The sequence below is a fragment of the Acinetobacter sp. YZS-X1-1 genome (assembly GCF_000804305.1).
GTDB classification, from domain to species: domain Bacteria; phylum Pseudomonadota; class Gammaproteobacteria; order Pseudomonadales; family Moraxellaceae; genus Acinetobacter; species Acinetobacter variabilis.
Window position 1 is genome coordinate 173015 of sequence record NZ_JWHB01000001.1, and the last position, 83190, is coordinate 256204.

At 44.0% G+C, this 83190-nt stretch carries 74 protein-coding genes, 1 pseudogene and 1 riboswitch (1 of these 76 running past the window's edge); of the genes and pseudogenes, 35 read left to right on the forward strand and 40 right to left on the reverse strand.

Annotation, left to right across the window (positions count from 1 at the left end):
- Nucleotides 1-317, reverse strand: the start of a protein-coding gene (gene tpiA, locus RJ01_RS00910) for a triose-phosphate isomerase (protein WP_034169754.1). Its footprint begins 475 nt before the window's first position; the window shows 317 of its 792 coding nt (coding positions 1-317); its start codon is at nt 315-317; its stop codon lies off the left edge, out of view.
- A 278-nt stretch (nt 318-595) separates the two neighbouring features.
- On the opposite strand from tpiA, the gene pilB reads away from it, so the two are divergent.
- Genes pilB through coaE form a run of 4 tightly spaced genes read left to right on the forward strand, consistent with a single transcriptional unit; the run spans nt 596 to nt 5032 of the window.
- A complete protein-coding gene (pilB, locus tag RJ01_RS00915) occupies nt 596-2305 on the forward strand; it encodes a type IV-A pilus assembly ATPase PilB (RefSeq protein ID WP_034169755.1) in 1710 nt (569 codons plus the stop codon).
- A 30-nt stretch (nt 2306-2335) separates the two neighbouring features.
- Complete coding sequence (locus tag RJ01_RS00920; RefSeq protein WP_004787210.1) at nt 2336-3565, forward strand: type II secretion system F family protein; 1230 nt, start codon at nt 2336-2338, stop codon at nt 3563-3565.
- Nucleotides 3565-4425, forward strand: a complete 861-nt coding sequence (locus RJ01_RS00925; protein WP_034169756.1) for an A24 family peptidase — start codon at nt 3565-3567, stop codon at nt 4423-4425. The genes RJ01_RS00920 and RJ01_RS00925 overlap by 1 nt, the downstream gene beginning before the upstream one ends.
- A gap of 1 nt (nt 4426) precedes the next feature.
- Complete coding sequence (coaE, locus tag RJ01_RS00930) at nt 4427-5032, forward strand: dephospho-CoA kinase (protein WP_034169757.1); 606 nt, start codon at nt 4427-4429, stop codon at nt 5030-5032.
- Between the two features lie 44 nt (nt 5033-5076).
- Here the strand turns inward: coaE and RJ01_RS00935 are convergent, their stop codons facing one another.
- The 3 genes from RJ01_RS00935 to RJ01_RS00945 form a co-directional block, all read right to left on the reverse strand.
- Nucleotides 5077-5988: a DMT family transporter gene (locus tag RJ01_RS00935; RefSeq protein ID WP_034169758.1), complete on the reverse strand. Its 912-nt coding sequence runs from the start codon at nt 5986-5988 to the stop codon at nt 5077-5079.
- Between the two features lie 45 nt (nt 5989-6033).
- On the reverse strand, nt 6034-6783 hold the full coding sequence (gene rlmB / locus RJ01_RS00940; RefSeq protein ID WP_034169759.1) for a 23S rRNA (guanosine(2251)-2'-O)-methyltransferase RlmB: 750 nt from the start codon (nt 6781-6783) through the stop codon (nt 6034-6036).
- A 142-nt stretch (nt 6784-6925) separates the two neighbouring features.
- Complete coding sequence (locus tag RJ01_RS00945) at nt 6926-7249, reverse strand: pyrimidine/purine nucleoside phosphorylase (protein WP_004787221.1); 324 nt, start codon at nt 7247-7249, stop codon at nt 6926-6928.
- A gap of 437 nt (nt 7250-7686) precedes the next feature.
- Here RJ01_RS00945 and recN point away from each other — a divergent pair, with 437 nt between their 5' ends.
- On the forward strand, nt 7687-9348 hold the full coding sequence (recN, locus tag RJ01_RS00950; RefSeq protein WP_034169760.1) for a DNA repair protein RecN: 1662 nt from the start codon (nt 7687-7689) through the stop codon (nt 9346-9348).
- 190 nt (nt 9349-9538) lie between these two features.
- On the opposite strand, the pseudogene RJ01_RS15685 reads toward recN, so the two are convergent.
- Nucleotides 9539-10359: pseudogene (locus RJ01_RS15685) on the reverse strand (IS5 family transposase).
- Between the two features lie 341 nt (nt 10360-10700).
- Here RJ01_RS15685 and RJ01_RS00960 point away from each other — a divergent pair.
- Complete coding sequence (locus RJ01_RS00960) at nt 10701-11255, forward strand: YqgE/AlgH family protein (protein ID WP_004787233.1); 555 nt, start codon at nt 10701-10703, stop codon at nt 11253-11255.
- On the forward strand, nt 11248-11691 hold the full coding sequence (gene ruvX / locus RJ01_RS00965) for a Holliday junction resolvase RuvX (protein ID WP_034169762.1): 444 nt from the start codon (nt 11248-11250) through the stop codon (nt 11689-11691). The genes RJ01_RS00960 and ruvX overlap by 8 nt, the downstream gene beginning before the upstream one ends.
- Before the next feature lie 241 nt (nt 11692-11932).
- Here ruvX and RJ01_RS00970 read toward each other — a convergent pair whose 3' ends face one another.
- On the reverse strand, nt 11933-12553 hold the full coding sequence (locus tag RJ01_RS00970; RefSeq protein ID WP_034169763.1) for an alpha-ketoglutarate-dependent dioxygenase AlkB: 621 nt from the start codon (nt 12551-12553) through the stop codon (nt 11933-11935).
- Nucleotides 12554-12713: 160 nt separating this feature from the next.
- Between RJ01_RS00970 and RJ01_RS00975 the strand changes: the two genes are divergently transcribed.
- Nucleotides 12714-14516, forward strand: coding sequence for an ABC transporter ATP-binding protein (locus RJ01_RS00975; RefSeq protein ID WP_034169764.1), 1803 nt, complete (start codon nt 12714-12716; stop codon nt 14514-14516).
- 76 nt (nt 14517-14592) lie between these two features.
- Here the strand turns inward: RJ01_RS00975 and RJ01_RS00980 are convergent, their stop codons facing one another.
- The 4 genes from RJ01_RS00980 to RJ01_RS00995 all read right to left on the reverse strand — a co-directional run bounded on the left by RJ01_RS00980 (nt 14593) and on the right by RJ01_RS00995 (nt 19450).
- Entirely contained in the window at nt 14593-15546 is a 954-nt protein-coding gene (locus tag RJ01_RS00980; RefSeq protein WP_152606022.1) for a hypothetical protein, read from the reverse strand.
- Nucleotides 15543-16745 carry a glycosyltransferase family 2 protein gene (locus tag RJ01_RS00985; protein WP_227504392.1) on the reverse strand — a complete coding sequence of 401 codons (1203 nt, stop codon included), beginning with the start codon at nt 16743-16745 and terminating at the stop codon, nt 15543-15545. The genes RJ01_RS00980 and RJ01_RS00985 overlap by 4 nt, the downstream gene beginning before the upstream one ends.
- A gap of 537 nt (nt 16746-17282) precedes the next feature.
- Nucleotides 17283-18002 carry a phosphate signaling complex protein PhoU gene (phoU, locus tag RJ01_RS00990; RefSeq protein ID WP_004787240.1) on the reverse strand — a complete coding sequence of 240 codons (720 nt, stop codon included), beginning with the start codon at nt 18000-18002 and terminating at the stop codon, nt 17283-17285.
- A 98-nt stretch (nt 18003-18100) separates the two neighbouring features.
- Nucleotides 18101-19450, reverse strand: coding sequence for a TolC family outer membrane protein (locus RJ01_RS00995; RefSeq protein ID WP_034169765.1), 1350 nt, complete (start codon nt 19448-19450; stop codon nt 18101-18103).
- 281 nt (nt 19451-19731) lie between these two features.
- Between RJ01_RS00995 and RJ01_RS01000 the strand changes: the two genes are divergently transcribed.
- The 7 genes from RJ01_RS01000 (at nt 19732) to RJ01_RS01030 (ending at nt 26481) form a co-directional block, all read left to right on the forward strand.
- A complete protein-coding gene (locus RJ01_RS01000) occupies nt 19732-20769 on the forward strand; it encodes a hypothetical protein (RefSeq protein WP_051069696.1) in 1038 nt (345 codons plus the stop codon).
- Between the two features lie 96 nt (nt 20770-20865).
- Nucleotides 20866-20994: riboswitch (TPP riboswitch) on the forward strand.
- A gap of 90 nt (nt 20995-21084) precedes the next feature.
- Nucleotides 21085-22980, forward strand: coding sequence for a phosphomethylpyrimidine synthase ThiC (gene thiC, locus RJ01_RS01005; RefSeq protein ID WP_034169766.1), 1896 nt, complete (start codon nt 21085-21087; stop codon nt 22978-22980).
- 80 nt (nt 22981-23060) lie between these two features.
- Nucleotides 23061-23696 (forward strand): NUDIX domain-containing protein, encoded by a 636-nt coding sequence (locus RJ01_RS01010; protein ID WP_034169767.1) that lies wholly within the window; start codon nt 23061-23063, stop codon nt 23694-23696.
- The gene (locus RJ01_RS01015; RefSeq protein WP_034169768.1) at nt 23693-24505 is read left to right on the forward strand and encodes a metallophosphoesterase; all 813 of its coding nucleotides are present in this window, start codon (nt 23693-23695) and stop codon (nt 24503-24505) included. The genes RJ01_RS01010 and RJ01_RS01015 overlap by 4 nt, the downstream gene beginning before the upstream one ends.
- A 208-nt stretch (nt 24506-24713) precedes the next feature.
- A complete protein-coding gene (dksA, locus tag RJ01_RS01020) occupies nt 24714-25241 on the forward strand; it encodes an RNA polymerase-binding protein DksA (protein WP_034169769.1) in 528 nt (175 codons plus the stop codon).
- Between the two features lie 2 nt (nt 25242-25243).
- Nucleotides 25244-26164, forward strand: coding sequence for a tRNA glutamyl-Q(34) synthetase GluQRS (gene gluQRS, locus RJ01_RS01025; RefSeq protein ID WP_034169770.1), 921 nt, complete (start codon nt 25244-25246; stop codon nt 26162-26164).
- A gap of 56 nt (nt 26165-26220) precedes the next feature.
- Nucleotides 26221-26481 (forward strand): zinc ribbon domain-containing protein, encoded by a 261-nt coding sequence (locus tag RJ01_RS01030; RefSeq protein WP_034169771.1) that lies wholly within the window; start codon nt 26221-26223, stop codon nt 26479-26481.
- On the opposite strand, the gene ftsW is transcribed toward RJ01_RS01030, so the two are convergent.
- The 5 genes from ftsW to RJ01_RS01055 form a co-directional block, all read right to left on the reverse strand.
- On the reverse strand, nt 26470-27666 hold the full coding sequence (gene ftsW / locus RJ01_RS01035) for a putative lipid II flippase FtsW (protein ID WP_004787257.1): 1197 nt from the start codon (nt 27664-27666) through the stop codon (nt 26470-26472). The two genes, RJ01_RS01030 and ftsW, sit on opposite strands and share 12 nt — an antisense overlap.
- Nucleotides 27667-27686: 20 nt before the next feature.
- Complete coding sequence (murD, locus tag RJ01_RS01040) at nt 27687-29033, reverse strand: UDP-N-acetylmuramoyl-L-alanine--D-glutamate ligase (protein WP_034169772.1); 1347 nt, start codon at nt 29031-29033, stop codon at nt 27687-27689.
- A gap of 380 nt (nt 29034-29413) precedes the next feature.
- On the reverse strand, nt 29414-29665 hold the full coding sequence (locus RJ01_RS01045) for a DUF6587 family protein (RefSeq protein ID WP_005233488.1): 252 nt from the start codon (nt 29663-29665) through the stop codon (nt 29414-29416).
- A 57-nt stretch (nt 29666-29722) separates the two neighbouring features.
- Nucleotides 29723-31579, reverse strand: coding sequence for a ferrous iron transporter B (locus RJ01_RS01050; RefSeq protein WP_034169773.1), 1857 nt, complete (start codon nt 31577-31579; stop codon nt 29723-29725).
- Complete coding sequence (locus RJ01_RS01055; protein ID WP_034169774.1) at nt 31576-31836, reverse strand: FeoA family protein; 261 nt, start codon at nt 31834-31836, stop codon at nt 31576-31578. The genes RJ01_RS01050 and RJ01_RS01055 overlap by 4 nt, the downstream gene beginning before the upstream one ends.
- Before the next feature lie 176 nt (nt 31837-32012).
- Between RJ01_RS01055 and xerD the strand changes: the two genes are divergently transcribed.
- From xerD to thrC, 4 genes are all read left to right on the forward strand, one after another.
- Nucleotides 32013-32930: a site-specific tyrosine recombinase XerD gene (gene xerD / locus RJ01_RS01060; RefSeq protein ID WP_005233484.1), complete on the forward strand. Its 918-nt coding sequence runs from the start codon at nt 32013-32015 to the stop codon at nt 32928-32930.
- A 98-nt stretch (nt 32931-33028) separates the two neighbouring features.
- The gene (locus RJ01_RS01065) at nt 33029-33841 is read left to right on the forward strand and encodes a DsbC family protein (RefSeq protein ID WP_034169775.1); all 813 of its coding nucleotides are present in this window, start codon (nt 33029-33031) and stop codon (nt 33839-33841) included.
- Between the two features lie 127 nt (nt 33842-33968).
- A complete protein-coding gene (locus tag RJ01_RS01070) occupies nt 33969-35273 on the forward strand; it encodes a homoserine dehydrogenase (protein WP_005233480.1) in 1305 nt (434 codons plus the stop codon).
- 57 nt (nt 35274-35330) lie between these two features.
- Nucleotides 35331-36470, forward strand: coding sequence for a threonine synthase (thrC, locus tag RJ01_RS01075; protein ID WP_034169776.1), 1140 nt, complete (start codon nt 35331-35333; stop codon nt 36468-36470).
- Between the two features lie 58 nt (nt 36471-36528).
- Here thrC and RJ01_RS01080 read toward each other — a convergent pair whose 3' ends face one another.
- Nucleotides 36529-37581 (reverse strand): serine hydrolase, encoded by a 1053-nt coding sequence (locus RJ01_RS01080; protein ID WP_034169777.1) that lies wholly within the window; start codon nt 37579-37581, stop codon nt 36529-36531.
- Nucleotides 37582-37798: 217 nt separating this feature from the next.
- Between RJ01_RS01080 and RJ01_RS01085 the strand changes: the two genes are divergently transcribed.
- The 3 genes from RJ01_RS01085 to RJ01_RS01095 are packed head-to-tail and all read left to right on the forward strand — an operon-like array spanning nt 37799 to nt 41466.
- Complete coding sequence (locus RJ01_RS01085) at nt 37799-38434, forward strand: response regulator (protein ID WP_005233474.1); 636 nt, start codon at nt 37799-37801, stop codon at nt 38432-38434.
- 27 nt (nt 38435-38461) lie between these two features.
- Entirely contained in the window at nt 38462-40027 is a 1566-nt protein-coding gene (locus RJ01_RS01090; RefSeq protein WP_034169778.1) for a PAS domain-containing sensor histidine kinase, read from the forward strand.
- Between the two features lie 17 nt (nt 40028-40044).
- Nucleotides 40045-41466, forward strand: a complete 1422-nt coding sequence (locus RJ01_RS01095; protein WP_376738164.1) for a sigma-54-dependent transcriptional regulator — start codon at nt 40045-40047, stop codon at nt 41464-41466.
- Here RJ01_RS01095 and RJ01_RS01100 read toward each other — a convergent pair whose 3' ends face one another.
- The 4 genes from RJ01_RS01100 to lptF form a co-directional block, all read right to left on the reverse strand.
- A complete protein-coding gene (locus tag RJ01_RS01100) occupies nt 41467-42639 on the reverse strand; it encodes a S41 family peptidase (protein ID WP_034169780.1) in 1173 nt (390 codons plus the stop codon). It lies immediately after the preceding gene.
- A 23-nt stretch (nt 42640-42662) separates the two neighbouring features.
- The gene (gene gpmI, locus RJ01_RS01105; protein ID WP_034169781.1) at nt 42663-44210 is read right to left on the reverse strand and encodes a 2,3-bisphosphoglycerate-independent phosphoglycerate mutase; all 1548 of its coding nucleotides are present in this window, start codon (nt 44208-44210) and stop codon (nt 42663-42665) included.
- A gap of 124 nt (nt 44211-44334) precedes the next feature.
- Entirely contained in the window at nt 44335-45405 is a 1071-nt protein-coding gene (gene lptG / locus RJ01_RS01110; RefSeq protein ID WP_034169782.1) for an LPS export ABC transporter permease LptG, read from the reverse strand.
- A 2-nt stretch (nt 45406-45407) separates the two neighbouring features.
- Nucleotides 45408-46508 (reverse strand): LPS export ABC transporter permease LptF, encoded by a 1101-nt coding sequence (gene lptF / locus RJ01_RS01115; RefSeq protein WP_034169783.1) that lies wholly within the window; start codon nt 46506-46508, stop codon nt 45408-45410.
- Between the two features lie 156 nt (nt 46509-46664).
- Between lptF and RJ01_RS01120 the strand changes: the two genes are divergently transcribed.
- The 3 genes from RJ01_RS01120 to RJ01_RS01130 are packed head-to-tail and all read left to right on the forward strand — an operon-like array spanning nt 46665 to nt 49154.
- A complete protein-coding gene (locus RJ01_RS01120; protein WP_034169784.1) occupies nt 46665-48113 on the forward strand; it encodes a leucyl aminopeptidase in 1449 nt (482 codons plus the stop codon).
- Nucleotides 48106-48513 (forward strand): DNA polymerase III subunit chi, encoded by a 408-nt coding sequence (locus RJ01_RS01125; protein WP_004787296.1) that lies wholly within the window; start codon nt 48106-48108, stop codon nt 48511-48513. The genes RJ01_RS01120 and RJ01_RS01125 overlap by 8 nt, the downstream gene beginning before the upstream one ends.
- Nucleotides 48514-48539: 26 nt before the next feature.
- Nucleotides 48540-49154 carry a hypothetical protein gene (locus tag RJ01_RS01130; RefSeq protein ID WP_034169812.1) on the forward strand — a complete coding sequence of 205 codons (615 nt, stop codon included), beginning with the start codon at nt 48540-48542 and terminating at the stop codon, nt 49152-49154.
- 102 nt (nt 49155-49256) lie between these two features.
- On the opposite strand, the gene RJ01_RS01135 is transcribed toward RJ01_RS01130, so the two are convergent.
- From RJ01_RS01135 to glnK, 7 genes are all read right to left on the reverse strand, one after another.
- The gene (locus tag RJ01_RS01135; protein WP_005233462.1) at nt 49257-49802 is read right to left on the reverse strand and encodes a VTT domain-containing protein; all 546 of its coding nucleotides are present in this window, start codon (nt 49800-49802) and stop codon (nt 49257-49259) included.
- Between the two features lie 109 nt (nt 49803-49911).
- Nucleotides 49912-50571, reverse strand: coding sequence for a riboflavin synthase (locus RJ01_RS01140; RefSeq protein ID WP_034169785.1), 660 nt, complete (start codon nt 50569-50571; stop codon nt 49912-49914).
- A gap of 23 nt (nt 50572-50594) precedes the next feature.
- On the reverse strand, nt 50595-51887 hold the full coding sequence (locus RJ01_RS01145; RefSeq protein ID WP_004787305.1) for a DNA adenine methylase: 1293 nt from the start codon (nt 51885-51887) through the stop codon (nt 50595-50597).
- On the reverse strand, nt 51884-52972 hold the full coding sequence (gene ribD / locus RJ01_RS01150) for a bifunctional diaminohydroxyphosphoribosylaminopyrimidine deaminase/5-amino-6-(5-phosphoribosylamino)uracil reductase RibD (RefSeq protein WP_034169786.1): 1089 nt from the start codon (nt 52970-52972) through the stop codon (nt 51884-51886). The genes RJ01_RS01145 and ribD overlap by 4 nt, the downstream gene beginning before the upstream one ends.
- Before the next feature lie 2 nt (nt 52973-52974).
- Nucleotides 52975-53442 carry a transcriptional regulator NrdR gene (nrdR, locus tag RJ01_RS01155; RefSeq protein ID WP_004787309.1) on the reverse strand — a complete coding sequence of 156 codons (468 nt, stop codon included), beginning with the start codon at nt 53440-53442 and terminating at the stop codon, nt 52975-52977.
- A 139-nt stretch (nt 53443-53581) separates the two neighbouring features.
- A complete protein-coding gene (locus RJ01_RS01160; RefSeq protein ID WP_034169787.1) occupies nt 53582-54997 on the reverse strand; it encodes an ammonium transporter in 1416 nt (471 codons plus the stop codon).
- A 60-nt stretch (nt 54998-55057) separates the two neighbouring features.
- The gene (glnK, locus tag RJ01_RS01165; protein ID WP_004650081.1) at nt 55058-55396 is read right to left on the reverse strand and encodes a P-II family nitrogen regulator; all 339 of its coding nucleotides are present in this window, start codon (nt 55394-55396) and stop codon (nt 55058-55060) included.
- A gap of 278 nt (nt 55397-55674) precedes the next feature.
- On the opposite strand from glnK, the gene RJ01_RS01170 reads away from it, so the two are divergent.
- Complete coding sequence (locus RJ01_RS01170) at nt 55675-55902, forward strand: accessory factor UbiK family protein (protein WP_034169813.1); 228 nt, start codon at nt 55675-55677, stop codon at nt 55900-55902.
- A gap of 65 nt (nt 55903-55967) precedes the next feature.
- The gene (locus tag RJ01_RS01175) at nt 55968-57455 is read left to right on the forward strand and encodes a YifB family Mg chelatase-like AAA ATPase (protein ID WP_034169788.1); all 1488 of its coding nucleotides are present in this window, start codon (nt 55968-55970) and stop codon (nt 57453-57455) included.
- A gap of 45 nt (nt 57456-57500) precedes the next feature.
- On the opposite strand, the gene RJ01_RS01180 is transcribed toward RJ01_RS01175, so the two are convergent.
- Nucleotides 57501-58235 carry a TorF family putative porin gene (locus RJ01_RS01180; protein WP_034169789.1) on the reverse strand — a complete coding sequence of 245 codons (735 nt, stop codon included), beginning with the start codon at nt 58233-58235 and terminating at the stop codon, nt 57501-57503.
- An 867-nt stretch (nt 58236-59102) separates the two neighbouring features.
- Between RJ01_RS01180 and RJ01_RS01185 the strand changes: the two genes are divergently transcribed.
- Complete coding sequence (locus RJ01_RS01185) at nt 59103-60440, forward strand: OprD family outer membrane porin (RefSeq protein ID WP_034169790.1); 1338 nt, start codon at nt 59103-59105, stop codon at nt 60438-60440.
- 100 nt (nt 60441-60540) lie between these two features.
- On the opposite strand, the gene ppa is transcribed toward RJ01_RS01185, so the two are convergent.
- Both ppa and RJ01_RS01195 read right to left on the reverse strand, forming a co-directional pair.
- On the reverse strand, nt 60541-61077 hold the full coding sequence (gene ppa, locus RJ01_RS01190; protein ID WP_005233448.1) for an inorganic diphosphatase: 537 nt from the start codon (nt 61075-61077) through the stop codon (nt 60541-60543).
- Nucleotides 61078-61198: 121 nt separating this feature from the next.
- Complete coding sequence (locus RJ01_RS01195) at nt 61199-61597, reverse strand: MAPEG family protein (protein ID WP_034169791.1); 399 nt, start codon at nt 61595-61597, stop codon at nt 61199-61201.
- Nucleotides 61598-61697: 100 nt separating this feature from the next.
- Here RJ01_RS01195 and RJ01_RS01200 point away from each other — a divergent pair, with 100 nt between their 5' ends.
- Nucleotides 61698-62084 carry a hypothetical protein gene (locus tag RJ01_RS01200; RefSeq protein ID WP_004787363.1) on the forward strand — a complete coding sequence of 129 codons (387 nt, stop codon included), beginning with the start codon at nt 61698-61700 and terminating at the stop codon, nt 62082-62084.
- Nucleotides 62085-62119: 35 nt separating this feature from the next.
- On the opposite strand, the gene RJ01_RS01205 is transcribed toward RJ01_RS01200, so the two are convergent.
- The 6 genes from RJ01_RS01205 to RJ01_RS01230 all read right to left on the reverse strand — a co-directional run bounded on the left by RJ01_RS01205 (nt 62120) and on the right by RJ01_RS01230 (nt 70607).
- Complete coding sequence (locus tag RJ01_RS01205; RefSeq protein ID WP_034169814.1) at nt 62120-63796, reverse strand: AMP-binding protein; 1677 nt, start codon at nt 63794-63796, stop codon at nt 62120-62122.
- A gap of 150 nt (nt 63797-63946) precedes the next feature.
- Nucleotides 63947-66166, reverse strand: coding sequence for a DNA topoisomerase IV subunit A (parC, locus tag RJ01_RS01210; protein WP_034169792.1), 2220 nt, complete (start codon nt 66164-66166; stop codon nt 63947-63949).
- 163 nt (nt 66167-66329) lie between these two features.
- Nucleotides 66330-67649, reverse strand: coding sequence for an MFS transporter (locus tag RJ01_RS01215; RefSeq protein ID WP_034169793.1), 1320 nt, complete (start codon nt 67647-67649; stop codon nt 66330-66332).
- Between the two features lie 131 nt (nt 67650-67780).
- Complete coding sequence (locus tag RJ01_RS01220) at nt 67781-68425, reverse strand: trimeric intracellular cation channel family protein (RefSeq protein ID WP_034169794.1); 645 nt, start codon at nt 68423-68425, stop codon at nt 67781-67783.
- Between the two features lie 61 nt (nt 68426-68486).
- Nucleotides 68487-68951 (reverse strand): YchJ family protein, encoded by a 465-nt coding sequence (locus RJ01_RS01225; protein WP_034169795.1) that lies wholly within the window; start codon nt 68949-68951, stop codon nt 68487-68489.
- 75 nt (nt 68952-69026) lie between these two features.
- On the reverse strand, nt 69027-70607 hold the full coding sequence (locus RJ01_RS01230) for a TerC family protein (protein ID WP_034169796.1): 1581 nt from the start codon (nt 70605-70607) through the stop codon (nt 69027-69029).
- A 323-nt stretch (nt 70608-70930) separates the two neighbouring features.
- On the opposite strand from RJ01_RS01230, the gene RJ01_RS01235 reads away from it, so the two are divergent.
- A complete protein-coding gene (locus tag RJ01_RS01235) occupies nt 70931-71551 on the forward strand; it encodes a TIGR00730 family Rossman fold protein (RefSeq protein WP_004787380.1) in 621 nt (206 codons plus the stop codon).
- A gap of 88 nt (nt 71552-71639) precedes the next feature.
- Here RJ01_RS01235 and RJ01_RS01240 read toward each other — a convergent pair whose 3' ends face one another.
- Complete coding sequence (locus tag RJ01_RS01240) at nt 71640-72605, reverse strand: hypothetical protein (RefSeq protein WP_034169797.1); 966 nt, start codon at nt 72603-72605, stop codon at nt 71640-71642.
- Between the two features lie 351 nt (nt 72606-72956).
- On the opposite strand from RJ01_RS01240, the gene mdtD reads away from it, so the two are divergent.
- From mdtD to RJ01_RS01265, 5 genes are all read left to right on the forward strand, one after another.
- Nucleotides 72957-74348, forward strand: coding sequence for a multidrug transporter subunit MdtD (gene mdtD / locus RJ01_RS01245; RefSeq protein ID WP_034169798.1), 1392 nt, complete (start codon nt 72957-72959; stop codon nt 74346-74348).
- 51 nt (nt 74349-74399) lie between these two features.
- The gene (locus RJ01_RS01250) at nt 74400-75161 is read left to right on the forward strand and encodes a GH25 family lysozyme (RefSeq protein WP_034169799.1); all 762 of its coding nucleotides are present in this window, start codon (nt 74400-74402) and stop codon (nt 75159-75161) included.
- A 167-nt stretch (nt 75162-75328) separates the two neighbouring features.
- Nucleotides 75329-76384 (forward strand): DNA polymerase IV, encoded by a 1056-nt coding sequence (dinB, locus tag RJ01_RS01255; protein ID WP_004787388.1) that lies wholly within the window; start codon nt 75329-75331, stop codon nt 76382-76384.
- 222 nt (nt 76385-76606) lie between these two features.
- Nucleotides 76607-77902 carry a shikimate transporter gene (gene shiA / locus RJ01_RS01260; protein ID WP_005233437.1) on the forward strand — a complete coding sequence of 432 codons (1296 nt, stop codon included), beginning with the start codon at nt 76607-76609 and terminating at the stop codon, nt 77900-77902.
- A 4-nt stretch (nt 77903-77906) separates the two neighbouring features.
- A complete protein-coding gene (locus RJ01_RS01265) occupies nt 77907-78263 on the forward strand; it encodes a RidA family protein (protein ID WP_005233436.1) in 357 nt (118 codons plus the stop codon).
- Between the two features lie 80 nt (nt 78264-78343).
- On the opposite strand, the gene RJ01_RS01270 is transcribed toward RJ01_RS01265, so the two are convergent.
- From RJ01_RS01270 to RJ01_RS01280, 3 genes are all read right to left on the reverse strand, one after another.
- The gene (locus tag RJ01_RS01270; protein ID WP_034169800.1) at nt 78344-78892 is read right to left on the reverse strand and encodes a DUF2726 domain-containing protein; all 549 of its coding nucleotides are present in this window, start codon (nt 78890-78892) and stop codon (nt 78344-78346) included.
- Between the two features lie 399 nt (nt 78893-79291).
- On the reverse strand, nt 79292-81682 hold the full coding sequence (locus tag RJ01_RS01275) for a YgiQ family radical SAM protein (protein ID WP_034169815.1): 2391 nt from the start codon (nt 81680-81682) through the stop codon (nt 79292-79294).
- Between the two features lie 143 nt (nt 81683-81825).
- Nucleotides 81826-83040 carry an MFS transporter gene (locus RJ01_RS01280; RefSeq protein ID WP_005233431.1) on the reverse strand — a complete coding sequence of 405 codons (1215 nt, stop codon included), beginning with the start codon at nt 83038-83040 and terminating at the stop codon, nt 81826-81828.
- Between the last annotated feature and the right edge of the window lie 150 nt (nt 83041-83190).

The following is an 83190-nucleotide window of genomic DNA, read 5'->3' on the forward strand; positions in this document are numbered from 1 at the left end:
TGTCCAATCAATACATAGTGAATCTGGCTATCAGCCAATAATTCAGCACTCACTTCCCCGGTATAAGCGCCTGTACCTGCAATACGTGATACATCTTGTGCTACGGTATGTACAGGACGATTAGCAGAAGCGAATGCAGTTTGAATTTGAGTTAAGGCAAGGGTTGTCGGCGCCACACCCAAATGACATTTCTCTGTTGAAACTGGTGCAGACTCAAGCAAGTCTTTTAAATTCTGAACCAAAGTCTGGGCATCTGCCTGCATTGGATTCATTTTCCAGTTGCCCACCACCCAAGGAGTAATCGTCGAAACCGACATAAATAACCTATTTCACTGACATATCTTGAATTGGGCACATTCTACACGGAATTGTAAAATTTAAAGAATAGTTTTATTCATGCTATTTCTCAGTTTAGACTATTCAAAGTGGTTATTTTTTGTTATCACTGAAAAAAATGCCCGGTTCTTCCGACCAGTTCAAGCTTTTACTGAATATCAGGAAGATTGCAGCATTCTCAGCTATGGTATTTTTGTATAACAAACGTATAATTTTAGAATAGCAAATTAAAAAAATTGAATTGATAGGCATTTTAAGCATGACAGCATTGAAGGGGTCACCAAAATTTACGGGGTTTATTCGTCGCCTGGTCGATGAAGGGGTATTATCGGCTGAAGATATGCGTACTGCTTTAGCCAATGCCAAACAAGAAAAAACAGATATTGTGGCCTATTTGGTCAGTCATCATAATCTTTCCCCTACCACCATTGCCGAAACGATCTCAGTAGAATTTGGTGAGCCTTTATTTGATATTGGCGCTTATGATCCAGGACAAATCCTGCGTGAAGATATCGATGAAAAGCTAATTACCAAACATCGAATTTTGCCAATTTATAAGAATTCCAATGTTCTTTATGTTGCCACGAGCAATCCAACCAATATTGAAGCAACGGATGCCATCCGCTTTGCAACCAAACTGAATATCGAAACTGTTATTGTTGAACACAATAAACTTGAAAAACTGATTGAGCAAAACTTTACTGAAGAAAGTACTTTTGATTTTGATGATGATTTCGATCTGGATGTCGATGTCGACACAACCGATCCAAATAAAGAAGAAGACGAAAAAGACAAAGGTGAAGAAGCCCCGATTGTTAAATATATTAATAAATTACTGATTGATGCCATTCGTATGGGGGCATCAGATTTACATTTTGAACCTTATGAAAAAATGTATCGGGTACGCTATCGTGTCGATGGCGTTTTACGGCAGATTGCGACACCGCCGCTACAGCTAGCAAACCGTTTAGCGTCACGTTTAAAAGTTATGTCGCAGATGGACATTTCTGAGAAACGTGTTCCTCAAGACGGCCGTATTAAATTAAAGCTCTCAAAAAACAAAGCCATCGACTTCCGTGTTAATTCACTCCCTACTCTGTTTGGTGAAAAACTGGTTCTACGTATTCTAGATCCATCCAGTGCCATGCTGGGAATTGATGCTTTAGGTTATGAGCCTGAGCAGAAAGAACTATTTATGGAAGCCCTAGATAAACCGCAAGGGATGTTACTGATTACCGGTCCTACCGGTTCCGGTAAAACCGTATCACTTTATACGGGCTTAAACATCTTAAACCGCGAGGATACCAATATTTCTACTGCGGAAGATCCAGTCGAGATTAATCTGCAAGGGATTAATCAGGTTAACGTGAATAATAAAGTTGGCCTGACTTTCGCAGCGGCATTAAAATCCTTCTTGCGTCAGGATCCTGATATTGTCATGGTCGGTGAGATCCGTGATCTGGAAACAGCTGAAATTGCAATCAAGGCAGCACAAACAGGTCATATGGTGATGTCAACCCTGCACACCAACAGTGCTCCGGAAACTCTGACCCGTTTACGTAATATGGGCGTCCCTTCTTTCAATATCGCGACCTCGGTCAATCTAGTGATTGCGCAGCGTCTGGCCCGTCGCTTGTGTTCACAATGTAAAAAGCCGGCTGATATTCCTCAGCAAAGTTTGCTGGAAATGGGCTTTACCGAATCAGATTTACAAAGCCCTGAATTTCAGATTTATGAGCCAGTCGGCTGCAATGAATGCCGTGAAGGGTATAAGGGCCGGGTCGGTATTTACGAAGTCATGAAAGTCACACCTGAAATTTCAAGAATTATTATGGAAGATGGCAATGCCATTGAAATTGCTGAAGCTTCCGCGCGTGCAGGATTTAACAATTTACGCCGATCAGGGTTAGTGAAGGTTATGCAGGGGGTGACTTCTTTACAGGAAGTCAATCGTGTAACCAGCGAATGATCGTGCTGAATATAAAATAAGGATAAAGCTATGGCAGCAGTAAAAAAAGGCCAGATGACACCGATCTTCAGTTATGAAGGGGTTGACCGCAAAGGCGCCAAGATCAAGGGGGAATTGCCGGCACGAAATATGGCCTTGGCAAAAGTGAACTTGCGCAAACAAGGCATTACGATCAAAACCATTCGAGAAAAGAAAAAAAATATTCTCGAAGGTTTGATGAAGAAAAAAGTTTCTACACTGGATATCACTATCTTCACCCGTCAGCTCGCCACCATGATGAAAGCGGGGGTGCCTTTAGTACAAGGCTTTGAAATTGTTGCAGAAGGTTTAGAAAATCCATCCATGCGCGAGGTTGTGCTTGGAATTAAAGGCGAAGTTGAAGGGGGGAATACTTTTGCCGGAGCCTTACGAAAATACCCACAATATTTCGATAATCTATTCTGCTCTTTGGTCGAATCTGGCGAACAATCTGGTGCTCTGGAAACCATGCTGGATCGTGTCGCGATTTATAAAGAAAAAAGTGAACTGTTGAAGCAAAAGATCAAAAAAGCCATGAAATATCCAGCTACAGTTATTGTAGTAGCTGTGATCGTGACGATTATTTTGATGGTGAAAGTAGTCCCTGTATTCCAAGACTTATTCTCTTCATTTGGTGCTGACTTACCTGCATTTACTAAAATGGTAGTCAATATGTCCGAATGGATGCAGAAATATTGGTTCCTTTTAATTATTGGAATTGGCGTAGTGATTACTGCTTTCCTTGAAGCAAAAAAACGTAGCAAAAAATTTCGCGATTTACTGGATAAAGCTGCGCTCAAAGCACCCATCTTTGGTGATCTGGTCTATAAAGCAATCATTGCCCGTTATAGCCGCACTCTCGCCACCACTTTTGCTGCCGGTGTGCCATTAATTGATGCGCTTGAATCGACTGCTGGTGCAACCAATAACGTGGTCTATGAGGAGGCGGTATTAAAAATCAAGGAAGATGTTGCGACAGGTCAACAGCTTCAATTTGCCATGCGTGTCACCGATAAATTCCCTTCTATGGCCGTACAAATGGTTGCGATTGGTGAAGAATCCGGCGCACTAGATGCTATGCTGGATAAAGTCGCAACCCATTATGAAAATGAAGTCGACAATGCGGTTGATGGTTTAACTTCCATGATGGAGCCCTTGATTATGGCCATTCTTGGTGTCCTTGTTGGTGGCCTTGTTATCGCAATGTACCTTCCAATTTTCCAAATGGGTTCCGTGGTTTAATGCAAGATTTTATTTTATATTTCAGTCAAAACCCAACTGCGCTTTATCTCGCAGTTGGGCTTTTTAGTCTCTGTACTGGTAGCTTTTTAAACGTTGTCATTTACCGTACCCCTAAAATGATGGAACAGGAATGGCGTACAGATTGCCAGCTGTTCTTGCATCCAGATCAGCCCATTATTGATGAGAGCAAAATTACTTTAAGCAAACCAGCTTCAACCTGCCCGAAATGTCAGACTCCTATTCGCTGGTATCAAAATATTCCAGTGATTAGCTGGATCTTATTACGCGGTAAATGTGGCAACTGTCAGAATCCAATCAGTATTCGCTATCCATTTATCGAACTTCTCACAGCTGTTTGTGCATTAATAGTGGTAGCAACATTCGGGCCTACAATACAGATGCTGTTTGGTTTGGTTTTTACCTATGTCTTAATTACCCTCACCTTTATTGATTTCGATACCCAGTTATTACCCGATCGCTATACCCTACCGCTGGCTGCACTCGGCCTGGGTATTAATAGTTATGCGATTTATACGACCCCTAATTCTGCCATCTGGGGATATATCATTGGCTTCTTATGCTTATGGGTGGTGTACTATCTGTTTAAGCTGGTGACCGGCAAGGAAGGTATGGGCTATGGAGATTTCAAACTGTTAGCGGCCCTAGGTGCTTGGATGGGCCCTATGCTTCTACCGTTAATTGTATTATTGTCCTCATTAGTGGGTGCGATTATTGGGATTATCCTGCTTAAAGTCCGTAAAGAAAACCAGCCCTTTGCTTTTGGTCCTTATATTGCCATTGCCGGCTGGATTGCCTTTTTATGGGGTGAGCAGATCATGAAAATTTATTTAGGTCAGTAAAGTGAAATTTGTACTCGGTTTAACTGGTGGAATTGGCAGTGGCAAGTCTGCTGCCAGCCAATGGTTTGAATCTCAAGGGATTGCTGTAGTAGATGCAGATATTGTTGCCCGTGAAGTCGTTGATATCGGTCAACCAGCCCTACAGCAGATTCAGCAAGCTTTTGGCGATTGGTTTTTGCTTGAGGATGGTTCATTGAATCGCCGTGCTTTGCGCGAACATATTTTCCAGTCTCCAGAAGCACGAAAAACGCTGGAAAATATCACCCACCCTGCTATTCGCACTTCAATTATTCAACAGTTGCATGCAGCGCAAAGTCCTTATGCGATTTTAGTTTCTCCTTTATTGTTTGAAACCAATCAGCATGAACTAACACAACATACGTTATTAATTGATGCTGCTATTGAACTGCAAATTCAACGGGCTTCGCAGCGCGATGGACAAAATGTAGAGCAAATTCAGAAGATCATTGCCGCACAAATGCCGCGTGAACAAAAACGCGCTATGGCTGATGATATTGTGCTGAATGATGGTGAGCTGGAGCATCTCTATGCCCATCTCACACCATTGCATGAAAAATATCTTCAGACGGCTACTCAAAATCATTAACCCGAACTCAGTCAGTCTCCAAATAAAAAGCAGCCCTTTTAGGACTACTTTTTTTGTTGTTCCAGTTTTTGACTCAGGCTATCTCGATGCATCAACCAGCGCCAAGGCTGTATGGCACCAATTGCCATACCTACCAAACCAGAGACAATCGCGAGACTTAGAGGTTCATTTAATAACGGTACAGCCAGTATGGCAGCAATGAATGGTGCGAGGGTCACAATACTGCCCGCTTTAAATGCACCTAAACGCTTAATCGCTTCCACATAAGTTAGTGTCGCTACAATCACCACAAAAACACCATGAAAGAGAACTTGGGAAGTCATTTGCCAAGGTTCAGCCGCATCCAGATGTTTGGGGAAGAATAGCAGATAAATTGGCACATAAACGATGGCTGACCAGATCGCCACACTAGCCATAGAATGCCAGGCAGATAGCTTCCATTGACGTAGCAGTACAGTGAACACACCCCACCACATCGCACTGATGAAAAACAGCAGATCGCCTAATCCCAAGGCAACACCAGACTCCCGGAACATCAGCCAGCTCATACTGCCAATCGCAAGCAGCATAATCGCCATACTGATCCAGGTATGTCGGTCAAACCCTTGTTTAAATAATACAAAAGCGGCCACTGCGGTACAGAGTGGAATACAGCCATTCAGAAATACGGCAGCATGAGCTGCAGGCGCATAATGGAAAGCCGTATAAGCAGTCAGGCAATACCCCACCCCACCGATCATGGCTAAGAGAAAGGATTCCTTGCTCCATAAAAAGGCTGTGTCCTTTTTATAAATCAGGACTGGCATCAGAATCAGAAAAGCCAGTAGGAATCGTAATCCCACCAGATCCCAGGCACTAATCCCCCATTGGGCACTTAAGCGCGTGCTTAAGGTAAAACCTCCCCAAATACACATGGTAATTAAGACAAAGGCATAACCTTGCGTTCGGGGAGACATAGACTTCTTCTTTAACAGTATTTATGAATAAACAATAAAAAGGATTTAAGCTTGACGCTGACGACAGGCCTCATAAAGAGCCATACCTGTTGCCACGCTCACATTCAGGCTTTGCAGATTGCCTGCCATCGGAATATAAACCGTCTGGTCACATTGGCTTTGGGTAATTGGACGTAAACCGGTATCTTCCGCACCCATCACCACGCATACACCTGTTCCGGTAAAATCAAATTTCTGGATAGGTAAAGCTTTTTCATCCAGCATCGTACCAACCACACGTACATTAAATTCATCTTTGATTTGACCCAAAGTACGCGCCAGATTGATCACCTGAATAAACTTCACTTTTTCTGCACCACCCGCTGCCACTTTACGTGCAGTTGGCGTCAGGCTTGCTGAACGGTCACGTGGCACAATCACAGCCGCTACCCCCATCGCTGCGGCAGTACGAATACAAGCACCCAAGTTATGTGGATCAGTTACCTGATCGAGTGCTAATAGAAGTACTTGAGAATCTTGCTTCAATAGATCTTCCAGATCCTTTTCATTTAAGGTTGGATGCGGACGAACTGCCGCCACAACGCCTTGGTGAAAAGGCAAACCTGCCAGTTTTTCTAACTTGTCACGACTAGCCTGCTGGACACTGATGCCGAAAGGCTCAGCCAATTCCAGCACACGTTTCAGGCGCTGATCATCACGACCTTTCAGGGTAAAAAGAGTCAAGACACGTTCAGGCTCAAGCTCCAGCAGTGATTCTACTGAATGGACGCCATAATAATACTCAGGTTTAGCCATGAACGACCTCGAAAATAAATTGGGAAATAGGCAGCAAAAGAAAAATCCTGCAAAGCCAACTTCACAGGATTCTGTATCAAGCTTAGTTTAACCGATTCAGAACAAAATTTCTTGATCGGTTACAGCTCATCTGTAAGTCTGTTTAGCCTTCAAAATGGCAAACATAGTCCAGCACGTCATCAGTTTCGATTTTGAAACGGCTATTGCCTGGCACATAGAACGACTGACCAGCACGGAACAGTTCTTTCTCTTCGCTGTCAGCGATTTGCACACGGCATTCACCTGAAATGATTTCCATACGCTCAGGGACATGTGTTTCAAAAGTTAATGCATTTTCTGAAGGTAAAATTACCCCTAAGGTTTTTTTAGTGCCATCTTCAAATTGCACCACATGGCTGATGCATAACCCGCCAAAATACACATTCGATTTTTTAAGTACTGATACATGATCAAACTGAGCTGACATGCCATTTCTCCAGATAAAGCATTTTGTAATATTTTGATTGCTGTAGTTTAAATGTGCACCCGCAACTAATCAATCGAAGTTTATCGGACTTGAATGAAATTATTAGGTGCCCCTGCTTGCCTTGATTCCAGCCTGTTTGAGTGATTTCGGCAGATCTTGGAAAATGCCGTGATTTTTCCCGCTATTTATAAGCAAAATATATTCCGATCTGATTTAATTTAACCTTCAAGCATGTCAGAAAAATGAAAATATCTTTTGTAACTTCAGTGGCCTGATCTTGGTTCCTGTGACACAACATTCAAATAAGCGTGTATTAATCCCTGAAATTTAAGATAGAATGAAATCGATTTATCCTGATTTATAATAACAGCCGCGTTGCTAGACTGAAGCAACTGACATGCTATTTCATTCAAACTTTTCGCAGCCCGGATGCGTTTATGCTGACACATTTAACTCTGATCAATTTTGCTTTGGCCGAGCATCTTGCTATTGATATTGATAAAGGTTTTAACGTTCTTACTGGTGAAACCGGTGCAGGTAAATCCCTGTTACTGGATGCCCTGTCTGCTTGCCTGGGTGAACGAACCGATACCAATTATGTGCGTTATGGCACCGAAAAAGCCGATGTAACAGCGACCTTTAGCTATCAGGAAGACAGCCCTGAAGCAGGCTGGTTAAAAGAGCATGAACTCGATGATGAGTCAGGGGAAATTCATTTACGCCGGGTGATCTTTGCCACTGGACGTAGTAAGGCCTGGATTAATGGCCGTCCTAGCAGCCTGTCTGAACTGAAAGAAATTGGCCGACTACTGGTCCAGCTTTATAGCCAGCATAGCCAGCAGCAACTTCTAGAACCACCTTATCCCAAACACTGGCTGGATCGTTATAGCAATTTTTATGCACCCGCTCAGGAAGTACGTGACGCTTATAGCACCTGGCATAAAAATATTCGCCAGCATCAGGCGGCGCTGGATGCACAAGCAACCCGTAAGCAACGTATGGAAACTCTGGAGCTGCAACTCGAAGAACTGGAAGAAGTCGTCCAAACGGATTATCAGGAAATTGAGCAGGAGTTTGATCGTCTTTCCCATCATGAAGCGATTATGCAGGACTGTGTCTATAGCATGAATGGCCTGGATGAAGGTGAACAGAATATTTCTCAGGAACTGGCTTCAATTTTACGCCGTATGGAATCGCATGCCGGTCGTAGCGAGCAGCTTTCCCAGATTTACACCTCATTGCTGAATGCCCAAAGTGAACTTGAAGATGCGACGGCGACCTTACGCCAGTTTATGGATCGGCAAAGCTTTGATCCGGAACGTATGGAAGAACTGAATTCCAAACTGGAGGTGTTTCACCGTTTAGCACGCAAATACCGCACCCAGCCAGAATTGCTGAAAGAAGAATATGAGGCCTGGCAGGCTGAGCTTGAGCAGCTGCATCAGCTGGAAGACCCGGAAACTCTGGCTGAACAGGTCGAGGTCTCTTATCAGGAGTTTCTAAGCAAAGCTCAACATCTGGATCAGATTCGCCGTGCTGCGGCCGAACCGCTGGCGAAGAAACTGACCGAACAGGTGAAACAGCTTGCCCTACCTGAAGCACATTTTGAATTTAAATTTGAGCCTTTGGAACATCCATCAAGTGAGGGTTTGAGTTTTATCCAGCTTCTGTTTACTGCCAACAAGGGCATTCCAGCCCAACCTCTGGCACGGGTGGCATCAGGCGGTGAATTATCCCGTATCGCCTTGGTGATGCAGGTGATGAATGCAGAAAAAACCGAAGCTGAAGTACTGGTCTTTGATGAAATCGATGTCGGGATCAGTGGCGGAACTGCGGAAATCGTGGGTCGCTTATTGGCTGATCTGGCACAGCATGTACAAATTCTATGTATCACCCATCAGGCGCAGGTGGCTGCACAGTCCGACCAGCATTTACTGGTGAAAAAACGTCAGACTGATCCGGCCAGCAGTACCATTATTAATCTGGAAGAAAGTGAAATTGTACAGGAACTTGCACGTATGACGGGTGGCGTGGAAATTAATGAAACCACCTTGCAGCATGCACGTCAGTTAAGACAGTTAAAGTTTCAGCAAACATAAATCATGCTTCATAAAAAATCCCTGGCTAGTGCAGGGATTTTTTATTAATAGTCTTTTAGTTTAAAACAACTTATAAAAAATTAATAAAAAATAAAGCACTCCGCTTTAAATATAAAATTTAATATTTTCTTCTATTTAATTATTTAGTTTGATTATTAAACAATTAAAAATAGATCTCTTGCGAAAGTCATTATTGCAAGTTTATCCGGTTTACGAGTGCAGCAATTAAGTTAATGCGTAAACCGAATCTTTTCCGTCTATTTCGATAGCGTTCACTTAATATTCTAAATCTTTTCAATTGACTATTAGTGTGTTCGATCAAAACTCGTATTTTTCCAATCATTTTATTGTACTTTTTCTCAACATCAAATAAGGGTAGATTCTTCTTTTTCTTTATCTTAATCAATAACTTAAATCCATCTTACTCTAATCCGTAGTACCCTAAATCGGTCATAACATATTCACAATGTTTGAATTTCTTAACAGTTTTTCTTGCCAATTTAATATCATGCTGACTGCCATTCGATATATCTAGCCCTATGATTTGTTTGCTGTTCGGATGATAGATCACTTGTGCTTTTAGCGTATGGTTCTTCTTTTACCACTGTAAAACTTACTCTGATTTTTTTTCGGACGTTCTATTGAACATTCTGTCGCATCAATAATGACCCAGTTAAAGTGTTCGTCTGCTGTGGTAATGCTTCGTTTTGGCAGAGTAAAACGTCTTGATTTCATCAATGCATCTTCAACCTTGTTAATGGTTCGATTCACATTACTTTCAGCGATATGGTAATTTGCCGCTAATTTCAGTTGAGTGCTGTAGTTCCGTAAGTAATTGAGAGTTAATAACAATTTATCCTCTATAGCTAAAGTATGAGGACGACCTGATTTCTTTTTGAGTGATTCTGCTTTTTCTAAAACCTCTACCATTTCAGTAAAAACTTGTCGAGGTACGCCAACCAAGCGTTTGAATTCAGAATCTGAAAAACGATTTAATTTCTGATATCTCATGAAATTTATATTGAGGTGGTTTTCACTTTCGCAAGAGGTTTAATATATAAACTTATTCCTTCTTAAATTTATTTTATATTCTTAGTCGATAATAAATGAACCCTAGAATTTACCATTCAATAAAATAAAACTGATTTTATTGATTTATTGAAAAAATAAAAAATACCTATTTGTAGTTTTTTTATACTCAGCATCTACAAAGCTAAGTTGTCAGTAGTGCATTTTTGTGGGATAAGTAAATAAAGGAATAGACAATTTGCAGAATTGAAAATCCAGTCTTTTGCCCTGATAAATCATCTACCACGATCACAAACGATATAGACTTTTGGAGAGCCGCTCAGGTGACTAAACAATATCTGACTCATCGTTGTCTGATTGCGCCACCCCATGCAAGTGACGATTTTTTTGCCCACACGGTCATTTATCTGGCCCGTCATGATGAAGATGGCGCTCAAGGGATCATTATTAACCGCCCTGCTGGCATTCAAATTAAAGAATTGCTGAATGATCTGGATATTGAAGCGGATAATGTCAATCCCCATGAAGTGTTGCAAGGTGGACCTTTGCGACCAGAGGCTGGTTTTGTCCTGCATACCGGTCAGCCGACCTGGCATTCCTCTATAGCTGTGGGTGAAAATGTTTGTATTACCACATCTAAAGATATTCTGGATGCGATTGCGCATAATGAAGGTGTAGGCCGCTATCAGATCGCATTGGGTTATGCCAGCTGGGGCAAACATCAGCTTGAAGAAGAGATTGCCCGGGGTGACTGGCTAATCTGTGAATCCGATATGGACCTGATTTTTAACTTACCTTATAACGACCGCTGGGATGCTGCCTATAAAAAAATGGGCGTAGACCGAACCTGGTTATCTTCCGAGATTGGACATGCCTGATGTAAACGCGCCAAACACTATTATGGCGTTTGATTTTGGTACACAGAAAATGGGAATGGCAGTCGGTCAATCCCTGATTGAAAGTGCCAATCCCCTCCCTTTATTTCCCATGAAAGATGGGATCCCGAACTGGGATGAGTTACTGAAAATCGTAAAAAGCCATCAGCCAGGCTTATTTTTAGTTGGTCTGCCACTGAATATGGATGATAGTGAATCTGAACTGTCGACACGGGCACGTAAATTTGCCCGCCGTTTACGTCATCAGACCAATATTGAAACCTTGATGGTGGATGAACGCCTGACCACTCGTGAAGCACGGGATGAACTGGATCATTATCAGGCTCAAGGTCGCGGCAAAAAATTGTCAGCGGACAGTATTGCTGCTGCCCTCTTGATTGAAAGCTGGTATCGGCATCCGGTTGGACTACAACCTTAAATTTCTTTTTGAATATCAGCCATAGCATCTTTCGAGATGCTATTTTTTTTGAATTAAAGAATCTCTTTTTTAGTTCATTGGGATACTTTCAATCTAAAAGAATAGAGTGCCTTTATCAATCATTTTTTAATCATAAAACAATGACCAAAGAAATTTCCTCATCCTCACTTTCTCCCCTGAGGGAGAAAGAATTTTAAATACTAATGAACTAATATTTTTTGTTTTATCAAAGATAATTTAATTAAGGAAAAAAATAACGAAAAGTCAGGTTAATTCTGGGTTCCAAAACCCGAGTCGTTTTCCGGATACAATGTTTCCAGTAGTGTTGAGTCTGTCCACGCATCACAATCAATTGACCACTTTGCAAAAGCAGATCTACTGTTTTATTTTCTGTCTTATGTTTAAAGCTCATCTTGCGGGTTGCACCCAGACTGAGGGATGCAATCAAATTTTCTTGGGATGTCCCCTGATATAAAGCCGCTTCATCATCACTATGCCAGCCCAGACCCTGCGAACCATCTTCATATAAATTAGCCAGACAGGAATTAAAGGAATGACCCACCAATTTCTCAATATGCTGCTTTAACCGAAATAGCCCCGGTGTCCAGATATGAGCTTGTTTGAAACTTCCGGAATAATGATATTGATAGTGTTCATCGCCATACCAGACGACTTTTCGCCCAGTGACGTAGTGCTTGCCAAATAAAGTGACTTCATCCGCTTGCCAGGCCAGATGAGCTAGAAAATGCTGTAAATATTGCTGGCTCTGCTGCTCATTTAAAATCTGGCCATAATCCTCTACCACCCCATCAAAGGGTAATAAATTCATTTGAGGTTCTGGCGCAAACAGGTCCAAAGTCATTTTAAAATCAGTCTAAAAATTTCAGTATCTTGCTGAAAAGATTGGGACTTATCCAGAAAAATTACAATCCAATTTCACAAATAAATACAACATTTACTCTTGTGAGCACCTCTATTCCTGCCTAGACTAAATTCAACTTTGACAATAAAAATAATTGCTTATGAATTTATGGCAGCTGTTTTTAAAACTTCGTCCCTTTGTCAGCCCTTATCGGCTTTTGGTGATTGCGACCCTCATTCTGACCCTGATTGGTTCCTTTACTGCTCAGGTCAATGCACTGACCCTGCAATATGCAGTCGACAGTATCAATGCTTTGCTGGAACAAGGACAAGGGCTGGATGAAGGCTGGCATATACTGATTACTATCTCTGTCATTTTACTTGGTAAAGAGGTGGTGAATGCACTGGTACAGTTTGGGCAGAAGTTTTATGGAGAAAAGCTGCGGATTTTTATTTCCCAAGATCTGGCTCAAGGCATTATTGAAAAGTTTTTAAAATACCGGCTGGCATTTTTTAATCAGGATAATAATCAGGCTGGAAAATTACAGACCCGGATTGACCGCGGAATTGGCTCCCTCACCCGATTGGTACAGATCTTTTTCATTGATATTTTTCCTCTATTTACCAGTGCAATTGTCGCGCTAGGACTGATGTACTATGCCAATTTTTATGTCGGACTGGTCGCTACAGCGATTGTACCGATCTACTTCTGGCTCACCTATAAACAGGCACAAAAACTCGGTGGATGGCGCCGTAGTCTGAGAGATGGCCGGGAAAAAAAGAGCCAGGGCATTCTCAGCATCATCAATTCAATTACAGTCATCAAATCCTTTAACCGGGAATCGATTGAATCAGACAAGCAGCTGAGCTTGCAGCGTGAACTGACCGATAACCAGATGAAAACCCGGCAGACCAGCTTCCTGTTTGATGGTCTGAAAACCTTTATTGAACAAATCGGCATAGTGCTGATTATTATTCTGACTTCCTATTTTGTACTGGATGGCCAGATGAGTATCGGCATGATCATGTACCATGTGCTGCTCTTTAATAACGTCTCTGCCCCGATTCGCTCGTTGCACCGGATTTATGATGAAGTGAATGATGCCATGATCTATTCAGAAAGCTTCTTTAATATTCTGGAAGCGGATGCCGAAATTGAGCAAAGCGGACAGAAAAAACCACCTGTCCAAGGCCGATTTGAGTTAAGTGGCGTGAATTTTTATTATCCGAATGGGCATCATGCCTTAAAGGATATCAATATGGAAATCCGTCCCAATACCATTACCGCACTGGTAGGGTTATCTGGTGCTGGTAAATCAACCTTGATCAGTCTGCTCGATAAATTTTATGAACCACAGGAAGGCCAGATCAAGCTGGATGGGATCGACTTAAAAGATTATGACACTCAATATCTGCGTGATCATATCGGATTGGTGCTACAAAAAAACCATATTTTTCAGGGCACGATTTTTGACAATATCCGTTATGGTAAAACCAATGCCAGTATGGAGGAGGTGATTGCAGCTGCTCAAAAAGCCTCGATTCATGAACAGATTTTACAGCTACCGGATAGCTATGATTCCGATGCCCTGCAACTGTCCGGCGGTCAGCAACAGCGGATTGCCATCGCACGGATGTTCCTGAAAAACCCGCCGATTATTTTTCTGGACGAGCCGACGGCGAGTCTGGATGCCATTGCGACAGAACAGATCAAACAAAGTCTGGATCAGATCAAGCAAGGCCGTACCGTGATTATTATTTCGCATAGCCTGTCTCAAATTATTGATGCAGACTATACCTATGTGATGAAAGAAGGTTGTATTGCCGAACACGGTGAACATGACGCGCTTTATCATCAGGACGGCGTATATAAGGAAATTTTTGATGCGATGGCCAAGAGCCTGAATATTGAAAAAATTGCCAAGACTTTTGAAGATGATGCAGAGGAAGAAACGCATAGTTAGCTCTTCATTCAACTATCCCTAAAAAAGAAAAGCGGTCTTTAAAGACCGCTTAAAATCAAAATATCATGATCCAGATTTAAAAATGCACAATCCATTCACCCCTGATATAACGATAATCGTAATTCGGACCATAGAACGAAGCACTGCGGTTATATCCGGCATTCATCCGCAGAAATTGCGAGCCACGAACAGGACTTTGTAGGTTAAGTTCGAATAGCCGGGTAGACTGGCTCGGATCCTGATTAATTTTTTCTCGACCAAAGCCTGCCGTTAAGCCTGCAGACCAGCCAGCGAAGCGCTGACGCCAACCGAGAGCGAGCATCGATTCTTGATAATCTTCTGGGTTGAAGTACTCTCTACCCACATCTTCTTCACTGCTGCGATACATACGATAACGAGCCTGAAGCATTAGACCTAGATCTAGTGAAGGCTGATAAATCAGTCTAAGGCGGCCATGATCACGGCGGTTATCATCCGAGAAAAACTGTGTTCCCGCTAACCCCACGAGAGTGACATGTTCACCTAGACCCTGATTCAGTGCTGCACCAACAAAAGTAAAATTCGTTCCTGCATCAAGTGCAGGCTGGGTTTCAACCCAGTCACGATTGGCAAAAAGTTCTACTGCTGTCTTTTCTGCAAGTGCGGTACGGTAACTGCCATCAAAGGTCAATAAAGTATGATCACCTTGCTCAAATAATCCTGCTTCCAGCGTCCAGCCATTGGCTGTAGCGGACTCAATATCACGCCCAATAAATGAGATCTTCTGACCATCGCGTTTCCAGTCATCTGCCCTATATTGATAGGCACTACCACGGATACCCACATAATGATCGGCATCTTTATATTGAGGCAAGAATTCCGCTGATAATTTACGAGTCTGAAAGCCTTCACTATCGTCACTTAAAAAGAATTCCGTTCCAGCTGCTCGTTCACTTGCTGTCTGATCTTCATTTAATCCATTGGCCAGGCTGCCAGCACTCAAACTCACGAGCAGAGGAACACATACATATCCGATTTTCATAGTATTCATTTCGTTCCCCAGGTTTTTCGTGTTCTCAATACTTCATCCATATAGCCTAAAATACTGGCAGGTTGAAGCAGGAAGCTATAGGCCAATACATACAGTAAAAAGCCACTGAAGTTTTTGCGGACCTTAAGCTCCAGATCATTAAACATTCTGCGTTCAATCGAATAATTTAAGAAGCCCAACAGGAATGCCATTGGCAATAACACCAAGGTCATGATTCCGACAATCCAGTAATGTCCGAAACATGCCAGAATGATTCCTAGAATAAAGCCAAAGGTAAAGGCAATATCCAGCCACGGGAAAAACAGGTTCCAGTAAATAAAAAATGTAGATAGTCTTGGCTTGATTAAAATACTGGGATGTTTAATGAATGCCTCAATCATGCCACGAGCCCAACGCTGACGTTGTTTAACAAACACTTTAAGCGTCGTCGGTGCATTGGTAAACAGGCAGGCATCCTCACAATGACCAATCCGATAACCTGCATTTAACAAGGCCCAGGTCAGCACAATATCTTCACCTACACATTCAGGCCAGCCGCCGACTTCAATCAGGGCATTACGGTCATAAATAGAGAAAGCACCTTGCGCTACCAGAGTTCCCTGATAGAGAGATTGCAGGCGTTTGGTTGCCGAGATACCCAGAAAATAATCCCATTCCTGAGTTTTGGTCAGCAAATTAGTACGTGAGTTACGTACCAGAATTTTACCCGCAACCGCACGTGTATTTGGAGGATCTGCCACATAGCGTTCAACAATATTGATCAAGGCAACACGATCGAGATAGGAATCCGCATCGACGGTAATCACCAAATCATGTTCGGCAAGTTTCAAGCCTTCATTTAAGGCATGCGCCTTCCCTGCATTTTGCTTTAAATCCAGTAAAGTCAGCCAGGGAAATCTTGATTCTGCTTTGCGGACAATCTCTGCGGTTTCATCCTGAGAACCATCATTGATCACAATAACCTGTAATTTTCCCGGATATTTTTGCTGGTTAATACTGACCAAAGTGTCTTCAATTGACGCGGCTTCATTGTAAGCAGCCACCAACATGGTAATCCCTGGATAAACTGCTAATGGCTGGCGTTTAGGGCGTCTGTCCATCATCAGGCTTAATGCCGCAAATGAGTTCATAAATCCTGGAATAATAGCAATACCATAAATCAGAGAAATAGCCCAAAAGTAACCAACATAAGTGCTCAAATCATGCAACCAGTCCTGAGCAATCCAGATGGAAAATACGGTTCAAAAATACGCACCCATTAACGCGATCACAAACTTTAACTGCACAGAAAAGTAAATTCGGGAAGCTTCTCTTTGACTTTCATCAATGATCATGAATTTTATCTTAAATGTATAATTTCACTGAGTAAATGAAAGCAGGGTTAGGTTTAGACCAGAAGTATGTGACTGATAACAAAAGAGCTTCGTTTTTCTTTCTTATCTATTGGTTTGATGAGCACATGAAAAAATCTTTTCACTTTCTGAAAATAATTCCATTTTCATAAATCAACCTGCATTTTGCTAAATTACATACAAATTTTGTATGTTTTTTGATAAACAGTTCACATTTCTTTTAATTAAATTTATAACGCTTATTAGTAATTGTTATTTATGTGATTTTTCTCATAGTAATATTAGGGAACGCCTATCCTGTCTAGCTTTCCCAATATCAAGAGCATATTTTTGAAATAAAAAAAGCCTGCACAATGCAAGCTTTTTATCATTATTTAGGTTTGCTTAACGCTGAAATTTTTGTTCAATTTCTTCAACACTGCTATGACGCACATCCAGGCCCTTGACCATATAAATAACCTGTTCCGAAATATTACGTGCATGATCTCCAATGCGTTCCAGTGAGCGTAGCACCCAAAGCACATTGATCACCCGACTAATATGCCGTGGATCTTCAATCATATAAGTCATTAAGGTACGGGTAGCGGACTGATATTCCCGGTCAATGTCAGCATCTGCCTGCATCACGCGTAGCGCTTGGTCTACATCCAGACGGGCAAAGGCATCCAATGCATCATGAATCATCACCCGAACCTGATTACCAATATGTCGGGTTTCCATATAACCGCGTGGTGAACCACCCTCTTCACACAAAGTCTGGGCAATACGGGCAATTTTCGATGCTTCATCTCCAATCCGTTCCAGATCGGTATTGGCCTTGGACATGGCAAGCACCATACGCAGATCAATGGCAGCGGGATGACGGCGAGCCAAAATCAGGGTGAGCGCCTCATCAATTTCACTTTCCAAGCGGTTCACAGTATTGTCCTGAAACTGCACATCGACCGCCATTGCAGCATCTGTATCCAGCAGCGCATGAATGGCATTGGCTACCTGCTGTTCTACCATGCCACCCATGGTCATGAACTTGGTATTTACATCCTGCAATTCTTCATTGAATTGCGAAGAAATGTGATGACTGAGCACAGGATTATTGGGACTCAAGGAAATCTACTCCTGAACAGGAAAAGGCAAAAATACATCATGAACTGTGATTAAAGCATGACTATCATGAAAGTTTGATGACAACTTGTTAGCCTTCTTTAAGAACGGTCATATTCAATGAGCCAGGCATTCATCTCTGCCAGTTCCTTTTCTGTCAATTGTCCTACTGAAGCCTGTAATTGCAGTACATGCAGCAAATAATCATATTTGGCATTCAGATAATCGGTCTTGGCAGAGAAGGCATTGCGCTGCGCCAGTAATACATCCACCATGGTTTTTAAACCTTCCTGATATTGAGCTCTGGAAGCTTGAGAAACGATATCTGAAGACTGCATCGCTGCTTTACGTGCATTCAGTTTAGCCTCATCCGTTTCTACCTGCAGATAAGACTGTTTGACATCGGTGTTGGCTTTGCGAATGGCGGCATCCAGTTGGGCCTCACTTCTCTGTACATTCACGCCCGCCTGACGAATACTTTTTTGGGTTCGGCCACCGGTAAACAGATTCCAGTTAATCTCGACACCAATCTGGTCAAAATCCCCATTGGTTGATAACACTGTTTCAGGGGTCTGCTTTAAATAGCCATAGGTTCCAACGGCTTCAACCTGAGGATAGAGAGCCGCCTGCTCCACCCGTTTGGCATCTTCAGAATAGCGTTTCTGCAAACGTGCCTGCAAAATTTCCAGATTCTGGTTTTGTGCCAGTTCGGTCCAGGAACCGATATTACTCGGAACAGGTTTCTGGAACTGGAAATCCTCACGCAGAACCGCCAGATTTTCCTGATAAGGTCCAATCAACTGAGCCAACTGTTCCTGAGCTAGAACCAACTGCACCTGTGTAGAAATCCGGTTAGCTTGCGCACTCTGATATTGGGCATTGGCTTCACTGACATCACTTCTCGCCACGAGCCCTTCTCGAAGTTTGGCATTCATCATCCTTAACTGTTCTGATAAAGCCTGCTCTTCTTGCAGATAAGCCGTAGTTAAAGACTGCTGACGTAAAACATTAAAATAGGCTTCTGCCACCTGCAAAATATGCTGCTGCTTTTGCAGACGCAAATTAACTTCGCTGAGTTCTACTGAGGTTTTGACCTGCTTATAACCTTGCCAGGCATCCCAACGAAATAGTGGCTGACGTGCAGTGACTGCAATCTGACGTGTGGTCGTACTCGAACCTTGTAATTCCCCAAATTCAACAGGCAAGCCTTCTATCGATGAATTATCAGCAGACTGGTTTTTACGGGTCACATTTCCAGATAAAGTCACAGTCGGCAATAAATTTCCGCTGGCAATGCCCAGATTGAGCTGATCCGACTGGTATTGCAACAGATTCGCCTGCCAGTTCGGATCATTCTGCTGGGCACGCTGATAAGCTTCGAGCAGATCCAGCGCAAACAGTGTGGGACTGGCCCCCAATAAACAGGCACTGACGATGAGTTTTAATTTCATTTTATAGTTTTCACCCCTACAGCCATTTAAATCATCAGATTAAGGCGCTTTAAACCCAGCAATACTAAAGATTTCTTTTGATTTTTTACGTATGACTTTTATTACTTTTCTCTTATAGATCCACGATTTTATTCAATATTCCTCCTACTTTCCCCATCCTGCATCCTAGCTTAACAAAGCCATTCACAATACTACACATAGAACTTGAATTAGATCTATACAATATAGCTCCCAGTAAGGCAGTTATTTCTGATTTCATCTATATAGAGTCCTGAAGCATAGTGTTAACGCGAATTCATTCGATATTCAAAGTTTGTTTTGTTTTCAGCAGTTTGCTGTTCGTAGGCGGATGCCAGCAATCCTCAGAACCGCAGGTTGAAATGGAACAGGCCGAGGTTAAAACCGTTCAATCTCCCGCGAACGATTTCACCCTCATGTGTGAAAATATTGAAAAAAACATGTCCCAGATTAATGAACAGCGCACCACTTTTGCACTGGAACAGATTAATCAGGATCTTAAAGTGTGTCTGCCGCTCATGGAACTGGCCGAGCAGAAACACCTGATGCAGCGTTCTACTGAAATGTATCAACGCTTCCTGCATGTGGAACGTACCGAATTCCAGCAACGTGCTTTCGAGCAATATGCCTTGGAAATGGCTCAACATCCCACCATTCAGCAAAGCCACTTTGAACAGTTAACTACGCGTGACCAGTATTTATTGAAGCATAAAGGTCAGGCCTATGTAGAACTGCTGGATCAGGGCAATGGCACGCTGCAATATCGTCGTAGCCCGGAATACTTGGCGCGTATCTTTGCACCGTATTTACCGGCTGCCGAAAAGGTATTTATTGAAAATCTGGCTGAGCAGAATATGGAACCGGTCTTGGTCGAAAAACGTTTGCAGCTTGAAGCCGCCAATATTGCCGCTCGCGCTCTGTTCTGGGAAGATTATCTGCAAACCTATCCGAAAAGCAGCTATCAGCGTGATGCCGAATATCTGCTGAAACAATATACTTATTTCCTGTTTAGAGGCAGCGAGCAATCACCAATCTCTGAAGATTATCGTGATCGTTATTCGGTAGAAACCAGCCATCTGGAAACTATTATCGGTCTGGCGCGTGGTCAGAAATCCAAGTTATCGACACAGGCACAATTATTTTTAGAGTTTCTGGACATGAATCCTGAACAGCGTCAGCGTGCCTTAGCTGCGGATTATCGTAACCGTTCCAGCACTGAACAGATTTTATATTATGCCCAAGTCACCCCACCCTCACAGAACTACGGTAAAGACTGTTTTAAGGATGCCATCTGTCTTTAAAACAATCTTTTCTTAAAAATCGATGAGATAGCCAAAAATCAGCATCCTCTTCCAATTTAAAGCTACTTTTTAAATACCAACTAAGCTAAGATTTAGCCTCGCTTGACGGAGCGCGAGTAATAACTCGCTGAGATCACTTAAATCAGCCTTTTCGGCCATTTGATAGTGAGTACCGTTGAACCTGATCAGGTTAATACCTGCGTAGGAATCAAGCCATCTAAAAACGACTACCCTTGTTTTATCTACTCCCTGATAATTCTGTCCACGTTTTTGGTCGTGCTTGATTCGTTGATGTCATTCATAAGGATCATTGCAATGAGCCAGTTAACGAATCTTTCTTCTGAAACTCCCCTTACTCCACACGAACAGGAAGCGCGTGATCTGACCCGCATTCTGCCGGCTTCCCGTAAAGTCTATCTGCAAGGTTCACGTCCTGATATTCAGGTACCCATGCGGGAAATTTCTCTTAGCGAAACCCCGACTGGCCTAGGTGGTGAATATAATGCACCGCTGATGGTCTATGACACTTCAGGGGTTTATACCGATCCAAACGTTGAAATTGATCTGAATAAAGGCCTGCCAAATCTACGTGAAGGCTGGATTGAACAGCGTAATGACACAGAAATGCTGGACGATTTAAGCTCTGAGTTCGGTCGCCAACGCTTACGTGATATCCGTACTGCCAACATCCGCTTTGCCCATATTCAGAAACCACGCCGGGCTAAACATGGCCAGAATGTGACCCAGATGCATTATGCCAAACAGGGCATTATTACGCCGGAAATGGAATATATCGCGATCCGGGAAAACCTGCGTCAGCTGGAAGGTACCGATATGCGCCAGCATCCGGGACAGAATTTTGGTGCCAAAAATTTACAGGAAATCACGCCTGAATTTGTCCGTCAGGAAGTAGCTGCAGGCCGTGCCATTATTCCTGCCAATATCAATCACCCTGAACTGGAACCAATGATTATTGGTCGCAATTTCCTGGTAAAAATTAATGCCAATATCGGAAACTCTGCGCTGGGTTCAAGTATTGAAGAAGAAGTGTCAAAAATGACCTGGGCCACCCGCTGGGGTGCCGACACCATTATGGATCTGTCGACTGGTCAAAACATCCATGAAACCCGTGAATGGATTATCCGTAACTCACCAGTGCCAATTGGTACAGTCCCAATTTATCAGGCTCTAGAAAAAGTCAACGGTGTAGCTGAAGACCTGACTTGGGAAATATTTAAAGATACCTTGATTGAACAGGCTGAACAGGGCGTGGATTACTTCACGATTCATGCCGGTGTGTTATTGCGTTATGTACCGCTGACCGCAAATCGTCTGACTGGTATTGTGTCACGTGGTGGTTCGATCATGGCACAGTGGTGTCTGGCACATCATCAGGAAAACTTCCTTTATACCCATTTCGATGAAATCTGCGAAATCATGAAAGCCTATGATGTGTCTTTCAGCCTCGGGGATGGCTTACGTCCGGGCTGTATTCAGGATGCCAATGACGAAGCACAATTTGCTGAACTGCGCACTTTGGGTGAACTAACGCATCGTGCCTGGGAACATGATGTTCAGGTGATGATCGAAGGTCCGGGGCATGTACCGATGCATATGATCAAGGAAAATATGGATCTGCAGCTGGAAGTCTGTAAGGAAGCACCTTTCTATACACTTGGGCCATTAACCACAGATATCGCACCGGGTTATGACCACATTACTTCGGCGATTGGTGCCGCGATGATTGGCTGGTACGGTACTGCGATGCTTTGCTACGTGACACCGAAAGAACATTTAGGCTTGCCGAACAAGAAAGATGTGAAAGACGGCATCATTACCTACAAGATTGCCGCACATGCTGCCGACTTGGCCAAGGGTCATCCAGGTGCTCAAGCCCGTGACAATGCCCTGTCTAAAGCCCGTTTTGAGTTCCGCTGGGAAGACCAGTTTAACCTGAGCCTGGATCCGGACACAGCACGCAGCATGCATGATGAAACCATGCCAAAAGCGGCGCATAAATCAGCTCACTTCTGCTCGATGTGCGGACCGAAGTTCTGTTCAATGAAAATCACGCAAAATGTGCGGGATTATGCCAGCCAGTTATCTGCTGATGAGACCCCGGCTGTAACGCAGGCAGAGATTGAAGCCGGCCTCAACCAGATGAAAAACGATTTCCACAACTCTGGTCAAAAATTGTACCACAAGGTGTAAAACTGTAAAAAAAAACAGTTGTTTTCATAAAAATCTCAGATAGGATGAAAAAAATGAGTTATTTCATCCTTTTCTGAGTTATGAATATTATTAAACAAGCCTCTTATAATAAAAAAGATTTTAGGATAGAGGCCCGTGAGTTTTTATATCGGGGATTTATTCAGGTGGAAAAAGTCACGTTACGTCACCGTGTCTTCCATCAGGAATCTTATACACCTGCATTGCAGCGTGAGCTCATCCATCGTCCTGAAGCCGCTGGGGTACTGCTGTATAACGATCAACAGCAAAAATTCGGCTTGATTGAACAGTTCCGTATTGGGGGATTGGATGATCAGGATACGCCATGGCAACTAGAAGTCATTGCCGGTGTACTGGATGGCGATGAAACGCCTGAGACCTGTATTCGCCGCGAAGCTTTCGAAGAATCAGGCTGCACTGTTGATTCCTTGCAGCATCTTTTCAGCTTCTATCCGTCTGCCGGTGCCTGCTCGGAACTGTTTCATCTTTATGTCGCCCAGACTGAACTGCCTGAAAAAGGCGGTATTTTTGGTATGCCGGATGAAGGGGAAAATATCCAGCTGCACATTCTGGATTATGCCGATATTCCGACCCTGCTGAGTAATGGTCGCCTCAGAAATGCGCCTGTGATTATGGCGCTACAATGGCTACAACAGCATCAACAGGCTGTCCCGTCAGGTTTAAGGGGGCAGACATGACATCGGAACAATTCAATCCTGCATCGCCACAAAAATGGACCATTATCCAGATTTCTGACACCCACTTGATGGATCAGCCCAATCTGGAATTCGCGAATATGAATCCCGAGCAGAGTTTCCATGAAGTCATGCAGCATATTCAACACAATTTTCCAGAAATGGATGCACTCGTACATACTGGTGATCTGGCACAGGTGCCGTTCGCACAAACCTATACGCGTTATTTAGAATATATCCAGTCTTGCCAGGTGCCCTATTACCAGATTCCGGGCAATCATGATGACATCAAGGTCTTTCCTTTTTATCAGGATCGAGATCAGGCTCATGCGATTCATTTTGGCAACTGGACCCTGATTTTACTGAATAGTGCAGTCCAGGATCGGATAGATGGTTGGGTAGAACAGGCTCAACTGGAACAGCTGGATCAATTATTGCTTGAATATCGTAATCAGCATGTAGTTGTGGCTTGCCATCATCATCCTTTTGCGATGAAGTCGCACTGGATTGACCAGCACCGGCTAAAGAATGCCGAAGATCTAAAAGATGTACTGGCCCGGCACCAGAATGTGAAGCTGGTTCTGTTTGGTCATGTACATCAGGATTCTTGCAATGAATGGCATGGTATCCAGTTTTTATCGACGCCATCGACCAGCGTACAGTTCAAACCCAAGAGTGACGAATTCGCGCTAGACCAGGCAGCACCTGGCTATCGTGTATTACATTTGAAACAAAATGGGGAGTTCGATACACATATCGAACGTGTGACCTTAAGCCAGCAAAATATTAATACCGAAATTTCAGGTTATTAACTTTGCATTTTATTTTTTTTGAATTACTTTATTGCAACCAAAGGAAATGTGATATCTATAATCCAGACATCAAAGACTATCAAAAAGCATAAAAAGTCTATATGATGACGACCCCCGTAGGAGGATAATCTTTCTACAGGGTGGATAAAAATTGCATATCACCATATTTTTTGCGTATTACATACGCATATGATGAGGAATGCCCTAAATGGCGAATGACAACCAAAATCAAGTCTTAGACGAACAAACTGATGTTGTAGAGGAAAAACCTATAAAACGTGTGCGCAAATCTAAGCCGAAAACGACTGAGGGTGGTTCTACTGCTAGCTTATTTGGTATTGAACCTTATCAACCTAAAAAAAATGAAGAATACATGTCTGAAGGGCAGCTTGAACACTTCCGCCAAATTTTGATGGCATGGAAAGCTGAACTGATGTCAGAAGTTGATCGTACTTTAAATACGATGCAAGACGAAAACACCGCGCTCCCTGATGTAAACGACCGTGCGACTCAGGAAGAAGAATTTGCCATCGAACTTCGTACTCGTGACCGTGAACGTAAACTGATCCGCAAAATCGAGCAATCTATCGAAGCAATTAAAAATGATGACTACGGTTTCTGTGAAACTTGTGGTATCGAGATTGGTCTGCGCCGTCTAGAAGCACGTCCAACTGCAACTTTATGTATCGACTGCAAGACTTTGGCAGAGATCAAAGAGAAGCAAAATAACGGTTAAGCATGTCTTTAAGTAATCCCTCCCTGACCCTCCCTTTATCAAAGGGAGGGAAAGCTGAAGAGAATTACGTGGGCCGGTTCGCACCATCGCCAACCGGCCCTTTGCATTTTGGTTCCCTCATTACCGCAGTCGCTAGTTACTGCGATGCCAAAGCCCATCAGGGGCGCTGGCTAGTCCGTATTGAAGATACAGACATCCCGCGAATTTATCCCGGCAGCGAAGAACATATTCTACGTGCAATGGATGCTTTTGAATTCGAGCCATATGGCGAAATCATCTACCAGAAAGAGCGTCTGGATATTTACGAAAATGTCATTCAGCAACTGCGCCAGCAGGGTCTGGTTTATGCCTGTCAATGTACCCGCAAAATGCTGGGCTCCAATCATATTTACCAAGACACCTGTCGTGACTTAGGTCTGTCTTTTGAACATCAAGCAATTCGGGTCAAGGTTGAAGATGCTGAAATCTGTTTTGAAGACCGTCTGCAAGGTCAACACTGTTCACAGTTAAAAAAGGACTTGGGTGACTTTGTACTGAAACGCCGTGATGGCATCTTCAATTATCAGTTGGCAGTCGTAGTCGATGACTATCTGCAAGGCATGACCCATGTAGTTCGCGGTGCAGATCTTTTAGATAATACCGAACGTCAGATTTATCTGGGTCAATTATTGGATTATCCGCGTTTAAGCTATATGCATTTACCACTGGCAATGAATGATCAGGGCCAGAAACTGTCCAAACAAAACTTGGCGCAAGCACTGGATCTTGATCAGGCTCCCCTGCTCTTGCAACAAGCACTTCAAGCCCTATGTCAGGTGCCCGTAGAACTGGATCGCCCTGCTCGTATGCTCAAACAAGCCGTCGCACAATGGGACATCTCCCGAATCCCGCATACAACTGAACTACAAGGTCACTATTTATAAAAACGGGTTTTCACTTAAGCTAAAAGCAATAACAAAGGCGAGTGAGAACCATAACAATGTTTTTTATTTTTGGTGTAGGACCGAAAACTAAGGTCATTGCGAAAAGTCAGTTTCTTTGTCCAGTCTGCCGAACCCGTTCTGGGTATGAACTAAAACAGCAGCGTAATTATTTTTCTTTATTTTTTATTCCGCTGATTCCACTTTCCAAGGCAAAAAGTACTTTTGTGCGTTGCCTGAATTGTGGAACTGTCATGCCGAGCACAGTACTTGACCATGCTCAGCCTGATCCACAGCGCTCGTCTAATCTAGAAGCTTGATTCTTCCCGACTTGGATTAACTTGTTGAGTCGTCGAATCAATTTTCAGAATCAAACTGATCATCACCGCACAGACAATTAGTGATGAACCGCCATAACTAATAAATGGCAGGGTCAAACCTTTGGTTGGCAATAGGCCCATATTCATACCAGCGTTTACCAGAATCTGTAACAGGAAAATGATACTGATCCCATAAGCCAGATAACCTGCGCGCAAGTATTGATGCTGCAAGGCACGATGTCCAATCCGGATACAGCAGACCATCACGGTAAAGGACAGAATCAGAATGGTAGAAATACCCAAGAAACCAAATTCTTCCCCTAAGATCGCCAACATAAAGTCAGTATGCGCTTCAGGAAGATATGACATTTTCTGGATACTGTGGCCTAGCCCTACTCCCGTCCATTCGCCACGACCAAACGCCATCAAGGCATTGGAAAGCTGATAACCGGTACCGAGCGGATCTTCCCAAGGATTCGAGAAAGACAGTAAACGTTGTAAACGATAAGGTTCCAGAGCAATTGCGGCGGCAAACGCACCTAATAAGGTAATAAAAGCGACACCGAACTGAATCCAAGGAGCACCTGCCAGGAAGAATACACCGAGCATAGTCAGGGTAATTACCACCGTTGCACCCAAGTCAGGCTCAAGAATAATCAGACCAACGGTTGCACCCATGATGGCGCTTAAACGTACCAAGCCCTTGATATTATTACGAACCTCTTCAGCACGGCGCACGACGTAGTCAGCGGTAAAAATCGCCATCATGACCTTGGCGACTTCCGAAGCCTGCAAGGTAAAACCGGCTACCCGAATCCAGCGCTTGGAGCCGTTTACCTCAGTCCCGACAAAGAGTACGGCGACCAGCAAAACAATAGTAATAATCCATAAAAAGAAGGTGTTATTGAACCAGACTTTTAATGGAACTTTATAAGCTAGAAAGGCTGCACCCGCCGCAACCAGAATCGAGATCGCATGTCGGGTTACATAGTGGAAAGCATTTTCATGCATCCGTTCCGCATAAGGCATCGAAGCCGATGCCACCATGATCGAACCGATGCACAGCAAAGCCAGTACACAAAAAATCAGCACATTACGCGGATTAACTTCAGCGGGCAGCTTAGGTACCCACTGCTGATAAAATTGATTAATTTTATTGATCGCAGTCTGAGCAAACTCAGCCATATCACGAATCCTTGTTATTCTTAATTGAGTTCATTCACATAGGCCACAAACTTGCGACCACGTTCCGGATAACCGGAGAACATGTCAAAACTTGCACATGCAGGAGACAATAACACGACATCATGTGCCTGAGTGCGCTTCTGGCAAATTTCTACTGCTTCCTGCAAGCTTTCCGCATGAATCAATTCAGTCGTACCCGCAATCGCTTCTTCAATAATTGGGCGATCCACACCAATCAATACGGCTACTTTTGCATACTTAGATAATGAGTCACGTAAAGCAGTAAAGTCCTGGCCTTTACCTTGACCGCCAAGAATAATAGCAACCTTGCCACCTTGAGCTTCGATCGCCATGCCCAGACCATCAAGTGCTGCCAGTGTTGCACCAATGTTGGTTCCTTTGGAGTCATTATAATAACGTACCCCATTGACTTCTTTAACGAATTCACAGCGGTGTTCCAGACCTTTAAAGGTTTTTAAAGTGTTCAGCATAATGTCCATTGGTAGGCCAATTGCTTCACCTAAAGCTAAGCAAGCCAAGGCGTTTGCCACATTATGGGTACCTTGAATATACATGTCAGAACTTTTGAGCAGACGTTCACGACCACGTGCCAGCCAGATTGTGCCGTCTGTATCTTTGAGAATACCGTACTGGTTGATGTCCGGTGCATTCAAACCAAAGCTCTGCATCGGTATTGCATCTGGAACCAGTGGACGGGTCAGTGAATCATCACGGTTAAACACCACTTTTTTTACACCTTGGAAAATACGGTGTTTGGCGGTGTGATAACCCATCATGTCGCCATGACGATCCAGATGGTCTTCACTCATATTCAGAACAACAGCCACTTCAGCCTGCAAGTTTGATGTGGTTTCTAACTGGAAGCTCGACAATTCCAAAATATACAGTTCAGGATCATCTTTGGTCAGATCCAGTGCTGGACGACCAAGATTCCCCCCAACTGCCACTTTTTTACCCGCATTCGCTGCCATAAGACCAATTAAAGTCGTTACGGTACTTTTGGCATTTGAACCGGTAATGGCCACAATCGGCTTATCCGTCGCACGACGTAAAATCTGGATTTCACTTACCACAGGAATACCTTGTGCCAATGCTGCTTGAATCTCAGGCAGTTTTGGATCGAGTCCCGGACTGATGATAATTTCTTCGGCAGAGAGCAACAGATTCTGGTCAAACTTGCCAAAACTGGTCTGTACTTCCGCAGGAATCTGGTCATGTCCCGGTGGGGTAGCTCTTGAGTCCGTTACTGCAACGCGGTAGCCCTGGTCATGTAAGAAGTTAACCGCTGCAACCCCTGAAATTCCGAGTCCTGCAACGACTTTTAATCCACCACGTTGTATTAACATTTTCGCCCCATTTTCTGGTCTATTTTAAAACTGACGAAATGGTAGCACTTTGCTGTTTTGAATGCTTTTTCTGTTTTGACTTTCTCTGGCATTTTTTGTGTCAGGGCGTAAAAAAATATCGTTCAATCTTCATCTTTAATCGGTTTAATAATTAATAAATTTTTATTGGCGTCATTATGGGAATAAAAGTTAAGACCATGCTATCCATAACTTGAAAGGAAAATCAGATAACGTTTCCATTCATATATAGAAAAATAGTGGATTCTTCTCACCCAGATAAATCAATAAGTTTCTAAAAAATAAAAAAATGAGGGAGCTTATTTCTAAACTCCCCCTACTCATTTGCATGCTCAGTTTTTATTCTCAAACAGAATGAAAATTTACTTCCATTTCACTGCCTGAGCTTTAGGTTTTGGATTTGAGCTTTGTTCCGATGCCGGGCAGGCACAGTTACCACCACAGCCACTGGCCATAGCCGGTTTTAACCATTTCGCCAGCGTATGCCAGCCCTTGACTGCACAGGCATCAGACAACTTCTGGAAGACTGAGCGTGAAGTATTCGGAAATACCTTTTTAAATACCACTAGTGCACTCCAGACAACCAGTACCGCTACAATCAGAATTTCAATCATCTCAATCTCCCATTCACATGATCATTCAGATCTAGCCAAGGTTTCCCTTCAGCCAGTTTAACCCAAATAATGTGATGCAATTTGATAAGTCAGGAATGACATGAAATATGCCAAACCAAACAGGTAGAAGGTCATAAAGCTGACCGTTTTCCATGAACCGGTTTCACGCTTCACAGTGGCTAAGGTCGCCAGACAATGTGGTGCATAAATAAACCAGACCAGTAGAGACAAGCCGGTCGCGATCGACCAGCCCAAATCACCGCCGCCACTAATCAGTGCCGCCAGACCCTCAGACATGGCATCTTCATCAACTGCAGACAAGGCATAAACCGTACCCAATGCTGCCACGACAACTTCACGCGCTGCCATCGCCGGAATCAGTGCAATACAGATCTGCCAGTTAAAGCCCAATGGTGCAAAAATAGGTTGCATCACATGACCGAGCATCCCGGCAAAGGAATAATCGATATCCGGTAAAGTTGCACCTTCTGGCGGTTGCGGGAACGTACACAAGAACCAAAGCAGGATAGATAACGCAAAGATGATGCCACCGACACGCTTCAAGAAGATTCTGCCGCGATCAAGCAAACCAATCCAGACGTTTTTAACATCCGGGAAACGGTAACTTGGCAGCTCCATCAACAGCATGTGCTGAGACTTGTCTTTATGGAAAAATTTCAGGATAAAGGAAACAATCAGTGCACTTAGAATACCGGCCATATACAGACCAAATAACACTAGACCTTGCAGGTTCATGAAGCCCCACACGGTTTGCTCAGGAATGAAGGCTGCAATCAGCAACGCATATACTGGCAGACGTGCAGAACAGGTCATCAGTGGTGCTACAAAAATTGTGGTCAGACGGTCACGTGGATCACTAATCGTTCTTGAAGCCATAATCCCCGGCACGGCACAGGCAAAGCTGGACAATAGAGGGATGAAAGCACGACCCGAAAGACCTGCCTTAAACATCAATTTATCTAGCAGGAAAGCGGCACGTGGTAAATACCCGGACTCTTCCAAAACCAAAATAAAGAAGAACAGAATCAGAATCTGCGGCAGGAAGACCACGACCCCACCCGCACCGGCAATAATCCCGTCAACCACCAAGCTGTTTAATAAAGGATGAGCGATCAGTCCACCCATGTACTCGCCCAGCCAGCCGAAGAAAGTTTCAATTCCGTCCATAAATGGTGCAGCCCAGGCAAAGACCGCCTGAAACACCACAAACATCATGATGGCTAGGCTAAGTAGGCCCAATACCGGATGCAGGAATATCTTGTCCAGGAACTCAGTACGTTTATCTTCCTGATCGGCATAATTCACCACATCTTTCAGAATACTGGCAATCTGATGATGGTAATCGCCACTCAAACCGCTGAGTTCAGTTTGCGGAGCAGAAAACTTGTTTTTATCCAGTGCATTTTTCAGGTTTTCAATGCCTGAAGTACGCACGGCAACAGTTTCAACCACAGGTACACCCAGACGTTCAGACAGTTTCTGGGTATTGATCTGCATCCCGCGACGGCGTGCTTCATCCATCATGTTCAGCACCACCAGCATTGGACGACCCAGCTGAATCATTTCTAGTACCAGTCCCAGATGCAGTTTTAGGTTTGTTGCATCTACCACGCACAGGAAAGTATCTTGCTGGCCTTCTTCTGCAATTTTACCCTGAACCACATTACGGGTAATTTCTTCGTCCGGGCTGGTCGCATCCAGACTATAAGTTCCTGGCAGATCCAGTACACGTACCGGTTTGCCTGAAGGCAGTGTAAAATTCCCGACTTTACGCTCAACCGTAACCCCGGCATAGTTGCCGACTTTTTGACGAGATCCGGTTAAATGGTTGAATAAAGAAGTTTTACCGCAGTTTGGGTTACCGACAAGGGCAATACGTAAGGTATCACTCATGCCGCCGCTCCCTGTTCAATTTCAATCTTGGCCGCTTCCGATTTTCGTAAAGCAAAACGCGTAAACCCCACCTGAATAAGAATCGGATCCCCACCAAAAATACCTTTGGTAATGACTTGTACCTGAGTCCCTGGTACAAAACCTAAAGTTTCCAAGCGACTGGCCACAACATCGTGGGAAGCGCCTTTACCATCAGTAGTTCGATTAACTTTTCGAATGATGGCAGTTTGTTTTACTTTCAAATCAGACAAACGCACCGTGAAAATTCCTAAGACTTTTTTACAGTATACAAACAAATGAGAATAATTAACAAATAAGTATTAATTACATTTCTTCTTGGCTGTATAGCACATCGACATGTTCGTAAAATTAAACTAGAGTGGAGAATAGCAATCAGGCTTCTCGCTTTTAAAAATTATCTTCATTAAACATCATGCTGAATAAAAAACCTCGCATTCCTAGTCCAGTTCAGATTCCTGAAGCTTTCAGTTACTTACAGGGTTTTCGTGATTATCTGATTGCTCAGACAGTGAGTCCCCATACCCGGAATGCATATTTGTCTGATTTGATCCAGTGTGCCGAATGTCTGGTTAAACCTTTACCGGAATGGGATCATGATGATATTTCCGATGTGCTGATTGAACTGACCAAACAGCAAAAAAGTCCACGTTCAATTGCACGATGTTTGTCCGCCTTACGTTCTTTTTATAAATTCCTGCGGGAACAAAAACTGCGGAGTGACAATCCGGTCGCTGCCCATAAAACACCAAAACTGGGCCGTGCCCTGCCCAAAGACCTGTCTGAAGCTGATGTCGAAGCATTGATTCATGTACCCGATATCAATACTGCCCTCGGTTTACGTGATCGTGCCATGTTCGAAGTGCTTTATGCCTGTGGTTTACGGGTGACGGAACTGATTAACCTGCGTCTCGATCTGATTAATTTAAAACAAGGCTATTTGCGTATTGTCGGTAAAGGTAATAAAGAACGTCTGGTACCAATGGGACAGATGGCCTGTGAATGGGTAGAAAAATACCTGCAAGAGGCACGTCCGCAACTGTATAAAACAGCGACTGATTATCTGTTCCTCACCCAGCATGGCAGCATCATGAGCCGGCAGAATTTCTGGTATGCCATTAAACGCTATGCACTACAAGCCGGAATTCAGGCTGAACTGTCTCCGCATACTTTGCGTCATGCCTTCGCCACGCATTTACTTAATCATGGCGCTGACTTACGGGTAGTACAAATGTTGCTAGGTCATAGTGATTTATCCACCACACAGATCTATACCCATGTGGCACAAGTCAGAATGCAGCAACTGCACGCAACCCATCATCCACGGGCTTAAGAGCTGATTCAAATAGAATAAACTGAGAAGTTTGACGTAGCTCTATCTTTTTTTGCTATGCTAATGCTCTGTTTTTAGTCCAAGAAAAAAGGGTTATTATGACATTTGCCCGCACCAAAATTTTTATCGCTTGTCTGCTTGCTACCGGTCTGGGACTAAGCGCATGTTCCAATTCCAATAATTCAGATAAAAAGCAAGATACGCTTACAGCAAGTGCACCTGCGACGGGTGAAGCCTCTAACCTTAGCGAACGCAATGCACAGCAACGCCTGATTTCAACGCTCGAAGGTCATTTCAAAAAAGCGGGGATTAACGCAAAAATCACTGGTATTAAATCCACAGAAGTACCAAACATGTCTTGGGTCAGCCTGGAAGGTATGGCACCCGTCTATGTGACAAATGATGGCAAATATCTGATTCAGGGTGATGTCATCCGTCTTGGAGACAAAGAGCTGCATAATGTCAGCGAAACCCTGCAATCTGACGTGAACAAGAAAATCTTTGCAAACCTTAAAGCGGAAGACCTGTTGATCTACCCAGCCAAAGGTAAAACCAAACATGTGATCTATGTGTTTACCGATGTCAGCTGTCCGTATTGTCACAAATTCCATGAGCAGATGGATGAGATGAACAGCAAAGGTATCGAAGTACGTTATATTGCCTGGCCACGTGGCGAGCAGCATATGCCTGCCATGGAAGCCATCTGGTGTAATTCCGACCGTCGTGCAGCCTTCGACCAAGCCATTGCCGGTGGATCTATCACGCCGACTACTTGTAAAAATCCTGTGAAAGATCAATATCAAATGGGTCTTAATATTGGTGTGAATGGCACCCCGGGTGTATACAGTTCTGAAGGACTTTATCTCGGTGGCTATATGAGCACATCAGAATTATTGGATCGACTTAAATAACTCATTTTAATTAGTTATTTAACTTTATTTTATAGATAAAGATATTCTGAAATGACCCTAGAGTCAGGCCGCTTTTTTAGCTATGATCTAGGCTCTCGTAAAAAACTGTTTATATTTGGAGTGTGACGTGAAACCAGTTCGTCTGGCAATCCTCGGTCTTGGTACTGTGGGTGGTGGTGCCCTTAAACTATTAAAAGAAAATGCTGCTGAGATTAAACGTCGCACCGGTCGTGAAATTCAAATTACCCATGTTGGTACGCGTCGCCCGCGTCCTGATCTGGATCTACCTGAATCAGTCAAACAAAGTGCAGATCTGCTCGACATCGTACGTCAACCTGATGTAGATGTAGTGGTTGAAGTCATGGGCGGTATTCACCCTGCTTATGAAGTGATTAAAGAAGCCATTCTGCATGGCAAACAGGTCGTGACTGCCAACAAGGCCTTATTGGCTGAACATGGGAATGAACTGTTCAAACTTGCCGATGACAACGCTGTGCAAATTGCTTACGAGGCAGCGGTGGCTGGCGGCATTCCAATTATTAAAGTGATGCGTGAAGGTCTGGCAGCCAACAAGATTGACTGGCTGGCTGGCATCATCAACGGTACAGGCAACTTCATTCTGACTGAAATGCGAGATAAAGGCCGTGCCTTTGCTGATGTACTGAAAGAAGCGCAGGAACTGGGTTATGCAGAAGCCGATCCAACCTTCGATGTAGAAGGCATCGATGCAGCACATAAACTGACATTACTGGCCTCTATTGCTTTTGGTATTCCGTTGCAGTTTGATAAAGTCTTTACTGAAGGCATCAGCAAAATTACTGCACAAGACGTGAAATATGCTGAAGACTTGGGCTTCCGTATCAAACACCTCGGTATTGCGCGTCGTGCTGAAACCGGTATCGAACTCCGCGTGCATCCTACCCTGATTCCTGAAGAGCAATTGATCGCTAATGTCAATGGTGTGAAAAATGCAGTTCTAGTTCAAGCCAATGCGGTTGGTCCTACACTGTATTACGGTGCGGGTGCTGGCGCGGGCCCTACAGCTTCTGCAGTAGTTGCAGATGTCGTGGATATCGTACGTGATATTTCTTATACTGAAGACGGTGCTGGTACAATTCCACAACTGGCTTTTGAAAGCTTAAGTGACCTGCCAATCCTGCCACGTGAAGAAATGACGACTGGATACTACATCCGGATCAATGCTGAAGATCAAACCGGAGTACTGGCTGAAGTAACCTCTATTCTAAGCCGCGAAGGCATCAGTATTGATGCAATTCTGCAGCAGTCACGTCTGAAAGATCTTATTCCTATCGTGATCCTGACTGATCCTGTCAAGGAAGCAAAAATGGATGAAGCGTTAAAACAAATTCAAGCTCTTCCTGTCATTCATGGCGAAATTGTACGAATTCGTTTAGAATCGCTTGATAATTAATCGGGTCGAGGGGACACTCTCCCCTTGCCAAGCTCTACACACAATTGGAACATCATCATGTCGAATGCCAATCGTTATACTGGTTTAGTTGACCGCTATCGCGACCGTTTACCAGTGTCTGCAACTACTAAAGCCGTTTCTCTGGGTGAAGGTAACACGCCACTGATTAAGCTTGCGAATATTCCGCGCATTATTGGCAAAAATGTTGAAATTTATGTGAAGTACGAGGGCTTAAACCCGACTGGTTCATTTAAAGACCGTGGTATGACCATGGCGGTAACAAAAGCAGTTGAAGAAGGCTCTAAAGCGATTATCTGTGCTTCTACAGGTAATACTTCAGCTGCTGCAGCAGCTTATGCAGCGCGTGCAGGTATCAAGGCGTTTGTTTTAATCCCAGAAGGCAAAATTGCTATGGGTAAAATGGCACAAGCGATGATGTACGGTGCAATCACCATGCAAATCCGCGGTAACTTCGATGACGGTATGCATCTGGTAAAAGAAATCGCTGATAAAGCACCTGTGACGATTGTTAACTCAATCAACCCGTACCGCCTGCAAGGTCAAAAAACCATTGCTTACGAAATCGTGGATGAATTGGGCCGTGCACCAGACTACCACTGCCTGCCAGTGGGTAATGCGGGTAACATTACTGCACACTGGATGGGTTATACCGAAGCTGTTGCGAATCAACCTGCTGGCGAGTTTGAGCAAGTGGTTTACGATGCTGCCACTGATGCCTTCACTGGCCCTAAACCTGAAGGTCTGCCAACAATGGTAGGTTACCAGGCTTCTGGGGCTGCACCTTTCCTTCGTGGTGCACCTGTTGAAAATCCTGAGACTGTTGCAACTGCAATTCGTATTGGTAATCCACAAAGCTGGAACCATGCGAAAGCCGTTGTTCGTGATTCTAAAGGCTGGTTCGATGAACTGACTGATGCCGAGATTCTGGAAGCTCAACGTCTTCTTTCTATGTATGAAGGCGTATTCGTAGAACCTGCATCTGCAGCGTCTATCGGTGGCGCAATCCGTGATATTAAAGCAGGTAAAATTGCTGAAGGTTCTGTGATCGTGTGTACTGTAACTGGTAACGGTCTGAAAGATCCGGATACTGCGATCAAACAATGTTCTGATGCCGTAATGCTTTCAATTGACGCAACTTTAGAACAGGTTCGTGAATCAATTCTTTCTAATATGTAAGATACAGAATCAAAAAAGCCCTGCAATTGCAGGGCTTTTTATATGCGCTTAAAAAAGATTAAACACGTTGTTTAGGCAAGCTAGACACCCAGGTCATGAGACGAGTCGCATCATTGGTACGTGCAGCAGTTGAATCCGCACCTAATACCACGACCACCACAGGACGGTTATTCAAGGTCGTGTGCATAACGACACAACGTCCTGCTTCATTGATATAACCGGTTTTAGACAGGTTGATATTCCAGCCACCATTACGCACCAGTGAATTGGTGTTGTTCGATTTCAATACACGATAGCCGAGGTTGAAATCATAGCTAGCAGTAGTAGAGAACTGACGGATCAGACCATACTGTGAAGCGGTATTCACCAGAATCCCCAAATCGCGTGCAGAAGACACATTGCCAGGATGCAGGCCGGTAGATTCCATATAATGGGTTGAATTCATGCCCAGCTCTTTAGCTTTGGCATTCATCTTCGCAATGAAGGCTGCACGACCGCCTGGATAGGTACGCGCCAATGCAGCTGCAGCTGGGTTCTCAGATTTCATCAAAGCAAATAATAAAGCTTCAGCACGATTCATGCTGTCCCCGGCTCTTAAGGTAGAACTTGAGCTCTTACAGCCTGCACAGGAAAAATCAGCCTGTTGCAAAGTAATTTTTTCAGACATATTCAAACGCGCATCTGAAATCACCACTGCAGTCATCAATTTGGTAATCGACGCAATCGGATAAGCATTATTGGTATTTTTACTGAATAACACTTCACCCGTCTGTGAATCCATCACCAAAGCTGCACGCGCACTTACAGGAGGTTGATTACTAAAATGACTATTATCAATAATCTGCACAGGTTTTGTCGATACTGGTGCTGGTGCACCGCCCTGACGAATCGTCGTCGTAACAGTTGCAGAACCTGGTGGTGAAGGTTCTGCAGCAGATACGCTCAAATTATCATTCATGAGCTGATTGACTTCATCAGAAGACCAGCTGATGCTGGATCCGCCCTCTGTTGTGCCAGAATTCATAATGATTTCAGCAAAACTTGTCGTGCTCATGCTGATTAACACGGACAGGCCGAGTAGATGCCTTAAAGACTTGTTTATTTTCTTCACTATTCCTTCACTCAACTAACAGAGGTAAGATTGATTTGCGTATTACCTCTAATATGCCTTACATTTAAACACAATGCCGAACATTTTTTGTTCTTGACACTATGTGATAAGTTTCAGATTTAATCTGCGAATAGGATTGCTAATTTTGTAGTTTCATTGCAAGCTTATTTTGCTTTATGTAACAAAAAAATGATTTTTTAATAGAGGGAGAGTCTAGGTGATCACAGTTTTAGTTGTCGACGACCATGAATTAGTTCGTACTGGAATTTGCAGAATGCTGGAAGACCATGCGGATGTTCAGGTGATTGGACAGGCTGAATCTGGTGAAGAAGCAATTACCCTCGTCCGTCAGCATCATCCCAATGTGGTTCTATTAGATGTCAACATGCCAGGTATCGGTGGTGTAGAAACCACACGCCGTTTACTACAGACTGCTCCTGAAACCAAAGTTCTTGCGGTGAGTGGCCTGGCTGAAGAGCCTTATCCTTCTCTTTTACTTAAGGCAGGTGCCAAAGGCTATATCACCAAGGGTGCACCTGTATCAGAGATGGTTCGTGCCATCAATAAAGTCATGCAGGGCGGTAAATATTTCAGTGCTGATATCGCAGAACAGTTGGCCAGCTCCTACCTGTCTGATACACAGCAGTCTCCTTTCGACGCACTGTCTGAACGTGAAATGCAGGTAGCCATGATGGTGGTGAACTGTATCAGCGCGCAGGAAATTGCCGATAAGCTGTTTGTGAGTGTTAAAACAGTCAATACTTACCGTTACCGGATCTTCGAAAAACTGAATATTGATAGTGATGTTAAACTGACCCATCTTGCAATGCGCTATGGCCTGATTAAACCTTAATTTAACCCTCTGCTTAATGCGGTCTCTATGGCGCAAACATCCAGTTATTCTGAACTAAATCAATATCATCTGGGCCTATGGTATAGCGCCTACCGCCTGATTATCAGCACGGGTCTGTTGCTGATTTTTCTGCTGACTTATCCTGATATGACTGCGGATTATCAGTATCCTAAACTCTATCACTACGCCTTAATGATTGGCGTCGCCGTCAATACTGTGCAGCTGTTTACACTAAGATGGGTAAAGCGCCTGATTCAGCCACAGTTCATTCTAATTTTTGCCAGCGATGTCTTTTTTCTCAGTTTATTGACCTTGGCCAGTCAGGGTCCAAATGTCCATCTCGGACTGATTTTTGTTATTACCATTTTTTCAGCTTCATTATTACTGGATGCCAAGAAAGCCCTGATCATCACTCTGATTGCGGTGATTAGTATTATCTACCAGCATTTTATCGGCAGTATTTTTGCTTTTTCTTCCCTTACCAATATCGGAAACAGTGCCCTGCTGGCCTTTCTGTTTTTTGTCGTCTATGGCTCGGGACAAATTGCGGTACGGCGCTTTCAGATTTTGGAAAACCTGAATTTTTCTCAATCGCTGGAACTATATCGCTTACAAAATATTAACCGCTATATTTTGGAACAGATTGAAACCGGCTATCTGGTCTTAGATGAGAATTACCATGTGGTGCTCAGTAATCCGGCTGCCTGTCATCTGCTCGGCATTGAGCCAATGTATGCCCATGAAAGATTTTCGTTATACCAATCTCAAAATGACTTGTTTGAACTGATCCGTTTTGAAAATCTGGAAAATGGCGAGCGGTTTCAATTTGAATCCCAACAGAGTCGTTATAATATTCACGTGCAGGTACAAAAGCTGATTGTGCCGCACCAGACTCTGACTCTGCTTGTGCTGCAAGATGCCCGCAAACTTAATCAGCAGGTGCAACAGTTAAAGCTTGCTGCTTTAGGTCAGCTTTCCGCCAGTATTGCCCATGAAATTCGCAATCCTCTAGCTGCCATTGTACAGGCCAATGATCTTTATCTCGATTCTGAACCTGAACAGCAACAGGTCCTGCATCAGATGATCAGCCGACAGGCTACCCGTATTGACCGGATTATCCAAGACACCTTGAATATGGTGAAGAATAAAGAAACCCATCCGGTCGTGATTCAGCTGAATGAGTTTATACCACTGTTTATTCAGGAAGATTTAGCAGATGTGGCAGATCAGATTCAATTTAATATTGATGTACCACTGGCTATTCAGTTCGATGAAGCCCAGTTACGTCAGATTCTAATTAACCTGATTCGTAATGCTATCCGTCACAATTCTCCAGATTCATCTCATATTCAATTGAATATTCACCCATATGAACATAAGGTATGGATAGATGTTCGGGATTTTGGCTCTGGTATTGCCACCCATGATCAGGAATTATTATTTAAACCTTTTTTCAGCACGTCTATCCATGGAACGGGACTCGGACTATATTTATCACACAGTTTTTGTGAAGCCAATCAGGCACAACTCAACTACATTTCACAAGAACAGGGCGCATGCTTTCGGATTAGCTGTCAACGTGTAACAGCATAAAAGGAATAAGGGGAAATATTGTGGAACAACAACCACTGGTCTTATTGGTGGATGATGAGGAAGATCTATGTACCCTCATGCAAATGTCATTGATGCGCATGGGAATCCGTACACATATTGCCCATCGTCTGGAAGATGCAAAAAAATTTCTGACAGATCATCAATATGATGCCTGTCTGACGGATCTAAATCTTCCTGATGGCAATGGTCTGCAATTACTGGACTGGATTAACCAGCATTCCCCTCACCTTCCGGTAGCTGTTCTAACGGCCTATGGTAATATGGATATTGCTATTGCTGCACTCAAGGCAGGTGCATTTGACTTTGTTAGCAAACCGATCAATCAAAAGCATCTGGAGCAACTGCTGCAAAAAGCACTAAATAAACCAGTAGACTATTATCAGAATAATTCCAATGATTCACTAGAACATAAGCTGCTGATTGGACAATCTCTGCCTATTCAGCAATTGCGTGTCACCTTGAAAAAAATTGCCCGTTCCCAGGCACCCGTGTTTATTACTGGCGAATCAGGTACCGGGAAAGAAGTTGTCGCCAATCTGGTTCATCGTCTCAGCAATCGCAATGAAGGACCTTTAATCGCAATTAACTGCGGTGCAATCCCGACTGAACTGATGGAAAGTGAACTGTTTGGCCATAAGAAAGGCAGCTTTACTGGCGCGACACAGGACAAACAAGGATTAATTCAGTCTGCCCATGGGGGTAGCCTGTTCTTAGATGAGATTGCTGAATTACCCCTGTCTATGCAGGTCAAACTGTTACGTGCTGTTCAGGAAAAACGCATTCGTCCAGTCGGTTCCGATACTGAAATTGATGTCGATTTCCGTGTCATCAGTGCCAGCCATCAGGATCTCGATGCGCTGGTACAACAAGGCAAATTCCGTCAGGACTTGTTCTTCCGTATTCATGTGATGGATCTGGTCTTACCACCACTGCGTGAGCGCGGCCAGGATATTCTGCTCCTCGCTGAGCATTTTATTCAAAAGATCTGCCAAGAATGGGAAATTCCTGCGAAAAAGTTGACGGAACGGAGTAAAGAATTTTTACTCGAGCAATATTATCCAGGCAATGTACGCGAACTGCGTAACATTATTGAACGAGCGATTACTTTGAGTGATGAAGATAAGATTGATCTTCAGCATCTGCAAACTGCTCCACTGCGTCATATGGCTCCCGTCTTATCAGAAACTGCCAATCTGGCAGAGCCGACTTCATCTTCGGATCAAATCATTATTCCGAAAAAATTACCTGAAGAAGGTCTGGAACTGTATTTAGAAAAGATTGAAAAAGAAATTCTGTTGAATGCTTTGAATCTGACCCATTGGAACCGTACATTGGCCGCGAAGAAACTGGGGATGTCATTTCGGTCTTTACGCTATCGTCTAAAAAAATTCGGACTGGATACTGAAGAAGAGGAATGATTATTTCTGCAGGAGCAGCAAGTCTGTGACGTGATCCAGATAGCTCTCCTCACGCACATCCTGACCTAGGGGATAGGTGAAATGTGGTTGAATCCCATGTCCTTCGATCATATTGCCGCTCGGGCTAAAGTATTGCGACACCGTCATCTGTAAAGCGGAGCCATTGCTCAAAGGAAATAATTTCTGTACCACCCCTTTACCATAGCTCTTTTCCCCTACCACCCACGCACGATTATGTTCTTTCAAAGCTGCCGTGAATACTTCTGCAGCGGAAGCTGAACGGTTATTGATGAGAATACCGACTTTCAGGTTCTGAAACTCAATTCCTGGTAGTGCCTGAAATTGCTGATTGCCTTCAGAACGGCTCTTGGTCGAGACAATAATACCCTGATTCAGGAACAAATCTGCTGATTCAACGGCTGCGGACAATAAACCACCGGGATTATTACGTAGGTCAAACAGCACTGCTTTGAGCCGATTAGTTGAATAACTTTCAATAATCCGTTTGATTTCATTAGCGGTATCCTGCTGGAAGACTTTGACCTGTAGCACCAGAACCTGATTGCTGTGTAAGGTCGATTTAATCTCGGTATCTACTTTGGTATTGCGGACCAGTGTAATCGGTACACTTTGCGCAGAAAGCTGGAGCGTTAAAGTAGAGCCAATGGCACCAGTCAATAAATCTCGCACCTGCTCACGTTTCAGCGCACTCAAGACCTGATCATCAATCTTGTAAACTGTGACACCATTGCGAAGGCCTTGTTTGGCAGAATCAGCATCCGGACTCAAGCCTTGTACCATCCATTGTTTTAGCTGCGGATTAAAATGCAGATCAAAATCAATACTGGCCAGATCACCTTCGGTATATTCACGCAGCTGCTTATAGTCTTCAGGAGATAAATAGCGGGAATAGCGGTCTAAGCCATTTACCAGACCTTGAATGGCCTGCTGGAAAAGCACGTCGTCATTTTTGTCTTGGATATAATTATCTTTGACGATGCCATAAATCTGAACAAATTCCTGGATGGATGTAACAGGAATTTCATTATAGACCTGTTCATCCATTTCCAGTTCATCGAGTGCCATCTCGGTCGAAACAGCACTCCAGGCGGAATGACTCAAACACATCAGTAAGCAGGATAAGACTACAGACTTGCCATGTGTTTTTATCATTCTTATACCCGTTTTATAAAAGTTTAAGCGTGCAGCTCAATAAGATTGCGACCTTGCATTTCAGTTGGTACCGGAATTTGCATCAAGTTCAGCAGGGTTGGGGCGACATCAGCCAATACACCACCTTCTGCGATTGTTGCAGAACTTGGACCCACATAGATAAATGGAACCAGTTCAGTGGTATGCTGGGTATGCACCTGACCACTCTGATAATCCTGCATTTGCTCTACATTACCATGGTCTGCAGTAATAATCATATGACCTTTTTTCGCCATCACAGCTTCATAAACACGGCCCAGGCAAGTATCCACAGCTTCAACGGCTTTCACTGCTGCATCAAATACACCGGTATGACCGACCATATCACCGTTGGCATAGTTCACAACCAGTAGGTCAAACTCGCCTGAATTGATCGCTGCCACTAGTTCATCAGTGACTTCATAGGCACTCATTTCCGGTTTCAGGTCATAAGTCGCAACATTTGGAGATGAGATCAGGATACGTTTTTCACCTGGATACTCATCTTCACGGCCACCGCTAAAGAAGAACGTTACATGCGCATATTTCTCAGTTTCTGCAATACGTAGCTGAGTTTTACCCAGGTTCGACAGATACTCACCTAAAGAATTTACCAGCGCTTCTGGCATATATGCCACAGGTGCATCAATGGTCGCCTGATAACGGGTCAACATCACGAATTTTGCCAGATTCGGTACAACCTTACGTTCAAAACCGGCAAAATCTTTTTCAACAAAGGCACGAGTCAATTCACGGGCACGGTCAGCACGGAAGTTCATGAATACGACGCTGTCGCCATCCTGAATCTTCACAGTGTCGCCAATGCGAGTCGCTTTTACAAATTCATCTGATTCCTCTGCAGCATAAGCCTGTTCCAGACCTTCAACTGCACTAGCTGCAGTACGCACTGCTTCACCTTCAGTCAGCAGACGATACGCTTGCTCTACACGATCCCAACGGTTGTCACGGTCCATGGCAAAATAACGACCGATCATGCTGACAATGCGACCCTGGCCCGGATATTGAGCAAATAATGCATCCAGTTTTTCTAAAGAGGGTTGCGCACTTTTTGGTGGTGTATCACGGCCATCGAGGAACGCATGCAGATAAACCTGAGCACCGCGTTTTAAAGCCAGTTCAGCCATCGCCACGATATGATCTTCGTGTGAGTGCACACCGCCTTCAGACAACAGACCCATAATGTGGACTGCGCCATTTGCTGCTTTGGCTTTCTCAACGGCATCAACCAGCACTTCATGTTCGAAGAAAGCCCCAGTACGGATATCTTTGGTAATACGGGTAAAGTCCTGATACAGCACACGGCCAGCACCAAGATTCATATGACCGACTTCAGAGTTCCCCATCTGACCATCAGGCAGGCCGACATCTTCACCTGAACCTGAGATCAAACCATGCGGATGCTTTTCCTGCATAGCAGTTAAATTTGGTCGTTTAGCCGCTAAAAACGCATTGTCTTCGACCGCTTCGCGATGACCCACACCATCCATAATCACCAAAACGTGAGGGATTTTGCCAGCAGTTGCATCCGTCATAATGAAATACTCTTTTCGTCTACGAATTAATCGCCCTAGTTTACCGAATTTTGCAAAAAGAGACCATGACCAGACGATGGTTTAAGCCTCTTGTTGCGATTGATTTCTTCTATTTTCCTGTAGCTTAGCGGGCCCGATGGAGCAAGTAGCCGCCAATAGCAAACATCAGCAAAATAGGAATAAATACGAACCATGCCGGTGACGGCGCATAGACCAGACTGGCATAGCCAAGAAAATCCTGCAGGTAGAAGAAGCCTAAACCTGCGAATAATGCAATCACCAAACGGAAACCCATGGATTGCTGACGCAATGGTCCGAAAATAAATGAACAGGCAATCACTACCAGCGCAATCAGGGCAAATGGCGAACCGACTTTCTGCCAGAAGGCCAGCTGATAGGTTTTAGGTACCTGACTATATTCATGCATATAGCTCATAAAGCTCACCAGCTGGCTTGGCGATAAATCTTCCGGATCAATCGTGACCATATGCACATATTTTGGCTGCAAGGCCAAAGCCAGTGGCTGCTCATCATGCTGTACCAGTGTCGCATTACAGTTTTGTAAAATATCAAACTGTTCTGTGCTATCTAGCTTCCAAGCCCCATCTTTGACAAACTCACCCTGTTTGGCATCCAGAGTACCCCGCAGACGGTAATTGTCATCGAAGTCCAGCATCTGTACATTTTTCAGCTGGCCTTTGGCATTTGCATAATCAATATAGATAAAGCGATTCCCCTCACGCGTCCAGTAACCTTTAACTTCACCAATTTTGACCGGTTTGTTATAGCTTTTGACTGCTTTGGCCTGTTCATTGGTATATGGAATCACCCATTCGCTCAGGGCAAACGACAATACGACCAATAGCAATGCTGATCGAATAACCCAGCCGACAATACGCCACAGGCTAATGCCGACTGAACGCATTACGATCAGCTCACTATTGGAAGCTAATGTACCCAAACCGAGTACCGCACCAATCAGTGCCGAAATTGGCAGGATTTCATACAAATAATTGGGTGCGCCCCAGAGTACATATTTCAAGGCATCCCAGGCACCATAGCCTTCTTTCAGGGAACCCAATTCACCTAAATACGTAAATAAGACCTGCAGACCTGAAAGAACAGCGGTTGCCCCAAGCATCGCCAGCGCAGTGGTTCCGGTCACATGTTTGGCAACTATACGACGTGCTAACATTGTTAAGACCTCACTCGCTGAATCCGTTTTTTAATTTTTGGCGCCAAATTCTGTTTACGTGAGAACAATGCACCGGCTATAGCATAAATGATCAGGACTAATGGATAAGCCCAAATGCCCATTTCCGCCTTACTGACCCGGGTTTTGATTGCCATCAGGGCGACAATCAGGCTGGCAAAGATCATCAGTGCCGGGAACAATTTGAGATAGCGACCTTGACGTGGGCTCACTTCAGATAGCGCCACAGACAAAATCAGGGCAATCACAATGGCAAATGGCACAAAGACACGCCAGCCAAGCTCACTGGCTACGACAGGATCCTGACGATTTTTCCAAAGCTGTCCGGTCGGCAAGGCTTCAACTTCATCACTGGCCAGTGATGCTTCTTTATCACTTTCGATCCGTAAACGATAGCTTTCAAATTCAGCCTGGGTATATTGCGGCGTGCCTGGATAAATTTCATAGCGGCGACCATTGACTAGGTCGACCACATTAGCTGCATCATTCGGCATTTCAATCCGGGTCGCTTCCTGCGCCAGAATCATCACATCTGGCTTGCCTTCTTTTTCCGCACGCTGATAGAAGAAGATATCTTTCAGGTTTTTGCGATCTTCGGATAGATCTCCGGCATAAATGGTATAAGGTCCGGAAGAGATAAATTCTTTGGGCCGAACCAGATCAAAGCCGGTTCGTACTGCCTGCTCACTGGTCAAGGCTTCGAACTGTCGAATCCCCCACGGTGAAGCCCACAACATGAGAAAGCCTTGTGCAAGGAGATAGACCAAAGTCATCGGAATCAAAAGACGTGCCAGCTGATGCCGGCTAATTCCGCTACCATTTAAGACCGCCATCTCATGATCAACATAGAGACGACCAAAGACCAGCATTAAACCAATAAAGAACCCAAGTGGAAGAATCAAGGTCAGGAATTCAGGCAAACGATAACCAATGATGCTGAACAGGATTCCAGCATCCAGACGCCCCTGTGCGGCCACACCAAAATACTTGATCAAACGACCGCCCATCATGATAAGGGTCAGTAAGGCAATCACCACCAAGGAGGTCGATACCACTTGCTTGACCAGATAACGCCGAATAATCAAATTAGTTCTTCCAAAATGAGCTCCATAAAACGAGTGCTAGTTTACCCGAATAGCAAAAATATAAAACCTAGGTGGCTCTGCCCATTGAAAATCTATTCGGATAAATGTTTCAATGCTTGAATGATTTGCAAATCTAAACAGGCGTGAAAACAAGATATGAACCTTACAATTAATACGTCATTCCCAGAGAATGGATCAAGTCAATCTTTGTTGATTTTAGTCAACTCAGAGCAAATTCAGAGCGCTGCATCAACATACCAAATCAACAACCTAGACACATTAATTGAAGCCTCCCAATTCAAGGCCGGTCTAGCAGAAAGTTTAAGCCTGATTGGACAGGTCAGCCAGTCTCAGCATGCGGCCCTTATCGGCCTCGGCAAGACTGCCGAATTACAAGCGGGAAAACTGGCGAAAATTGCCCAAGCCATTATTAAAGCCTCTCAAAAAAAATTCAAACAGATTTCTGTTGATCTGACACAACTTCCACAAGAATTGCACTATCTGTTTGCATTGGCTTTAACACAGGCCAGCTATGGCTATGACGAATACAAGTCGAAAAAGAACGAATTTATTCTGCAGCAGATCGACTTCATCGCTGCCGAAACTACGCTAACAGCTGAACAGTTGCAATTGATTCAGGCCGTACAGACTGGCCAGAATCTGGCGCGTGATCTGGGTAACCGTCCTGGCAATATCTGTTTCCCGGAATATCTGGCAGAACAGGCCCAAGCGCTGGCGGCTCAATATCCGGATCTACTTAAAGTAACTGTGCTCAATGAACAGCAAATGGCTGACCTTGGCATGGGGGCCTTCCTTGCAGTCAGCAAAGGTTCAGACCGTCCAGGCCGTATTATTACGATTGAATATCTGGCGCATCGTCAAGAAGCACCAGTGGTATTACTGGGTAAAGGCATTACTTTTGATACCGGTGGTATTTCATTAAAACCAGGCGCTGGCATGGACGAAATGAAATACGATATGTGCGGTGCAGCTTCAGTTCTGGGCACGCTTCGTGCACTATGTGAATCTCGTTTACCAATTCACGTTGTAGGTGCGATTGCTGCAGCGGAAAATATGCCGTCTGGCAAAGCAACACGTCCAGGTGACATCGTCACCACCATGAGTGGTCAAACCGTTGAAATTTTAAATACTGATGCTGAAGGCCGTCTGGTACTCTGCGATGCATTAACTTATGTGAAACGCTTTAATCCTGCTCTGGTGATTGATATTGCAACTCTAACCGGTGCTTGTGTAGTGGCGTTAGGTTCAGTCTTGACCGGTATGTTTACGCCAGACAATGAGCTGGCTGCAGAACTTGAAACCGCCGGCCAAAACGCATTTGACCGTGTATGGCGCATGCCGGTACTGGACGACTATCAAGAACAACTGGATTCTCCATTTGCGGATATTGCCAATATTGGTGGTCCTAAAGCTGGTTCTGTAACAGCTGCATGCTTCCTGCAACGTTTTACACGTGACTATCGCTGGGCTCACCTGGATATTGCAGGTACTGCATGGAATTCAGGTCCAAATAAAGGCGCAACTGGCCGTCCAGTACCTCTATTAATGCAATTCCTGGCTAATCGCGTTCAAAAGCATGGCTAAGGTCAGCTTTTATTTATTTGAAAAAAGTCCTGAACGACAAGTGGACAGCACTTGTCGTTTATGCCGTAAAATTTTGCGTCAGCCAGAGCGCATCTGGCTGCTGTGTGCTGATCCTGCTTTACAGCAGGAACTGGATGAAAAGCTATGGAACTTTGATCCTGCCAGCTTTATTCCGCATGGAATCGATCAGCCAGATGCAACCGTTTGTATCTCGGCTCAATTACCAGAGCAGTCGGGCTGGATTATTTTTAATTTTAATCCGGAAGCACTTGAACCTGATGCGAAATTTAGTCACATTATTGAGATTATTGAAAACAATGAACCGGCCAAACAGCTGGGACGTGAAAAATATAAACAATATCGTCGCTTTGGCATTCAGCCAAATACCTTTAAGCTCTAAGTAATCACGTGAACAAGGAGATGCAAGTGGCATTAAATGTAGGTCCAGATTTTAAACAGCGCTGGTTAAACACGCCTGAGGCTGTACGTCAGACCTTTATCGATGACCTCTCGCGCATCTGTGAAGTACTTAAGCCTGAAACCGCTGTAGAAGAATGGCTGGTCCGCGACCAGCAGTTACAGAAAGAGTCTGAGCGTAAAATTGAAGCAGCGTATGCACAGCGCAAGGCCGAACTGATTGAAGAAGCACGCATTCGCAGACAACGGGCACTCGAAAAGGCCTTAGCCGAAAAACGTGCTGAAGAACAGGCTTATGCCGAACAGCTACGCCGTGATGAAGAGCGGAAATTTGCCGAGCAAACCCAGAAGCTGGCTGAAATGCGTCATATACTGGATACTGAAGTTCAGGATTATGCCGCACGCTATCAGAAAAATCCGGATCAGGTCCTCGACTTTGCCAAAGGTCGCTTAAATATCGATGATACCCAGATTTTGTCTGAGCTGGAAAGCTTACGGTTACGTCTGGAACTCGAAGCAGAAACTGTGATTGAACAAACCATCAATGCACTGCGTGAGAAATTACACGCTGCAGCCAAAGAAGAAATTGACTATATTCTGAAAAATTCTGATCTGGCTGAGTAAAGTTGATCGTCATTTGGCTGAAATAGTCTTTTTATTTTTCAGCCTTAACTCCTTGCTTGCCTTGTTTAAACTTATTCTATCTAGCTAAAATTTACTTTAAAATTAAAACAAGTCAGCCAGTAAAAATGCGGTATTACCAAGCAGATAGCCCACCCCTAGCAAAGTGCTGATCCAGAGAATTCCCCCAGTTACATTATAAAAACTGAAAGTCGCAAAGCTCATATGGCCAGAACCTGCCGCAAAAGGACCGAAGGAACGTACAAAGGGAATAAAACGCGCAATTAAGATCGTCTTGCCACCATGTTTCATAAAATAATGATTGGTTTTGACCATATATTCGGGTTTGAAAAACCGTGAATGTTCATTGAAATACTTTAATCCGAGCACCCTGCCCGAATAATAATTCACGGTATAACCCAAGATCGAAGCAATCAGCAGCAATAATCCCATGGAGTGCAAGGTAATCAGATCGGAGCTGGAACACAGCGCACCGACAGCAATCAACAAACTGTCACCTGGCAAAAAGAAGAAAAACGGCGAACCTGTTTCCGCAAAAATCACCAGGAACAAAATTGCATAGATCCATACCCCATACTGCTCCAGTAATAAGGGTAAAGACTGTTCAAGATGAAGTAAAAAATCGAGCATTCGACCTGTCCACTGGGGCTAAAATCGCGAGTTGAGCCACGTATTATCCCGAAAAATAAAAAAACAGTCTAATTTTTCAATTAGATTGTCTGGTAATTGTGCAGCTAATTTATTTCAAAAAGCCATTTTCGGCTAAGAATTCCATGCTGATTTTAGACTGTTCTGTAGTTTCTGCGGCCTTGTCACCAAGCAATAAACGCTCGATATAACGCGCCAGTATATCCACTTCCAGATTGACTTTAGTGCCTAGCTTCCAGGTACTAATATTGGTACGTTCGGCTGTATGCGGGATCAGATTCAGACTAAGGATATTTCCACGTAAGTGATTGATGGTCAGGCTGATGCCATCTACTGTTATAGAGCCCTTCTCTGCCAGATATTTGGCAATTTCTTTCGGTGCAGTCACTTCAAAGTAGATGGAACGGGCATCGGAGCGTACCACCGTAATTTCACCAACCGCATCGACATGACCAGAGACGATATGTCCGCCAAAGCGTGTAGTTGGCAGCATTGCCTTTTCGACATTTACAGGTTGGCCGGCTTTCCAGTTAGCCAGTGTAGTCCGGTCCAGACTTTCACGTGATACGTCTGCAGCATACCAGTTCTCACCCCAGTCAATTACGGTCAGACAGATGCCATTGGTGGCAATCGAATCACCTAGATGTACATCAGACATATCCAGATCCGTCTGGATGCGTAAACGCACATCACCACCAACGCTTTGCAGGCTCTCGACCTTGCCCAGACTTTCAATAATACCTGTAAACATCTTTATTTCCTTTTTCTCTGCGCTTACCACAAGGCCAATTGGGTACTCACCCCGGTCGTATCCACACCGCCCAGCTCGGCATAATGATGCAACTGGCTCAGTAACTGACGAATTGGTGGACCTGACTTGGCATGCGTGTCGGTAATTACAATAAATTCTAGTACGCGTGCACGTTCAGACTGGCGCTGTTTGCTGACACGATAACGTGGCACATCCTGAGTGAGCAAGGTTACACGGCCGCGTTTCAGGTTGGCCTGCAACAAATCTGTGGCACTGATATTACCATCGGTCGAATAACTGGTCAGGATAAAACGCGCATTAATGGTCGCCAACAAAGTTTCATAGGCTTCTTTGGCATGCTTTGACGAGTTGTACTGACTTGGACGTTCTTTACGCCATGCACGGTCAATCCCGCTCTTGAAGCCTTTAGTATCTGGTGTAGGCAGATCTACCTGATCCCATAGTGTTAAAGCATTCAGCACATGATAGTTGCTGCTATAGGCGTGCTGGTTATACGGTGGATCCAGATAAGCTACATCGACTTCAAAACCACTCATCTGATTGGCCAGATGCTGGGCATCGACACACCACATTTCTGCGGCAGGCCCTTGATGCTTAGCATCTTCACAGAAACGGCTTGGCGTTAACCAAAGTAGTGATTCAATACGTTCTAGTGCAGTTTGGGTCTTACCGCCCCAACCATGATGGAAACTTTTAAATACACCTGAAGTATTGCTGACAAAACTGGCTGAATAAAGTAATGGTGCCAGCAAGGCACTCATTTCCACGTCATCAATCGCACCTTGCGCTTGCCAAGTGGCAATCTGCTGACGGATGGCATCGATACGCATGCCGTTACGGCGTTTGAAGAATAAACGGTCACGGGTCGGATCATAGATTTCGTCATTGCGTGGACACAGATTATGCGTCACCCAGCCTTTGACTTCAGGCAGACGGTTCAGATAATCAATTGCTTTCTGATAGCCACCCAATTCTTTAAATGCAGGTGCATCAGTACAAGCCAGAACTGCATGATTCAGCGCATGGCTATACGGTTCCCAGTCATTGGCAATCACACGATAGCCATTTTGACGTGCTAAACGCGACACCACACCAGAACCAGCAAAGAAATCAGCAAAAATCGGCGCACGGCCATCTTCACGTTTTAAGGTTCCCGTGCTCTCAAGTGCTTCCAGAATTAAATGTAGTAAACGGCGCTTGTTCCCCAAATAAGGAACCAACTGATGGAAAAGATATTCATCGGTAGTACGTGCCGCATGGCGGCGTTTGTGATAAACCGTAGACTCTGAATTCATAGTGTCTCTTGAGAAGGAATTAACCTGAAGCGCACGTCATCACCCACGCGAGTGACATCCTGTAGCTTGAATCGAAGTTGTTCTGCCATTCGGCTAAATTCTGCATTGAACATACTACGCGCAGTTTGCCCCAATAAGGTCGGTGCAACATAACTGATGAGTTCATCCACCAGTCCTGCCTGTAAAAATGCGGTAGATAAGGTTGCGCCTGACTCAACCAGCACATCATAAATCTGATGCTGCTGAACCAGTTGCTGTAATAATTCTTTTAAAGGCTGAATTTCGAGTTGGATCACACCCAACTCAGCCAGCTCCTGACGATAAGGCCCCATCACCATTACCGTTTCTGGATTTTTCAAGAGCTTGGCAGTGAGTGGCAAACGCCCCTGGCGATCCAGAATAATCCGTTTTGGCTGAACGATGCTGCTGATGTCATCGATACCTTTCAGACTGCGGACATTCAACTGACAGTCATCTGCTAATACCGTATCAATCCCGGTAATTACTGCACCGGAAATCGCACGCCAATGTTGTACATCCTGTCGAGCCTCTACACCAGTAATCCATTTTGATTCACCCGATGCCATTGCCGTACGGCCATCCAGACTGGATGCAATTTTTAGACGCACATAAGGCATACCGGTTGCCATGGCTTTCAGGAAGCCATCATTTAGTAGATGCGCTTCATCTTCACAGATGCCAACTTCCACTTCGATACCGGCCTCTTTCAGGATCTGCACACCTTTTCCAGCGACCAGTGGATTCGGATCAGGACAAGCCACAATCACTTTGGCTAAGCCTGCTTCAACCAGACCTTTGGCACACGGCGGTGTACGGCCATAATGTGCGCACGGCTCCAGAGTGACATAAGCCGTTGCTCCACGTGCCTGTTCACCCGCCTGACGCATGGCAAAAACTTCCGCATGAGGTTGACCTGCTTTAGGGTGAAAACCTTCACCTACGATTATGCCATCTTTGACAATGACACAGCCGACATTCGGGTTGGGTTTAGTGGAGTACTGTCCCTGACGTGCCAGTTCGATGGCACGGCGCATCCAGATTTGATCTTGAGTGAGTTCAGTCATGCTTATTCTTGAAACTCACCGCGTTGCTGCATTTGTTCAATCTGACGACGAAAGGCTTCGACATCCTGGAAGTCCTGATAGACTGAAGCAAAACGGACATAAGCGACATGATCAAGTGCAAATAGAGATTGCATGACAATTTCACCAATCGTGCGTGATTTCACATCACGTTCACCCAAACGGCGAATCTGTAATTGAATATCACTGAGCACCGTTTCAATCTGTTCTTGCGTCACAGGACGTTTCTGCAAGGCATGCATCAGTGAACGGCGTAATTTGGCTTCATCAAAGGGTTCATTCTTGCCATCAGATTTAATGACACGCGGCATCACCACTTCATAACTTTCAAAGGTGGTAAAGCGTTCATTACAACTGACGCATTCACGACGGCGGCGAATCTGGCAACCTTCAGCGGCCAGGCGTGAATCAATCACTTTACTGTCTGGTGTATTGCAAAATGGGCAATGCATAGCGGTTTAATTGAACAAATCCTGATGATTTCCGAGTGTAGCAAAAATTCCAAACTTTGTAGAGTTTTACGCAACATATAGAAAAAAAACAGCCCATATGGGCTGTTTTACACAATATATTGATTATTGTTTTAGCAGATTATTCTACGCGTTCGCCATGTTGACTCAAGTCCAGACCCATACGTTCATCATCAGAAGAAACACGGATACCGATGATCAGATCGATCACCTTAAGAATCACAAAAGTTAATACTGCAGAGTAAGCGATGGTTGCAAGTACACCTTCAACTTGAACCCAAAGTTGGCTCATTACATTTGCTGGAGCAGCATCACCCATGATGAATTCGCTTGCAAAGAATGCTGTCAGAATCGCACCAACGATACCACCGACGCCATGCAGACCAAAGGCATCTAGAGAATCGTCGGCTTTCAGTACACGTTTCAAGGCAGTAATACCCCAGAAACATACCACACCACCGATCAGACCCATTGCCAGTGCACCACCGACAGTAACGAAACCAGCTGCTGGAGTAATCACCACCAGACCTGCTACCGCACCAGAAGCACCGCCTAATACAGAGGCTTTACCACGTACTACTTTTTCAGTAATTAACCAAGAGATTGCTGCTGCCGCTGCTGCAACTTGAGTTACGATCAGCGCATAGCCTGCAGAACCATTTGCACCCAATGCTGAACCACCGTTGAAGCCGAACCAGCCTACCCAAAGTAAGCTTGCACCGACGACGGTTAAAGTCAGATTATGTGGCGCCATTGATTCACGGCCAAGGCCCATACGTTTACCTAGCATGTAGGCTGCAACCAGACCCGCTACACCTGAGTTGATGTGAACGACTGTACCACCAGCAAAGTCAAGCGCACCATCGTTGCCTAACCAGCCACCACCCCATACCCAGTGAGTAATTGGCGCATAAACCAGAATCACCCAAAGTGTAATAAATGCCACAAAAGCACCAAACTTCATACGTTCCGCAATTGAACCGCTGATGATGGCAACCGTAATAATGGCAAACGTCATTTGGAAGATCACGAACAGGATTTCAGGAATTGTGCCGGATAGCGCATCGGTGGTTATTCCAGCCAGCATGAGCTTGTCCAGACTGCCGATAAAGGCATTTCCTTCACCAAAGGCCAAGGTATAGCCAATCACGACCCAAGCAATACTGACTACGGCTGCAGCAACAAAGCTGTGTGCCATTGTTGCCAGCACATTTTTCTTACGAACCATACCGCCATAGAACAGGGCTAAACCTGGAATGGTCATCAGTAATACAAGGGCTGTTGAAGTGAGAATCCAGGCTGTATCGCCAGTATCGAGAGTAGCTTCTTCTTCTGCAGGCGCTGCTGGTTCAGCTGGCGCCACTTCAGCAATCTCTGCTGTAGTTGTGTCTGTTGTTGTAAGTGAAGTATCACCAGTCTCTGCAACAAGTGCGACTTCTTCAGTAGGTGTTGGTGCTGTTACGGCCTCTTCAGCCCACGCAACAGAACCACCTAAAAGAGCGCTGGACAAGCCGAACGCCATTAGCATTTTTTTCATTCGTATCCCCCAACCATGTTTTTTGTGAGTTATTAGGTACTCAGCAAACTTCGTGCCAAATTAAACAGCGTCTGCACCTGTTTCACCGGTACGAATACGGATGACTTGTTCTAAGTTAGTTACGAAAATTTTTCCGTCACCGATTTTGCCAGTGCTTGCAACACGAGTAATTGATTCAATTACCGAATCAACCATTTCGTCGCTGATTGCGATTTCAATTTTGACTTTCGGTAGGAAATCTACAACGTATTCAGCACCACGATAAAGTTCAGTATGGCCTTTTTGACGACCAAAGCCTTTGACTTCAGTCACAGTGATGCCTTGAACACCAATTTCAGATAATGCTTCACGCACATCATCCAATTTGAAAGGTTTTACAATTGCAGTTACGAGCTTCATGTTTGTTTTCCTTCGGCTTATTTCACCAGTAAGGTTTTATGTTCAAATTTCATGCCAAGATTCCTAAGGTCGGGGGAAATTAGAAAGCCCGGCACGATGTTTCTTGCTTCTTTATTTTATACTTATAACGTATTGGAATCTGCACAAATTGGATATTTTTTATGTGGATTTTTACAATATTACTAATCGAAGCAGCCTATATTTTATCTGAAATACTGTCAGTCACTCTTGCAGCAATGCTACACTGTCCGCGCATTTATATGGCGATGGATCGGATTATGATTGAAACCCTGTTACAAGCAATTTTGCAGCAAGTTGAACAACCTAAAAAGGATCTGGAACACAATCTACGTGCCCTGCTCAATGAAGCCGTTAGCAAGATGGATTTAGTGTCTAAAGAAGAGCTTGAACGCCAACGCACTGCCCTAAATAATGCCAATCAGCGTTTAAATGATTTACTAAAACAAGTCGAAGAGCTAGAAGAAAAAATCTCGATTAAAAAATAAGCACAACTACAGTGCACAAAAGACACGAGAACAATAAAAATAATGCACTATATTGGAACAACAATATGTCTTTTGCCAAAATTTATACGCGAGGCCTGTTAGGCCTGCATGCACCTTTAATTGAAGTCGAAGTCCATGTCAGTTCTGGCATGCCTTCCCTCACCATTGTGGGGCTTCCTGAAGCCGCAGTCAGAGAAAGTAAGGATCGGGTTCGCTCTGCCATTCTGAATAGTGGCTTTCAGTTTCCGACTAAACGCCTGACGATTAATCTGGCACCTGCCGATCTACCTAAAGATGGCTCACGTTTAGACTTGCCGATTGCGCTAGGAATTTTACTGGCCTCAGGGCAGCTTCCAGAAAATTGTACTGATAATCTTGAGTTTATTGGGGAGCTGGCCCTAGATGGTCAATTGCGGCCTGTAACAGGAATCCTGAGCATTGCAATCGCCTGCCAGCAGGCACATCACCAGCTGATCTTGCCTAGTCCGAATGCTCAGGAAGCCTCTCAGCTCCCGGATTTTCAGGTATTTGCTGCCAATCATTTGCAGGAAGTCTGTGCACATCTGGCTCAAGCAGAAACCTTGACCCCGTTTAAGACCAGTCCATTAGATCAGCATTCTTTTTATAAATTTGATCTAGCGGATGTGAAAGGACAATTGCGACCACGACGTGCCTTAGAAATTGCAGCTGCAGGTGGCCATTCCCTGCTGTTCCGCGGCCCACCTGGTACAGGTAAAACCTTGTTAGCATCGCGCCTCGCCAGTATTTTACCGCCCTTAAATACTCAGGAAAATCTGGAAGTTGCCAGTATCTATTCAATTGCTAATGCCAATCATCCCTTTGGCCAGCGGCCATTTCGGGCACCGCATCATACTGCTTCTGCCATTGCACTGGTCGGCGGTGGCTCACATCCTAAACCCGGAGAGATCACACTGGCGCATTTGGGGGTGTTATTTCTGGACGAATTGCCTGAGTTTGACCGCAAGGTTTTAGAAGTGTTACGTCAGCCGCTTGAGTCCAAAGAAATTGTGATTTCGCGTGCTTCCCGGCAAATTACTTTTCCAGCCAATTTTCAGCTGGTGGCAGCCATGAATCCTTGTCCATGCGGTTATGCATTTAATCAGGACAGCCGCTGTCAATGTTCACCTGAAACCATCAAGCGTTATCAGAACCGGATTTCTGGTCCATTACTGGATCGGATTGACCTACATATTGACGTACCACCTTTACAGGCACAGGAGTTACAGGACAATAAACCTGTCGAAAACTCTGAAACGGTCAGACAACGCGTGATTACCGCTTATAACATTCAGATCAAACGGCAAAATGCCTTAAACATGAGTCTTAGCCCAAAACAACTGGAACAATATGCCCCTCTCGATCCACCAGCTCAAAAAATGATTGAACTGGCTCAGCAGAAACTGAATTTATCAGCACGAGGCTATCATCGGATTTTGCGTGTTGCCCGAACCATTGCCGATCTTAATCAAAGTCCAGATATTCAGACTGGGCATTTATCGGAAGCCCTGTCTTATCGCGGGCAACACATTTAAATAATAAAAAAGGCGACTTAGAGTCGCCTTTTTATTTAGAGAAAATTAGAAGCTATAACCTAATCCGAATACTACTTTGTTCTTTTGTTTCACATCCATACGATCATAACCACCAATAATGTAATTGATGCTTGCAGTAACACCAGTATCTGCAAGAGGTTTACTTAAACCGATATCAAAATGACGGAAACCAAAGCTTTCACTGGTCTCTTCTACATGGTCACCTGACTTTTCATAAGCATATAAACCTAAAGCGGTGTCTAAGCTAAAGTCATTCGGCAGTGCATAGCTGTAGGTACCTTTGATATAAGTATCCCCTGCATTCCCCCAAGTCGTATCTTCAAGAAGAGTTTGTGCTGTAATACCTAAATCTTTATAGCTCAGACCTAATAACAGCTCAAATCCATTCGTTTCTTCATCAGATTCATAATAATAGTAGTAAGTCGTACCGATCGTTAAACCCAAATCATCATTTACCGAATGGCTGTAGCCTGCATAGAAATTATTTTCAAAAGCATCACGGCCTTCTTCAACCAAAGAATAATCTAAGGTAGAACCCCACCAACCAGCATAGAAGCCAGAGGCATGATTATAGTCAAGCCCACCTTGTAAAGTAGCTCCGCTATTTTCAGGTGTGTTGGTAATCCCACGCAGGTTATAACTTGAAAGTACACTGATATTTCCAGAAACTGAATGTTCAGCAGCTGGTTCATCTGCGAAAGTGAAAGAAGATGCAGCACCTAGTAAAGCAAAAGATAATACTTTTAATGTTGATTTCATTGTATGACTCCCCCAGATCGTCTGAGACGTTGTTATGATATTGATTAAACTCAAGTTCGAAATTTGCAAGAGCTATGCCAATCTGGAATAAAACAACTAAAATCTGATGAATAAAAATAAAACAAAGCACTAGGTGGTTGTTTTTTAATTATATTTAAATTTTTAAAAAAAGTACTTTGATAGATTCTTTTTAACATTAGCCCTTTTTCAAAGATTTATTTTCTTTTTTCGGCCTTATACATAATCATTTACAAGTTGCGCCATTTTGAAACTATTTTTGCTTTGATTAAATTTTGTGCTAAAAAAAGGTGCAGAAATAAATCGTAAAGAAGCAGATTGCTCTATTCAAGTTTTTGATTCTTGCCCAAACTCAGAAATTTCTGGATTAAAAAGTTCAAAATAGTGCTAAGCAACAAAAATTGACTCTCAAAGAATGACTTTTTATTATTCAGAAATCTATGCGCATTTTTGGATTTACAAATATTTAAATTAAGTATTTATATATTAAAATTCAATAGTTTATAGTAAAATTTTACTTTTAAGAAATAATTAATGAAGAGTCTGATACAAAAAATGAAGATTTTGAACACTTAACTTTTTCATTCTAAGAATTTTAATTTTAAACATTATCGATGCACTCATGAGTCATACCCTTCAGAGAATTTATATTTAAAAAATATCTTTGTTTTTATTTGTTTTTTTACTATATGGTCAGGATCTAGACTATTAGATATCTTACTATTATTCACATTAGATTAAAAAAATCCCTCGACTTTAGTGGAGTATCGTAAATAAAAATGACATTTATTCAGCGAATCTTATACAATTCCTAAAAATTTCCATCAATTTGTATAAGGCTCTCTCCCAATGCAAAACACAAAAAAATTAACATTGGCAGTTTTGATTCAGGCTGCATTGATCTCAACCGCTTTTGCTAGCGAGCAAAGTGAGTCTAAAGGTTTTGTAGAAGATGCAGAAGGATCTGTACTTTTCCGTACTGGTTATTTATCTCGTGATAAGAAAAATGGCGTAGCAGATACAAGTTCAGCTGCACAGACTGCAATCGTGAAACTGGATTCAGGTTTTACTCAAGGTGTGGTCGGCTTTGGTGCCGGGATCATCGGTGATGCATCATTCAAGCTTGGGGAAAATGCGCATGCTGGTAACGGCATGATTCCTCTCCATAATAATGGAGCAAAAGATGAGAATGGTCATGTTGATTCCTATGACCATTGGGCACGTGGCGGCGCTTATGTGAAAGCTCGTGTATCTAATACCACTGCTGTATATGGTACCCAAGTTTTAGATCTTCCTGTATTGGCATCAAATACTGCACGTCTCGTTCCTGAATACTTTGAAGGCGTATTAGTGACGAGTAATGAAATTGACAACCTGTCATTAACAGCTGGTAAATTTACTAAAAACCAATATTCAGACCAAATCAACTCTGATGGTAACGAGCTGGATCGTGCTGTTGTTTGGGGTGCGAAATATAAATTTAGTGATGCTTTAAACGCTTCTTACTATGGTACAGATATTAAAGACCGTTTAGACCGTCATTATGTAAATGCGAACTATAGCTATGCAGTAGCCAATGGCGGCACTTTAACTCACGATTTTAGTGGCTATCATACCGAGTGGGATAAAAAAGCTGACGGTGGTGCATATACTTATTCTCATACCACAAATGACTTAAGTAACTTAAGCAACAATATTTGGGCTATTTCTACCACTTACAATACTGGTCCGCACAATGTCATGGTGGCTTACCAACAAAATACTGGTAACACAGGCTATGACTATGGTTTGGGTCGCGGTGTAGGTGATGGTCATCAAACGATTTATCTACCAAACTCATACCTGTCTGACTTCATTGGTAATAATGAAAAATCAGCACAACTTCAATACACATTTGACTTCGGTGCTGTAAATGTTCCTGGTCTATCTTGGACTTCAGCATTTGTATATGGTTGGGATATTGATGTAGCAGGTAGTCCAGATCGTTCTCAGTTAGTGACTAATGATGCACAAGAACGTGAATTCTTTAACCAGGTGAAATACACTGTTCAATCTGGTTTTGCTAAAGATGCGAGCTTGCGTTTACGTCACTCTTACTACCGTGCAAGCAATGATTACCAATCTAACTACATTGGTGACACCAACGAATGGCGTATCTGGTTAGACATTCCTGTGAAATTATTCTAATTCACCCGAATTTCAAGCCATAATAAAAAACCTGCACATTGTGCAGGTTTTTTTGTTTAAGCTTTAAAAAGTTAAAGACTCAAACTGAAAAGCAAATGAATTATTTATTTGCTTCTGCATAAGCTGCAATTGAGCTGAGTACTTCCTGTTTTGCAACATCAGCACCTTCCCAACCACTTAACTTAACCCATTTACCTGGTTCCAAGTCTTTGTAGTGCTGGAAGAAGTGTTCGATTTGGCTGATCAGTAATGGAGGAAGATCAGTATATTCTTGAACATCTTTGTAGATCGGAGTCAGTTTGTCATGTGGAACTGCAACCAGTTTCGCATCAACACCACCGTCATCTTCCATGTTCAGTTTACCCACAGGACGGCAACGAATTACAGAACCTGGCTCTACTGGATGTGGAGTTACCACCAATACGTCTAGAGGGTCGCCATCTAGAGAAAGTGTATTTGGTACATAACCATAGTTTGCTGGGTAGAACATTGCTGTACCCATGAAACGGTCTACAAATAATGCATCAGAATCTTTATCGATTTCATATTTGATTGGTGCTGCATTTGCAGGAATTTCGATAATTACATAGATGTCGTTTGGCGCATCCTTACCCGCTGGGATATTGCTGTAGCTCATAGCATCACTCTTTAACAAGTTATATCTTTTAAAAACCGCGACAATTATAACGGTTTTTACAGATTTTTTTTGATTTTAAAATACCGAACTGTAAATATCTCGGCCTGCCTTTATTTTTGGCTTAAGAGATCTTGATAATTAACAGCAGTAAGGTAATTGGACATAATAAGGATAACAGCCAGACAATTGAACGTAAGGTCGACCAGTTCGCCAGATAACAGATCCCATAGATGACCCGAAAAACCAGATAGGCAATCCCAAAGGTCATGACCAGACTTTGTGTAACGACCATATATTCTGCCATCAGAATCGAGGCGATGAAGAGTGGTAAGCTTTCAAAGCTGTTCTGCTGAGCAGCATTGGCGCGACTGGCTAAGCCTGTAGACTTTTCTAAAAATGCCCGTGGATTCTGATTGTCTTTTGCACGAAACCCTGCCGATTTTTTCGCAATCAAGGTAAAAACATAAGGTAAAAGACAAGCTGCCAAAATGAGATAGATAACCCCACTAATGCTATGCATCTGATTTTTCTCTTGAGAATTTTTATGTCTATCATAGCATGGCGTTTCGTGAATAAATTTTGTTAAATAGAGTGTTTTTATAAATGATTAAGGATTCACTATGGTCAGCCCTGATCAAAATGAAATGTTCGATGTCCTCGAGAAACAGCGCCAGCATCAACGTCAAGTGGATCGCGTATTAAAAATCGTATTACCGATTGTTGCATTTCTAATGGCCGTCATTTGTGCCAATATGAATATTTGGTCTCCCCTCTTCACCTTTGCCATCTTATGGATTGCCTTCTATGCCGTGGGCATCAAACGTATGCCGATCTGGCATTGGGTAGTCGCGATCATCATTTATTGTCTGATAGATAATATTCTCAGTTATGGCAGTTTTAATTTGAGAGGATTTAACCGCCAGTTTGGCACCATGTTTATTTTCTTGGGTGTAATCGGGGTAGGACGTCCTTACTTTGACCGCTGGCTAATGAAAAAAGAGAATTAAAAAAGCGCCCTTAGGCGCTTTTTTAATTGCAGGATTTATGCAGTCTTACGTAGGTCTTTACGCAGAATTTTGCCTACGTTAGATTTCGGTAATTCATCCATAAATTCCACATAACGTGGGCGTTTATAACCGGTCAGGTTTTCTTTCGCAAATGCCAGAACTTCTTCAGTCGTCAATGAAGGATCTTTCTTCACAACAAACAATTTTGGCACTTCACCTGATTTTTCATCTGGTACACCAATTGCAGCCACTTCCAGTACTTTTGGATGTTTCGCAACGACTTCTTCAATTTCAGAAGGATAAACGTTGAAGCCAGAGACCAGAATCATGTCTTTCTTACGGTCAACGATTTTGATATAACCACGTGAATCCATAACACCGATATCACCAGTACGGAAGAAGCCATTTACCATCACTTTATCGGTTTCATCCGGACGGTTCCAATAGCCTTTCATCACTTGAGGACCACGGATTGAGATTTCACCCTGCTCACCGAGTGCAACTTCATTACCGTCATCATCAAGAATACCAACTTCAGTTGAAGGTAACGGAATACCAATCGTACCGCTGAATTCTTCAGATGCTGGTGGGTTTGCAGTTGCCACTGGAGAAGTTTCAGACAGGCCATAACCTTCAATGATGTTAGTGCCAGTAATTTTCTTCCAAGCTTCTGCAGTAGAAGGCAGAACAGCCATACCACCGCCCATCGCCATTTTTAAACGGCTATGATCCAGTTGCTTGAACTCTTCGTTGTTTACAAGCGCATTAAACAGCGTGTTCACAGCAGGGAAGAATGTTGGCTGGTATTTACGTAATTCTTTCATCACCGCAGGCAGGTCACGCGGATTTGGAATCAGAACGTTCGCCTGACCTTTATACATGCCGTAAAGTGCACAGACCATGAAAGCAAAGATGTGATAAAGCGGTAAAGCACAGAAAATACGGTCATCTGGCTGGCCATCTTGCGCACCGAATTTGCTCTGGAAGATACCGTCACACTGCAACAGATTAGCAACCAGGTTACGATGGGTCAGTTCAGCACCTTTAGAAACACCAGTAGTACCACCTGTGTACTGAAGTACAGCAGTATCACTTAAAGTCAATTCAGGGCGTTTATAGTTGCTTGGGTTAACTTTATTCAGGGCTGCATTGAACTTGATGTGACCTGGAATATCCCATGCCGGAATCTGCTTACGTACTGAACGTAATACAAAGTTCACCAAAGTACCTTTTAAAGCACCCAGCATGTCACCCACAGAAGCAACCACGACGTGCTTCACAGGTGTTTTGCCAATAATTGACTGATAAACGCTTGCAAAATTCTCAATAATGACTAGAACTTCAGCGCCAGAATCTTTTAACTGATGCTCAAGCTCACGTGATGTATACAGTGGATTTACATTCACCAGTACTAAACCAGCGCGGAACACCCCCAATGCTACGACTGGATACTGAAGAACGTTTGGCATCATTACGGCAACACGTGTGCCTTTTGCCAGACCCAAACTTTGTAAATATGCTGCGAATTTACGACTAGCTTCTTCCAACTCATTGAACGTTAAAGTCTTATCCATAAAGATAAAGGCATCACGTGAGCCAAATTTTTGGAAATTGCGTTCAAAAATATCAACCAGAGATGTATTTTCTGCTGGTAATTCTACAGTTTCTGGAATCCCTGTTTTTTGGTATTCAGCGAACCAAATTTTTTCCATAATGCCAATCTCTCCAATCATAATCCTTAGTAGTTCAACTGTTTTTTTCAATGCTGCACGTCATTTTTTAGACTTGTATATGTGCAACATTGCATCCATTTGTCGAATCGTTACTCATATATAACGTATTTCGATTCATGGATGCTAGTATTATCTTTGAATCAACAGTTTATTTGCTTTTTGATATCCACGTGGTAACAGGGTTCCTTTAGAGCCTCGTTTCCCAATATATTTTTGCAGGTCATCCCCTTTAAGTTTTAATTGTTGCTGTCCTGCAAGCACTTGAATTGTTTCATCAAGTTTCAATATTGTCATAAATAAAATTTGATCTTTATCTTCAAGTTGTATCAATTTATTACCTTTACCTTTATTGAGTACAGGTAATTCCGACAGATCAATAACCAGTAGACGGCCAGCTGAACTGAGTAGTGCAACATGAGTTGCATCTTCCAGTGGCTGCAAGTTCATGACCTGCGCGCCTTCAGATAGATTCAAGAAAGCCTTACCTGCTTTGGCATTGGTATCCAGCTGCTTGGCCTGGGTTTTAAATCCATAACCTTTACTGCTGACTGCCAGGATTTCCGCATCATCTTCAGCGACCAACACCTGCTTGAAGCCTACCCCGCTTGCCGGAGACAGTTTTGAACTCAATGGTTCACCAAGTCCTCGTGCCGATGGCAGGCTATTGATTGGCAAGCCATAGCTACGGCCACTATCGTCTAATACATAGACGCGTTGATTAGACTTACCTTGGGCATGACTAAGGTATTGATCGCCCGCACGGAAATTCAGATTTTCAGCATCCACTTCATGCCCTTTGGCACAGCGAATCCAGCCCGCTTCAGACAGTACTACCGTTACAGGATCCGCTGGCAGCATTTCAGTTTCATCAATTGCAGCGGCTTCGGCACGTTGTACGATTGGAGAACGGCGATCATCCCCAAATTTCTTGGCATCTTCTTTTAGTTCATTGATGATCAAGGTTTTTAAAGACTCAGGATTCGCCAGCTGTTCACGAATCACCGCAGCTTTGGCTTCCAGCTCTTCCTGTTCGCGGCGCAGTTCCATTTCTTCGAGTTTGGCCAGATGACGCAGCTTGAGTTCTAAAATGGCTTCGGCCTGAATCTCATCAATACCGAACCGTTCCATCAACACCGGTTTAGGCTGATCTTCCTCACGAATAATCCGAATCACTTCATCAATATTTAGGTAAGCAATGATCAAACCGCCGAGAATATGCAGGCGTTTTTCGATCTTGTTCAGATGATATTGCAGACGGCGAGTAACAGTAGTCTTACGGATTTCGATCCATTCCAGCAGAATACGACGAATCGATTTCACTTGTGGACGGCCATCCGCACCAATCATGTTCATATTGACGCGATAGCTGGATTCGAGATCAGTAGTCGCAAACAGGTGGCTCATTACTGCTTCCGCATCAATACGGTTCGAACGCAGTACCACCACTAAACGTGTTGGATTCTCATGATCCGATTCATCACGAACATCAGTGACCAACGGCAATTTTTTCACCTGCATTTGATCTGCAATCTGGCTGATGATTTTTGAACCGGATACCTGATACGGCAATTCGGTAATCACGATTTCATTTTTATCAATGGTATATACCGCACGCATGCGATAGCTGCCACGACCTGTCGTCTGAATTTTAAGCAGCTCTGATGGTGGCGTGATGATTTCTGCTTTGGTCGGTAAATCCGGTCCCGGAATGTATTCTGCCATTTTGGCATCGGTCAGGTTCGGATTACGGATCAGGGCGATAGTACCTTTCACCACTTCGCGCAAGTTGTGCGGCGGAATATCGGTCGCCATCCCCACAGCAATCCCTGTGGTACCATTTAACAGGATATTGGGAACACGTGCCGGCAAGTTGATCGGTTCTTTCATCGAACCATCAAAGTTATCCTGCCAGTCACAGGTACCCTGTCCTAGTTCGGATAAAAGCAGTTCGCTATATTGCGACAGTTTGGCTTCGGTATAACGCATCGCCGCGAAGGATTTAGGATCATCCGGTGAACCCCAGTTGCCCTGTCCTTCAATAAATGGATAGCGATAACTGAATGGCTGCGCCATCAGGACCATGGCTTCATAACAAGCCGAGTCACCATGTGGGTGGTATTTACCCAGTACATCCCCGACAGTACGTGCCGATTTTTTCGGTTTACTGGTCCATTTCAGACCCAGTTCACTCATGGCATAGACAATACGGCGCTGTACCGGTTTCAAACCGTCACTGATATGTGGCAATGCACGATCCATAATCACGTACATGGCATAATTTAAATAAGCTTGTTCGGTAAATTCGGCTACGGAACGGTTTTCTGTCGCATGATGCGCAAGGCTTGTCATAACAACCTATAATCCTAAAATTCGTTTTTGTATCAATGTTTCTTATGCTAAGTCGCGGCTGTGTGCTGCACAAGGGCAGTAAACTACACAGCGCGACAAATCGTGTCTTATGGGCTAAAAATATCCACTTTATAGCAGCTGAGCAACTAAAAAATCACCAACCTTATAAACCCATGGATTCTAGCGTCTTGCCCTTGGTCTCTTCACCCAGAACTAAAATGACCACAGCTACTGCGATTAATACTGCAGTAAACATGGTAAAGACGTAACTGAAACCATTTGGCATCCCCATCAAATGGGTTACGGCAAAAGGTGCAGCAATCCCGCCAATACGGCCAATTGCACCGGCCCAGCCTGAACCAAAAGCACGGATATTGGTTGGATACTGTTCTGGTGTATAGGTATAAAGAACGCCCCATGCTCCCAGATTAAAGAAGGACATCAGACAACCCCAGATCACGATCTCGGTGACACTACCGGACTGGCCAAAGAAATAAGCAGAGATGGCACACATGCCAATAAAGCCAGCTAAAGTTGCCTTACGACCGAGTTTTTCGACCAGCCATGCTGCCGCAATATAACCCGGCAATTGCGCCAGAATCATAACTAGGACGTATTCAAACGACTGCACGATGGTATAGCCTTCCTTGACCAGAAGGCTTGGTAACCAGGTAAAAATACCATAATAGGAGAAAACGATTCCAAACCAGATCAGCCACAGCATCAAGGTTCGGCGGGCAAAAATACCACTCCAGAGCTGGGTAAACGAGATATTCTGCTTGGCAGCCACGGGTTTAACTTCAAAGATTTCCATGACTTCGACGCCGCATTTGCGCTCAATCTTTTTGACCAGAGCCTGCGCTTGATCTATCCGGCCACGATTGATCAGATACGGCACCGACTCAGGCACCAGTTTCCAGATTACGATGGCATACAATGCCGGTATCCCGCCAATCATGAATGCAGCTTGCCAGCCAAAATCAGGAATCACAAAACGTGACACCAGTGCAGCCACCAGCCAGCCCAAGCCCCAGAAACTTTCCAGCAGCACAATGAAACGACCACGTACCCGTGCCGGGATATATTCACTGACCAGAGTCACCGCAACCGGCAACTGCCCCCCTAATCCCAGACCGACAATAAAACGGAATACCAGTAACCAGGTCAGATTCGGCGCAAAGGCACAGGCAGCAGTCGCCAGACTATAAATCACCAGCGTACTGGCAAATACCGTTTTACGTCCCCAGCGATCTGCCAGTCCACCTGAGAAAATCGCCCCGATCGCCATACCGATAAAACCGATCGAAACCACCCAGCTTTTCTGGTCAGCGGTCATCTGCCAGTCTTCAGCCATTTTCGCCAGAATAAAGGAAATCAATCCCGTATCCATGGCATCAAACATCCATCCAAGACCAATCACCCATAAAAGAGTGTAGTGGAACTTGCCGATCGGCAAGCGCTGTATCCGAGAAACTAAATCCATAACAAAAATCTCTGATCAGGTGAAAAGGGAGATGCTGCTGTCCCAACAGGAGGTTTGATTTTTTATTTTTTTATACTACGAATACGTACGCCTGCGGGAAGTTTTCCCTCCCGCAGTTACCATAATTCATATCAAGATTCGTCTTTGGATGAAGCGGACTGTTCGTCATCATCCTTATAGATAAACTTTGGCATTTCCAGACCGAAATAGATTGCAATCAGACGCAAGCTAAAGCCAAAAATTAAGGTAGAAATAATGGTCAGTTCGAGTGACAGACCGAAATTGCTGCAGAGCCAGTAGAAAATAACTGCAACAAAGGAAATACTGGCATACAGTTCACGGCGGAAGACTAAGGGCACATCATTACATAAAATGTCACGTAAAATACCGCCCGATACTCCGGTCAGAACGCCAGCGACCGCACTGACTACAAAGCCATGGCCCATCTCTAGCGCAATCTGGCAGCCAATGATAGTAAAGCCAATCAGGCCCAAGGCATCCAGTACCAGGAAGATATTGCGTAAATGACGCATCCATTTGGCAATCAGGATGGTGACAAAGGCGGCACAACAGGTCAGCACCAGATATTCCGGGTGTTTGACCCACGTCAAGGGATAATGGCCAAGCAGTACATCACGTACCGAACCACCACCGAGCGCCGTGACACAGGCAATGATCGTAACCCCGAACCAGTCCATACTACGCCGACCGGCAGACAAAGCTCCGGTCATGGCTTCAGCGGTAATTGCAATAATATAGATGACGGTCAGTAACATCGCCCTGCTTCCACCTGAGGCTATGAGATGGCGGCTATTCTAAGCTAAATCTATGTGAAAATTATAAAAAATGCGCACAACATTGCTTAAATTTTTTCCCGGAGCCACAGATGCACGGCTGTTTCATTGTAAACTGTTGATCTGTCGTTGGATCTAGAAAGTACCAGCGATTCTCGAACTTTACAAAATGTGAAATTTCATGATGAATCTGGGCCTGCTTGCCATCGTGATAATGTGCTTTGAACTCGACCAGCGCATGGGTCTTGTCCAGCTTTTCATTGGCCTGCACGATTTCCAACTTCAGCCATTGATTGGTTCTACTCCATTCAGCAATGGCTGGCATGTCCAAAGCCTGCTGCTGTCCACGGGCAGTAGTCTGCTGGATATAATCAATTTCATGCTTGGCAAAGGCACTATACCGCGAGCGCATTAATTGTTCGGCGTTTTGAGCCAATTGCTGGCCCTGATGTAGTGGCTGGCAACAGCTTGCATATTCACCTCGTCCACATGGACATGCTTCTGACATATTGATTCCATAAAAAATAGCCCGACAATGCGGGCTATTTTAGCAAAATTTTAGCTTTACCCTTCGGGCGTTGAATTAGTCTTTCCGGTTCGCTGGGGCAATAATATGCACCTTATCAATCTTGTGGCCGTCCATAGTAACCACCTCAAAGATATAATCATCTGCTTCGAGCTTTTCGCCATTTTCCGGCAAGCGTCCCAGATGGAACAGGATATAACCCGACAAAGTCGAATATTCTTCCGTTTCATTGACCAGATCACGATCCAGAAGCAGTGACACATGGCGAATATCGGTTGAACCATCCAGAATCAGGCTGCCATCTTCCAGGCTCTCTACGGCTGCTTCTAGCTGATCTTCATCCGGGAATTCACCGGCAATCGCTTCCAATACATCAATCGGTGTCGCTACACCTTCGATCGAACCATATTCATTCAATACCAGGGCCATTTGTAGCGGTGCCTGACGTAGCTGATCCATGACCATCAAGACCTGAGCATTTTCATGCACAATCACTGGTTCACGCAGATGTTTTTCGAAGTCCAAAATACCTGTTTCGATGTATTCATTCAGGACTTTATGGGTTAGCACGACCCCAGCAATATTGTCCAGTTCACCACGCGCCACAATCAAACGTGAATGACTCATATGCAATAACTGCTCTTTGATGCTGGCAGGATCATCTTCCAGATCAATCCATTCCAGTTCAGGACGTGGTGTCATCACCGATTTCACCGGACGTTCTGATAGACCCAGTACGCCCTGCACCATGACGCTATGGTAGACCCCACTTTCGTCGTCATCAAAGACTTCATCAGCAAAGGCACGCGTCGCCAGTACATCTTCCGGCTCAGAAGAATCATTGTCCTGAGCCGGTTTCCCGCCCAGCATACGCATTACGGCAGACGCAGTACGGTAACGCATATCAGTCGTGGTGACCATTTTTTCCTGATTGCGTTTCATGGTCTGGTTAATGAACTCGACAATTACCGAGAAACCAATCGCGGCATATAGATAGCCTTTTGGAATATGGAAACCGAAGCCTTCAACCACCAGCGAGAAACCAATCATCATCAGGAAGCCCAGACAGAGAATCACTACTGTCGGGTGCTTGTTGACGAAATCCATGAGAGCTTTAGAAGCCCACAACATGATACCGACCGCAATAATCACCGCGATCATCATCACAGACAGGTCTTTGACCATACCGACTGCAGTAATCACACTATCGAGCGAGAATACGGCGTCCAGTACCACGATCTGCACAATCACCATCCAGAACACCGCCTGAACCGGATTTTCTTCCTTGGTTACAGGTTTAGCTTCCAGACGCTCATGCAATTCCATGGTGCCTTTAAACAGCAGGAATACACCACCGAATAATAAGATCAGGTCGCGTCCTGAAAATGGATGCTCAAAGATATGGAATAGCGGTTCGGTAAGCGTTACGACCCAGGCAATCGATGCCAGTAACACCAGTCGCATTAACAGCGCTAAACCCAGACCGGTAATACGCGCCGCATTACGCTGTTCGGGTGGAAGTTTTTCAGCCAGAATTGCAATAAAGACCAAGTTATCGATCCCGAGTACAATTTCAAGAACAATCAGTGTGAGTAAGCCAATCCAGGCAGAGGGATCTGACATCCATTCAAAAATCATCGCATCTGCTCCTCTACCCCAGGAGAAAGGCAAGTATTTGCATGATGAGATACAGGTTGATACCCGACTTGAATTAAAGACTTGATAATGTGACGTTTTATTAAATTAAAGCGCCAACTTCGACTACCCATGTGAGTTCTATTGTAGTAAGACAGACTTTCAGTATATCAAGAACACCATGAAATTCACCTGTTTTCATCCGGGATTATGGATGAATTTGAATGAAATATTTTGTCCTAAAATGAGGCCGACTCATGGAATTGTCATATTTGTTAACTAAGTTATAGTAAGTAGATAAAAAAATGATAAGGTGAAAAAAATAAATGCAAAGTGTAATGAAAATGACCGATTATTTTAATGATAACTCCCCAAAAACAACACGCCCGCTAGTGGCTTTATACTGTGGCTCTCGTGCCGGCAACAAACCGATTTATCTGGAAAAAGCGATTCAACTTTCTCAAGGTCTGGCCGAACATGGTTTTGGTCTGGTCTATGGCGGCGCCAGTATTGGTCTGATGGGTCAGGTGGCAGACACCATGATTCAACATGGCGGTGAAGCAGTGGGCGTGATTCCGGAATTTATGCTGGATTATGAGATTGCTCATCCTCAGCTGACTGAACTGCATATCGTCACCAGCATGCATCAGCGTAAGGCCATGATGGCAGACCGGGCCTGTGCCTTTGTCGCCTTGCCGGGTGGATTGGGAACCTTTGAAGAAATTCTGGAAATTGCAACCTGGGGTCAGCTGAACCAGCATCAAAAACCGATGATGCTGTATAACGTCAATGGTTTTTATAATCCACTGATTGCCCAGCTTGATCTTGCCGTGCAGGAAGGCTTCTTGCCACCCCAGCATCGGGCTAAACTGATTGTCTGTGAACATGCAGATCAGATTTATACCACCTTGCTGAATCTGGATGCTCCGCAACGTTTTGTAGTTTAAATTTTCTTGTCTGCTTTAGATACCAATGATTTAAAGCCATGAAAAAAGCGAGCTTGATGCTCGCTTTTTTCATTTATATACAAAGATATTAACCGGAAATCGTGTGATAGAACCAAGGCAAAGTCGTCGCCAGGAACACACTAATGGCTAGGCCAAACATTAGTTTCATCGCGTCTTTGCTGACATTCCGTGAAGTACGGTGTTTATTGACTTCAGTCACTAGCATCGAAATCGCAAATTCACGACCAGCCAATAACCCCAAGAATACCCAAGTGGTACTCATCGGGATGTTACTCCACTCTTTGAACACCAGCAGAATCAGCGCATAGATAAAGTCGATAATCGTAGCAGAACGGACATCGGTGACCCCAGTCTTGGTATCGACAATATTCTGGATAGCTCCACCACGTTGGTAAAGAATCATGCCCAGCAGGATGACAAAGACAGAAATGGCAAAGATCAGGAACTCAAACGGCACCTGACGCGGCACATACACAAAGATATTGGCCAAATCCTGGATCAGCCACTGGCTCCACAGAAATGCCGTAGATAACCATTGCAAGGCCATCCACATCGGAGAATGTTGCTGATCGCGGGTTTCACTGAAATAGACCGCGAGTTTTTTCATGACCAGACGATAGATCACAATCGCCACAAAGAAAGCGACAGCGTAGCCCATCATTGACTTGGTCAGCATGGAACCCAGACTGCTCGGGGAGAAGATTGTGAGCACCAAGAAAGTAGTACTCACCGGAATACCATATTTAGTCAAAATAATCAGTAAAAGAGGCGGTACCACATATAGCCAGGTGACCCCATCTTCAGGGAAAGGAATGGTTTCCAGACGTCCATAAGAGGCATCCCCTACTCCAGAGGCAAACCAGCCATAAATTAACACCACAACCAGAATAGTACTGATGTAAATCCAGAGTACCCACCATGGGCGATGTGAGTTCGATGAAATAAATGTTCCTAATGTTTGCGGAACATCATTCCCCACGATGGAATAGGCGGCCAAACAGAAGCCAACTACCATCAGAATCTCGATGGTCATAAGTACAAAACCTTTTACTAGACAGTTCCCAGTACAGCAGCTCTGGAAGTTTGCCCCAGATTATGACGGTTTTATTTCATTTTCATGACATTTCTGTCATATTTTTTGTAGCCTGCTCCTTACAAAGAAGCTTGAAGTGTTCCAAAAATGACCTATTTATGAATCCGTATAAGTTTGAGATGTTCACAGTATAGAAATATATCTTTTACCCTTTCTCTTCAATAACTGAAATCAGGCTGTGAATTCATTAGCATTTTGTCTACACGACTCCTATTCACAATCGTTTTTATTTCAGTCACACTGCTGCATAGATTTCTTTAAACTATTCAAAATATATGATTTTTTAAATCCATGAATGTCACGCCTACGCATCAATCCCTACAACCTGAATTCAGACTGCTGGTCTTGCTGGTATCGATTGGCTTTTTCATGCAGGGCCTCGATACCACGATTATCAATACGGCCTTACCTGCGATTGCCAGTAATCTGCAGGAAGATCCGCTACGGATGCATAGTGTGGTGGTGGCCTATGTGCTTTCTGTGGCAGCCTGCATTCCCTTGAGTGGCTGGCTGGCAGATCGCTTTGGGGTTCGAAATATCTATTTTGCAGCGATCATTATTTTTGCTCTGGCCTCACTCGGCTGTGCTTGGTCTGAGAATCTGAATGAACTGCTGGTTTATCGGGTATTTCAAGGTATTGGTGGTGCTTTGCTGCTTCCAGTCGGACGACTGGCCATGCTGAAAATCATTCCTCGTACCCAGTTTTTGTCCGCCATGAGCCTGATGAGTCTGGCTGGATTGATGGGTCCTCTGATCGGTCCGACCTTAGGTGGCTGGATGGTGGAGTATCTATCCTGGCACTGGATTTTCCTGATCAATCTGCCAATTGGTCTGCTGGGTGCATTGATTACCTTTAAAGCTATGCCGAATATCACTGAACCGACAGTACAGCGATTTGATTTTGGCGGTTTTATTCTGCTGGTCATTGCGATGATTGGTTTGTGTCTGGGGATCGAAAACTTTGCCAATCTACAATATCCCCTCTGGTGGAGCTTAAGTCTGGTCGGAAGTGGCCTGATTGCCTCACTCATCTACGCCTACCACTCGCATACTCATCTGAACGCGCTTTTTCGCAGTAAATTATTTAAAAATAAAATTTATTCGATTGGCATTCTAGGTAACTTCTTTGCCCGACTCGGCGGCAACTCGATTCCGTTTTTATTGCCTTTAATGTTGCAGGTCGCTTTTGGTTTCGAACCTTTTATTACCGGTTTACTGATGATTCCAACGGTACTCGGTTCTTTAGCATCTAAGCCGATTATCCGCAAAATCATTCAGCGTTTCGGTTATCGTAGAGTCTTGTTGATCAATACTTTGCTGGTCGGTCTGTGTATCGCCAGTTTTGCCTTAACTACGGCGGAAACCCCAATCTGGCTAAGAGCCATTCATTTCTTTGTGTTCGGGATTCTGAATTCGCTGCAATTTGTCTCAATGAATACGCTGACTTTAAAAGATTTAAGCCAGCAGGATGCCAGCAGCGGCAACAGTTTCCTGTCGATTATCATGATGCTGTCGATGAGTATCGGGGTGGCACTGGCAGGTACGCTAGTGAATATGTTTAGTGCCTACTTCGGCTCTGAGCAGCTGGATAATGCCTTCCACGTTTCGCTGCTCTGTCTGGGCTGTATTAACATTATTGCTGCCTATATTTTCTGGCATATCCCCAAAAACACGCCAGTCTAGGGCAAAATATAGACTCGATATGAATATCCGTAAATCAGGCCATTATTCACAATGAAAGCAGCTTCCACCTCTAGCAACTGGAAAAAATACTCAGTGATTGCAGTCGGGCTGCTGATTACACTTGTGGTGACGACTGTGCTTTATCTGCTGGTTTTCAAACAGCCGTCAGCGCATGCAGCAGATTATCCGATTCATGGTTTCGATGTTTCTCATCATCAGAAAGAAATAGACTGGAAGAAAATACCAAAACAGAAATATAAATTTGTCTATTTAAAATCTACAGAAGGCGGTGATTTTAAAGATATCAAGTTTCAGGAATACTGGCTGCAGGCCCGCGAACAGGGCTTTCTGGTCGGTGCTTATCATTTTTATCGGCTTTGCCGCGATGGCAATATTCAGGCTCAGAATTTTATAGAGTCGGTTCCGCGTAAAATGGATGCCCTGCCCCCTGTCATGGATCTGGAATATGACAGCAAATGCATCAATCACTATTCCAAAGAGCAGCTGCTCAAGGAAATTCGGGTCATGCATGATGCCTTAAAACAGCATTATGGCAAGCAGCCGATTTTCTATGTGTCGAAATCTTTTTATAACATTGTGCTGGCGGGAGAGTTTGCTGACGTACCGCTCTGGGTACGTGAGTACCAAGGTTTGCCAGATTTAAAGGATCAGCCTAAATGGACCTTCTGGCAGCATACCAGTCAGGGCGAAATTCCCGGCATTGCCCGTACTGTGGATCTGAATGTGTTTTATGGCTCGGAGCAGGACTGGATCAAATTTTTACAGCAGAACAGTATTCCCACCCAAGATTAGCTCAAGCCTCCGGCCAAGAAATAAACCCTATTTCTCCCTGATTCAACCATAAAATGGATATTGAATCCTTTAGGCAGGATATGCTTCATATTGAATAATGCTTTAGCTTGTTTACTTATTAATCTGGTCTCTTCCCAATCCAGCTAAAGCCACTTAAGATATTGGATATGCGCAAAATTATTCATATCGATATGGATGCTTTCTACGCCTCGGTCGAGCTGCGTGAACGTCCGGAGCTGAAAACTTTGCCTGTGGTGATTGCCTCACATCATCCCCGGGCAGTAGTGGCGGCTGCCTCCTATCCGGCCCGCGAGTTCGGACTACGTTCTGCCATGCCGATGACTCAAGCACGTAAGCTCTGCCCTCAGGTCATTGTGATTGAACCGGATTTTGCCAAATACCGTCAGGTCTCTGCGCAGATTCACCAAATTTTTCAAATTTATACTAAGGTCATCGAACCGCTTTCACTAGATGAAGCTTATCTGGATGTCACCGAAAATTTACAGCAGATTCCGAGTGCCACTGAAGTAGCAATGTGCATTCGTGAAGATATTTTTCAAACTACTGGACTAACCGCTTCTGCCGGCGTGGCCCCGAATAAATTTCTCGCTAAAATCGCCTCCGACTGGCATAAACCGAATGGAATCTGTGTTATCAAACCTTCACAAATACAGCGTTTTATTCAGGATCTTCCTCTGAAGAAAATTCCCGGTGTAGGCAAAGTCACTCAAGAAAAACTAAAAAGTTTGAATCTGGAAACCTTGGGAGATTTACAGCAGATTGAAGAAGCAATCCTGATTCAGCATTTTGGCAAATATGGACGGCGTCTTTTTCTTTATGCTCAAGGCATTGATGATCGGCCAGTCGAAGCTGAACGGGAACGCCAGCAGATTTCCAAGGAAACGACTTTCGATGATGATCTGTATTTACCGCAATGCCAACCTTACTGGCAGCCATTAATTGCCCAGCTCTGGCAGAGCCTGGAAAAAAAGCAGCTCTCTGCCCGCGGGGTTACTGTGAAACTGAGAATGAAAAATTTTCAGACCATGCAGCATAGTAAAAGCTTCAGCCAGTTGCTGCGTAGCCCGCAAGAACTGGAGCAGGCTTTACACTTACTGCTTCAAGAGATGCATATTACTCCTCAACTGCAATTTCGGCTGATTGGGCTTGGCGTTTATCAGCTCGCTGCACGTGAAACAGAAACACAATTGCTGCTGCTTTAGGCCTATTTTGTACAAGTATTAGACGTTAGTTTAAAAATACGGCAACTTTGTTTTTACATTTTGAATTTTTGGAGTACTCTATCTGCGCAATGCATTATCCATGTATGTGCTGAGATGCTGAAAATCACCTTTACTTTCAGCATACTGTCCTGTGATTGGCGTGACGATCAAATCCGAATATTACAGGGCAACTCTGATGTATCTCATGGAATCCCTCCCTGCATGTCCTCTGTAAATTCTTCTGTTATTCAAGAACGACGCGCGCGTAAAGCGGCGTTATCCAGCTTTGTTGGTGCTGTTGTCGACTGGTATGATTTTCTCCTTTACGGCATTGTTGCAGCCTTAATTTTTAAAGACCAGTTTTTCCCCAGCATTGGTGCCAATATGGGCACCTTGGCGGCACTAGCGACCTTTGGTGTTGGCTTTCTGTTTCGCCCTCTAGGCGGTGTGGTATTTGGTCATTTCGGCGACAAGCTCGGCCGCAAGAAAATGCTAGTTCTGACTGTGGTGCTGATGGGGATTTCTACCGTCGGGATTGGTTTTTTACCTAATTTCGAAGCTATTGGCTGGTGGGCACCGGTTTTACTGGTGACACTGCGTGCCATTCAAGGCTTTGCAGTCGGCGGTGAATGGGGTGGTGCTGCCCTGATGGCGGTGGAAAATGCCCCTAAAGGCAAAAAAGCCTTTTATAGCAGTGGCGTTCAGGTCGGCTATGGCGTAGGTCTGGTACTGGCAACGGGTGCAGTATCGATCATTATTGCTACACTGGGTGAAGAGGCTTTTGCTGAATGGGCTTGGCGGATTCCATTTATTGCCAGTATCGTACTGATCGGAATTGCGATGTGGATTCGCCGTGATCAGGATGAATCCCAAGAATTCGTAGAGAAAGTGATTAAGGCAGATCATCATCCAGAAAAACTGCCGATTTTGCAAGCCATCAGCAAACATCCGAAAGCCTTTTTCTATATTATTGCCTTACGTTTGACCGAACTGCTGACCATGTATCTGGTCACCAACTTTGCCCTGAACTATTCCACCAACAACCTGGGCATGGACAAACAGTTCTTCCTTAATATCACCCTGATGGTTGGTGCGATTAGCTGTTTCAGTATTCCTTTCTTTGCTTGGCTATCCGATAAAATTCAGCATAAAACTATGTGTGTTTGGGGTGGCCTGATCGGTGCACTGTCTGCCTTTCCGTTCTTTATGGCACTGGATGCACAAAATACCTGGATGATTATTGTCGGTGCCATTCTACTGGCCAATGTCGCGCATGACATGGTGGTCAGCGTGCATCAACCGATTTTTACCTCGCTATTTGGTACGGAATACCGCTATAGCGGTGCCGGAGTCGGTTATCAGGTCGCCAGTATTATTGGCGGTGGTTTTACCCCAATGATTGCAGCCTCCTTAGTGATTTGGGGTGATGGTTCATGGCATTATGTAGCCATCTATCTTGCGATAGGCTGCCTATTGACTGCATTAGTCGCAGCCTTGATGCCAAAAACCAAGGATTAAGCTGATGTCTGTTCAACGTTTGCATGTTTCACAACGCTTTTCTGAGATCGCCATTGCCGGCAATCTGGTTCATCTTGCCGGCCAGCTGGCGACAGATCTGGATCTAGATATCAAAGGTCAAACCCAGCAGACACTGGATATTATCGATCAGTTCCTGGCGGATGCCGGTACCGATAAAAGCCAGATCATGTCTGTGACGATTTATCTCAAAGATATTGAAAAAGATTATGCAGCGTTTAATGAAGTCTGGGATGCCTGGGTATCGGATATTCAAGCCCTGCCCCGCACCTGTGTCGAAGCTAAACTGTATGATCCACGCGTGTTAGTGGAACTGACTGTCGTAGCCGTCAAACCTGAATAGACTTCTATTCAGGCCTAATTGCTACTCATCTAAAATAGAAAAAAGTATGCACTTGGCATACTTTTTTCATTTAGGTTCTATCAGCTTAATGCTTTGACTTTACGTCGTTCCAAATCTGAATAGAGATGATATTTTTTGAGATCATTCACAGCAGTAAATCTCTGGTCTTTACTGGAATGCTCCTGCTCACGCAGGAAATCTCCTCGTAACTGATAATATTCCGGTACATCTTCATAGCGAATGACCCGATAACCGGCCATAGTCAACAAGGCATCCTGAAATTGTGCCTGCTGTGGACGTTTTAAAATCACCGGATCATCGACGGCTACAATGGCAACAATCTGGTATTGCTGATCCAGAATCACAAAATCTGCAATCAGATCACGATACTTGTGCCGGGTACGACCAAATTTGGTGGTAAGTAGTGCATCATAAGAAACATGTGCCAGTACAATGTAATTTGGCAACACTTCTTTAAGGCGTATAAACGTCAGTTGTTCATTTGGATTAAAAATAGCGCGCTGTTTTAAGGCACTGTCTTGTGGTTTTGGGCTATTCCTTAGCTGCTTCCATGCCATGAGCACGACACAGAACACCAAGAAACTCCCTATAATCATATAGGTGGTCATGACTCAATCCTTGCATTCTTATAATCATTCTTGCTTTTGTTGTTATCCAGTATAAACCCATACTATTTTTAAAATTGCCCTGCTACCATTCTGTGTAGAGACCAATACAATTCGTAGCAAAACTTGATTGCCGGTTACTTAAAAACCGCTTTTTGCTATTTCAATAGAAATTAGGGTTAAATCCTTATACGCGACTGTAAAATAGTCTCCTGATAGATCGCAATATAAATCGGTTGAACTGTAAGACAATTCCGACTAAGTGTTATTTTTATATCATTTTTCAAAAATTTAAATCGACTAAAAATAAAATATTTTACACTTTAATTGAGAACCCAAAAGCTGCATCAATAAAGTCTGAACATAAAAAAAGACACCGAAGTGTCTTTTTTATCAGCTTAATCAAGCACGTGATTTTGGCTTTGATTTTCCTTTCGGTTTAGGGCCACCGAATGGCTTTTTCGCATCACCGGTTTCACGCGGTGGCAGACCGGTATGCTGGGTCAGAATCTGGCCTTTTTTCGGACGATTATTCTGAGCTTGGCCTCTATTACCTGGATTACCGGTACGTTTCTGTGAATCGCCCGCAACCGTCGAGTTCTTCTTACGTGCAGACTGGTATTGCCCATCTGTACCTGCAGGTTGATAGGTTGGAATCAGATGCTGCTTCGAGTTACCAATCAAGTCCTGACGCCCCATTTCCTTCAAGGCTTCACGCAATAAAGGCCAGTTGTTTGGATCATGGTAACGCAAGAAAGCTTTATGCAGGCGACGACGCTTTTCACCTTTCACGATGTCCACATCTTCAGTATAACGCGCGACTTTCGCCAGCGGGTTTTTACCGGTGTAGTACATGGTGGTTGCAGTCGCCATCGGTGACGGATAGAAAGTCTGTACCTGATCGGCACGGAAACCATTCTTTTTCAACCAGATCGCCAAATTCATCATGTCGTAATCCGTAGTTCCCGGATGCGCCGCGATGAAGTAAGGAATCAGATACTGTTCCTTACCGGCTTCCTTACTGAAACGGTCAAACATCTGCTTGAAGCGGTCATACGTCCCGATCCCCGGTTTCATCATCTTGGATAATGGACCTTTCTCGGTATGCTCCGGTGCAATCTTCAGATAACCACCCACGTGATGGGTGACCAGCTCTCTAACATATTCCGGATTCAATACAGCAAGGTCATAACGCAGACCAGAACCGATCAGAATCTTTTTAATACCCGGTAAAGCACGTGCCTTACGATACAACTGAGTCAACGGTGCATGGTCGGTATGCAGATTTTGACACACACCCGGGAACACACAAGACGGCTTACGACAGTTCTTTTCAATCTCAGGGTCCTTACATGCCAAACGGTACATATTGGCTGTTGGACCACCTAAGTCAGAAATAATCCCTGTGAAGCCCGGTGCGGTATCACGAATTTTTTCCACTTCACGCAGAATCGATTCTTCCGAACGGTTCTGAATAATACGACCTTCATGCTCTGTGATTGAACAGAAAGTACAACCACCGAAACAGCCACGCATGATGTTCACCGAGAACTTGATCATGTCAAAGGCTGGGAAACGTGCATTACCGTATGATGGATGCGGTAGACGTGCATATGGCAGGTCAAACACATAGTCCATTTCTTCCGTGGTTAACGGAATTGGCGGTGGGTTTAACCACACATCGCGCTCACCATGTTTTTGGACTAAGGCACGCGCATTCCCTGGGTTAGTTTCCAGATGCAGAATACGGTTCGCATGCGCATACAGCACAGGATCATTCGCGACTTCTTCAAAAGAAGGCAAACGAATCACTGCTAATTCACGTGGTGGTAATTTATGTTTAATCGCTTTAGATGCCGGTTGTAGCTGCACGATTTGCGTATCTGGGTCCAGGTTATCCCCTTCACGCACGATTGGATTCGCTACGATTTCTTTCTGGAAATTCTGATATTGGCTTAAGCTGTTGCCTTTATCTTTTTCGATTTCACAACCATCAATATCTTCGCTCATTACATACGGGTTGATGATCGGATCGACACGGCCAATGGTATCGACATCATTGGATGCGATTTCGACAAACTGGGCTTTTGCTGCACGATTATGTTTATTAATAATAAATGCGGTACCACGAACATCGGTAATCTGATGAATCTTTTCACCCTTGGCCAGACGATGCATAATTTCAATGATCGAGCGTTCGCCATTACCGTACATCAACAGATCCGCTTTAGAATCCATCAGAATCGAACGACGAACTTTATCTGACCAATAGTCATAATGCGCGATACGACGCAATGAACCTTCAATCCCTCCAAGCAATACCGGCACATCCGGGAAAGCTTCACGACAACGTTGGCAATAGACGGTTGCTGCGCGGTCTGGACGTTTATTCGGCTGGTTATCTGGAGAATAGGCATCATCTGAACGGATCTTACGATCCGCCGTATAACGGTTAATCATCGAGTCCATATTACCGGCAGACACACCCCAGGCAATATTTGGCTTACCAAGTACACGGAAGGCTTCTACATTGGTCCAGTCAGGTTGGGCAATAATCCCGACGCGGAAACCTTGTGCTTCGAGCACACGTCCAATAATGCCTGTCACAAATGACGGGTGGTCAATATACGCATCACCGCAGACAAAAATAAAGTCACAGCTGTCCCAACCGAGTTGGTCCATTTCCTCGCGTGACATCGGCAAAAAAGGCGCGGGTTCAAAACATGACGCCCAATATTTGTCGTAATCAAACAACGCTTTAGGCGCAGTCTGAGCGGTATAAGCAGTAGACATGGCTAGCAATTCTCGGCTGGCAGATGGAAGATCAGGAAAGTGATCAAAGATGAAAGCCGAGTATTTTAGCATGAATTCAGCTTAGGTTGCTTGATTATAATTTATACGAAAACAGCTTTAAGACCTTTATTAGGAATATATACTTATCCTGATTTTGAAGAATCATTTATAGGTTTTAAACGCTGTGCCATCAGCAAGCCTAATCCTAAAATAATAGCGATAAATACACTTAGTCCTAACCATCCGGCATTTTCCCAGACTAGTCCACTCGAACTTCCAAGTAAGCTTGAACCGAGGTAGTAACAGAACAAATAAAGGGACGAACCTACCGCACGATACTGTAAGGATTGCACCGATACCCAGCTACTAGCAGTTGAATGAGCCGCAAAAAAGGAAAAGGTAAAAATCAGCAAACCAATAAAAACCAAAGCCAAGTTATCAATCAACATTAAGGCTAAGCCGAACAGCATGGTACAAAGCATGGCGGCAAGCACCTTATAACGTCCAAACTTTCTGCTCCAAGCTGCGGCTCGTGGAGAGCTATAAATTCCGGCCAGATAAGTAATCGAAATCAACCCTATCCAGACATGAGACAGTTCAAATGGTGGTTGAATCAAACGATAACTTAAATAGTTAAATACCGACACAAAGCCCCCCATCAGGATAAAGCCCTGTAAAAACAGAATTCTTAATTTAGGATCACTCAGATTCTGCTGAAATGCTCTGATAAAACGACTGAATTGTATTGGATAAGCTTTAAAATGCCTGGACTTCGGTAATAGAAAATAAAAAGTTGTCGCGATACATAGATTCAGCAATCCAATAATCAAAGTCGCGGATTGCCAGGAAATAAAATCGACCAATGTTCCAGCAATCAATCGACCACTCATACCACCAATCGCAGTCCCGGAAATATACAGTCCCATGGCAAAGCCCACATCCTGCTCCGCCACTTCCTCTCCGATATAAGTCATCGCCACGGCTGCCACGCCACTGACCGTGAGACCTATTAACACTCGTGTTGTTAAAAATATAGACCAGATAGGTAATAAAGCACTGAGTAATAATAAGACTGATACAGAGAATAAAGACCAAACCATAATTGGTTTACGGCCAAAACGGTCTGAAATAAGTCCTGTAAAAATCAGGCCAATAGCTAAGGCAATGGTAGAGAAGGAAAGTGGAAAACTACTTTGTGTTGGAGAGATATGAAAATAATCCGCCAGAATCGGCATCATTGGCTGGACACAATACAGCGATGAGAAAATCGCAAAACCCGCCAGAAATAAGGAGAATAAAATAGCTTTAAAAGCAGATGAACCATATTCGATATGGCTTGAAGATGAATTTGAGGACATATCCGCTCCTTAGACCGGTTCAGTATAAGCCTCCCAAGTTTATTTTTATGTGATATTTTAGTCGAAATAGCACATAAATAACATTTATTTGACTAAATCCTTCCCATAAAAAAAGCCCTCTGCGTAAGCAGAGGGCTTTTGGAATAATGA

Bases quoted from the DNA above. Each gene is read 5' to 3' on its own strand.
- nrdR (WP_004787309.1), bottom strand. From the start codon at position 53,442: ATGCATTGCCCATTTTGCAATACACCAGACAGTAAAGTGATTGATTCA.
- RJ01_RS01175 (WP_034169788.1), top strand. From the start codon at position 55,968: ATGTCTTTTGCCAAAATTTATACGCGAGGCCTGTTAGGCCTGCATGCA.
- RJ01_RS01230 (WP_034169796.1), bottom strand. From the start codon at position 70,607: ATGATTTTTGAATGGATGTCAGATCCCTCTGCCTGGATTGGCTTACTC.
- RJ01_RS01270 (WP_034169800.1), bottom strand. From the start codon at position 78,892: ATGACCACCTATATGATTATAGGGAGTTTCTTGGTGTTCTGTGTCGTG.
- glnK (WP_004650081.1), bottom strand. From the start codon at position 55,396: ATGAAGCTCGTAACTGCAATTGTAAAACCTTTCAAATTGGATGATGTG.
- RJ01_RS00980 (WP_152606022.1), bottom strand. From the start codon at position 15,546: ATGAATACTATGAAAATCGGATATGTATGTGTTCCTCTGCTCGTGAGT.
- pilB (WP_034169755.1), top strand. From the start codon at position 596: ATGACAGCATTGAAGGGGTCACCAAAATTTACGGGGTTTATTCGTCGC.
- RJ01_RS01220 (WP_034169794.1), bottom strand. From the start codon at position 68,425: ATGTTACTGACCGTCATCTATATTATTGCAATTACCGCTGAAGCCATG.
- RJ01_RS01185 (WP_034169790.1), top strand. From the start codon at position 59,103: ATGCAAAACACAAAAAAATTAACATTGGCAGTTTTGATTCAGGCTGCA.
- RJ01_RS00945 (WP_004787221.1), bottom strand. From the start codon at position 7,249: ATGTCAGCTCAGTTTGATCATGTATCAGTACTTAAAAAATCGAATGTG.
- RJ01_RS01050 (WP_034169773.1), bottom strand. From the start codon at position 31,579: ATGAGTGATACCTTACGTATTGCCCTTGTCGGTAACCCAAACTGCGGT.
- rlmB (WP_034169759.1), bottom strand. From the start codon at position 6,783: ATGGCTAAACCTGAGTATTATTATGGCGTCCATTCAGTAGAATCACTG.
- thrC (WP_034169776.1), top strand. From the start codon at position 35,331: ATGTCGAATGCCAATCGTTATACTGGTTTAGTTGACCGCTATCGCGAC.
- RJ01_RS01145 (WP_004787305.1), bottom strand. From the start codon at position 51,887: ATGAATTCAGAGTCTACGGTTTATCACAAACGCCGCCATGCGGCACGT.
- RJ01_RS01205 (WP_034169814.1), bottom strand. From the start codon at position 63,796: ATGGAAAAAATTTGGTTCGCTGAATACCAAAAAACAGGGATTCCAGAA.
- gluQRS (WP_034169770.1), top strand. From the start codon at position 25,244: ATGTCTTTAAGTAATCCCTCCCTGACCCTCCCTTTATCAAAGGGAGGG.
- mdtD (WP_034169798.1), top strand. From the start codon at position 72,957: ATGAATGTCACGCCTACGCATCAATCCCTACAACCTGAATTCAGACTG.
- shiA (WP_005233437.1), top strand. From the start codon at position 76,607: ATGTCCTCTGTAAATTCTTCTGTTATTCAAGAACGACGCGCGCGTAAA.
- xerD (WP_005233484.1), top strand. From the start codon at position 32,013: ATGCTGAATAAAAAACCTCGCATTCCTAGTCCAGTTCAGATTCCTGAA.
- RJ01_RS01170 (WP_034169813.1), top strand. From the start codon at position 55,675: ATGATTGAAACCCTGTTACAAGCAATTTTGCAGCAAGTTGAACAACCT.
- lptG (WP_034169782.1), bottom strand. From the start codon at position 45,405: ATGTTAGCACGTCGTATAGTTGCCAAACATGTGACCGGAACCACTGCG.
- RJ01_RS01250 (WP_034169799.1), top strand. From the start codon at position 74,400: ATGAAAGCAGCTTCCACCTCTAGCAACTGGAAAAAATACTCAGTGATT.
- RJ01_RS01240 (WP_034169797.1), bottom strand. From the start codon at position 72,605: ATGACCATCGAGATTCTGATGGTAGTTGGCTTCTGTTTGGCCGCCTAT.
- RJ01_RS01015 (WP_034169768.1), top strand. From the start codon at position 23,693: ATGACATCGGAACAATTCAATCCTGCATCGCCACAAAAATGGACCATT.
- RJ01_RS01140 (WP_034169785.1), bottom strand. From the start codon at position 50,571: ATGTTTACAGGTATTATTGAAAGTCTGGGCAAGGTCGAGAGCCTGCAA.
- RJ01_RS00925 (WP_034169756.1), top strand. From the start codon at position 3,565: ATGCAAGATTTTATTTTATATTTCAGTCAAAACCCAACTGCGCTTTAT.
- ribD (WP_034169786.1), bottom strand. From the start codon at position 52,972: ATGACTGAACTCACTCAAGATCAAATCTGGATGCGCCGTGCCATCGAA.
- RJ01_RS01180 (WP_034169789.1), bottom strand. From the start codon at position 58,235: ATGAAATCAACATTAAAAGTATTATCTTTTGCTTTACTAGGTGCTGCA.
- RJ01_RS01090 (WP_034169778.1), top strand. From the start codon at position 38,462: ATGGCGCAAACATCCAGTTATTCTGAACTAAATCAATATCATCTGGGC.
- RJ01_RS00920 (WP_004787210.1), top strand. From the start codon at position 2,336: ATGGCAGCAGTAAAAAAAGGCCAGATGACACCGATCTTCAGTTATGAA.
- RJ01_RS01215 (WP_034169793.1), bottom strand. From the start codon at position 67,649: ATGGATTTAGTTTCTCGGATACAGCGCTTGCCGATCGGCAAGTTCCAC.
- RJ01_RS01010 (WP_034169767.1), top strand. From the start codon at position 23,061: ATGAATATTATTAAACAAGCCTCTTATAATAAAAAAGATTTTAGGATA.
- RJ01_RS00935 (WP_034169758.1), bottom strand. From the start codon at position 5,988: ATGTCTCCCCGAACGCAAGGTTATGCCTTTGTCTTAATTACCATGTGT.
- ftsW (WP_004787257.1), bottom strand. From the start codon at position 27,666: ATGGCTGAGTTTGCTCAGACTGCGATCAATAAAATTAATCAATTTTAT.
- recN (WP_034169760.1), top strand. From the start codon at position 7,687: ATGCTGACACATTTAACTCTGATCAATTTTGCTTTGGCCGAGCATCTT.
- RJ01_RS01065 (WP_034169775.1), top strand. From the start codon at position 33,029: ATGACATTTGCCCGCACCAAAATTTTTATCGCTTGTCTGCTTGCTACC.
- RJ01_RS00975 (WP_034169764.1), top strand. From the start codon at position 12,714: ATGAATTTATGGCAGCTGTTTTTAAAACTTCGTCCCTTTGTCAGCCCT.
- RJ01_RS01275 (WP_034169815.1), bottom strand. From the start codon at position 81,682: ATGTCTACTGCTTATACCGCTCAGACTGCGCCTAAAGCGTTGTTTGAT.
- gpmI (WP_034169781.1), bottom strand. From the start codon at position 44,210: ATGACGGATGCAACTGCTGGCAAAATCCCTCACGTTTTGGTGATTATG.
- RJ01_RS01125 (WP_004787296.1), top strand. From the start codon at position 48,106: ATGGCTAAGGTCAGCTTTTATTTATTTGAAAAAAGTCCTGAACGACAA.
- RJ01_RS01195 (WP_034169791.1), bottom strand. From the start codon at position 61,597: ATGCATAGCATTAGTGGGGTTATCTATCTCATTTTGGCAGCTTGTCTT.
- RJ01_RS01120 (WP_034169784.1), top strand. From the start codon at position 46,665: ATGAACCTTACAATTAATACGTCATTCCCAGAGAATGGATCAAGTCAA.
- RJ01_RS01045 (WP_005233488.1), bottom strand. From the start codon at position 29,665: ATGATTGAAATTCTGATTGTAGCGGTACTGGTTGTCTGGAGTGCACTA.
- RJ01_RS01265 (WP_005233436.1), top strand. From the start codon at position 77,907: ATGTCTGTTCAACGTTTGCATGTTTCACAACGCTTTTCTGAGATCGCC.
- ruvX (WP_034169762.1), top strand. From the start codon at position 11,248: ATGCCTGATGTAAACGCGCCAAACACTATTATGGCGTTTGATTTTGGT.
- dksA (WP_034169769.1), top strand. From the start codon at position 24,714: ATGGCGAATGACAACCAAAATCAAGTCTTAGACGAACAAACTGATGTT.
- RJ01_RS00970 (WP_034169763.1), bottom strand. From the start codon at position 12,553: ATGACTTTGGACCTGTTTGCGCCAGAACCTCAAATGAATTTATTACCC.
- RJ01_RS01235 (WP_004787380.1), top strand. From the start codon at position 70,931: ATGCAAAGTGTAATGAAAATGACCGATTATTTTAATGATAACTCCCCA.
- RJ01_RS01225 (WP_034169795.1), bottom strand. From the start codon at position 68,951: ATGTCAGAAGCATGTCCATGTGGACGAGGTGAATATGCAAGCTGTTGC.
- RJ01_RS01030 (WP_034169771.1), top strand. From the start codon at position 26,221: ATGTTTTTTATTTTTGGTGTAGGACCGAAAACTAAGGTCATTGCGAAA.
- RJ01_RS00995 (WP_034169765.1), bottom strand. From the start codon at position 19,450: ATGAAATTAAAACTCATCGTCAGTGCCTGTTTATTGGGGGCCAGTCCC.
- RJ01_RS01135 (WP_005233462.1), bottom strand. From the start codon at position 49,802: ATGCTCGATTTTTTACTTCATCTTGAACAGTCTTTACCCTTATTACTG.
- parC (WP_034169792.1), bottom strand. From the start codon at position 66,166: ATGACAAGCCTTGCGCATCATGCGACAGAAAACCGTTCCGTAGCCGAA.
- RJ01_RS01280 (WP_005233431.1), bottom strand. From the start codon at position 83,040: ATGTCCTCAAATTCATCTTCAAGCCATATCGAATATGGTTCATCTGCT.
- RJ01_RS01200 (WP_004787363.1), top strand. From the start codon at position 61,698: ATGGTCAGCCCTGATCAAAATGAAATGTTCGATGTCCTCGAGAAACAG.
- RJ01_RS01100 (WP_034169780.1), bottom strand. From the start codon at position 42,639: ATGATAAAAACACATGGCAAGTCTGTAGTCTTATCCTGCTTACTGATG.
- ppa (WP_005233448.1), bottom strand. From the start codon at position 61,077: ATGAGCTACAGCAATATCCCAGCGGGTAAGGATGCGCCAAACGACATC.
- RJ01_RS01160 (WP_034169787.1), bottom strand. From the start codon at position 54,997: ATGAAAAAAATGCTAATGGCGTTCGGCTTGTCCAGCGCTCTTTTAGGT.
- dinB (WP_004787388.1), top strand. From the start codon at position 75,329: ATGCGCAAAATTATTCATATCGATATGGATGCTTTCTACGCCTCGGTC.
- murD (WP_034169772.1), bottom strand. From the start codon at position 29,033: ATGTTAATACAACGTGGTGGATTAAAAGTCGTTGCAGGACTCGGAATT.
- thiC (WP_034169766.1), top strand. From the start codon at position 21,085: ATGAGCCAGTTAACGAATCTTTCTTCTGAAACTCCCCTTACTCCACAC.